Source organism: Metabacillus sp. RB-C-LZQ-3-1, assembly GCF_058315175.1.
Genome location: NZ_JBZFLI010000002.1, coordinates 115,343 through 230,685 on the forward strand (window position 1 = coordinate 115,343; position 115,343 = coordinate 230,685).

112 protein-coding genes, 5 pseudogenes and 2 riboswitches (2 of these 119 running past the window's edge) are annotated in these 115,343 nt (G+C 34.2%); of the genes and pseudogenes, 83 read left to right on the forward strand and 34 right to left on the reverse strand.

The window, feature by feature from the left end:
- The 7 genes and pseudogenes from AC4GZ8_RS03910 to AC4GZ8_RS03940 all read left to right on the forward strand — a co-directional run.
- Positions 1 to 1,543, forward strand: the 3' portion of a protein-coding gene (locus AC4GZ8_RS03910; RefSeq protein ID WP_491080514.1) for a YjhG/YagF family D-xylonate dehydratase. It extends 446 nt beyond the left edge of the window; the window shows 1,543 of its 1,989 coding nt (coding positions 447-1,989); its start codon lies off the left edge, out of view; the stop codon is at positions 1,541 to 1,543.
- Between the two features lie 366 nt (positions 1,544 to 1,909).
- Entirely contained in the window at positions 1,910 to 2,848 is a 939-nt protein-coding gene (gene miaA, locus AC4GZ8_RS03915) for a tRNA (adenosine(37)-N6)-dimethylallyltransferase MiaA (protein ID WP_491080515.1), read from the forward strand.
- A gap of 38 nt (positions 2,849 to 2,886) precedes the next feature.
- On the forward strand, positions 2,887 to 3,114 hold the full coding sequence (gene hfq, locus AC4GZ8_RS03920; protein ID WP_026559264.1) for an RNA chaperone Hfq: 228 nt from the start codon (positions 2,887 to 2,889) through the stop codon (positions 3,112 to 3,114).
- 163 nt (positions 3,115 to 3,277) lie between these two features.
- Positions 3,278 to 3,655, forward strand: a pseudogene (locus tag AC4GZ8_RS03925) (transposase); the annotation flags it as partial.
- Positions 3,622 to 3,807 (forward strand): transposase, encoded by a 186-nt coding sequence (locus tag AC4GZ8_RS03930; protein ID WP_491080516.1) that lies wholly within the window; start codon positions 3,622 to 3,624, stop codon positions 3,805 to 3,807. The pseudogene AC4GZ8_RS03925 and the gene AC4GZ8_RS03930, both read left to right, overlap by 34 nt.
- A gap of 385 nt (positions 3,808 to 4,192) precedes the next feature.
- Positions 4,193 to 5,149 carry a stage V sporulation protein K gene (gene spoVK, locus AC4GZ8_RS03935; protein ID WP_491080517.1) on the forward strand — a complete coding sequence of 319 codons (957 nt, stop codon included), beginning with the start codon at positions 4,193 to 4,195 and terminating at the stop codon, positions 5,147 to 5,149.
- Positions 5,150 to 5,292: 143 nt separating this feature from the next.
- Positions 5,293 to 5,640 (forward strand): hypothetical protein, encoded by a 348-nt coding sequence (locus AC4GZ8_RS03940; RefSeq protein WP_491080518.1) that lies wholly within the window; start codon positions 5,293 to 5,295, stop codon positions 5,638 to 5,640.
- 36 nt (positions 5,641 to 5,676) lie between these two features.
- On the opposite strand, the gene AC4GZ8_RS03945 is transcribed toward AC4GZ8_RS03940, so the two are convergent.
- Positions 5,677 to 6,000 carry a hypothetical protein gene (locus AC4GZ8_RS03945; protein WP_491080519.1) on the reverse strand — a complete coding sequence of 108 codons (324 nt, stop codon included), beginning with the start codon at positions 5,998 to 6,000 and terminating at the stop codon, positions 5,677 to 5,679.
- 294 nt (positions 6,001 to 6,294) lie between these two features.
- Between AC4GZ8_RS03945 and AC4GZ8_RS03950 the strand changes: the two genes are divergently transcribed.
- Positions 6,295 to 6,639, forward strand: a complete 345-nt coding sequence (locus AC4GZ8_RS03950) for a hypothetical protein (RefSeq protein WP_491080520.1) — start codon at positions 6,295 to 6,297, stop codon at positions 6,637 to 6,639.
- Positions 6,640 to 6,713: 74 nt separating this feature from the next.
- On the opposite strand, the gene AC4GZ8_RS03955 is transcribed toward AC4GZ8_RS03950, so the two are convergent.
- On the reverse strand, positions 6,714 to 7,343 hold the full coding sequence (locus tag AC4GZ8_RS03955; RefSeq protein ID WP_491080521.1) for a trimeric intracellular cation channel family protein: 630 nt from the start codon (positions 7,341 to 7,343) through the stop codon (positions 6,714 to 6,716).
- A gap of 286 nt (positions 7,344 to 7,629) precedes the next feature.
- Between AC4GZ8_RS03955 and hflX the strand changes: the two genes are divergently transcribed.
- The 4 genes from hflX to glnA (AC4GZ8_RS03975) all read left to right on the forward strand — a co-directional run bounded on the left by hflX (position 7,630) and on the right by glnA (AC4GZ8_RS03975) (position 12,016).
- A complete protein-coding gene (gene hflX / locus AC4GZ8_RS03960) occupies positions 7,630 to 8,838 on the forward strand; it encodes a GTPase HflX (protein ID WP_491080851.1) in 1,209 nt (402 codons plus the stop codon).
- Between the two features lie 3 nt (positions 8,839 to 8,841).
- Positions 8,842 to 10,116, forward strand: coding sequence for a methionine gamma-lyase family protein (locus AC4GZ8_RS03965; RefSeq protein ID WP_491080522.1), 1,275 nt, complete (start codon positions 8,842 to 8,844; stop codon positions 10,114 to 10,116).
- 105 nt (positions 10,117 to 10,221) lie between these two features.
- On the forward strand, positions 10,222 to 10,623 hold the full coding sequence (locus AC4GZ8_RS03970; RefSeq protein WP_491080523.1) for a MerR family transcriptional regulator: 402 nt from the start codon (positions 10,222 to 10,224) through the stop codon (positions 10,621 to 10,623).
- Between the two features lie 58 nt (positions 10,624 to 10,681).
- Positions 10,682 to 12,016 carry a type I glutamate--ammonia ligase gene (gene glnA, locus AC4GZ8_RS03975; protein ID WP_491080524.1) on the forward strand — a complete coding sequence of 445 codons (1,335 nt, stop codon included), beginning with the start codon at positions 10,682 to 10,684 and terminating at the stop codon, positions 12,014 to 12,016.
- A 67-nt stretch (positions 12,017 to 12,083) separates the two neighbouring features.
- On the opposite strand, the gene lexA is transcribed toward glnA (AC4GZ8_RS03975), so the two are convergent.
- Entirely contained in the window at positions 12,084 to 12,704 is a 621-nt protein-coding gene (lexA, locus tag AC4GZ8_RS03980; RefSeq protein WP_491080525.1) for a transcriptional repressor LexA, read from the reverse strand.
- Between the two features lie 154 nt (positions 12,705 to 12,858).
- Here lexA and yneA point away from each other — a divergent pair, with 154 nt between their 5' ends.
- The 6 genes from yneA (at position 12,859) to AC4GZ8_RS04010 (ending at position 15,894) form a co-directional block, all read left to right on the forward strand.
- Positions 12,859 to 13,170: a cell division suppressor protein YneA gene (gene yneA / locus AC4GZ8_RS03985; RefSeq protein ID WP_491080526.1), complete on the forward strand. Its 312-nt coding sequence runs from the start codon at positions 12,859 to 12,861 to the stop codon at positions 13,168 to 13,170.
- 37 nt (positions 13,171 to 13,207) lie between these two features.
- Complete coding sequence (locus tag AC4GZ8_RS03990) at positions 13,208 to 13,879, forward strand: YneB family resolvase-like protein (RefSeq protein WP_491080527.1); 672 nt, start codon at positions 13,208 to 13,210, stop codon at positions 13,877 to 13,879.
- 154 nt (positions 13,880 to 14,033) lie between these two features.
- Positions 14,034 to 14,264 (forward strand): DUF896 domain-containing protein, encoded by a 231-nt coding sequence (locus tag AC4GZ8_RS03995; protein WP_491080528.1) that lies wholly within the window; start codon positions 14,034 to 14,036, stop codon positions 14,262 to 14,264.
- Positions 14,265 to 14,623: 359 nt separating this feature from the next.
- A complete protein-coding gene (gene sirA, locus AC4GZ8_RS04000) occupies positions 14,624 to 15,073 on the forward strand; it encodes a sporulation inhibitor of replication protein SirA (protein ID WP_491080529.1) in 450 nt (149 codons plus the stop codon).
- 85 nt (positions 15,074 to 15,158) lie between these two features.
- Entirely contained in the window at positions 15,159 to 15,377 is a 219-nt protein-coding gene (locus AC4GZ8_RS04005; RefSeq protein ID WP_026559250.1) for a YneF family protein, read from the forward strand.
- A gap of 283 nt (positions 15,378 to 15,660) precedes the next feature.
- Positions 15,661 to 15,894, forward strand: coding sequence for a hypothetical protein (locus tag AC4GZ8_RS04010; RefSeq protein WP_491080530.1), 234 nt, complete (start codon positions 15,661 to 15,663; stop codon positions 15,892 to 15,894).
- 112 nt (positions 15,895 to 16,006) lie between these two features.
- Here the strand turns inward: AC4GZ8_RS04010 and AC4GZ8_RS04015 are convergent, their stop codons facing one another.
- The 3 genes from AC4GZ8_RS04015 to AC4GZ8_RS04025 all read right to left on the reverse strand — a co-directional run bounded on the left by AC4GZ8_RS04015 (position 16,007) and on the right by AC4GZ8_RS04025 (position 16,990).
- Entirely contained in the window at positions 16,007 to 16,225 is a 219-nt protein-coding gene (locus AC4GZ8_RS04015) for a helix-turn-helix domain-containing protein (protein ID WP_491080531.1), read from the reverse strand.
- A 213-nt stretch (positions 16,226 to 16,438) separates the two neighbouring features.
- Positions 16,439 to 16,624: a hypothetical protein gene (locus AC4GZ8_RS04020; protein WP_491080532.1), complete on the reverse strand. Its 186-nt coding sequence runs from the start codon at positions 16,622 to 16,624 to the stop codon at positions 16,439 to 16,441.
- 204 nt (positions 16,625 to 16,828) lie between these two features.
- A complete protein-coding gene (locus tag AC4GZ8_RS04025) occupies positions 16,829 to 16,990 on the reverse strand; it encodes an aspartyl-phosphate phosphatase Spo0E family protein (protein ID WP_491080852.1) in 162 nt (53 codons plus the stop codon).
- A 239-nt stretch (positions 16,991 to 17,229) separates the two neighbouring features.
- Between AC4GZ8_RS04025 and AC4GZ8_RS04030 the strand changes: the two genes are divergently transcribed.
- The 3 genes from AC4GZ8_RS04030 (at position 17,230) to AC4GZ8_RS04040 (ending at position 19,266) form a co-directional block, all read left to right on the forward strand.
- Complete coding sequence (locus AC4GZ8_RS04030) at positions 17,230 to 17,937, forward strand: cytochrome c biogenesis protein CcdA (RefSeq protein WP_491080533.1); 708 nt, start codon at positions 17,230 to 17,232, stop codon at positions 17,935 to 17,937.
- A gap of 284 nt (positions 17,938 to 18,221) precedes the next feature.
- Positions 18,222 to 18,581 carry a response regulator gene (locus AC4GZ8_RS04035; RefSeq protein WP_491080534.1) on the forward strand — a complete coding sequence of 120 codons (360 nt, stop codon included), beginning with the start codon at positions 18,222 to 18,224 and terminating at the stop codon, positions 18,579 to 18,581.
- A gap of 202 nt (positions 18,582 to 18,783) precedes the next feature.
- A complete protein-coding gene (locus AC4GZ8_RS04040; protein ID WP_491080535.1) occupies positions 18,784 to 19,266 on the forward strand; it encodes a CcdC family protein in 483 nt (160 codons plus the stop codon).
- Positions 19,267 to 19,322: 56 nt separating this feature from the next.
- Here AC4GZ8_RS04040 and AC4GZ8_RS04045 read toward each other — a convergent pair whose 3' ends face one another.
- On the reverse strand, positions 19,323 to 19,748 hold the full coding sequence (locus AC4GZ8_RS04045) for a DUF2621 family protein (protein WP_491080536.1): 426 nt from the start codon (positions 19,746 to 19,748) through the stop codon (positions 19,323 to 19,325).
- 119 nt (positions 19,749 to 19,867) lie between these two features.
- A complete protein-coding gene (locus AC4GZ8_RS04050) occupies positions 19,868 to 20,074 on the reverse strand; it encodes a hypothetical protein (RefSeq protein WP_491080537.1) in 207 nt (68 codons plus the stop codon).
- Between the two features lie 434 nt (positions 20,075 to 20,508).
- On the opposite strand from AC4GZ8_RS04050, the gene AC4GZ8_RS04055 reads away from it, so the two are divergent.
- The gene (locus tag AC4GZ8_RS04055) at positions 20,509 to 21,261 is read left to right on the forward strand and encodes a sugar phosphate isomerase/epimerase family protein (RefSeq protein ID WP_491080538.1); all 753 of its coding nucleotides are present in this window, start codon (positions 20,509 to 20,511) and stop codon (positions 21,259 to 21,261) included.
- Positions 21,262 to 21,388: 127 nt separating this feature from the next.
- On the opposite strand, the gene AC4GZ8_RS04060 is transcribed toward AC4GZ8_RS04055, so the two are convergent.
- On the reverse strand, positions 21,389 to 22,255 hold the full coding sequence (locus tag AC4GZ8_RS04060; protein WP_491080539.1) for a helix-turn-helix domain-containing protein: 867 nt from the start codon (positions 22,253 to 22,255) through the stop codon (positions 21,389 to 21,391).
- 143 nt (positions 22,256 to 22,398) lie between these two features.
- Here AC4GZ8_RS04060 and AC4GZ8_RS04065 point away from each other — a divergent pair, with 143 nt between their 5' ends.
- A complete protein-coding gene (locus AC4GZ8_RS04065) occupies positions 22,399 to 23,466 on the forward strand; it encodes a Gfo/Idh/MocA family protein (RefSeq protein WP_491080540.1) in 1,068 nt (355 codons plus the stop codon).
- Positions 23,467 to 23,544: 78 nt separating this feature from the next.
- Positions 23,545 to 24,375, forward strand: coding sequence for a sugar phosphate isomerase/epimerase family protein (locus tag AC4GZ8_RS04070; RefSeq protein ID WP_491080541.1), 831 nt, complete (start codon positions 23,545 to 23,547; stop codon positions 24,373 to 24,375).
- Between the two features lie 44 nt (positions 24,376 to 24,419).
- Here AC4GZ8_RS04070 and AC4GZ8_RS04075 read toward each other — a convergent pair whose 3' ends face one another.
- Complete coding sequence (locus AC4GZ8_RS04075) at positions 24,420 to 24,980, reverse strand: peptidoglycan-binding domain-containing protein (protein WP_491080542.1); 561 nt, start codon at positions 24,978 to 24,980, stop codon at positions 24,420 to 24,422.
- A 606-nt stretch (positions 24,981 to 25,586) separates the two neighbouring features.
- On the opposite strand from AC4GZ8_RS04075, the gene AC4GZ8_RS04080 reads away from it, so the two are divergent.
- From AC4GZ8_RS04080 to AC4GZ8_RS04115, 8 genes are all read left to right on the forward strand, one after another.
- The gene (locus tag AC4GZ8_RS04080; RefSeq protein WP_491080543.1) at positions 25,587 to 26,690 is read left to right on the forward strand and encodes an NAD(P)-dependent alcohol dehydrogenase; all 1,104 of its coding nucleotides are present in this window, start codon (positions 25,587 to 25,589) and stop codon (positions 26,688 to 26,690) included.
- A 40-nt stretch (positions 26,691 to 26,730) separates the two neighbouring features.
- Entirely contained in the window at positions 26,731 to 27,630 is a 900-nt protein-coding gene (locus tag AC4GZ8_RS04085) for an AraC family transcriptional regulator (protein WP_491080544.1), read from the forward strand.
- Positions 27,631 to 27,807: 177 nt separating this feature from the next.
- A complete protein-coding gene (locus AC4GZ8_RS04090) occupies positions 27,808 to 29,319 on the forward strand; it encodes an alpha-glucosidase/alpha-galactosidase (protein WP_491080545.1) in 1,512 nt (503 codons plus the stop codon).
- Between the two features lie 213 nt (positions 29,320 to 29,532).
- Positions 29,533 to 29,644, forward strand: a riboswitch (SAM riboswitch).
- 76 nt (positions 29,645 to 29,720) lie between these two features.
- A riboswitch (cobalamin riboswitch) is annotated at positions 29,721 to 29,910 on the forward strand.
- Positions 29,911 to 30,068: 158 nt separating this feature from the next.
- Positions 30,069 to 32,366: a 5-methyltetrahydropteroyltriglutamate--homocysteine S-methyltransferase gene (gene metE, locus AC4GZ8_RS04095; protein ID WP_491080546.1), complete on the forward strand. Its 2,298-nt coding sequence runs from the start codon at positions 30,069 to 30,071 to the stop codon at positions 32,364 to 32,366.
- Between the two features lie 380 nt (positions 32,367 to 32,746).
- Positions 32,747 to 33,703, forward strand: a complete 957-nt coding sequence (locus AC4GZ8_RS04100; protein ID WP_491080547.1) for a ribose-phosphate diphosphokinase — start codon at positions 32,747 to 32,749, stop codon at positions 33,701 to 33,703.
- A 175-nt stretch (positions 33,704 to 33,878) separates the two neighbouring features.
- Positions 33,879 to 34,625: a pentapeptide repeat-containing protein gene (locus AC4GZ8_RS04105; protein ID WP_491080853.1), complete on the forward strand. Its 747-nt coding sequence runs from the start codon at positions 33,879 to 33,881 to the stop codon at positions 34,623 to 34,625.
- A gap of 467 nt (positions 34,626 to 35,092) precedes the next feature.
- The gene (locus tag AC4GZ8_RS04110) at positions 35,093 to 35,767 is read left to right on the forward strand and encodes a serine/threonine protein kinase (protein WP_491080548.1); all 675 of its coding nucleotides are present in this window, start codon (positions 35,093 to 35,095) and stop codon (positions 35,765 to 35,767) included.
- Positions 35,768 to 36,076: 309 nt separating this feature from the next.
- Positions 36,077 to 36,535, forward strand: coding sequence for a hypothetical protein (locus AC4GZ8_RS04115; protein ID WP_491080549.1), 459 nt, complete (start codon positions 36,077 to 36,079; stop codon positions 36,533 to 36,535).
- A gap of 78 nt (positions 36,536 to 36,613) precedes the next feature.
- Here the strand turns inward: AC4GZ8_RS04115 and ric are convergent, their stop codons facing one another.
- Positions 36,614 to 37,312, reverse strand: coding sequence for an iron-sulfur cluster repair di-iron protein (gene ric / locus AC4GZ8_RS04120; protein ID WP_491080550.1), 699 nt, complete (start codon positions 37,310 to 37,312; stop codon positions 36,614 to 36,616).
- A 211-nt stretch (positions 37,313 to 37,523) separates the two neighbouring features.
- Between ric and AC4GZ8_RS04125 the strand changes: the two genes are divergently transcribed.
- The 15 genes and pseudogenes from AC4GZ8_RS04125 to AC4GZ8_RS04195 all read left to right on the forward strand — a co-directional run.
- Positions 37,524 to 38,606 carry a hypothetical protein gene (locus tag AC4GZ8_RS04125; protein ID WP_491080551.1) on the forward strand — a complete coding sequence of 361 codons (1,083 nt, stop codon included), beginning with the start codon at positions 37,524 to 37,526 and terminating at the stop codon, positions 38,604 to 38,606.
- Positions 38,593 to 40,758 carry a molybdopterin oxidoreductase family protein gene (locus AC4GZ8_RS04130; RefSeq protein WP_491080552.1) on the forward strand — a complete coding sequence of 722 codons (2,166 nt, stop codon included), beginning with the start codon at positions 38,593 to 38,595 and terminating at the stop codon, positions 40,756 to 40,758. The genes AC4GZ8_RS04125 and AC4GZ8_RS04130 overlap by 14 nt, the downstream gene beginning before the upstream one ends.
- Positions 40,759 to 40,760: 2 nt before the next feature.
- Complete coding sequence (locus AC4GZ8_RS04135; RefSeq protein WP_491080553.1) at positions 40,761 to 41,321, forward strand: 4Fe-4S dicluster domain-containing protein; 561 nt, start codon at positions 40,761 to 40,763, stop codon at positions 41,319 to 41,321.
- Between the two features lie 12 nt (positions 41,322 to 41,333).
- Positions 41,334 to 41,858 (forward strand): Rieske (2Fe-2S) protein, encoded by a 525-nt coding sequence (locus AC4GZ8_RS04140; RefSeq protein WP_491080554.1) that lies wholly within the window; start codon positions 41,334 to 41,336, stop codon positions 41,856 to 41,858.
- Positions 41,859 to 42,047: 189 nt separating this feature from the next.
- Entirely contained in the window at positions 42,048 to 42,368 is a 321-nt protein-coding gene (locus AC4GZ8_RS04145; RefSeq protein ID WP_491080555.1) for a hypothetical protein, read from the forward strand.
- Positions 42,346 to 42,636 (forward strand): hypothetical protein, encoded by a 291-nt coding sequence (locus tag AC4GZ8_RS04150; RefSeq protein WP_491080556.1) that lies wholly within the window; start codon positions 42,346 to 42,348, stop codon positions 42,634 to 42,636. The genes AC4GZ8_RS04145 and AC4GZ8_RS04150 overlap by 23 nt, the downstream gene beginning before the upstream one ends.
- Complete coding sequence (locus tag AC4GZ8_RS04155; RefSeq protein WP_491080557.1) at positions 42,629 to 44,146, forward strand: nitrate/nitrite transporter; 1,518 nt, start codon at positions 42,629 to 42,631, stop codon at positions 44,144 to 44,146. The genes AC4GZ8_RS04150 and AC4GZ8_RS04155 overlap by 8 nt, the downstream gene beginning before the upstream one ends.
- Positions 44,147 to 44,332: 186 nt before the next feature.
- A complete protein-coding gene (locus tag AC4GZ8_RS04160) occupies positions 44,333 to 45,322 on the forward strand; it encodes a beta-ketoacyl-ACP synthase III (protein ID WP_491080854.1) in 990 nt (329 codons plus the stop codon).
- On the forward strand, positions 45,312 to 46,460 hold the full coding sequence (locus AC4GZ8_RS04165; protein ID WP_491080558.1) for an ATP-grasp domain-containing protein: 1,149 nt from the start codon (positions 45,312 to 45,314) through the stop codon (positions 46,458 to 46,460). The genes AC4GZ8_RS04160 and AC4GZ8_RS04165 overlap by 11 nt, the downstream gene beginning before the upstream one ends.
- A pseudogene (locus AC4GZ8_RS04170) lies at positions 46,460 to 47,451 on the forward strand (NAD-dependent epimerase/dehydratase family protein). Before AC4GZ8_RS04165 ends, AC4GZ8_RS04170 begins: the two are co-directional and overlap by 1 nt.
- On the forward strand, positions 47,441 to 48,292 hold the full coding sequence (locus tag AC4GZ8_RS04175) for an MBL fold metallo-hydrolase (RefSeq protein WP_491080559.1): 852 nt from the start codon (positions 47,441 to 47,443) through the stop codon (positions 48,290 to 48,292). Before AC4GZ8_RS04170 ends, AC4GZ8_RS04175 begins: the two are co-directional and overlap by 11 nt.
- Positions 48,285 to 49,619: a F390 synthetase-related protein gene (locus tag AC4GZ8_RS04180; RefSeq protein WP_491080560.1), complete on the forward strand. Its 1,335-nt coding sequence runs from the start codon at positions 48,285 to 48,287 to the stop codon at positions 49,617 to 49,619. Before AC4GZ8_RS04175 ends, AC4GZ8_RS04180 begins: the two co-directional genes overlap by 8 nt.
- Positions 49,606 to 50,736 carry a hypothetical protein gene (locus AC4GZ8_RS04185; protein WP_491080561.1) on the forward strand — a complete coding sequence of 377 codons (1,131 nt, stop codon included), beginning with the start codon at positions 49,606 to 49,608 and terminating at the stop codon, positions 50,734 to 50,736. The genes AC4GZ8_RS04180 and AC4GZ8_RS04185 overlap by 14 nt, the downstream gene beginning before the upstream one ends.
- Positions 50,737 to 50,813: 77 nt before the next feature.
- Positions 50,814 to 51,971 carry a glycosyl hydrolase family 18 protein gene (locus AC4GZ8_RS04190; RefSeq protein ID WP_491080562.1) on the forward strand — a complete coding sequence of 386 codons (1,158 nt, stop codon included), beginning with the start codon at positions 50,814 to 50,816 and terminating at the stop codon, positions 51,969 to 51,971.
- Positions 51,972 to 52,119: 148 nt separating this feature from the next.
- A pseudogene (locus AC4GZ8_RS04195) lies at positions 52,120 to 52,372 on the forward strand (hypothetical protein); the annotation flags it as partial.
- 215 nt (positions 52,373 to 52,587) lie between these two features.
- Here the strand turns inward: AC4GZ8_RS04195 and AC4GZ8_RS04200 are convergent.
- On the reverse strand, positions 52,588 to 52,719 hold the full coding sequence (locus AC4GZ8_RS04200; protein WP_491080563.1) for a hypothetical protein: 132 nt from the start codon (positions 52,717 to 52,719) through the stop codon (positions 52,588 to 52,590).
- Positions 52,720 to 52,820: 101 nt separating this feature from the next.
- Positions 52,821 to 52,982 (reverse strand): Fur-regulated basic protein FbpA, encoded by a 162-nt coding sequence (locus AC4GZ8_RS04205; RefSeq protein ID WP_491080564.1) that lies wholly within the window; start codon positions 52,980 to 52,982, stop codon positions 52,821 to 52,823.
- Between the two features lie 168 nt (positions 52,983 to 53,150).
- Here AC4GZ8_RS04205 and AC4GZ8_RS04210 point away from each other — a divergent pair, with 168 nt between their 5' ends.
- The 3 genes from AC4GZ8_RS04210 to AC4GZ8_RS04220 all read left to right on the forward strand — a co-directional run bounded on the left by AC4GZ8_RS04210 (position 53,151) and on the right by AC4GZ8_RS04220 (position 57,353).
- Positions 53,151 to 53,948, forward strand: coding sequence for a rhamnogalacturonan acetylesterase (locus AC4GZ8_RS04210; RefSeq protein WP_491080565.1), 798 nt, complete (start codon positions 53,151 to 53,153; stop codon positions 53,946 to 53,948).
- A gap of 383 nt (positions 53,949 to 54,331) precedes the next feature.
- Complete coding sequence (locus tag AC4GZ8_RS04215; protein ID WP_491080566.1) at positions 54,332 to 55,894, forward strand: fatty acid--CoA ligase; 1,563 nt, start codon at positions 54,332 to 54,334, stop codon at positions 55,892 to 55,894.
- A gap of 154 nt (positions 55,895 to 56,048) precedes the next feature.
- Positions 56,049 to 57,353, forward strand: a complete 1,305-nt coding sequence (locus AC4GZ8_RS04220) for a DEAD/DEAH box helicase (protein ID WP_491080567.1) — start codon at positions 56,049 to 56,051, stop codon at positions 57,351 to 57,353.
- 444 nt (positions 57,354 to 57,797) lie between these two features.
- Here AC4GZ8_RS04220 and AC4GZ8_RS04225 read toward each other — a convergent pair whose 3' ends face one another.
- Positions 57,798 to 57,923 carry a hypothetical protein gene (locus tag AC4GZ8_RS04225; RefSeq protein WP_491080568.1) on the reverse strand — a complete coding sequence of 42 codons (126 nt, stop codon included), beginning with the start codon at positions 57,921 to 57,923 and terminating at the stop codon, positions 57,798 to 57,800.
- Positions 57,924 to 58,190: 267 nt separating this feature from the next.
- On the opposite strand from AC4GZ8_RS04225, the gene AC4GZ8_RS04230 reads away from it, so the two are divergent.
- On the forward strand, positions 58,191 to 58,694 hold the full coding sequence (locus AC4GZ8_RS04230) for a phosphatase PAP2 family protein (protein ID WP_491080569.1): 504 nt from the start codon (positions 58,191 to 58,193) through the stop codon (positions 58,692 to 58,694).
- A 27-nt stretch (positions 58,695 to 58,721) separates the two neighbouring features.
- Here the strand turns inward: AC4GZ8_RS04230 and AC4GZ8_RS04235 are convergent, their stop codons facing one another.
- Positions 58,722 to 59,810 (reverse strand): YheC/YheD family protein, encoded by a 1,089-nt coding sequence (locus AC4GZ8_RS04235; protein ID WP_491080570.1) that lies wholly within the window; start codon positions 59,808 to 59,810, stop codon positions 58,722 to 58,724.
- Between the two features lie 349 nt (positions 59,811 to 60,159).
- On the opposite strand from AC4GZ8_RS04235, the gene AC4GZ8_RS04240 reads away from it, so the two are divergent.
- The 3 genes from AC4GZ8_RS04240 (at position 60,160) to AC4GZ8_RS04250 (ending at position 62,948) form a co-directional block, all read left to right on the forward strand.
- Entirely contained in the window at positions 60,160 to 61,386 is a 1,227-nt protein-coding gene (locus tag AC4GZ8_RS04240) for an ATP-grasp domain-containing protein (RefSeq protein ID WP_491080571.1), read from the forward strand.
- A gap of 11 nt (positions 61,387 to 61,397) precedes the next feature.
- Positions 61,398 to 62,414, forward strand: a complete 1,017-nt coding sequence (locus AC4GZ8_RS04245) for a YheC/YheD family protein (RefSeq protein WP_491080572.1) — start codon at positions 61,398 to 61,400, stop codon at positions 62,412 to 62,414.
- A gap of 81 nt (positions 62,415 to 62,495) precedes the next feature.
- Positions 62,496 to 62,948: a CotY/CotZ family spore coat protein gene (locus AC4GZ8_RS04250; RefSeq protein ID WP_491080573.1), complete on the forward strand. Its 453-nt coding sequence runs from the start codon at positions 62,496 to 62,498 to the stop codon at positions 62,946 to 62,948.
- 19 nt (positions 62,949 to 62,967) lie between these two features.
- On the opposite strand, the gene AC4GZ8_RS04255 is transcribed toward AC4GZ8_RS04250, so the two are convergent.
- Positions 62,968 to 64,296 (reverse strand): YheC/YheD family endospore coat-associated protein, encoded by a 1,329-nt coding sequence (locus tag AC4GZ8_RS04255; protein WP_491080574.1) that lies wholly within the window; start codon positions 64,294 to 64,296, stop codon positions 62,968 to 62,970.
- A gap of 159 nt (positions 64,297 to 64,455) precedes the next feature.
- On the opposite strand from AC4GZ8_RS04255, the gene AC4GZ8_RS04260 reads away from it, so the two are divergent.
- Positions 64,456 to 65,829: a UDP-N-acetylmuramoyl-tripeptide--D-alanyl-D-alanine ligase gene (locus AC4GZ8_RS04260; RefSeq protein WP_491080575.1), complete on the forward strand. Its 1,374-nt coding sequence runs from the start codon at positions 64,456 to 64,458 to the stop codon at positions 65,827 to 65,829.
- A 26-nt stretch (positions 65,830 to 65,855) separates the two neighbouring features.
- Here AC4GZ8_RS04260 and AC4GZ8_RS04265 read toward each other — a convergent pair whose 3' ends face one another.
- On the reverse strand, positions 65,856 to 66,947 hold the full coding sequence (locus AC4GZ8_RS04265) for a YheC/YheD family protein (RefSeq protein WP_491080576.1): 1,092 nt from the start codon (positions 66,945 to 66,947) through the stop codon (positions 65,856 to 65,858).
- Between the two features lie 758 nt (positions 66,948 to 67,705).
- Here AC4GZ8_RS04265 and AC4GZ8_RS04270 point away from each other — a divergent pair.
- A pseudogene (locus AC4GZ8_RS04270) lies at positions 67,706 to 68,423 on the forward strand (YheC/YheD family protein).
- Positions 68,424 to 68,522: 99 nt separating this feature from the next.
- On the opposite strand, the gene AC4GZ8_RS04275 reads toward AC4GZ8_RS04270, so the two are convergent.
- The 3 genes from AC4GZ8_RS04275 to AC4GZ8_RS04285 form a co-directional block, all read right to left on the reverse strand.
- Positions 68,523 to 69,086 (reverse strand): DUF2179 domain-containing protein, encoded by a 564-nt coding sequence (locus AC4GZ8_RS04275; protein WP_491080577.1) that lies wholly within the window; start codon positions 69,084 to 69,086, stop codon positions 68,523 to 68,525.
- A 331-nt stretch (positions 69,087 to 69,417) separates the two neighbouring features.
- A complete protein-coding gene (locus AC4GZ8_RS04280; protein WP_491080578.1) occupies positions 69,418 to 69,789 on the reverse strand; it encodes a YheC/YheD family protein in 372 nt (123 codons plus the stop codon).
- Complete coding sequence (locus tag AC4GZ8_RS04285; protein WP_491080579.1) at positions 69,689 to 70,276, reverse strand: YheC/YheD family protein; 588 nt, start codon at positions 70,274 to 70,276, stop codon at positions 69,689 to 69,691. Before AC4GZ8_RS04285 ends, AC4GZ8_RS04280 begins: the two co-directional genes overlap by 101 nt.
- A gap of 656 nt (positions 70,277 to 70,932) precedes the next feature.
- Between AC4GZ8_RS04285 and AC4GZ8_RS04290 the strand changes: the two genes are divergently transcribed.
- Positions 70,933 to 71,580 carry a hypothetical protein gene (locus AC4GZ8_RS04290; RefSeq protein ID WP_491080580.1) on the forward strand — a complete coding sequence of 216 codons (648 nt, stop codon included), beginning with the start codon at positions 70,933 to 70,935 and terminating at the stop codon, positions 71,578 to 71,580.
- A gap of 55 nt (positions 71,581 to 71,635) precedes the next feature.
- On the opposite strand, the gene AC4GZ8_RS04295 is transcribed toward AC4GZ8_RS04290, so the two are convergent.
- Positions 71,636 to 72,406 carry a YheC/YheD family protein gene (locus tag AC4GZ8_RS04295; RefSeq protein ID WP_491080581.1) on the reverse strand — a complete coding sequence of 257 codons (771 nt, stop codon included), beginning with the start codon at positions 72,404 to 72,406 and terminating at the stop codon, positions 71,636 to 71,638.
- 90 nt (positions 72,407 to 72,496) lie between these two features.
- Between AC4GZ8_RS04295 and AC4GZ8_RS04300 the strand changes: the two genes are divergently transcribed.
- Positions 72,497 to 73,561: a YheC/YheD family protein gene (locus tag AC4GZ8_RS04300; protein ID WP_491080582.1), complete on the forward strand. Its 1,065-nt coding sequence runs from the start codon at positions 72,497 to 72,499 to the stop codon at positions 73,559 to 73,561.
- 39 nt (positions 73,562 to 73,600) lie between these two features.
- Here AC4GZ8_RS04300 and AC4GZ8_RS04305 read toward each other — a convergent pair whose 3' ends face one another.
- Together AC4GZ8_RS04305 and AC4GZ8_RS04310 are read right to left on the reverse strand one after the other, a co-directional pair.
- Positions 73,601 to 74,599 (reverse strand): glycosyltransferase family 4 protein, encoded by a 999-nt coding sequence (locus AC4GZ8_RS04305; RefSeq protein WP_491080583.1) that lies wholly within the window; start codon positions 74,597 to 74,599, stop codon positions 73,601 to 73,603.
- A 158-nt stretch (positions 74,600 to 74,757) separates the two neighbouring features.
- The gene (locus AC4GZ8_RS04310) at positions 74,758 to 75,705 is read right to left on the reverse strand and encodes a Gfo/Idh/MocA family protein (RefSeq protein WP_491080584.1); all 948 of its coding nucleotides are present in this window, start codon (positions 75,703 to 75,705) and stop codon (positions 74,758 to 74,760) included.
- A 272-nt stretch (positions 75,706 to 75,977) separates the two neighbouring features.
- Here AC4GZ8_RS04310 and AC4GZ8_RS04315 point away from each other — a divergent pair, with 272 nt between their 5' ends.
- Positions 75,978 to 76,652, forward strand: coding sequence for an acyltransferase (locus tag AC4GZ8_RS04315; protein WP_491080585.1), 675 nt, complete (start codon positions 75,978 to 75,980; stop codon positions 76,650 to 76,652).
- A gap of 46 nt (positions 76,653 to 76,698) precedes the next feature.
- Here the strand turns inward: AC4GZ8_RS04315 and wecB are convergent, their stop codons facing one another.
- The gene (gene wecB, locus AC4GZ8_RS04320) at positions 76,699 to 77,784 is read right to left on the reverse strand and encodes a non-hydrolyzing UDP-N-acetylglucosamine 2-epimerase (protein WP_491080855.1); all 1,086 of its coding nucleotides are present in this window, start codon (positions 77,782 to 77,784) and stop codon (positions 76,699 to 76,701) included.
- Between the two features lie 222 nt (positions 77,785 to 78,006).
- Between wecB and AC4GZ8_RS04325 the strand changes: the two genes are divergently transcribed.
- From AC4GZ8_RS04325 to AC4GZ8_RS04345, 5 genes are all read left to right on the forward strand, one after another.
- Positions 78,007 to 79,815: a polysaccharide biosynthesis protein gene (locus AC4GZ8_RS04325; protein ID WP_491080586.1), complete on the forward strand. Its 1,809-nt coding sequence runs from the start codon at positions 78,007 to 78,009 to the stop codon at positions 79,813 to 79,815.
- 82 nt (positions 79,816 to 79,897) lie between these two features.
- Positions 79,898 to 81,013 (forward strand): DegT/DnrJ/EryC1/StrS family aminotransferase, encoded by a 1,116-nt coding sequence (locus AC4GZ8_RS04330; protein ID WP_491080856.1) that lies wholly within the window; start codon positions 79,898 to 79,900, stop codon positions 81,011 to 81,013.
- A 161-nt stretch (positions 81,014 to 81,174) separates the two neighbouring features.
- Positions 81,175 to 82,248, forward strand: coding sequence for a glycosyltransferase family 4 protein (locus AC4GZ8_RS04335; RefSeq protein WP_491080587.1), 1,074 nt, complete (start codon positions 81,175 to 81,177; stop codon positions 82,246 to 82,248).
- A 23-nt stretch (positions 82,249 to 82,271) separates the two neighbouring features.
- Positions 82,272 to 83,474: a glycosyltransferase gene (locus tag AC4GZ8_RS04340; RefSeq protein ID WP_491080588.1), complete on the forward strand. Its 1,203-nt coding sequence runs from the start codon at positions 82,272 to 82,274 to the stop codon at positions 83,472 to 83,474.
- 89 nt (positions 83,475 to 83,563) lie between these two features.
- Entirely contained in the window at positions 83,564 to 84,517 is a 954-nt protein-coding gene (locus tag AC4GZ8_RS04345) for a D-glucuronyl C5-epimerase family protein (RefSeq protein WP_491080589.1), read from the forward strand.
- Between the two features lies 1 nt (position 84,518).
- Here AC4GZ8_RS04345 and AC4GZ8_RS04350 read toward each other — a convergent pair whose 3' ends face one another.
- A complete protein-coding gene (locus AC4GZ8_RS04350; RefSeq protein WP_491080590.1) occupies positions 84,519 to 85,148 on the reverse strand; it encodes an acetyltransferase in 630 nt (209 codons plus the stop codon).
- Between the two features lie 200 nt (positions 85,149 to 85,348).
- Between AC4GZ8_RS04350 and AC4GZ8_RS04355 the strand changes: the two genes are divergently transcribed.
- Positions 85,349 to 86,650 (forward strand): nucleotide sugar dehydrogenase, encoded by a 1,302-nt coding sequence (locus AC4GZ8_RS04355; protein WP_491080591.1) that lies wholly within the window; start codon positions 85,349 to 85,351, stop codon positions 86,648 to 86,650.
- A gap of 40 nt (positions 86,651 to 86,690) precedes the next feature.
- On the forward strand, positions 86,691 to 87,818 hold the full coding sequence (locus AC4GZ8_RS04360) for a DegT/DnrJ/EryC1/StrS family aminotransferase (RefSeq protein WP_491080592.1): 1,128 nt from the start codon (positions 86,691 to 86,693) through the stop codon (positions 87,816 to 87,818).
- A 75-nt stretch (positions 87,819 to 87,893) separates the two neighbouring features.
- Here the strand turns inward: AC4GZ8_RS04360 and AC4GZ8_RS04365 are convergent, their stop codons facing one another.
- The 4 genes from AC4GZ8_RS04365 to AC4GZ8_RS04380 form a co-directional block, all read right to left on the reverse strand.
- Positions 87,894 to 89,087, reverse strand: a complete 1,194-nt coding sequence (locus AC4GZ8_RS04365; RefSeq protein ID WP_491080593.1) for a hypothetical protein — start codon at positions 89,085 to 89,087, stop codon at positions 87,894 to 87,896.
- Positions 89,088 to 89,293: 206 nt separating this feature from the next.
- The gene (locus AC4GZ8_RS04370) at positions 89,294 to 89,599 is read right to left on the reverse strand and encodes a hypothetical protein (protein ID WP_491080594.1); all 306 of its coding nucleotides are present in this window, start codon (positions 89,597 to 89,599) and stop codon (positions 89,294 to 89,296) included.
- Between the two features lie 15 nt (positions 89,600 to 89,614).
- A complete protein-coding gene (locus AC4GZ8_RS04375; protein ID WP_491080595.1) occupies positions 89,615 to 90,169 on the reverse strand; it encodes a hypothetical protein in 555 nt (184 codons plus the stop codon).
- 64 nt (positions 90,170 to 90,233) lie between these two features.
- Positions 90,234 to 90,866, reverse strand: a complete 633-nt coding sequence (locus tag AC4GZ8_RS04380; protein WP_491080596.1) for a BMQ_0737 family morphogenetic spore coat protein — start codon at positions 90,864 to 90,866, stop codon at positions 90,234 to 90,236.
- A gap of 160 nt (positions 90,867 to 91,026) precedes the next feature.
- On the opposite strand from AC4GZ8_RS04380, the gene AC4GZ8_RS04385 reads away from it, so the two are divergent.
- The 3 genes from AC4GZ8_RS04385 (at position 91,027) to katA (ending at position 94,403) form a co-directional block, all read left to right on the forward strand.
- Positions 91,027 to 91,941, forward strand: a complete 915-nt coding sequence (locus tag AC4GZ8_RS04385) for a cyclin family protein (RefSeq protein WP_491080597.1) — start codon at positions 91,027 to 91,029, stop codon at positions 91,939 to 91,941.
- Positions 91,931 to 92,347: a M67 family metallopeptidase gene (locus AC4GZ8_RS04390; protein WP_491080598.1), complete on the forward strand. Its 417-nt coding sequence runs from the start codon at positions 91,931 to 91,933 to the stop codon at positions 92,345 to 92,347. Before AC4GZ8_RS04385 ends, AC4GZ8_RS04390 begins: the two co-directional genes overlap by 11 nt.
- Before the next feature lie 601 nt (positions 92,348 to 92,948).
- A complete protein-coding gene (gene katA / locus AC4GZ8_RS04395) occupies positions 92,949 to 94,403 on the forward strand; it encodes a catalase KatA (RefSeq protein ID WP_491080599.1) in 1,455 nt (484 codons plus the stop codon).
- Between the two features lie 246 nt (positions 94,404 to 94,649).
- Here the strand turns inward: katA and AC4GZ8_RS04400 are convergent, their stop codons facing one another.
- The 5 genes from AC4GZ8_RS04400 to AC4GZ8_RS04420 all read right to left on the reverse strand — a co-directional run bounded on the left by AC4GZ8_RS04400 (position 94,650) and on the right by AC4GZ8_RS04420 (position 99,269).
- On the reverse strand, positions 94,650 to 95,156 hold the full coding sequence (locus tag AC4GZ8_RS04400) for an acyl-CoA thioesterase (RefSeq protein WP_491080600.1): 507 nt from the start codon (positions 95,154 to 95,156) through the stop codon (positions 94,650 to 94,652).
- 153 nt (positions 95,157 to 95,309) lie between these two features.
- Positions 95,310 to 96,134 (reverse strand): NAD(+) synthase, encoded by an 825-nt coding sequence (nadE, locus tag AC4GZ8_RS04405; protein WP_491080601.1) that lies wholly within the window; start codon positions 96,132 to 96,134, stop codon positions 95,310 to 95,312.
- A gap of 44 nt (positions 96,135 to 96,178) precedes the next feature.
- Entirely contained in the window at positions 96,179 to 97,654 is a 1,476-nt protein-coding gene (locus AC4GZ8_RS04410) for a nicotinate phosphoribosyltransferase (protein ID WP_491080602.1), read from the reverse strand.
- Positions 97,655 to 97,760: 106 nt separating this feature from the next.
- Entirely contained in the window at positions 97,761 to 98,309 is a 549-nt protein-coding gene (locus AC4GZ8_RS04415; RefSeq protein WP_491080603.1) for a cysteine hydrolase family protein, read from the reverse strand.
- A 240-nt stretch (positions 98,310 to 98,549) separates the two neighbouring features.
- A complete protein-coding gene (locus AC4GZ8_RS04420; RefSeq protein WP_491080604.1) occupies positions 98,550 to 99,269 on the reverse strand; it encodes a 3-ketoacyl-ACP reductase in 720 nt (239 codons plus the stop codon).
- Positions 99,270 to 99,451: 182 nt separating this feature from the next.
- Between AC4GZ8_RS04420 and AC4GZ8_RS04425 the strand changes: the two genes are divergently transcribed.
- The 14 genes and pseudogenes from AC4GZ8_RS04425 to AC4GZ8_RS04490 form a co-directional block, all read left to right on the forward strand.
- Positions 99,452 to 100,159 carry a response regulator transcription factor gene (locus tag AC4GZ8_RS04425; RefSeq protein ID WP_491080605.1) on the forward strand — a complete coding sequence of 236 codons (708 nt, stop codon included), beginning with the start codon at positions 99,452 to 99,454 and terminating at the stop codon, positions 100,157 to 100,159.
- Entirely contained in the window at positions 100,156 to 101,496 is a 1,341-nt protein-coding gene (locus AC4GZ8_RS04430; RefSeq protein ID WP_491080606.1) for a sensor histidine kinase, read from the forward strand. Before AC4GZ8_RS04425 ends, AC4GZ8_RS04430 begins: the two co-directional genes overlap by 4 nt.
- 89 nt (positions 101,497 to 101,585) lie before the next feature.
- Positions 101,586 to 102,299 carry a PepSY domain-containing protein gene (locus AC4GZ8_RS04435; RefSeq protein ID WP_491080607.1) on the forward strand — a complete coding sequence of 238 codons (714 nt, stop codon included), beginning with the start codon at positions 101,586 to 101,588 and terminating at the stop codon, positions 102,297 to 102,299.
- Positions 102,300 to 102,408: 109 nt separating this feature from the next.
- Entirely contained in the window at positions 102,409 to 102,939 is a 531-nt protein-coding gene (locus tag AC4GZ8_RS04440; protein WP_491080608.1) for a PepSY domain-containing protein, read from the forward strand.
- Positions 102,940 to 103,317: 378 nt separating this feature from the next.
- Positions 103,318 to 104,682, forward strand: coding sequence for a type I glutamate--ammonia ligase (gene glnA / locus AC4GZ8_RS04445; protein WP_491080609.1), 1,365 nt, complete (start codon positions 103,318 to 103,320; stop codon positions 104,680 to 104,682).
- A 165-nt stretch (positions 104,683 to 104,847) separates the two neighbouring features.
- Positions 104,848 to 105,294, forward strand: a complete 447-nt coding sequence (locus AC4GZ8_RS04450) for a DUF4003 family protein (protein WP_491080610.1) — start codon at positions 104,848 to 104,850, stop codon at positions 105,292 to 105,294.
- A gap of 46 nt (positions 105,295 to 105,340) precedes the next feature.
- Positions 105,341 to 105,817: pseudogene (locus AC4GZ8_RS04455) on the forward strand (DUF4003 family protein); the annotation flags it as partial.
- 181 nt (positions 105,818 to 105,998) lie between these two features.
- Positions 105,999 to 106,844 carry an SDR family oxidoreductase gene (locus AC4GZ8_RS04460; protein ID WP_491080611.1) on the forward strand — a complete coding sequence of 282 codons (846 nt, stop codon included), beginning with the start codon at positions 105,999 to 106,001 and terminating at the stop codon, positions 106,842 to 106,844.
- Between the two features lie 272 nt (positions 106,845 to 107,116).
- Positions 107,117 to 108,448, forward strand: a complete 1,332-nt coding sequence (xylA, locus tag AC4GZ8_RS04465; RefSeq protein WP_491080612.1) for a xylose isomerase — start codon at positions 107,117 to 107,119, stop codon at positions 108,446 to 108,448.
- Between the two features lie 490 nt (positions 108,449 to 108,938).
- Positions 108,939 to 110,993, forward strand: coding sequence for an alpha-glucuronidase family glycosyl hydrolase (locus AC4GZ8_RS04470; RefSeq protein WP_491080857.1), 2,055 nt, complete (start codon positions 108,939 to 108,941; stop codon positions 110,991 to 110,993).
- Positions 110,994 to 111,093: 100 nt separating this feature from the next.
- Complete coding sequence (locus tag AC4GZ8_RS04475) at positions 111,094 to 112,254, forward strand: Gfo/Idh/MocA family protein (protein WP_491080613.1); 1,161 nt, start codon at positions 111,094 to 111,096, stop codon at positions 112,252 to 112,254.
- A gap of 25 nt (positions 112,255 to 112,279) precedes the next feature.
- Complete coding sequence (locus AC4GZ8_RS04480) at positions 112,280 to 113,374, forward strand: Gfo/Idh/MocA family protein (protein WP_491080614.1); 1,095 nt, start codon at positions 112,280 to 112,282, stop codon at positions 113,372 to 113,374.
- Positions 113,375 to 113,788: 414 nt separating this feature from the next.
- Positions 113,789 to 114,685 (forward strand): ABC transporter permease, encoded by an 897-nt coding sequence (locus AC4GZ8_RS04485; RefSeq protein WP_491080858.1) that lies wholly within the window; start codon positions 113,789 to 113,791, stop codon positions 114,683 to 114,685.
- 11 nt (positions 114,686 to 114,696) lie between these two features.
- Positions 114,697 to 115,343, forward strand: the 5' portion of a protein-coding gene (locus AC4GZ8_RS04490; protein WP_491080615.1) for a carbohydrate ABC transporter permease. It continues 223 nt past the right edge of the window; the window shows 647 of its 870 coding nt (coding positions 1-647); the start codon lies at positions 114,697 to 114,699; its stop codon lies off the right edge, out of view.

Consider the following 115,343-nt stretch of genomic DNA (forward strand, 5'->3'; position numbering starts at 1 on the left):
ACGATCTTTACCGACTCGTAAAGGGGTAATTGGAGTAGCAACATGTGACAAAGGCTTACCGGCTACAATGCTTGCATTAGCCTCAATGCATGAATTGCCATGTATTATTGTTCCAGGAGGGGTAACACTTCCTCCTACAAATGGGGAAGATGCCGCTAAAATTCAATCTATTGGAGCTCGTTATGCACAAAAAGAGCTTTCACTAGAAGATGCCGCAGATTTAGGCTGTAGAGCGTGTGCCACACCAGGTGGTGGCTGCCAATTTCTTGGAACTGCAGCTACATCACAAGTTATAGCAGAAGCTTTAGGGATGTCATTACCACACTCGGCACTTGCTCCATCAGGGCAACCAATCTGGGAAGAAATGGCACGCCAATCGGCTCGAGCTGTAATTTCTTTGGAAGCAAACCGACTGAAAATGAAAGATATATTAACAGATTCGTCCATCCAAAATGCTATGGTGGTTCATGCTGCATTTGGAGGCTCTACCAATCTATTACTACATATTCCAGCAATTGCACATGCAGCTAAATTAAGAATTCCAAATGTACAAGATTGGAATCAAATAAACAGAGAAGTTCCAAGGCTCGTAAGTGTTTTACCTAATGGACCTGTCCCACATCCTACGGTAAGGGCTTTCATGGCTGGTGGTGTACCTGAGGTTATGTTACATCTTCGTAAATTAGGGTTATTAGACCAGTCAGTCTTAACTGTCACAGGCGAGAAGCTAGAAACGGTTTTAGACTGGTGGGAACAATCTGAGCGAAGAGATTTCATCAAAAAACAACTAAAATCTTCAGAGGGAATTGATGCTGAAGATGTGATCATGAATCCTAGCCGTGCAAAAGCTCGTGGTTTAACATCTACAGTTACGTTTCCTACCGGGAATATTGCACCTGAAGGCTCGGTTATTAAGTCAACAGCAATTGATCCATCTGTCGTTGATGATGATGGCGTTTACAGACATACTGGAGTTGCTAAGGTATACACATCTGAAAAGGCAGCTATTACAGCTATCAAAAAAGGAGATATTGTCGCTGGAGATATTATGGTTGTAATAGGTCGTGGTCCATCCGGGTCAGGAATGGAAGAAACCTATCAACTAACATCTGCATTGAAATATTTACCTTTTGGAAAATATGTCTCTCTGATTACTGATGCTAGATTTTCTGGCGTTTCAACAGGAGCTTGTATCGGACACGTAGGACCGGAAGCTCTAGCAGGCGGTCCGATCGGTAAATTAAAAACAGGTGATAAAATCGAAATCATTATTGACCGAAATAATTTAGAAGGCAGCATCCAGTTTATTGGAGAGGGTGAAAAAGTGTATACACCTGAAGAGGGGGCAGCTATTTTAGCTAAGAGAGCTCCACATGAAGACTTAAAACCTGATCCTGAGCTACCAGATGATACCCGTTTATGGGCAGCATTACAGGCTGTTAGTGGAGGTACATGGAAAGGAAATATCTATGATGTAGATGAAATTATTAGGGTGTTAGAGGCTGGAAAGAAGGCTCTTGATAAGGGGAAAATATTAAAATAAAAATGGGTAAAGTTGATTTAAAATGGTTTATTTCTTGTTTAGAGACTTGAAATAAACCGATTTTTTTGGAAAGAAAAAATAAACATAAATAGTAAAGGAAGCATGCTGAGAAACGTTAAAGTAGAGAGAGAAATAGATGAATTTCTTTTGAATAAAACAAAATAATAAATAGAATGGTTCTACTTACATTCATATTTATAACCATAATAATATTATGTAAACTACATGATTGTTCTATTTAAAAAATTTATCAATACCTATATGTTTACAATTATGTTAAAACGGAAATAATAAACTGGTGTTCATATCGTTCCCATGATAAGATGATGAACGAAGAATCTATTTGCTTTGAAAGAGTGGTTGTGATTGGAAAGAAAGAAACTCGTTGTCATCATTGGACCAACAGCGGTTGGAAAAACTAAACTTAGCATTGAAATAGCACATCGGCTTAATGGTGAAATCATTAGCGGTGATTCGATGCAGATTTATAAAGGTATGGACATAGGAACAGCTAAAATTACCCCAGAAGAAATGGAAGGGGTTCCACATCATCTTATTGATATAAAAGAACCTGATGATGAATATTCAGTAGCTGAATTTCAAGAAGCAGTAAGACCTCTTATTGACGAAATAACGGATAAAAACAAGATGCCCATGATAGTCGGAGGGACAGGCTTATACATACAATCAGTTTTATATAACTATCAGTTTACTGAGTCCCCGTCTGATCCGGAGTTTCGAAAAAGACTTGAATTAGAGCTAAAACAAAAAGGCGAGCAGGCAATTCATGAATTATTAGCTCAAGTTGATCCTGAGTCAGCCAAGAGGATACATCCGAATAATACAAGAAGAGTGATTAGAGCACTTGAAATTTTTTACTGTACAAATATTCCGATGCACGAACATCTAAAAAAGCAAGAAAATGAATTGTTATATGATGTCGCATTAATTGGCTTAACAATGGATCGTGAAGTTTTGTATCAACGTATAAATCAGCGAGTTGATATAATGGTGGAAAATGGCCTCCTTAAAGAAGTTAAAAGCCTATATGATCAAGGGCTAAGAGATACACAATCGATCAAAGCAATTGGGTATAAAGAAATTTATGATTTTTTTGATGGAAAAGCAACTTTTGAGGACGCTGTAAATCAGTTAAAACAAAACTCTAGAAGATATGCCAAAAGACAATTAACATGGTTTCGGAACAAAATGGATGTAAAATGGTTTGATATGACACCACCGATAAATGACGAACAAAAGGTGGATGAAATTTTTTCATACATAGCAGGAAAGCTTAAACTTTAATCGAATTAAAAGGTATAGAGAAAAGAGGAGGACGAAACATGAAGCAATCAATTAATATTCAAGATCAAGTATTAAATCAATTACGCAAGGATGGCACATTTGTCACTGTTTTTTTACTTAATGGATTTCAATTAAGAGGTCTTGTAAAAGGCTTTGATAATTTCACTGTATTATTAGAGACAGAAGGAAAACAACAATTAATATATAAACATGCCATTTCTACATTCTCACCACAAAAAAATATCCAGATTGAACTAGAACAGTAATAAAAAAGGGGCTGGGATAAAACCCTCCTCTGAAATGAAAAAGCCGGTAAAATTTTACTCTTCGTAAAATTTCACCGGCTTTGATTATTTTTGAATAAAAATAAGGACCACTTCTGATAAAATAAAGTTACCACACAAAATTTCATCCGAAAGAAGGGTCCTTATGTTTAGAAATTATACCATGAATCAATTAGTTTTGCCTTTAGATTTAGAAGTGAAATTACAAAAAAATGATATCGCCTTCCATATCCATCATTTAGTTGAAAGTATCCCTCATGAAGCGTTCGAACCATTTCTTCGAAATGAGGGTTGTCCTGCCTATCATCCACGCATGATGCTTAAAATTATCTTATGTGCCTACTCTCAATCTGTGTTTTCGGGGCGCAAAATTGAAGCCCTATTAAAAGATAGTATTCGTATGATGTGGCTAGCTCAAGGGTATGAACCAAACTACCGTACAATCAACCGATTCCGTGTTCAATCAGAAGTGAAAGAATTAATTCGCCAATGTTTCGTCCAATTCCGTTGCCAACTAATCGAAAACGCAAAATCGATGTGGAAACAGTTTTTGGATTCTTGAAGGCTAATTTGCGTTTCACTCGATTTTCTGTCCGGGGAAAATCGAAGGTAGAAAACGAAATGGGCCTCGCGTTAATGGCAGTGAATCTAAGAAAATTCACTGCCAACAACTAAGGTAATAGAAGAATTTACACTCAAAAATAGAGAAAGGTGAATTTGAGAACCTCAAGTTCACCTTTCTCACTATTTGAAACTAATTATGTCCCAGCCTCTTTTTTTATGTTTCCTCCTTACAGTGCAAAAAGTCTTCATTTAGTCCCAGGTTGATTCATACATTTTATAAAGAAAACGAAGATTGAGGTTGTAATTTTTAAAAATTAGAATATAAATAAAGGAATGAATATTTCTTGGGAAAGCGCAAAAAACAACAGGATTCTTGTGTTTTCGCACGCATATAACCATTAGGCTTTGTTAAACTTCTCCCAATTCATCATTATAAAACATTAAAGCTTTAACATGGCCTTTTCTTTAAACGGAACAGATTGTGAGGTGGACATCTTTGGAACGAGATCAAGCAGTCACATACAAGACCAATGGGCAGATAAACATCATCTTAAATAATCAGTCAAAAGAAAAGTTGGAAGTAAGTTCTTCTTCATATGACTTAAAAATTCCGAAAGTAGAAGTTAAACATGCAATTTTAAATGAAATAGAAGAAGAAATGAGTTCACTTGTTGGAATGAATGAAATGAAGAGAATGATAAAAGAAATTTATGCATGGATTTTTATAAATAAAAAACGTGAAGAGCAGGGACTGAAAGCAGGAAAACAAGCACTCCATATGATGTTTAAAGGGAATCCAGGAACGGGAAAAACAACCGTAGCAAGACTTGTTGGAAAACTGTTCTTTCAAATGAATGTCCTTTCGAAAGGTCATCTAATAGAAGCTGAACGGGCTGATCTTGTCGGTGAGTATATCGGTCATACTGCACAGAAAACAAGAGATCTTATAAAAAAAGCCCTAGGCGGAATATTATTCATAGATGAAGCTTATTCTCTTGCTAGAGGTGGGGAGAAGGATTTTGGAAAAGAAGCAATTGATACATTGGTAAAACATATGGAAGATAAGCAGCATGATTTTGTTCTAATTTTAGCAGGATATCCCCGTGAAATGGAACATTTTTTATCATTGAACCCAGGATTATTATCCAGGTTTCCTTTAGTTGTTGATTTTCCAGATTATTCGGTTGATGATTTAATGGAAATATCCAATTTAATGATGGCAGAAAGAGAATATAAATTCCATCAAGATGCAGCTCTAAAACTAAGAGAACATTTAATGAATGTTAAATCCACTACACATCCATCAAAATTTAGCAATGGACGTTATGTTCGAAATATTATTGAAAAGTCGATTCGATCCCAAGCAATGAGGTTATTATTAACCGATAAATATCATCGAGAAGATCTACTAACGATTAAAAGCCAGGATTTGGTTTTTTCTGAAGATAAATAATGAGTACTGCAACAGGACCAATACATAATAAATCCTGTTGTTTTTTTGTTTATTTTAATAATAGATGTTCTAAATAAGAGGAGTTTTACATAGTTAAATAGAGGGGTAACTGGCTAAGTTTTTGCAATTATATGGAGGTAATGATGAAGCTGAAGATAACTTTTTTATTCATATTAATTGGAATATTATTTATACTAACTATCATTCTATGGCATCCTTTCCCTAAAGAAGAATCAAAAAAATCACCTACAAATTCTGATACACTTGATTCATACAAAACCTTTACTTATATTATTACTGAGGTTGATGGAAATCAATACTATGGAGAATCTATAGATGGTCGGACAAAAATCAATTTTCATCGTGATCGTGTAAAATATCCCATAACTGATTCAATACAAGTAAATGATAAAATATTAGCGTATGTAGAATCTGTAAACCATATTGATGGAATCATTAAAGTTGAGAAGATTGAATCAGATAAAAATTAAAGACGATAGCTTTCCAATGAAAGCTATCGTTTTTACTTATTTTTCATATGGTGTATATTGTCGATCTGGTGTCATCTCGTCGGTGGCTATCTCTGAATTTTTCTCGCTTGAGTCAGAGTTTTGTTGTATCAATTGCTGGTTATTTATCGTTTGGTCTGAAGGTTGAGTCGGAGTTTTTGCATTAAAGTATCCTCTTCCACTTTCAGGATTTGAAATGATCCCAAGCGTAACAAGAATGCCTAAAATAGATGTGACATATGTTTCCCAGCTTGTTAGATCTATTTGAAGTCCTAGATCTTTAAAAATCATATACAAAAGGGACGCAATGGACGTCCATAATCCATAATTTCTCCATTTCAATTGCATCACACCTTTTTAAAAATATTCGTAATAAGCTATTCTAAATCCAAACAATATGTGATGGAAATGTATAAAAAGTCAATTTGCATAAGCGTTAGCTACAAAAAAACATAGTATTAATAACATTTATAAGAAGTCTTATACTTGAAAATGAATAACTATGTAGAGTGATATAGAAACAGCATTAAAGGTAACGAATATGATCGAAAAAAGCTATTGAACAAAATATTGGTAACGCTTTCAAAGCGAGGTGTTTGAATGATAGAATACTAAGTATAAGAAGGAGTGATCAGAATGAGTGATAACAAATTATTTTTAGAAGAGTTAAAATATCTTGTTGAAAATGAATTGTCACTTAATGATTCTAGAGTTAACGGATTAGTTGAAAGATACAATAAAAATCCTTTTTTAATTATCCAACTTTATCAAATTATTAAAAAAAACCAACGTGTATTACCTTTTTTCAATGATATCGAATCAGCTATTTATGAATATATAGTAAATGAAGAAATGTCACATGAGAAAACCTATTATGGAGCGACGTTGTATGTGGCAGATATGTTTGATACAACTCAAACATATATTAAATGTAAAATAAATCAATCTAGAAAAGCATTAAACAAGCAGCTTAGTGCGTAAAGATGACAAATGGCAACTCTTTTTAAGAGTTGCCATTTGTCATAATTACAGAAAGTATAAAATCTATTTTTCATTCATCCTGACATTGTATTTTTGTTAGACGGCACATGAAAGCTTCGGTTTGGTAGTCGCCATTTATATGTATAGGACAAAACACGAAGCACAACAATAAGGATAAAAAGAAGGTACAGCTCAAATGGTTGATCCACGACCTTAAATCCGATTAGGAATCCGGCTATAATGGCCCAAAAGGCATAAATTTCTGCTCTGAGAACAAGGGGTTTCCGACCAGCTAATAAGTCCCTAATAATACCTCCACCACTTCCAGTTAACACGGCAGCCACTACTGTCGCACTAATTGGATGAGACATTTCAACGGCATATAATGCTCCTTGTATAGCAAATGCAGAAAGTCCGATTGCATCTGTGAGGTTTCCCCATTTATGCCAGTGTTGTAATAAGCGATGAGGAAATAGAAAGACCAATGTCATAGCAAAAAGAGCAATTTGAAACAATAGACCTTGCTCCCATAAAGCTGATATAGGAACGCCAATTAACAAATTTCTAATAGCTCCTCCACCAAAAGCGGTGACAATCCCTAGAATATATACACCTAAAATATCATATTCCTCTTCCATTGCGACAATTGCGCCACTTATTGCAAAAGCAATGGTACCAATAATACTCAAAACTTCCCAAGTCAATGTCATTCCTCCAAGCTGCTCAATATATAGCTCAGACAATTTTAAATGGGAAGTCAGCTAAAGGTCAATTCTTTTTTTAGGGGAAGATTTTATTACAGGATTGTTGCAAGCTTTTAGAATACTTCTGAAAGAAAAAAGTCTATACTATAGAAATAATTAGTGATAAGCGTAAATCTTTGGTATGATTAAATTGCTAAAACAGCGTAAGGGAAGGGTTTTTTGATTGAATAATACAGTAGACTCACTTAAAGAAAAGGTTATATTGGCAGGGTGTCAATTGCAGACGATGGACGATGAACATTTTCATTATTCGATGGAAGAGCTTGCTTCATTAACGAAAACGGCAAACGGTGAAGTACTCATTCAATTGACTCAAAAAAGAGAAAGACCGCATCCTGCTACATATATTGGAAAAGGAAAAGTTGATGAATTACTAAACTTAGTGGAAGATCTAAGTCCTGATATCGTGATTTTTAATGATGAATTATCACCAAGTCAGCTTAGAAATTTGTCTGCTATTTTAGATGTAAGAATAATTGATCGAACCCAGTTGATTTTAGATATTTTTGCTCAGCGTGCAAAGTCTAAAGAAGGAAAGCTTCAAGTGGAATTGGCTCAACTTCAGTATTTACTCCCAAGATTAACAGGGCAAGGTATTGCCTTATCACGTCAAGGAGGAGGTATTGGAACAAGAGGTCCAGGAGAAACTCAATTAGAAACTGACCGTCGGCATATCAGAAATCGCATTAATGAAATCAAACAACAGCTAGCAGCGGTTGTTCGCCATAGAAATCGCTACCGTGAACGTCGCAAGAAAAACCAAGCGTTTCAAATTGCGTTAGTTGGCTATACAAACGCTGGGAAATCAACGATCTTTAATCGCTTAACAACAGCAGGCAGTTATGAAGAAAATTTATTATTTGCTACATTAGATCCAATGACACGCAAGGTCCTGTTACCTTCAACATATCAAGCTTTGATAACAGATACGGTTGGGTTTATTCAAGATTTACCAACAACACTTGTCGCTGCTTTCCGTTCTACCTTAGAGGAGGTAAAGGAAGCTGATCTTATTTTACACGTAGTTGATAGCTCTAATGAAGACTATTCCAACCATGAAAAAACAGTTTATAAACTTTTAGAGCAACTTGAAGTATCAGATAGACCGATTTTAACCGTTTATAATAAGAAGGATCTTACTCCTGCATCATTTGTTCCATCACCTTCAGCTGATTATGTGAAAATAACAGCCTTTAACGAAGCGGACTTAGAAATGTTATTGACCAAGGTTGAAACAATTGCTAAGGATTCAATGAAACAATACTCCATCCTTGTACCGGCAAATGAAGGCAGATTGATTTCCCAATTGAAAACAGAGTCATTAATTGAAAAGATCGAATTTAATGAGAAACGTGAAAAGTATGAAATAGAGGGTTTCGTTCTTCCTGAACATTCGATCAACTCACAACTAGAGAAGTTTAACGGAGAGGGTTAAGAAATGTTTGATTTTTTGAAAAATGGTGAGAAACTTGCACCAATCGTAGAGAATGTAGAAAAAAAGATTCGTTCAATTCATTCAGTAATAGATAAAATGAGTGAAGTTAATCAATTTAAGGTATTAAAAAGCTTCCAGCATCATAGGGTAAGCGACTCTCACTTTATCCCGACTACAGGTTATGGCTACGATGATATTGGAAGGGATACGTTAGAAAAAGTCTATGCAGACGTGTTTGGTGGTGAAGCGGGATTAGTTCGACCACAAATTATTTCAGGTACTCACGCTATATCGATTGCATTGTTTGGGGTTTTAAGACCAGGAGATGAACTCCTTTATATCACTGGTAAGCCATATGACACGCTAGAAGAGATTGTAGGGATAAGAGGAAGTGGCATCGGTTCTTTAAAAGAATTTCAAATCGATTATCAATCAGTAGAATTAAAGGAAAATGGAGCAGTAAATTATGAAGCAGTAAAGCAAGCTATTACCAATAAAACAAAAATGATCGGAATTCAAAGATCTAAAGGATATGCCACAAGACCATCGTTTACAATTTCAGAAATTCAAGAAATGATTAATTTTGTTAAATCCTTAAAAGAAGATATTGTCATTTTCGTAGATAACTGCTATGGTGAATTTGTAGAAGAACTGGAGCCTTGTCATGTAGGGGCAGACCTAATGGCTGGATCACTCATCAAAAATCCAGGTGGTGGACTTGCCAAAACAGGTGGTTATCTTGTTGGTAAACAAGATTTAATCGACGCCTGCGCATTTCGTATGACATCCCCGGGAATAGGAGCCGAAGCAGGTGCGTCTCTATATAGCTTGCAAGAGATGTATCAAGGGTTCTTTATGGCACCGCATGTAGTGGGACAAGCATTAAAGGGAGCAGTATTTACTTCCGCATTCTTAGAGGAATTGGGTTTAAAGACAAGCCCAATGTGGAACAGTAAAAGGACTGACTTAATACAGTCTGTTCAATTTGATGATCCAGACATGATGGTCGCTTTTTGTCAAGCAATCCAGTATTCATCACCAATTAATTCACATGTAACACCATACCCGAACTATATGCCTGGGTATGAGGATGATGTCATAATGGCAGCAGGAACTTTTATTCAAGGAGCTAGCATCGAGCTGTCTGCTGATGGACCGCTACGGGCACCTTACGTTGCATATGTTCAAGGCGGACTTACATACTCTCATGTGAAAATTGCAGTTTGTTCAGCTGTCGATTCTTTAATAGACAAAAATTTAATCTCGATTGTTAGTTAACTACAAAAATAGATGACGAAACTATGTTATGTAAGCTGACATTTAATTGACACATAATGTTACATAGGTTATAATGAAAACAGTTAACTAAAAGGAGCGAATAACATGAGTGATAATATTCGACGCTCAATGCCCCTATTTCCTATTGGAATTGTTATGCAGCTCACTGATTTATCTGCAAGGCAAATTCGTTATTATGAAGAAAATGAATTGATTTTTCCAGCTAGAACGGAGAGCAATCGAAGATTATTTTCATTTAACGATGTAGATAAATTATTGGAGATTCGTAATTTAATTGAACAGGGTGTCAACTTAGCGGGAATAAAGGAAATTTTCTCCCGTAAAAGCTCACATAAAGAAGAAAAACAAGAGCAACCTAAAACAGTTGAAAAACCTGATTTAAGTGATGCTGAATTACGAAAACTTCTTAAGTCTGAGCTTATGCAGGCGGGTCGTTTTAATCGACCTACATTGAGACATGGTGACATGTCAAGATTTTTCCATTAATATAGTAGCAATGAATAATTGAATATAACTTTTTGAAATTGGAGAGGAGATTTTCAGGGTGGCTAAATATTCAAGAGAAGATATTGTGAGCTTAGTAAAAGAGAATAATGTAAAATACATCCGTTTACAATTTACGGATATTCTTGGAACAATTAAAAACGTTGAAATTCCAGTAAGTCAGCTTGATAAAGCACTTGATAACAAAATGATGTTTGATGGTTCTTCAATTGAAGGTTTTGTCCGTATTGAAGAGTCTGATATGTATTTATATCCTGATTTAGATACATTTGTTATCTTCCCTTGGACTGCTGAAAAAGGAAAAGTAGCTCGTTTTATTTGTGATATCTATAATCCAGATGGAACTCCATTTGCAGGTGACCCACGTAATAATTTACGTCGTATCCTAAGTGAAATGGAAGAGCTTGGATTTACTGATTTTAACTTAGGGCCAGAGCCGGAATTCTTCTTATTTAAATTAGACGAAAAAGGCGAGCCAACACTTGAACTTAATGATAATGGCGGTTACTTTGACTTAGCACCAACGGATCTTGGTGAAAACTGCCGTCGTGATATCGTTCTAGAGCTTGAAGAAATGGGCTTCGAAATTGAAGCTTCTCACCACGAAGTGGCTCCAGGACAACATGAGATTGACTTTAAATATGCTTCTGCAATTAAAGCATGTGATGATATTCAAACATTTAAACTAGTTGTAAAGACAATTGCTCGTAAGCATGGTTTACATGCTACATTTATGCCAAAACCATTATTTGGTGTTAATGGTTCAGGTATGCACTGTAACTTATCTTTATTCAGTAAAGGGGAAAATGCATTCCTTGATCCAAATGGTGATCTGCAATTAAGTGATACTGCAAGACAATTTATCGCAGGAATTATTAAACATGCACCTGCATTTACTGCAGTGACAAACCCAACTGTAAACTCATACAAACGTCTTGTTCCTGGTTATGAAGCACCTTGTTATGTTGCTTGGTCTGCACAAAACAGAAGTCCACTAATTCGTATTCCAGCTTCGCGTGGTTTAAGTACTCGTGTTGAAGTACGTAGTGTTGACCCTGCTGCAAACCCTTATTTAGCAATGAGTGTTTTATTAGCTGCAGGTCTTGATGGGATTAAAAATAATCTTGATGCTCCAAAACCAATTGATCGTAACATTTATGTTATGTCTAAAGAAGAGCGTGTTGAAAATGGAATCGTTGATTTACCGGCAACATTAGCTCAAGCATTAGATTTATTAAAAGCTGACAGCACAATGAAGCATGCTTTAGGTGAACACTTATTTGAGCACTTTATTGAAGCAAAAGAAATCGAGTGGGATATGTTCCGTACACAGGTTCACCCATGGGAAAGAGAGCAATACATGTCAATGTATTAATAGTAAAAAGCCTCGACAAATTGTCGAGGCTTTTTTGCTGCTATAAAAAAAGCTTATCCTTCAATACTTAGTGTACAGTGCGATAAACGCCAATTACTTTTCCTAATATACTAACATTTCGTAAAATAATAGGTTCCATAGTTGAATTTTCAGGTTGCAGGCGAATATAATCTTTTTCCTTAAAAAATCTTTTACATGTTGCCTCATCATCATCTGTCATAGCAACAACAATATCACCGTTGTTTGCTGTTTGCTGCTGGCGAACGATTACTAAATCACCATCTAAAATTCCAGCCTCAATCATACTTTCACCCATAATTTCTAACATGAATACATGTTCATCATCTGAAACATAGCGATCTGGTAAAGGAAAATATTCTTCAACATTTTCGATTGCAGTAATAGGAAGACCTGCTGTTACCTTCCCGATTACTGGAACATTAATGACATTGTTCTTAGGGATATGGGATGTTTCTTCTTCTAAGATTTCGATTGCTCTAGGTTTTGTAGGGTCCCGTCTAATTAATCCTTTTGATTCTAATCTAGCTAAATGACCATGAACTGTGGAGCTTGATGCTAGTCCTACTGCTTCACCAATTTCACGAACGGAAGGTGGGTAACCTTTCTTTTGGACCTCATCTTTTATAAAACTTAAAATATCTTGTTGTCTTTTTGATAGTTTCGTCATCCTTTGTGACACCTCGGATCCTCTAATTTATGTTTATTATAGCATCTTTTACCTATATATACAAACATAAGTTCGAAAAAACACTTGACTAGAACAGTTGTTCGTACTATACTGAGTTTATAAATACGAACAAATATTCTTATGGGGTGTTATTATGAAAAGGGAATCATTATCTTACATACTAGCTTTTTTTGTCGTTCTACTAGCAATAACAGTAGGAATTACTTACACTAATAAAACAGATAGCTTAGAAAATTATCATCAAGTTGAAATTAAAGAAGGCGATAGTCTTTGGACAATTGCTGATCAATTCCAAGAGAATAAAAATATTTCAAAGCAAGAATTTGTCAAATGGGTTCAGGAAAAAAATAATCTTTATTCTACTACAATAAAACCTGGAGACATTGTTTTTGTCCCAGTACAAAAAGAAGAAATTTATCAATTTCATCAGATTGCTAGTGAATAAATAGTAAGATTTTTTGGTTAAGGTGATGTGATAGTTTATGAAGGCGGTTGTTTATTGTCGAGTAAGTACCGAGAAAGATACGCAGGACACGTCAATTGAGAGACAAAAGGAAGAGTTACTATCATTAGCTGCTTCTCATAATATGGACGTGATAAAAGTAATAGAAGATAGACATAGTGGTTATGATGTAGACCGTGATGGAATTATTGAAGCACTTGCATTATTAAAAGATAAGAAGGCATCGGTTCTTCTAGTTCAAGATGATACAAGATTAGGGAGAGGACACGCGAAAATTGCCCTTTTACACGAAATAAAAAAGTTAGAAGCTACAGTATTCACACTAAACGAAAAGGGTGAACCTGAACTATCAGAAACGGATTCAATGGTATTGAATATTTTAGCTGCAGTGGAAGAGTTTCAAAGAAAACTTATCAATTACAAGATTAAAAGAGGGATGAATCGGGCTATTGAGAATGGATTTAAGCCTCAGAATAATTTAAAAAACCAGGATCAAGGTGGAGGTCGTGAGAAGATCGAGGTACCAATTGAAGAAATACTTAAGTTAAGAGATAAAAAGCTAACATTTCATGAAATAGCTGCTACCCTTAGAGGTGTCGGCTTCGAAGTAAGCAAAGCAACAGTTCATAGGAGGTATAAGGAACACGTAGAAAAGCTTCAAATTAATTCAGATGATAGTAATGTTCAATGAGACATTGATGTTCATTCAGTTGTTATTTTCCTCTCAATTTAGTATGATGACATTTGTGGTATTAAACCAAAATATTAAATAATCTAAAACATGATTGTAGTTTCTTATCATTTTGTTGATTAGAATAGTTACTAGTTATGAGAGGAGTACTGATATGTTACCAAAGTCTAAAATAGATCGTATAAATGAATTATCAAAGAAATCAAAAGCAAAAGGCTTAACAGAGAAAGAGAAGACAGAACAACAAGCTTTGCGAAAAGAATATTTACAAGCTTTTCGTTCATCAATGAAAAGTACACTAAAGGGTGTTACAGTTGTTGATCCAAATGGAAATGATGTAACTCCTCAAAAAATTAAAAATGAGAGAAGAAAAGATCTTCATTAATAGCAGGGGGGAGAGATCTATTTCTCCTCTTATTTTTTTAGATAAGCTAGTTTAAAACTCTTTGCACTTAGTTTTAGAGTCTAGCTCCAGCGCCTAGCCTTAGATCGCACAGGATGTGTAAGTGCAATACAGCGAAAGCCTCCAGGGTCTAACGACTTTGTAATAGAAGGCAAAGAACACCTTTTATTACAAAGTGGGGTTATTTGCCCTAGGCTAACCAAGGCGCTCGCGCTTTTCTATGAATTTGTAAATAAGTAGATTCGTTCGACAAAAATAGTGGCTTATCTCTCCAGTTTAAGACAATTATTTCTTTTGATTTCTTATATAATTAGAGAAATAGAATGGTTGGGGAGAGTGAAATGGTGAGACACTATTATATTTATTTAATAGAAGAAGAGTTTGCGAGTCATTACTTTGGACGGGAATCTAAAATCTACCATCTGTTTCAAGACTTTCACTGGACATCAGCTCGTTCAGCTCATGGAAGTACGATCGAAAAACAAATTCATTATATTACAAAACCAATCCCAGCATTATTTATACATCAACTTCTTGGTACGCATTTATCAAACCGTTCGGATTATCAAATGTTCCATCATATACATAAAATTGCTCTTAAAGGAAACGTAGGGAATGCCACTCTCATTGTAAAAAATCGACATCTTGAGCTTTCATCTGATGGAAGTTTTGAAGCAGAAACAATATTCTTTGAAGTATTACGAAAGTTTGATCCTTGTTTTTTAGCTATGGACTTTAAAGGTGAAAGATATGGTTGGTTAAACCCAATAAAAGAAAGAAATTTTGGCTAAAATATAGAGAAATTTAGTTCAAATGTTGTATAATAGCAAAGGATTTAGTACACTGTAAGATAGACAACACGAAGGAGGAAAACCAATGGAATTATGGGTTGTTATTCTAGTAGGCATTCTAGCACTACTTGCTGGAGTTGCACTAGGATTTTTCATTGCGCGTAAATATATGATGAATTACCTAAAGAAAAATCCACCAATTAATGAACAAATGCTGAAAATGATGATGATGCAAATGGGAATGAAACCATCCCAGAAGAAAATCAACCAAATGATGTCTCAAATGAACAAAATGCAAAAATAAAAGAAACGTTGATATAACAAGGTTTTAAGGTTAATCGAAGATGTATTTTTGATAAGTTTTCATAAATAAATTTATCGTAAGTGAATTCCCCTTCGAAACTTTTACTTATTTTTGCTTTATTTCATTAGATCAATCCGAAACCACTTATTTTATTGGAAACGAATCCAATGAATGGTGGTTTTTTTGTATTTTCTGAACAGATACAAAGGAAATAATATATAGCAGTGACCACTCTTGCTTTAACCAGCATACAATATGGAAAACATTGTAGAGGGAGAGTTTAATGTTTGTTACTTTGATATTACCCGTTGTTGTTCCCTACGGTAATCCTGTAACTTTTTTTGACCCAAAGGCACATTATTTAAGAAAAATGGAATTTAATAAATGGATTTTATCTGTTGAGGATCAAAGTCGGGAATATAAACATGTCCCGCTATATATTTATGGAAAAACTGAGAAACATCAAAATACTTTTATTATAGGTGAACAAACTGCTGATTTAAATTTAGTACCGTAAAATTCTACTATTTAAGGAAAAATACTATTTCAAAATGACTGTGGTTTCTTAATTTACTTATTAACGAACTATTGAAGGTTAATTTTTTTAAAAATAAAAAGAGTGAATGCAATCACTCTCCGGAAACCCTCCAAATATAAAGGTCTTCTATTGTACAATTTAACGCTTTTGAAATCGTCATTGCATTGTTGAGGTTCATGACCTTTTTTTCTAAATAGTCATGTAATTGTTCTATTGGAATATTGGTATTAGCCGCTAGAACATCAAGCTCAGTGTTACTTTTGGTTAAAAGTTCTTTAAGGTTACTTTTCTTTGCTTTATATGCTGCCAAATTAGACACCTCACTTCTGATTCAAGCATAGCACAATACTGAATAAATTGATACTTTCTGGAGATACCAAGAACATTTCAGCTGATCAACAAAAATTTTTTTGTTCAAATTTTTTCTTAAATAGAGGGTTTAATAAAAATTAATAGCATCAGGTATATATTAATTGTTAACTCTAAAAAGGAAAGCACCAAAAATGATGCCTTCCTTAACTTACTATTTACTAAACAAATTTCTTACACCATAATAAATTAAGACAAGTGAGAATATTAGAATTGCTAATACACCTATAATTGTTGTGACAGGTTCGATACTTGCTAGAAATGTATCTTCTAAAGGTATTCGAATAAGAGCAAAACCACTGAAAATTGTTGCAAGGAATAAGAAAATCCTACTATTCATGGTATTTCCTCCTTCCTATTAGGTTGTTAGATTATATGTCTAAACTTTAGACAATATTCATATTTAAAGATACTTTTTATGTTAAATTTTGTTTAATGGAAATTAGAGGATGAAGATAAAGGGTTTCATTAAGGAGTCAATTTCGAAGATAATTGGTTATTTGTAAAATAAAAAACAAAAAGCACGTAAAACGTGCTTTCATTTTTATGAACAAACCTGCTTTTTATGTGGATGATCTTCTTTTATATATTGTGTTAATAATACATCAAGCTCCTGGCTATATTTTATTGAAATGTTTGAATTCAGCCCATTTTTTAGGACAATGTCAATTAGCTCGGCTCGTTTCTTTTCAATCATTTGAAGCATTTCTTGTTTAGACACGAGAACTTGTCCTTTCTTTGAATAGATTAAGCTATTTACATTATATCATTTATCCTTTTATGATATAAACAGCAATGATTCTATTATATATGGTTATTAGGTGGTATGAAAAGAAAAAATTGCCATAAGAAATGTAAATGACATAAAAATGTCACATAAAGAAACATTTAAAAAATTAGAACTTTTGCTAGAATAGAGAGGACACTCTCTTTAGGAGGAGTAAGATGGCTGATGTGAATATTTTTTTAGCATTCGGAGCGGGTTTTTTATCATTTATCTCTCCGTGCTGTTTACCGCTATATCCTGCATTTTTGTCTTATATCACCGGTGTTTCAGTTGGTGAACTAAAATCTGAAAATGCATTGTTACAGAAAAGAAGTTTATTACATACTGTGTTCTTTTTAATTGGATTTTCTTCAATCTTTATTGCTCTTGGCTTTGGAACTTCGTTTATTGGAGAGCTTTTTCAAAACTATCAAGATTTAATAAGACAAATTGGTGCTTTGTTAATTATAGTATTTGGATTAATGATTATCGGTATTTTTAATCCAAAGTTTTTAATGAAGGAACATCGATTTGAATTTAAAAATCGTCCGTCAGGCTATGTAGGTTCGGTTTTGATTGGTATGGCTTTTGCAGCAGGATGGACACCGTGTACTGGACCAATTCTTTCAGCGGTTATCTGGTTAGCAGCTACTAACCCTGGCTCTGCGATGATTTATATGATTGCCTATATATTAGGCTTTGCAGTACCATTCCTCGTATTATCTTTTTTTATTGGGAAACTTGGGTGGATTAAAAAGCATAATATGAAGATTATGAAGATTGGCGGATATCTCATGATTTTCATGGGTATCTTGTTATTTTTTGATATTATGACATCTATTATCATTTTTTTAACTAGAATTTTTGGTGGGTTCACAGGTTTTTAGTATGTTGAACACATTTTTGTGATAATTTTACTATGTTTAAGGAATGGATTTGGTATAATGGTCATATATGTGAGAGATATTGCATTGAAGGTTATGTGTAAAAGGTAGCCTCAATTAAGTCAAATGTCAATCGCTTCTAGTTAGGGAGTTTGTTACATTCAAACTTTCTTTATACTATCAGATTTTATTTATTACGAATGATAGTATAAGAAAAACTAAAACTTTCGTCGATGAAACTGAGCGAATGTCAATGTTTTTCTTATATGTTTGAGGAGGAGCTAGGCATGGCTAGAATATTAATTGTTGATGATGCCAAGTTTATGAGAATGACTTTATCAAATATATTAATAAAGGCGAACCATGAGGTTGTTGGAGAGGCCGAAAACGGTATCATGGCCATTGAACTTTTCCACAAGGAAAAGCCGGATTTGGTTACATTAGATATAACAATGCCAGAGAAAAATGGGATTGACGCCCTAAAGGAAATCAAACAGCAATATCCTGATGCAAAAATTATTATGTGCTCTGCGATGGGACAACAAAAAATGGTTGTTGAAGCTATTGAGGCAGGAGCTAAGGATTTTATAGTAAAGCCATTTGATGAAAGTCGAGTAATAGAAGCCATTGATCGTGTTTTAGGGTAAAGGTATAAAACCATTTAGGACTTGTATATCTTAAGTGGTTTTTTGTACTATCAAAAATGAATTTTTTTTGAGTGAAGAACTAAGGCTTTTATCCAATTTACATAATGAACTTTCACCTATTTTATTCGAGATTCTCTAGGTATTCATTTAAAATTCGTTTATACTAGTAAATGGATAGTTGACTAGTAAAGGGTTGATATTATTGTTAACGGTTGTTTCATCTGTCATTGCTGTGGCAATGGCCTTATTTGTTTTATTCATACGTTTTAAATCTTCAAATAAACCTGCAACAGCAAAAAAGATTATTTTGCCTCCGCTTTTTATGAGTACTGGGGCGTTAATGTTTATTCATCCATTTTTTCGTGTGACAATATCAGAGTTTTTTGAGGCACTATTAATAGGAATGTTTTTTTCAATTTTTTTGATTAAAACATCAAATTTTGAGATTAGAGATAACCAAATTTATTTAAAGCGTTCAAAGGCATTTGCTTTTATTTTAATTGGGTTATTAATTATTCGAATCATCATGAAATCTTTTTTGAGTAATACAATTGATGTAGGAGAATTAAGTGGAATGTTTTGGATTTTAGCTTTTGGAATGATTGTTCCGTGGAGAATCGCTATGTATCGATCGTTCTTACGAGTCCAAAAAGAGCATCAAATGCAAACAAATCCTAAGCTCTAATCAGAATACAAAAACAAAAAAATCCGAAATCTCTATGATTACGGATTTTTTTCTAATTAAAAAAGAGCTTTATACTTAGAGTAGTCAATTTGTTTTTCATTTAACCTTTTCATAAGAAATTTATGATCACGTTTTGGAGTGGCCATAATATAACCTCTAATAATTAAATCTAAATTGATAGAGGATGCATGTTCTTTTAATGCTAATTGTCCGATTTGCCCTGCAATCTTAGCTCTAGCAACATCTCGGAACAACTCTGGTACAGGCTCGACCAACTCTTCTAGTAAGTTCTTTTCTTCTTCTTTCCACATATGTCTTGTTTTATCTAAATAGTAGTCTTGCCAATCAAGATCTGATTTTCCATCTTCTTTTGGTAGTCGTTGCAAAAATTTGCGGAACATAAAGTAGCCGCCAATCGCAAGCATAGATATGAGAAATACAACCCAAAACAAGATAAACCAAAGGAACCAGCCTTCTAACACAAATTTCACCTCTTGTTCTAACTATTAAAAGGGTTAAAAGAAGCAGCTAACGCAATTAACGGGCTTATTGCATAACTGCCTAGTTTTGTAATATTTATAACAATAAATGGTGTATAACCTTACTCATGATGACCAAAAGTATGATGTTCTTTTGCTAAGAGGAGTAATGACTTTTTGACAGCTTCAACTTTTCTTCGATCATATGAAGACGTCATCAAATCATTCAATTCAGCTTGAACATGAAACATAGAATGCTTGTAAAAAATATCAAGTCGAATCGTCCCAACATCAGTTGGTAAGTAAACAAATTCATATGTACGTGACATAATAGCTCCTCCCAAAGAAGACACCAATCATAAGTTGGCTATTTAAAAATAAATATATAAGTTAATAATAGCAGAAAACGTTTCAATTCGCACTAACTTTCTGCATTCACTAATCATTAGCAAAAAGAGAGTGGCTAATCAACGTTAGCCACTCTCTAATCCCTTCCGATCCGTACATTGGTTAAGTGTCCCGCAACAAGCGAATGTTTCGGAAGGGATAATCCAAGTGTAGTAAATTTTTCAATGAATGTAAAGATTCTTTCATGTGGAATTTAAGGTAAAGATTACAATTAATATTGGATAAGTTGAATCAGTTGGGTATATATAAACAAGCTTTTTAAAAACATGAATCAGTATTATCATTTTTCCATGTATTCATCGAATGGTTCTGTTATGATTAAGATGAGATTAGCATGAAGGGAAGGAATAAAGTTATGGGAAAATTAATTGCTGTCCAATTATTCACATTAAGAGACGAATGTGAGCAAGATTTTTATGGTACTTTAGAAAAAGTTGCTGCTCTTGGCTTTCATGGGGTCGAATTAGCAGGTTATTATGGTAAGGAAGCTAAAGAATTAAAACAAACTCTTGATCGACTTGGATTAGTGGCTGTAAGTAGTCATGTATCACTAGAGCAGATGGAAAAGAATCTTGAAAATGAATTGGAATATTTGAAAACGCTTAATTGCAAAAATATTGTTTGTCCATATTTAGTTGAAGAACGACGTGATGAATATGATCAACTTGCTAAAACATTAAATAAAGTTGGAGAGAGAAGTGCACAAGAAGGAATTGCTCTAAGCTATCATAATCATGATTTCGAATTAGAAAAAAGAGATGGATATTCACATCTTGAGAGATTATTTGACGAAACAAATCCAGAGTTTGTAAAAGCTGAGTTAGATGTATATTGGTTAACACTGGCAGGTGAAAATCCAGTAGATTGGATGGAAAAGTATACTGGTCGTATGCCATTAATACATTTAAAGGATATGACAACTGATTCCGAGAAAGCATTTGCTGAGCTGGGAACGGGTGGGGTTAATCTAGAAGCAATTTTACATAAACTTGATGAAGCTGAAATTGAATGGATGGTTGTAGAGCAAGATCGATGTAAACGTTCTCCGCTTGAGAGTATTGAAATAAGCATTAACTATTTAAAAGATAAGCTATTAAAATTAAATTAAACTTAAGATAATGATAAAATGAGAGCACTCTAGAAATAGAGTGCTCTCATTTTAGTTAGTTCTGTAGTTTCTCAGAAATTAAGAGTTCTTCTAATAAACACTTAGATTTGTACTTTTCTAATTGTATTTAACTGTTAGGCAAAGGTTGTGCTTTCCTGTAAGCTGTTGGTGTTAATTTTTTTTGTTCGCGAAATACACGTGAAAAAGTCTGAAACGAACGATAGCCAACTTCTAAAGCGATATCAGTCACAGGAATGGTTGTGGAAGTCAATAAGCTACATGCATGCCTAATTCGAACCTCATGTAAAAAATGAACAAAGTTTTGTCCTAGGTGTTCTTTAAATAATTCACTTAAATAAGGGACACTTACATGAAATCTATTCGCTAAATGGGATAGTGTAATATCTTCATGATATTGAGTATGGATATACTGTATGACATCCCAAATGATCCCTTTTTTTGTTGACTTACCCATATTGATTGATGGAGAATGTTGCTTACACCTAAATCGTTCGAACGTAACTAATATTTCAGCAAGCCTTGCTTTTAATATAATGTCTTTATATGGCTTGTTTTCTGTATATTCCTTAAGCATTTCTTCCATTAGACCCCTCATTTTTAGGAAGTGATGATCATCTATTTTGATAAAAGGCTCTACAAGAAATTCTTCTGTTTCTATTAATAAGTTTTGTAAGCCAATATCATGAAGCAAACCTAAATCAAAGATACAATTAAATAGGACCAACGGGGATTCATTGGAAGCAGAGATTTCATGTATTTGATAAGGCAGAATAAACGTAAAGGTGCCTGGTTCCATTTTATGCTTTTTTCCGTTGATTATCTCACTTCCAGATCCTTCGATAACTAAAGAAAACTCTAGATAATCATGACGGTGTGAAGGGAAACGGTCTTTTATTCTATGTATTGATAGATGAAACGGAAAAGTTGTATTCATATTAGGATACTCAGATAAATACATGGGAAAAGTGGTCATAAATACCGTTTCCTCCTATCAGAAAAATTGAGATAAACAGATGAAAAATTGATCTGCTTTTTTATCATTTTTATTTTATCATATTTGTAAGCGTTATTATTATAGATCGATAAAAGTAATTTTTTACTGATGGAGGTTTTACGATGGAAAAGATTAGAATAGGTATCATCGGAGCAGGAGCTATTGGAAATGTACACTTAAACACATTCTCAGCCTTAACAGGTTCGGTTGTTCTACAAGGCATTACTGATGCTTATCTACCGCTAGCTGAACAAAGAGCAAAAGAGTATGAAGTGAACCAAGTTTTTGCTAGTGCAGAGGAATTAATCCATGATCCTAATATAGATGCTGTAGTTATTGGTGTTCCTAATAAATGGCATGCCCCACTCGCGATACAAGCGTTAAAAGCAGGAAAACATGTGTTAGTTGAAAAACCGATGGGAATTGACAGTGAAGCTGCAAAAGATATTGTTAGAGCACAACGTGATTCAGGTAAAGTAGTTATGGTTGGACATCAAATGAGATGGCAATGGCAAATTCAGCAAATAAAAGAACAAGTTGAAAAGGGTTCATTAGGGAAAATTTATCATGCTAAAACAGGCTGGTTCCGTCGAAAGGGAATTCCTGGTTGGGGAAGTTGGTTTACGACGAAATCGGAAGCTGGCGGTGGACCGTTAATTGATATAGGTGTTCATATGTTAGATTTAGGACTTTACTTAATGGGAAATCCGAAACCGATTTCTGTTTTTGGGTCAACATATGCGGAATTTGGTCCAAAAAAGAAAGGAATTGGAACTTGGGGAACCCCAAATTGGAATGGACAATATGATGTTGAAGACTTAGCGACAGCCTTAATAAAAATGGAAGATGGATCAACACTTACTCTCGAGGTTAGCTGGGCTGTTCATATGGATACAAGCAATAATCCTTTTATTCATATTATGGGATCAGATGGTGGAGCTTCTCTTGATGGAAATTCTGCAAAAATTTTAACAGAGCAATTTGATCGGGCTATCGATATTGAGATTTCTCCAGAAGAAAATAAAGAAGATGAGCGCATTCAGTTAAGCAAACATTTCATTGAGTGTATTCGAGAGGAAAAACAACCAATTACCTCTGCAATGACTGGGTTAACAAATAACCTCATATTAGATGCCATCTATGAATCATCTAAAACAGGCAGAGAAGTTATTTTAGATTGGAAGATTTAGTTGCTTAAGTTTTTGAAAAACTAAAAGGTTAAAAAAGTATCCTTTATAAACTAGATTTTACTTGAAAGGGTGATGTGAGTGCTAAGAGGATTGACTAAGGCTGGCTTAGGAACATTTGTAGATGATAAACAATTTATTGAACTAGCTGCGGGATACTCTTTCCAAACTGTTGATCTTGATGCAAACAAATTTATTGAAGATTTTGGTCAAGACGGGGCCAAAGAGATTTTACAAAGCAATAACATCCAATTAGGAGCGATTGGTTTACCTGTTGAATGGAGAAATTCAGATGAAGAATTTTCACAAGATTTAATCCATCTTGCGTCATCTGCAAAAGCTGCACAAGATTTAGGTTGTAGTCGTTGTTGCACGTATATTTTACCTTCAACAGATCTTAAATCAGCTCAATTTATGAGTCTTGCAATAAAACGTTTGAAAATATGTGCGGAAGTTCTAGGTACATATGGTATTAGGCTTGGATTAGAATATGTAGGACCTCATCATTTAAGAGAAACATGGAAAAATCCATTCATATGGACTCAAGAGGAAACACTTCACCTTATTGATGCAATAGGCTTACCGAATGTTGGCTTGTTGTTGGACTCATATCACTGGTACACAACTGGACTCACAAGTGAAGACCTGACCAATTTAAATGAGCATCAAATTGTACATGTTCATATTAATGATGCTGCTAATTTGCCAGTGGAAGAGCTTAAAGATAATGATCGACTTTATACAGGAGAAGGGGTTATTGATTTACCATTATTCTTAAAAAGTATTAAGAAAACTGGTTATAGCGGACCAATAGCTCAAGAAGTTTTAACTCCATCACCCCCAACAGAGCCAAGTGAAGAATTAATTAGACGCTCTAAAATAGGGTTTGATAAAGTGTTTAATAGATTATAAAATTTAGGAAAGGCGATCATAAAAGATGATCGCCTATTGCAATATTAGTCGTTTAGTACTTTATCCATAACAGCTTTTGTCTTAGGCCCAAAAATTCCATCATTCACAAGTTCTGGGAAGCGTTTTTGAAACTTCATAACAGCTTCTTTTGTTTGTGGTCCGTATATTCCGTCTACTTTAACATTGTAGCTCATATCATTTAGTCCTTTTTGAAGTGTTTTCACCGCTTCGCCTCTGCTACCAATTTTTAAAACAGTGTCTGCGAAACCGAATGAGTTTATTTCCTTCGATAATTCTGCATGAGTATTTTGTCCATAGATACCATCAACTTTTAAGCTTTTCTTTGATTTTTGAAAGGCTATAACAGCTGTTTTTGTCATAGGTCCAAAAATCCCATCCTCAGATAATTCGGCCCCTATGGCTTTATTTAAAGCTCGCTGCATGATTTTTACATTTTCTCCCTTTGAACCTTCCTTTAGAGTACCTGATAAATCAAAAATAGAATAATTCACGCTATCTTGAGCACTGGCTCCACCTGCAGGAATTCCTAATAATAATACAGATGCAGTTAAAATTGATGCCGAAACCTTTTTCCATTTATTCATTTAAAAACATCTCCCTTTGTTTTATTAATCATTGATTGAACGGGAGAAGAATCAATATTGTTTCATAAAAATAGTGATTTTTGAAATTGGATCTCGTCACGGGTGATCCATTATGATTGAAAGTTTGGAAGTCCATATGGTTGAATAGAGATATCTTTTAATGCTGGGAACGGTCATTTTTCATTTATTTCCCCATTTTTTATTATTGGTATTTTATTTGTGTTTTACTAGCTGCCCGTAATGGAGTTATTGTGACGATCTTAAATTCAGGGAGTATTTTTTTCTTTTAATAGCTATCTCTTATCCTTTAACTAGATAGACCGATCTCATGAGAAAGGGTCGTTCGAATATGACGATTAACTCATTTAAGAATTTATCGTTAAAATTTATTTTTCTAATAATCTAAAATTCACTTTTATTATAGTGGAATAGTAAAATATGAAGATGTGTGAAAAAGCTTACATTTCCATCTTTTTTGATAGCAAAATTGGTGTTATTCTTATAGAGACTTGAATTCTATTCTATGGATTCACCAATGGAATAATAGTAAAAGCAAAATTAGGAAAGCGTTTTCGGCTATGCGAATTTGAGAGGGGAAGAAAAGAGATGTCAAATCAATCAGTTGTCAAGAATGTTGAGAAATTAGAGGTTCCAACTATTATGAAGGCTGCAGTGATGACTAAACCACATGAAATTGAACTTCAGGAGATTGCTGTTCCAAAAGTTGAAGGAAACGAAGTTCTAGTCAAGGTGATGGCTGTTGGGGTTTGCGGGTCTGATATCCATTATTATGAACATGGAAAAATTGGGAGATATGTTGTTGAAAAACCAATTATCTTAGGGCATGAATGTGCTGGAATTGTTGTACAAGTGGGCGAACAGGTTTCCAAATTGAAAATTGGAGACCGTGTTGCAATTGAACCAGGGATTACATGTGGACAATGTGAATATTGTAAAGTAGGAAGATATAATCTATGTCCTGATGTTCAATTTTTAGCAACGCCTCCAGTAGATGGTGCTTTTGTCCAATATATTAAACACCGAGAGGATTTCTTATTTCCAATTCCAGATGAGTTATCATTTGAGGAAGCATCACTTGTTGAGCCTTTCTCTGTAGGAATCCATGCAGCCAAAAGGTCAAAACTCCAACCTGGATCAACGGTAGCCATTATGGGAATGGGACCTGTCGGACTAACTGCCATAGCTGCTGTTAAAGCATTTGGAGCATCAAAAATTATCGTAACAGATTTAGAGAAAAATCGTTTGGATGCTGCAAAAAAACTAGGTGCTACATATGTAATTAATGTATTAGAGCAAGATCCAAACGAAGAAATTGCGATCATTACAGGTGGAAAAGGTGTCGATGTTGCGTTTGAGACAGCAGGAAATCCAAAGGCATTGCAATCAGCTCTAAAATCTCTAAAAAGAGGTGGAAAGCTGGCAATTGTTGGATTACCTCCACAAGATGAAATTGCTCTTAATGTACCACTTATTGCTGACTATGAGTTGGATATTTTTGGAATATTTAGATATTCAAATACGTATGCTCAAGGGATAGAGTTTTTAGCTACTCAAAATTACAATTTAAATAGCTTAATTACGGATCGATACACTCTTGACCAAACAAAAGAGGCGATGGAGAGAGCTAGATTAAATAAAAAGGAAAGTCTAAAAGTAATCGTATATCCAAATGGTTTGTTAGAGGAATAATATTTTTAAGAAATAAGTTCTGAATGAATCTGGAGGACTGATGAGCAGCTATAGTCTTTATAAGCATGAACTACTCACAAATCACTATCATCCAACAGTAAATGCATATTATTTTAAGCAATGGGAAAGTCATTACATGGATTTTCATACTCATAATGAAGTAGAAATCATGTATGTGATTAGTGGTCAATGTGTTGTAGAAGCGGAACATGAAATGATTCAAATGAAAAAGGGAGACGTAATCTTATTAGATTCAAACGTTCCACATCGTTTGCTTGTTGAGAAAGGTAGTCCCTGTCGGATGTTGAACATCGAGTTTACTTTTGTTCCGAAAAACGGAAGCTTTCCATCGATTAAGGAGTTAACGGAACACTCCGTTATCTTAGATCGATTCTTACGATTAAAGCGGCCATATGTGGTGGTTAAAGATCCAAATGAGATTTATCATTCTTTAAAAAATTTAGTTTTAGAACTTGATAAAAGAGAATCCTCTCAAGAACCTATGATGTATTTATTATTTTGCCAGCTTTTAATACAACTTGCTAGAATGATTGTTCAAAAGGATGAAACTGATCGGTCCAAACAACATCTGCAATTTAATATATATGTGAAAAAAGCAGTTGATTATCTTCATCAAAATTATGATCGGGATATTCAAGTGAAAGATGTGGCCCTAGCGGTTAGCTTACATTCAGGATATCTACATCGTATATTTAAACAGCAAATGAATTGTACCATTATGGATTATTTAACTAAGTTAAGAATCCAAAAAGCTAAAATGCTATTAAAAGAAACAGAGATACCAGTGATCGAGATATCACAATATATTGGTGTTAATAGTCGTCAATATTTTAGTATGTTATTTAAAAAATACACTGGCCAAACTCCTAATGGATACAGAAAATTAGTGAAAAAATCGATAGAAAAATTTAATGGCTAAAAACAGGATAATCTGATAAATTGTCCTGTTTTTTATTTGATTAGTTCAGGTGGTGATTTTTAAATAAGTTAGGATTTTTGACACCTAATTTTAGAAGAAAGTTATAATCTTGCAAACGTAATCAATTAACTGTTGATAAAATGATTTTAAGAATGATGCAAGGGGGAGTAATCATACATGTCATTTAAAATTTCTTTTATCGGGGCAGGAAGTATTGGTTTTACTAGAGGACTTTTAAGGGATTTGTTAACTGTTCCTGAGTTTCAAGAAATTGAAGTATCATTTACAGATATTAATGCCTCAAATCTTAAAATGGTTACAGAGTTATGTCAAAGAGATATTGATGAAAATGGATTGGAAATTAATATTCACTCAACTACAAATCGCAGGGAAGCATTAAGAGGATCTAGATATATCTTTTCAGTAGTAAGAATCGGAGGACTCGAGGCATTTCGGCAAGATGTCGACATACCTCTAAAGTATGGAATTGATCAGTGTGTTGGAGATACATTGTGTGCCGGTGGAATTATGTATGGTCAACGTGGCATTGCAGAGATGTTAGAGATTTGTAAGGATATTAGAGAAGTAGCAGAGAAAGATTGTCTATTATTAAATTATGCCAATCCAATGGCTATGATAACCTGGGCCTGCAATACATATGGTGGTGTTCGGACAATCGGACTTTGTCATGGAGTTCAAGGAGGACATCGGCAAATTGCAGAAGCTTTAGGATATAAAAAAGAGGAAATTGATATTATTTGCGCTGGTATCAATCATCAGACTTGGTATATTAGTGTGAAACATAAGGGAGAGGATCTAACAGGTCAGATACTGGAGGCTTTTGAACAACATCCTGAGTTTAGTAAAACAGAAAAAGTGAGAATTGACATGCTAAAGAGATTTGGCTATTACTCTACTGAATCTAATGGACACTTAAGTGAATATGTCCCTTGGTATCGTAAACGCCCAGATGAGATAAATGAATGGATTGATTTAGGTTCATGGATAAACGGGGAAACAGGTGGATATTTACGTGTCTGCACAGAGGGAAGGAATTGGTTTGAATCAGATTTTCCGAATTGGATGAAGGAGCCTGCACTTACATATAAACAGGAAAACCGAAGTGAAGAGCATGGTTCATATATTATCGAAGGTCTTGAAACAGGAAGAGTTTATCGCGGGCATTTTAATGTTGTGAATAATGGAATTATTTCTAACCTTCCTGATGATGCGATTATTGAAGCACCAGGGTATGTCGATCGAAACGGAATAAATATGCCGCATGTAGGAGATCTTCCTCTTGGATGTGCTGCTGTTTGTAATGTAAGCATTTCCGTCCAGCGTTTAGCGGTAGAAGCTGCTGTTAAGGGAGATGATCTGCTTTTACGTCAAGCGATGATGATGGATCCGCTAGTTGGTGCAGTATGTAATCCGAAAGAAATATGGCAAATGACTGATGAAATGTTAGTTGCGCAGGAAAAATGGTTGCCTCAATATTCAAAAGCGATCTTGGAAGCAAAAAAACGTCTAAATACTCAACCTCGGATACCTACAAAGAATTATACAGGAGCAGCTCGGTTAAAAGTAAAAACGGTAGAAGAAATGGCTGAAAATAGAGAAGATGCAAACAAGAATGCGAGTGCAGCAGATAAAGCAAAGGTACGTCCCTCTTCGGTAGGAGAATTATAATCGTTCACCTGTTAGATCAATGATCTAGCAGGTTTTTTGCATTTAAACAACTGTAATTCTTAGATTTCTTTGTTTAATAAATTTAGTAATCTATCATCTTTCTTTGCCACATTATCCTACGAAAACACCCTACTTTAAAAATTCTTTTTGACAGTTTTCATTTCTCATGCTAAGATGACTATTAAATTCAAAACATAAATAATTATCTAAAAACTCTTATTCAGAGAGGTGGAGGGACTGGCCCGATGAAGCCCGGCAACCATTCAACGATAATTTGTTGAAAAGGTGCTAATTCCTGCAAAGTTATTGCTTTGACAGATAAGAGGGGATTTCAAGATGAAGACCTCTCTATTTATGATAAAGAGAGGTCTTTTTTGCTTTTAGAACATCATCTTAAAAATTACATATCAAATGTATCAGGTGCTGTGTGATTCGATCATAGCTTAAAAGGGAAGCCCGGTGAAAATCCGGCACGGTCCCGCCACTGTAATGAGGAGCAACTTATCAATTACCACTATTTCAAAATGGAATGGGAAGGGATAAGAAGCAATGAACCTAAGTCAGGAGACCTGCCTGTTATATGCGCTTGTACCTACGGATGTATAGGGAGGAGTGAGGAATACGTGTTGAGAAAGCCAGAATGTCTCAACTCTAGTTAGCTATGCGTATGAATCTCTCTTTTCTAATTTGAAAAGAGAGATTTTTTAGTTTGGGACAAAAAATAAAGATTAGAGGAGTGTAGGAAGATAATGACACAAATAAAAAGTTCAAACTTAGGCTATCCACGTATTGGGGAAAAACGCGAATGGAAAAAAGTGCTTGAACAATATTGGGCAGGCAATCTTGATCAAGACAAATTTTTAAAGCAAATGGAAGAGATCCGACTTCAACATCTTAAGAAGCAAAAAGAACAAGGAATTGATCTAATTCCAGTTGGTGATTTTAGTTTATATGATCATGTACTTGATACAGCAGTTATGTTTGGTCTAGTACCAAAGCGTTTTGATTATCATGGCGGACCTGTTTCAATCGAGACATATTTTGATATGGCAAGAGGGAATAAAGATGCGGTTGCTTGTGAAATGACAAAATGGTTTAACACAAATTATCATTACATTGTTCCGGAATTATATGATGTCGAACCTCAACTTGTTGAAAACCGTCCTCTCCAATATTATAAAGAAGCAAAACAAAAGCTTGAAATAGAAGGAAAACCAGTAATCTTAGGTCCTGTTACCTTTGTAAAGCTTTCAAAAGGATATAAGAAGTCTGAATTTCATTTATTGGTCAAAAAATTTGTCACAATTTATGCTGACATTTTACAGCAATTACAATCAGAAGGTGTAAGGTGGGTTCAAATCGATGAACCGATTTTATCTACAACTATTACGGACGTTGAAGTTGAACTATTCCAAGAAGTCTATCAACAGTTACATGAAGCAGCACCAAATGTAAAGGTGATTTTGCAAACATATTTTGACCGAATTGATTATTTTAAAGAGGTATGCTCTCTGCCAGTTCAGGGGATTGGGCTAGATTTCGTTCATGATGGAGGATATCATCTCTCTGCAATAAACCAATATGGTTTTCCTTCAGATAAGGTGTTAGCAGCAGGAGTGATCAATGGACGTAACATATGGAGATGCAATCTTGAAGAAAAGATTTCACTCATTACAGAATTATCGGAGTTTGTTTCAAGGGATCGTTTAATCTTACAACCATCATCAAGTTTGTTACATGTTCCAGTCACAGTAACTAATGAAGAAACACTAGATAAAGTTCTGAAAAATGCATTATCTTTTGCTGATGAAAAAATAAATGAAGTTGTTCTACTGACAAAAGGAATGAATCATGGAATTGAAACTGTACAAAAAGAGATCGACTCAAGCACATCAGCTATTCAAGCATTAAACAAATCAACATTTCGAAACAACGCAGAAGTTCAGGATGCTACAAGAAATATTCATTTATATAAAGCGGAGCGGAAAGCTGATTTTTCTGTTCGTCAGGAGATTCAAAAAAAGACTTTTCGATTACCCCTCCTTCCAACGACAACAATTGGTAGCTTCCCGCAGACAAAAGAAGTAAGAAACCATCGTCTAAAGTGGCGGAAAGGTGAGTTAACCGATGTGGAATATGAGGAATACATTAAAGCAGAGATTAAAAAATGGATCGAAATTCAGGAAGAACTGGACTTAGATGTTTTTGTCCATGGAGAATTCGAACGAACAGATATGGTGGAATACTTTGGTGAAAAGCTAGCTGGGTTTCAATTTACAAAATTTGGATGGGTGCAATCATATGGCTCACGATGTGTGAAACCCCCGCTTATCTACGGTGATGTAGATTTAAAGCAATCCATGACTGTTAAAGAAACTGTCTATGCCCAGTCATTAACATCAAAACCCGTTAAAGGAATGTTAACAGGACCTATTACGATTCTAAATTGGTCATTTGTCCGGGATGATATATCACGCTATGATGTGGCAAATCAAATTGCACTGGCGCTTAGAAAAGAGGTTGAAAGTCTCGAGGAGAATGGGATTCGAATGATCCAAGTTGATGAGCCAGCGATTAGAGAAGGGCTGCCATTAAAGCAAGAAAACTGGGAAAGTTATCTTAATGCAGCAGTATATGCATTTAAGCTTGCCACATCCTCAGTTCAAAATGATACACAAATTCATACACATATGTGTTATTCAAATTTCAAAGATATTATTGATGCAATTAAAGCACTTGATGCTGATGTCATTTCTATTGAAACTTCAAGGAGTCATGGGGAATTAATTCAAGCCTTTGAGGAAACTACATATAACAAAGGTATCGGGCTTGGTGTGTATGATATTCACAGTCCTCGCGTACCACAGGTTGAGGAATTAATAAAAAATATTGATCGTGCACTTCAAGTATTAGATCCGAAATTATTCTGGATTAACCCGGATTGTGGCTTAAAAACCCGAGGAATTGATGAAACGGTTGAAGCGCTAAAGGTGATGGTAGAAGCGGCAAAGCAATCGAGAGAAAAATTACTTGTAAATAAAGGATAAATATTATTTAACGAAAAATGCGGAATCTTTAGATCCCGCATTTTTTGTTGAAGAGAAAAACCTTATGTGTTATCAGCAGTAGAAAAAACACTCACAGCTTTAATGACCTAATGTAAAACATAAAAAATACAAAAATGACGACATTATTTTATTTCGTTTCCATTATCTGATAAAAAAATAAATGAGTTCACAAAAAATAAAAGTTTTTATAGAGAAGTTACTATTGATCAGTTAGTGAATAGTGTAAAATAAAAATATACTTATAACTAAAAAGTAAGGCTCTGTTAAAATTCTGCTGATTCCATCTTCAAATAACATAGTGTCAAATAACTATAACATAGCCACATTTTAAAATTCCAACTGGAGGTTTTCACTTTACCATGCCTAATCGCTATGCAGATTCTAATTTAAAACTATTTTCGCTAAACTCTGATCCCAAGTTAGCGAAAAAAATTGCTGAAATTCTTGGGGTAGAATTAGGAAAGAGTTCTGTAACTCGTTTTAGTGATGGAGAAATACAAATAAATATTGAAGAAAGTATTCGTGGATGTGACGTGTATATCGTTCAATCAACTAGCGCTCCAGTAAATGAACATTTAATGGAACTATTAATTATGGTAGATGCTTTAAAGAGAGCATCTGCAAAAACAATTAACCTTGTTATTCCGTATTATGGATATGCTAGGCAAGACAGAAAAGCAAGAGCAAGGGAGCCAATTACAGCAAAACTAGTTGCAAACCTGCTTCAAAGAGCTGGATCTACTCGTGTGATTGCTCTTGACTTGCATGCACCACAAATTCAAGGATTCTTTGATATTCCGATTGATCATCTTTTAGGTGTGCCTATACTAGGAGAATATTTCTTAAATAAGAAATTAGAAGATATCGTTATTGTATCACCAGACCATGGTGGGGTTACACGTGCTCGTAAATTAGCTGATCGTCTAAAGGCTCCAATCGCTATTATTGATAAAAGACGTCCACGACCAAATGTTGTAGAAGTGATGAATATTGTTGGTCATATTGAGGGGAAAACAGCGATACTAATCGATGATATCATTGATACAGCTGGAACGATAACATTAGCTGCAAATGCGTTAGTAGAGCATGGTGCTAAAGAAGTGTATGCGTGTTGTACACATCCAGTTTTATCTGGGCCGGCAATTGAACGAATTCAAAATTCAAAAATAAAAGAATTAGTTATAACAGACTCAATTACACTACCTGAAGAAAAACGTATTGATAAATTAGTTGAGTTATCAATTGCACCACTAATTAGCGAAGCAATTAAACGAATTCATGAAAAACAATCAGTAGACGAACTTGTACAACTATAACATTTGTTAATCAAAAATAACTGGAGCTATAAACAAGACTCCGGTTATTCCTTACGGCAAAATTCCCGGTATTAGTAAGGATGTGGATGTTTTGAGTATTGAAGTATCAGCATTAAAACATGTAACAGCTGATTGTGAACGTTGTTTTGGTTTGTGCTGTGTCGCCTTACCATATATGAAATCTGCTGATTTTGCTCAAGATAAAGATAGCGGAATTCCTTGCCAAAACCTTCAATCAGATTTCCGCTGTGGGATTCACAAGGATTTAAGGAAGAATGGATTTCGAGGCTGTACTGTATATGAATGTTTTGGGGCTGGCCAAAAGGTTTCGCAAATAACGTACAATGGGCATGATTGGAGAATCAATAAAGAAATCGCAAAGGAAATGTTTGATGTTTTTCCAATCATGCAACAGCTACACGAAATGCTTCGTTACTTATATGAAGCAATAAGCAGAAAAGAAACAAGTTCTATATATAAGGAACTCCATCAAGCGATAGAAGAAACTGAGGCTCTAACTCGTTTAAACCCAAAGTCGATTTTAGAACTAGATATTGTAGAGCATCGAACATTTGTTAATCACTTACTGTTGCAAACAAGTGAGTTCGTTCGTTCAAAGGTAAAGAAAGATCCAAAACAATGGAAAAAAGTAAAAGGAATCGACCTTATAGGAGGGGATTTAAGAAAAGCAAATCTTAAAGGAGCGAATTTAAGAGGAGCTTTCCTTATTGCGTGTGATCTAAGAGAAGCGGATTTAAGATATACCGACTTGATTGGGGCAGATTTAAGAGATGCTAATATATGTGGAGCGAATTTAAATGGTAGTATCTTTTTAACTCAAGCACAAGTTAATTCCGCTAATGGAGATATGAACACAAAATTACCTCCATCTTTAAGTATTCCCATTCATTGGCTAGGTTAATTTTTTTATTGTCAAAAAATTAATGGAATATAACATTTCATACAGGGGTATTATGTTTAGAAGTTGTTTGTTTTTCTGAAGATTGACAATATGTATTAATTTTGCTAAAATAGATAAAAGATGAATGAAACGTGAATTCCTCCAAAGGGGAGTAGCTGTTAAACAAAGTCGTCATTTCGGGAAATTTTTAGTTCCCCGGCTTTGTTGGCAAGTATATTTTGCTAGCGAGACCTTTGCCAATTAGTTTTCAATTGGTAAAGGTCTTTTTTAGATCTTTACCATCGGTAAGGATCTTTTTTCGTTTAGTAAAGGATACGATTTTCATTCATTCTTCTAGCTTACAGATTAAATAGAAGCAAAATCTATTTTCTCTATAGTATGTTTCATCTTGAAGAAGCATATTTATTTAAGCAATAACTATTTCCTTTAGAACTTATTGTTACTTTAGGAGAAATTAGGTGAGGGTTATGAAAAAAGAAGATTTGTACATAGTTGATGAGCTATTATCCCAAATAAAAATTACATCAAACCCCAAAAATAAACCAGTAACGATTTCGGGAAGTGTTAACGATTTAAGCTGTATCGGTGTTGGTACAGATGCGGCTGTTTTTCAATATGTTCAAGAACCATCATATGCTTTTAAATTATATGCTGATGATAAAAAAGGAAAAATTCAAACCGAAGCGAAAGTGTATAAAGAATTAAAGGGATCACCTTATTTTTCTAAATGCTACGGGGCTTTTGATAGATATTTAGTATTAAGTTACGAAACCGGCATTACACTTTATGACTGTCTTTTACAAGGTATTCATATTCCGCCACAGGTTATTCAGGATGTAGAAGACGCACGTAGATATGCAAAAAAAATGAATTTAAATCCACGTGATATTCATTTGAAGAATATTTTACTTCAGAATGGCAGAGCCAAAGTGATCGATGTATCTGAGTACTTGAAACCTGGTAATGACCATCGATGGGATCATTTGAAAAAAGCCTATGATGAATATTATCACTTAGTTGATGGCAAGGCGATCCCCATTTGGCTTTTGGAAACCATTCAAAGGTGGTATAACCAAAGACAACACTCATCAATTGAAGATTTTATAAAGGATGTACTAAAGTTAAAAGTGTTTTGGAAATGAATACATTCAAAAAAGGAGAGGAATTTCAAATGTTAAATAAAATCTTAAAATCTTTATTAGGTAAAAAATCTCATGGTAGATATAGCTCAAGTGATTTTAAACGAGGAAAATACTCAAATCGTCATCATCCGTCTAAATATGGACACCAATACTATAAAAGAAAAGGTAAATCTAGTAGTTTCTTTAGTTCGTATAGCAGTTAATATGAAAAGTCTGGAGGATTGTTTTAATGCAATCCTTTTTTTGTCCTCTTTAATAAAGAAACCAGCATCTCCTATTTAACGTCTAAAGAAGAAAGGGGGATGTTTAATGAAGAGCGTTATAGTTGTATTGCTGACTATTTCTTTTATTTGTATTCAAAGTGTTTCTTTTGCTACGTCATGGGCCTATCAATTTGTGGTGTGGGAAGAAAATATTTATGTTGTAAGTGAGGGTGAATATGTTACCGAGGTAGAGCAGAAAATTGGCGAAGTAACAAATTATTCAGATATGGAGCAATTGGGAGGAAATTTTTCTAATGCCTATCCAAAGGGAACAAAGTACTATTCTATGAAAGGAATAAAAACAGAGGATGCCATAGCTATTGAAAATGAAGGCGGCAATTATATAAAAGCAATCAGAGAAGGGCCATACACCTATTCTAAAACAGAAGGTGCAAATAGTTATTTTAATGGTACTATTTATGGGAATGGAGCAGTATCTTATATTTTTATCGGACTCATTCTAATAATTTCAGTATATTTTCTTGAAAAGAAGTTAAAAAAATAAACATTATTATACGACAAACATAACAATAAATAAGTACACCCCCGAGGAAATCGGGGGTTTTTTGTTTTTGAATGATGTTCATTCGTTAACAACTAGCCGTGGAAACAACACATTATTCTCTAAATGAATATGTTCAAATAAATCACTTTCAAGTTCTTCTAGTCTTTGGTAAACAACACGGTAAGTTCCGCATGCACCTTTTGGTGGCGTAAAGTCATTTGTTACTTTTCGTATTTTATTCATAATCTCCCCAGCATGGTCATGCTCTTCAAGCAAGTCATTCATTTTCTTCATCATGTTATCTCTTGTTTGTTCAGATGAAATATTCTCCATTTCCAAAATAAGTGGAAAGTCTTCTGTTTCTTCCTTTATAAGATGTTGTTCCAGTTCTGTTTTTAACTCATTGAATAACTGATATACATCTGCCAAGTACGGGTTACCTTTTCCATGAACTCGTAACACCTTTGTTACGTAAGGACTCAAGTGTGGTAATTCCTCATTTAAATATCTGTGATGTTTGTTCACAATAAAGTCGATTAGATCACGATTACTTGCCTTTCTCCAATCAATCCTTGGTTGGTTCCTTGTTTGTTCATATAGTTCATTTAACTCGTTTAAGATATGATCTGCTGGAAGGTTTTTCTCAACAATGGCTTCGATTAATTGTCGATTTCCTCCGCAGCAAAAATCAATTCTATATCCCTTAAAAAAATCACTAGACTTTGGGAATACACTGACAATTTCTCCAATTATTGATGTTTCATGAAACATTGACATCTCTAATAACCTCCTGTTTTAAATTTGACATCTCAAATCCAGAGTAACAGTTTCTTTGAAATTTCTTTGTGAGAAAAATCACATCTATAAAATTCGGTTTCAATTATAGTGAAGAACATAAGTAATATTTCAAATGAAAATTTAAGAAAATTTAAACCGAAGAATTTTTGGAAAATGGGAAAAAGCTTTTCAGAAATAAGGAGGAACAAAAATGGTAGACCTTGTGCCAATTGGAAAAAGAAAAAAACAATCACTTAATGATGCTTTTGCATCCCACTTTGCAAAATCAATGTTTTTAACAGTTTCAGCCATTATTATCCTGACTTTTATAGGAACAAGGATGTTTACACATGTTGATTTAAATTTGTATGGATACATGGTAGGAACAATTGTTTTTATTGGAGGTTTCTTTTACCGATTTATTGCTTGGGGAGAAAGACCGCCTACAAAAATATTTATCAAAAAAGGGCTAAAGCTTTTATTTAGGAAATCAACACCTAAAACATCAACAGAACAGCTAGTGACGTATAACTTTATTTGGAATAGAGGGATATATCGCTGGTTACAGCATATTTTAATCGGCTGGGGATGTATCCTATCATGCTTTGTGACCTTTCCTCTAGTTTTCGGATGGATGTACTTTACGATGGAGGAAAATGGTTACTATACCGTCGTGGCAATGGGAATTGACATCATGAGTGTTAAAGCAGATGGAATTTTAGCTTTCTTCTTTTACAATGCATTAAATATTACAGCGATTATGGTCATTGCTGGTGTTTGTATGGCTCTTTATCGTCGTTTGAAGAATATGCAAGCAAGAGCAGAACAAACCTTTATGTATGATTTTTTACCTCTATATCTTTTATTATTGATTTCCATTACAGGATTAGCGTTAACTTTTGTGAATGTCTTTTTGCATGGTTATGGGCAACCGATCATGTCATTGATTCATCAATATTCCGTTATTATCACATTAATTTATCTTCCGTTTGGAAAGCTTGCCCACATACCGTTTCGGCCATTAAGTGTATTTGCCCGTAATTATCGGGAGCATTATGCGGAGCAATCGATGAAAACATGCAAGGTTTGTGGGGAAAAGTTTGTGTCTGTAGAACAATCAAATGATGTCATCGAAGTACTAGGAGTAAATCAGATAGATTTTCATAAGGAGGATGGCTTTCATTTAGCAGAACTATGTCTACCATGCAGAAGAAAATACAGAATATCAAGATTTTCAGGATCACCTACACACAAAATCAAGGTAAAGGAGGCCAACCAGCATGCACAGGGATAAATTTTTTAGAGAAATTGAAAATTTGAATCATCCAAATGAAAAGTTGATAAAAACACATTGCAGCTACTGTGGGATGCAGTGCGGTATGAATTTACGAGTGAATACAACCACAAACAAAATTATTGGAGTAGAACCACGATACGATTGGCCGGTAACGGTAGGAAAAATGTGTCCGAAAGGTGTAACTGCCTACCAGCAAACAAATCATAAAGATCGAATCTTAAGACCGCTCATACGTGATAACGCAAGCTTGAAGGGGACAAAAGAAGGCTTCCGTGAAGCAACCTGGGAAGAAGCTTACGATCTGATTACAAGAAAATTCTTAGATTTGCAGAAAAATTATGGGAAAGACTCACTCTCTGTTTTTAGTGGTGTATCCATGACAAATGAAAAATGTTATTTAACTGGGAAGTTTGCAAGGGTAGCATTAGGGACGAGATATATTGATTACAATGGCCGCTTCTGTATGTCAAGTGCAGCCGGTGGATTTCTCCGCTCATTTGGTGTTGACCGTGGCTCAACACTTCCTTGGACTGATATTCATGAAACAGATTGCTTATTTATTGCTGGAAGTAATACAGCAGAATGTCATCCAACCTCTATGTTCCGTGTTTGGGCAGTTCAGGAAAGAGGCGGTTATTTAATTGTTGCAGATCCAAGAGAAACACCGATTGCGAGAAGAGCAGATATTCATTTGGACTTAAAGCCAGGTACAGATCTTGCATTAGCAAATGGAATTCTTTATTTATTAATCGAAAATGGGCATGTAGACAGCGAATTTGTAGCAAACCATACGAATGGATTTGAAGAAACGAAAGAAGTAGTGAAAGGATTTACTCCAGAGTACACAAGTGAAATAACAGGAGTTTCAATAGAAAAAATTAAAAAAGCAGCACAAATTTACGGAAAAGCACCAAATGCTATTGTCATGTTTGCAAGGGGAGTTGAACAGCAGCACAAAGGTGTTGATAATGTTTCGGCCTATGTCAATATGGCCTTAGTAACAGGGAAAATTGGTCGTCCAAAAGCAGGGATTGCAACATTCACCGGTCAAGGAAACGGTCAAGGCGGACGTGAGCATGGGCAGAAATCAGACTTATTGCCAGGATACAGAAAAATTACAAATCCAAAGCATGTTGAAGAGGTTTGTGAGGTATGGGGGATCACACCAGAAGAAATGCCAGGACCAGGTGTATCTGCTTATGAAATGTTCGAATTAATGGATGCGAAAACTATTCGTGGTTTGTATTTACTTTGTTCGAACCCTGCTGTTTCTGCTCCAAATTTAAATTTTGTAAAAAAGGCTCTTAAAAATCTTGATTTCATGGTTTGTTCAGACTTTTATTTATCAGAATCTGCGGAATTCGCTGATGTTATTTTACCATCTGTTACCTGGTCAGAAGATGAGGGAACAGTGACAAATCTTGAAGGAAGGATTATTAAGATAAACAAGGCGCAGGAACCAATTGGGGAATCAAAACCAGATTGGAAAATCCAAGTAGAGCTCGCTGAAAGACTTGGTAGAGGTCAATATTTTTCACATCTTAAAGAAGCCAAAGATGTCGCTGAAGAATTTAGACGGGCGTCAAAAGGCGGGTATGCAGACTATTACGGTGCTACTTGGGATAAAATCGACAAACAAGATGGAGTGTTTTGGCCGTGTAAAAATGAGGATGATCCCGGAACTCCGCACATGTTTCTAGATAAAAAATTTTATCACCCAGATGGAAAAGCAAAAATCTGTGCTCTACCTTATCGGCCGCCAGCTGAAGAACCATGTGAAAAATACCCGCTACGTTTAACAACTGGCCGTGTCGTTTATCATTATTTGTCAGGAAACCAAACGAGAAGAATCCCATTTTTACATGATATGTGTCCAGAACCATATGTGGAAATTCACCCTGAAAGAGCAGAGGAATACAACATTACACACGATGAAGTCGTTCGTCTATTTACCCGAAGAGGTGAGAGTTACTTTAAGGTGAAAATAACAGAAGCAATTCGAAAGGATACTGTTTTCGTCCCTTATCACTTTGGTCATGAAGAGTCTATTAATCTATTAACAATAGCCGCATTAGATCCAATATCTCGCATGCCTGAGTTTAAAGCATGTGCTGCACAAATCGAAAAGGTAGTAGTTGGGAAGGTGTAGAAATGAAAAAAAGACTTTATCTTGAATTAGAAAATTGTATCGGATGTCGTTCATGTCTTGCTGCCTGTACTCAATGTGGAGGACATGAGGAACGTAATCGAAATTATGTTTATGATGTAAACCCGATTGTCAATAGACAAACAATGCCGTTAATGTGTTTGCATTGTGTGAATCCAGCATGTGCAAGAAGCTGTCCTGCACAAGCTATTCAAGTTCATGAAACAGGAGCTGTCTTATCAGCACTTGTTGAAAAATGCATCGGTTGTCAAAATTGCACAATCGCATGCCCCTATGGAATTCCTAAGTTCGATACAGAACAAAATCTAATGTATAAATGTGATTTATGTATTGACAGAACAAAGGACGGAATTCCACCAATGTGCGCAAGTGTTTGTCCTTCGAATACTCTACAATGGCTAACAGAAGTAGAAATTGAAGCAAAGCAGAAAAAACATGATTTAAATAATGGAAAATGGGTTGCTAGCATGCCTTATTTAGAAGGCGAAACAAATGTGAAAATTAGTTTGCCAGGAATTTTACAAGGAACAACTAAGCTATTTTAGGAGGAAGTGGAGATGGTCGGTAAAAATAACAAAATACCATTTGAAGAAGATAACTATACTCATAATATTCATCGAAATAATGAACGAATGTTAGATCGAAGAGGGTTTATGAAAACATTGGTCGGTGCCGCTGGGTTGTTTGCTGTTTCTTCCTTACCATGGGGAGCGGTTGCCGCAAAAGAGTTATTAGGTTTAGGTGATAAGGAATATCCAAAAATGAAAATTGCTAATGTTCGAGATGTTGCAGTAGGTGATTCTGTCAAGTTTGCATTTCCTAGTGAGCATGACAGTGCTCTGTTGATTCGGTTAGGTGAAAATCAATATGCGGCGTATCAAAATGCATGTACTCACCTACGCTGCCCTGTGTTTTGGGTGAAGGAAGAAGGAGAAATGGTTTGTCCTTGTCATCATGGGAAATTTGATGCTTACACAGGTGCACCAACAGCAGGTCCACCAAGAAGACCATTACCTGAAATTAAAGTTAAGGTAGAAAATGGGGTTATTTATGCTGTGAGGGTGAAGCGATATGATGCTTAAAAAAATTAACGTTGTATTCCTTTGTACGATCTTATTCTTAAACATTATCTTTACTCAACTTATGGTTCATCAATATTTCTATGAGAACTATGGAAGTAGTTTATTATTTTGCGGTTTGAATCTGCTTTTGTTTCCAATTGCAATACTTATCTATAGAAAAGATAAAAAGCGAAAAGGCGTGTTATCACGATGAAAAATGAAACGTATTTAGATTTTTGTTTTATTAGAGAGGAAAAAGGAAGCTTTTCCACTGAAATTGATTTGCTATTAAAGGAGATGTTTTGTTCTAATCAATTACATTGGTATTTAGATGAAAATAGCGAACAGGGACTAGAGATTGTTGTAGCAGAGGTAAAAGGTATGAGTGATTGGAGTTCGGAAGAGCAGTTATTATCTTACTTAGAAGATCGTGGATCATCTTCTTTTTGGACCTATCTACAAGGTTATCAATTTTCAATTTATCCCTATATGAAAGGATGTCAGTCTGGTGGAACTCATTCATTTACTTGAACTGGAGAATTTTGTTTCCATTCCAATCAAATTAACCATTCATGGGAGTGAAGAAGAAGATAGACCGGTTTGGATGGAAAAAAAGATACAAAGTGTAAGGTTATGTCCAGATGGTACACATGTTCGTCTTTATTTTGATCACCATCATTTTATCGCAGTACCTAAGGAATCTGAAATTATAAGACAAAAACATGAGTGGAGCGCCTATGATGAAAAATCAAGCCTGCGGTATTTAATAAAGAAGGAGGGGGGAGGTTACCATGATTAAAAAGGTTCAATTACCATTACAAACAGTAAATTTAGTTCTCGGTTTTATGGTATGGGTCATCTTATCTTCATTAATGCCTTTTATTAAGGAAGATATTGCAATTGCTCCAGAGCAATTAGCCTGGGTAACGGCTATCCCAGTGATATTAGGATCGATTCTACGAATACCTATAGGCTATTATGCAAACTTACTAGGTGCCCGATTGGTGTTTATGATTAGCTTTGTTTTATTAATTCCTCCAGTCTATTATATTAGTATTGCAGACTCACTTACAGATTTGTTGATTGGCGGACTGTTTTTAGGGATTGGAGGAGCAGTTTTTTCTGTAGGGGTCACATCTTTACCTAAGTACTATCCGAAGGAAAGGCATGGGTTTGTTAATGGTATTTATGGTGCTGGAAATTTAGGTACAGCGATTAGTACCTTTGCTGCACCTGTCATTGCATCAAAGGTTGGCTGGTCTCTAACAATTCAGTTTTATCTTGTTATTCTAGCTATCTTTATAGCTTTAAACTTTTTCCTAGGTGATAGGCATGAACCAAAAGTTAAAGCCCCACTTATGAAGCAAATCAAAGGTGTATATAAAAATGCAACCATGTGGCAATTATGCTTATTTTATTTTATAACATTCGGCTCTTTTGTAGCCTTTACAATTTATCTACCAAATTTTTTGGTTGTGAATTTTGGGTTAGAAAAAGTGGATGCAGGACTTAGAACTGCAGGCTTTATTATGATGGCTACATTCATGAGACCTGTTGGGGGATATCTTGCCGATCGTTATCATCCGCTAAAACTATTAATGTTCGTATTCACTGGATTTACATTAGCTGCCATACTGCTATCGTTTGCTCCATCGATTGAATGGTACACAGTAGGGTGTTTAACCATCGCAGTGTGTGCAGGTTTAGGTAATGGTGTTATTTTCAAATTAGTACCTGCCTATTTTTCAAAGCAGGCAGGAGTTGTTAACGGATTAGTATCAGCGATGGGCGGGCTAGGGGGCTTTTTTCCGCCGCTTATTTTGGCAACATTATATAATATCACCGGACACTATGCGATTGGATTTATGGCTTTATCGGAAGTTGCGTTGGCAAGTTTAATCCTGGTGATTTGGATGTATTTTAAAGATAAGCTGGTGATTGCAAGTCAAGTTGTCAGCCATACAGTAGAAGGTATTATGATAACAGATAAACAGGGGAAGATTATTTCAGTAAACCCTGCCTTTACAAAGTTAACAGGATATGATGAACATGAAGTACTGGGTAAAAATCCGAATATGTTAAAATCAGGAGTTCAAAAGAAGGAATTTTATCAAGATATGTGGGATTCTATTCAGCAAAAAGGGTTTTGGCAAGGAGAAATATGGAACCGTCGGAAAGATGGTCATAATTACTTAGAATGGTTAACAATTAGTGCAATTCGAAATGATGCTGGCGAAGTTGTACAATATGCAGGTATGTTCAGTGATATAACCGATTACAGAAAAAATGAACTTACACATGACTCATAAGAAATGCCTAAAAATAAGAAGGGAGATGTCTCTTCTTATTTTTTGTTTAAAACAAAACATCATACAGAAAGTGATGGATAGGAGTTTAAAAAAACCTCCTGATTAAGTGGAAAAATGGTAAAATTAAGAATCTGAATCATAAAGATATAGAAAAGATGGATTGGACGAATGAGGTGTTTGGGGATGATGACACGCAAGGTGAAAATTGTTGGTACAGGATCTTATGTGCCTGGCCGGGTGGTCAAAGCGGAAGAAATTGATAGATTAATTGGGGTGAAAAAGGGATGGTCTGAGAAAAAATCCGGTGTGAAGCAAAGGTATTTTATTGAGAACGAAACAGCGTCATATATGGGAGCAGAGGCAGCAAAAGCAGCGATAGAGGAAGCAAATATATCATTGGGAGATATAGATTGTATCATTAGTGCAAGTGGAACAAATGAACAGGCTATTCCTTGTAATGCCTCATTAATACAAAAACAACTTGGTCTACAACATTCAGGAATTCCTTGCTTTGACTTTAACTCTACCTGTCTAAGCTTTGTAACAGCACTTGATATGATGTCTTATGCAATTGACCAAGAACGGTTTCAAAATGTCTTAATTGTATCTTCTGAGATATCTTCTGTTGGCTTAAACTGGAGTCAGCATGAAAGCAGTATATTATTTGGGGATGGAGCGTGCGCTTTTATTCTTACACATAGTCATGACACCTCAGGAATTATCGCTTCAAAAATGGAAACGTATAGTGAAGGTGTCCACTTATCAGAGATAAGAGGTGGAGGAACAAAAATGCACCCAAGAAACTACAGTGATCAGACTGCGAATGATTTTTTATTTGATATGGACGGTCGATCAATCTTTAAATTATCGTACAAACGATTACCTCAGTTTCTTGAAGGATTATTTGAACGAACTGGACTATCAATTGAAGATATGCATATGGTGATCCCACATCAAGCGAGTGCATCTGCCATGAAGATCATTCGAAAAAAATTGGGTGTAAAAGAAGAACGGTTTATGAGTATTATTGAGGATTATGGAAATGTTATAGCAGCATCTATTCCTCTGGCTTTTCATGAGGCTGTGAAACTTGGAAAATTAAAACGTGGGGATCTTGTTTTATTACTAGGGACATCAGCAGGTTTATCTATTGGAGGTATTGTTCTTGAATACTAGTTCACGAGTATTGGTTACGGGAGCTCGGGCCCCAGTCGCGCTTCATATTTGCAGATTATTTAAGCAATCTGGTGCAGAAGTATATGCCTCAGATTGTACACCATTCCCGCTAACCAAAGCGTCTAATAGTATTAAACGCTATATCTCTACTCCATCTCCTAAATTTAAAATAAAAAATTATATTGAAGCTTTGGTGGAACTAGTGAAAGAGGAGAGAATCGATTATGTAATTCCAACATGTGAAGAAATCTTTTATATCTCAATGTATAAAGATGTTATTGGTAAATATTGTGAAGTCCTAGTGGATGATTTTTCGAAATTAAAAACATTGCATCACAAATTTGAATTTTTAAAAATGGTTGAAACTTTAGGATTTCAAGTACCTAAAACAATGGTCCTTACACAAAATACTATGATAAATGACTGGAAAGAAAAAAATAATCTCGTCATGAAAAAAATTTATTCGAGGTTTTCTGATTCAATCATCTTTTTAGCTTCTATAAAAGACATACCAAATAAGAGTTTCAATGATTCTAGTTGGATCCTTCAAGAAAGAATTAATGGAGAGCAATTTTGTTCTTATGCTATTGCAAGAGATGGGGAAGTACTAGCACATTCTGTTTATAAAAGTAACTTTACAGCTGGATTAGGGGCAACAATATCGTTTGAGCATATAGACAGACAAGATATTGAACAGTTTGTCTGTAAAATAGTTGAACATTTAAATTTCACTGGACAAATTTCATTTGACTTTATTGTAAATGATCATAACAGAGCGATTCCAATTGAATGTAATCCAAGAGCTACAAGTGGGTTGCATTTATTCGATCAAGAGATTGTAGCGGCCTTACTATTACAGCACAAAACAGGTATTCTAACTCCTAAAAAGGGAAAAAGGGAAGCCATAAAGCTAGCTATGCTCTTATTTGGCCTACAACAAGCCCGGGATGTTCAAAAGGCAGTTGAATGGCTGAAGATTGTCATTTCCTATCAAGACATCACCTTTCGTGTAAATGATCCATTACCATACATTTATCAAGTGATAAGTTTAATGAAATTATGGAGAGAGAGTAAAAAAAATGCTGTAACACTGCTGCAACAATCAACTTATGATATAAGCTGGGATGGTGATGAATGATGAAGGTTCTTGTTACAGGTGCAACAGGCTTCTTAGGGATGAAAGTAGCAAACCGCCTTGCTTTGATGGGGTATAAAGTAACAGGGACTGGTCGAAATGAAAAGATTGGTGACAGCTTATCAAAAAAAGATATTCGCTTTGTCAACTGTGCATTAGAAAATCGGGATCACATGCTTGCTCTTTGTCAGAACCAGGATTATGTGATTCATTGCGGGGCTTTTTCTTCACCTTGGGGGAAATATAAAGATTTCTATCAAGCAAATGTTGTTGGGACAAAGAATGTGATTGATGGATGTATAAAATGGAAGGTGAAGCGGTTAATACATGTTTCAACACCGAGCGTCTATTTTTATTATGATGAAAGACTAGATGTGAAAGAAGATGACGTGCTGCCAAGTAAATTTGTTAACCATTACGCTAAGACTAAATATCTTGCAGAACTTGAAATAGACAAAGCATTTCAACAAGGTCTTGCGACAATTACAATTCGACCTCGCGCTTTATTCGGACCAGGCGATCAAGCTATTTTCCCTCGATTGATTAAAGTATGTGAAAAAGGAATATTTCCGAAGATTGGTTCAGGGAATGTTGAAATTGATATGACGTACATAGATAATGTAGTGGATGCATTACTATTATGTTTATCATCAGGTCATTCTACACTTGGACAAAAATACAATATTACAAATGATGAACGAGTAAACTTATATAGCATGATTGAATCGGTTATGGAAAAATTAGGTAAGTCCTTTTCGTATAGGAAAATCTCCTATCAAAAAGCATTTTTTTAGCGACCGCAATGGAGTATGTGTCTACCTATTTGCTAGGTGGAAAAGAGCCTTTATTAACTCGTTATACGGTTAGCGTTTTATCACAATCTCAAACACTTTCAATTGAAAAAGCCAGAAAAGAACTAGGTTATGAACCAGTTATTTCAATTGAGCAAGGAACTAAAGAATTTATTGAATGGTGGAAAAATCATGCGAATTGAAATGTTGAAGCTCTTTGAATGTGGATATTGTACACATCCTGAAAAGATCGTCAATCCAAAAAGATCAATAAAGAAAATCAAGTTTCCTGCTATAGTAGCTTTGTTGAAGCACCCTACGAAAGGTTACATCTTATTTGATACAGGATATTCTAAGAGATTTAAAGAAGCAACCAAGTCTTTTCCTTATTCCATTTACGCAAAATTAACTCCTGTAAGCTTTACTGAATCAAAATCGATTAAAAATCAATTAATGAAAGAAAGTATTAACCCTTCCGATATCCGTCATATTATCCTTTCTCACTTCCATGGAGACCACACAGCAGGACTAAGCGATTTTCCATCTGCAACAATACTAACCTTTAAAAAAGCCTATGATCATATTAAGCAATTTAATAAGATAAAAGCTTTAACAAAAGGATGTTTAATTGATTTACTACCAAAGAATCTTCATGAACGAATGGATTTTATTGATGAATCACCTGAAATATCGTTAGATGATCAGTTTCAACCATTTCAGGAAGGATATGATGTGTTTGGGGATGGATCCCTTTTTGCTGTTGATTTAACAGGTCATGCAATCGGCCAGCTTGGACTTTTTGTTTTCTTAAAAAGTGGGAAGCAGCTATTGCTTTGTGCTGATGCTGTATGGCAAAGTGAGGCATATGAGGAGTTAATATTTCCTCATAAAATTACTAGTTTGCTAATTGAAGATATTCCTTTTTATAGGGAAAATATAAAAAAGCTTCATCAGCTTTCAAAAAATTCACCTGGGATTGACATTTTGCCAACCCATTGTCAAAAAACATGGAATTTGGCGAAAGAGGGTTTTAAGTATGAATAAATTTTTACTATTAAAACAATATACGCTTTCGAAGTATATAAGGCGATTTCCTTCCAGTAAAGCTTTAAAAGCTTATCAAAACAAAAAAATAAAAAAGCATTTAGCGTTTGTTTTAACACACTCTTCCTTTTATCGGAACTTTTATAGTGATCATCTTCAAAAGGTTAATTGGGAAACGTTACCGATTATCACAAAAAGAGAAATGATGGATCATTTTAATGAAATAAACACGGCAGGTGTAACGAAAGAAGAAGCTTTTCAATTAGCCATAAAAGCTGAGATAACGAGAGATTTTTCCCCGAAGATCGATCAAATTTCGATTGGTTTATCCTCTGGAACAAGTGGAAATCGTGGATTGTTTTTAGTCAGTGATAAAGAATCTGCGATGTGGGCTGGAGAGGTACTAGCTAAACTTCTTCCAGGAAGTTTAATGAAAGAACATAAAATTGCGTTTTTTTTACGTGCTAACAACAATTTATATGAGTCAACAAATAGTAGAAAAATTAGCTTTCACTTTTTTGATTTAGTTGATGATATTAAACGTCATATGAGTAGATTAAATGAATTGAAGCCGACTATTATTATTGCACCACCTTCTATGTTGCGAATAATCGCAGAGTGGAAGGGAAATAACCTTATTAATATTACTCCCCAAAAGATCATTTCTGTTGCAGAAGTATTAGAGGACGTTGATAAAGATTATATTGAAGCTGTCTTTCAGCAAACTCTGCACCAGGTTTATCAAGCAACAGAGGGATTTTTAGCAACAACCTGTTCATACGGTGTTCTTCATATGAATGAGGATTTACTTGCTATTCAAAAAGAGTATTTAGACAAGGATAAAGGGATTTTTGTGCCAATCATCACCGATTTTACTAGGAGAACACAGCCATTAATACGATATAGATTAAATGATTTATTAATAGAAAGGAAAACGCCATGTCCATGTGGATCACATTTTTTAGCTTTAGATCGAATTGATGGACGATGTGATGATATCTTTTATGGCGTACATGAACAAACAGGGAAAAAACACATGTTATTTCCAGATTTCATTAGACGAGCGATCATGCTTTCTTCGGACGATATACTTGAATATAAGGTCACACAAAAGGAACTCCTTATAATCGAGATCAAGCTTAAAGTTAAAAGTGAAAAAGCTGGAATAGAAGCAAAGGTAATGCTTGAACTGAAGAAATTATGGAAGGAATATCTGCTTGTCATTCCTCAGTTTACATTTTCAGAATATGACTTAATTACATCAGGTCGTAAAAGAAAGAGAATCGAAAATGCTGTAAAGGAAAATGTCCACCATGAAACTATATGATGTGACAACAATTGATGAAATTGATTGGGAAAAGAAAAAAGACGGTGAGATGATCAAACAATTTTTTGAGCCTTTGATTAGGAATGGAAGTACATATTTTATGAAAAATGTCCAAACTGACCTTTTTCTATTAGAGATAGATGATATATTGTTACCGATCACTGTTAATAAAAAAGAGTTCAATAATTCCTATGTTACGTCTCCTTTTACACATTATATTAGTTATGCAAAAGAAGAGCTTTGGGAGCTGAAAAATCCAATACTAGAAAAATTGTTTTCACTAATAATCAATTTAATAGGAAAGGTTTTAAAGAGGAGTAATCTAAATAGAGTAGTGATCATAAATAATTGGTTACTTTCAACAAATTTAATGGGCCAATTACTAACGGAAAACCAACTATTAATGGTGACAAATTTTCTAACTATTGCATTTCCACAGCACACTATATTAATACGGTCAATGACAGAAGCTTTACATCGTCCTTTACTTGAAAAATGTCAAACTATTGGTTATCAAAAAATAATGTCACGTGCCATCTATTTGTTCAACCCTACTATCGGATTATCAAAAAAACAAAATAAGACACTTCAACAGGATAAAAAATTATTTGAGAAATATCAATATGACGTAAGAGAAGCAGAAATTGATGATATACCTCAAATAGAGAAAATGTATTATGAGCTATATATTGACAAATATTCTCGTTATAATCCTCAATTTACAAAAGAGTTTTTTGAACATGCTATTTGTCATCATTATTTACAATTTAAACTTATCTGCGATGGAGAAAACGTAAAGGGTGTTGTTGGATACTGGATAAGAGAAGGAGTTCTCACTACTCCTGTACTGGGATATAACACAAAAACTGATAAGAAAGAAGGCTTATACAGGGTTTTATCTTATCTGATAACTGAACATGTTTTAGAACATAAATATCTGGGACATCGAAGTGCAGGGGCAGGGGAATTTAAGCGAAAGCGAGGCTCAATTCAACATATTGAGTATACATATTATTTTCAAAAGCATTTACCTTTTCATAAAAGGTTAGCATGGAGCATTTTAAAAGCAATCATGACATCATTTGTTGAACCAATTGCAAAGAAGAAAGGATTTTAACTAATATTACCATCGAAATGTTGAGTGTTTTTTTGTTACGATCTTTAGGGTATCTGTTTTTCTAAGGAGTGAATCATGTGAAGAAAAACATTGTTATGGTCCTAGTGATCTTATTAGTTTTAACAGGTGGTTTTTTTTCAGGCATCTTTTATCAAAAAATAAGTGATAACCAATCAAATACACCTAAACTGGTAACAAAAGTGCCGGAATCAACGAAGAAACCGAGTGAAAAAGAAATGCCAGAAATTCAAGAAGAAAAACAGAAAGTATTAATTGGATATGTGCAGGATTTCAGAGATCCATCTGTAATTGATTATAAAGAGCTTACACATGTAATTTTTTCATTTGCACACCCTACAAAGGATGGGAGCATCCTTATGAATGGTGAAACAGCAAAAACAAACTTGAAAACAATGGTGAAAAAAGCACATGAGCATCAAACGAAGGTTTTATTAGCAGTTGGTGGTTGGTATCACATTAATGGCGGAGAGTCATATGATTATTTCAAAGCCGCAATCTCAAATAACACCTCTCGAACAAAGTTAGTGGATGAGCTTATAAACATAACAAAAGCAGAAAACCTTGATGGGATAGATATTGATTTTGAACATCCTCGATCAAATGAGGATGCAAAAAACTTGAGTATTTTCATAAAAGCATTGGATGATAAATTATCTAAACTTGATAAAGAATTAACGATTGCTGTTTATTCAAAGATTCATAGTGCTACAGGTACGGAAATTCAATCTGTTGTGTATGACCCAAACATGTTTAAACATATTGATTTTGTAAATATTATGGCATATGACGGTCAATGGGATGGAGAGTATAATGCTGCAAATTTATCACCATACAGTTTTGCAGAAAATATTGTAACCTATTGGTCTAGATTATTTGATCATCTCAATATAGGTAAAGATAAACTTGTATTAGGTGTTCCGTTTTATGCACAACCTGAGAATGTATCGATTAATCAGATGTCATACGGAGCAATTGTTGAAGCAAATCCAGAAAATGCTCAACGTGACAGTGTAAAGTTAAATGGGACAACCTATCATTATAATGGAATTCAAACCATGCTAAAGAAAACAAATCTTGCTGTAGACAATGGATTTGGGGGCATGATGATTTGGGAGTTAGGGCATGATGTTTCAGGAGATTCTAGTCTAACAAGTACCATTTCGAATGAATTGGAAAAAAAGGATGAGCAACAATCAATTTTTGTAAGAAAATAAGAAAAATAAGCTGACACTTCCATCTCTTTGTGGGAGTGTTTTTCTTTTAAAAGGAAAATCTTTGCAATCTGCTTCTGGTGTTGTAAAGCTTACTTATACATCATGTAAATGATTGTACTCAGGAAAAAAGCTTTTATAACCTTTGATACAATTAGTAGAGGAAATGGCGAACGAAACAACGAACAAAGCAATCGTTCTAGGCTGGTTAATGCGCCATCCTGCCTTGATTCAGCCTGTTATAGGTACAACAAAACCCTAAACGTATTTTGAATTGTAAGGATGCCATTCGTCAATCAGAAATCATGACACTTGAAGAATGGTATAGACTTTATACTTCATCAAGTGGACATAAATGCCATAAAAACAAAAGGCAAACGCCTCAATCAGAATCCGTCAAATAAGAGGATTTAGAATAAAAGGCGTTCTTGCATTTAATTCTAAATTGACTAAAGCCTTATCTAAGTGCTCGACTTCCAGCTCCGAAGCATATAACTTATAAGTGCAGTCGCGGAGATTGACGTCGCGTGTTTAAACTAGGCTATTAGCGGCTACCTCAAACAGTACAAAAATTTTTAAAGTCCTAATCAACGTAAAAAAGATAATGTGTAATGGGGGGTTACTCATTATCTTTTTTGTTTAGTTCTTCTCTTATACGCTCATCTTCCTCTATCACACAAATTCGTGTAATTTGTTCATTAAGATAATGTTGAAGGTAATCCTTTTCTTCTTCACAATAATCTTTTTTCATTTGGGAACCTCCTTTTAATGTTGAACTTATTGTTTGTATGAACAGGAGGTGCTTATACTTAGAAAAAAATAAAAGGCCTCAATCGGGCCAATATATGTAAGTTAACAAATATGCTTCATATTAGAATGTGTATATAGGATGGTCTTGAGCTCTTTTTCAGATGCTTCATAAAACTGTCTTCCATCAGGCATTTTAAATACATTATGATCGATTAAGGCCGTAATAATTTCGGACTTTGACTTTTCTTTCGTTATTTCGCACATAAAAATCACCTCATATTTGAAAGCGTTTACAAACATATAATACATAAATTTTGTTCTCATGTCAACTGTCTGTCTTATTTTACATTCTTCTTTACTTTATTACTTATTTCAATGTACATTTTTTATACAGTTTTAGAGAAAATTAGCTATAAAAGGGGGGAAGTCACAATGAAGGGGAAAATATGGATTTTCACAGTTTTCATTTTATTAAGTCCAATAATATTCGTGATATTATTTTCAGATCATTCGGTTGCATTAAAAAATAAACGAGACCAAAACTCTCTTCATGTTTATCTTATTGGAGATTCAACAGTTTCTGCCTATAAACAAAAGTTTGCACCTAAAATGGGATGGGGACAAAAATTAAGTGTTTATTTTAATGATCAGATTATTATTCACAATGCTGCTGTTCCAGGGAGAAGCTCGAAAAGCTTTTATGAAGAAGGGAAATTTGAAAAAGTAAAGAATAAACTAGGCAAAGGTGATTATCTATTTATTCAATTTGGTCATAATGACGCAAAAAGGAAAGATGCAAAACGATATACAGATCCATATACTGACTATAAAATATATCTGAAGAAATATATAGCTGGAGCAAGGGAAAAAGGAGCGGTACCAATACTTGTTACACCAGTCGAAAGACGAAACTTCTCTAATGATGGAATCATATTAGATTCACATGGTGACTACCCTGCAGCAATGAAGCAATTAGCAGAGGAAGAAGATGTCTCCCTAATTGATTTAACCACTAAAAGCAAGCAGCTATTTAACAAATTAGGACCCGAAAACACAAAGCAACTGTTTTTGTGGCTGGAACCACATCAATATCACCATTTTCCTAATGGAAAAAGAGATAACACACATTTGCAAGAGTTTGGGGCAACTAAGATCGCATCATTAGTTGTTGAGGGAATCAAAGGTTTAAATATATCTCTTAAAGAATATGTTAAATCAGATATACAGTGAGAGACTGTTACAAGTATCAGTCTCTTTTTAACTTTAGGCTGTTTTTACAAACTTTATTGCTTTGAATAAGTGCCTAAAATGGTTAATTGGAGCTCCAGGATGATCGTTTTCCGCGGGGCGGGCGGTGAGCCTCCTCGGCGCACAACGCCTGTGGGGTCTCACCTGTCCCGTTGCTCCCGCAGGAGTCTCGCACCTTCTGCTCCAATCAACCTAATCAGTTTATGTTCAATGAACTTATTAAAAAAAATAATCTTTTTAGAAAAGAGCCTTACTTTAAAATATTTTTTAACAGAGGAATTTTTTCTTTTTCCTTGAAATACATATATAAAGCTTTTCTGAAACGAATTATGAAAACGCTTACCTTTTGAGGAGGGAGAAATCATATGTATGTAACTATTGGTCAGCTATTTGAACAATCCGTAAACAAATATGTAAACAAAGAGGCTGTAGTAGACAGTTCTAGAGGTGTACGGTTTACCTTTGAAAAGTGGAATGATGAAGTAAATAAGCTTGCAAATGCCATGCTTACTGCGGGAGTTAGAAAGGGAGACAGAGTTTCTACCTTTTTATTTAACTGCATTGAATTAGGAACAGCTTATTTTGCTGCTGCAAAAATTGGAGCCATTATCAATCCGATTAACTTTCGTTTAAAGGCAGATGAAGTTTCATATATATTATTGGATGCTGCTCCCAAAATCGTCATTTATGAGAAAGGTTTAGAAGAACAAATCACGAAAATACACAATCGATTTCCAACGATTTTATTTTGGTGTATCGATGAAACAACTTCACTTTACGCTTCTTCCTATCAAGACATCATCAAGCATTCTCCAACAACAAATCCAAATTGTGAAATAAGTGAAAACGATACGTATGCCATTATGTATACAAGTGGAACAACTGGCCGGCCAAAAGGTGTTATGCATCGCCATCGAGATATGATTGAACAAAGTTTAATTTGTATCAATGCGCTCCAGATAACATCAAAGGATATTGGATTAGTAACAGCACCAATGTTTCATTGTGCTGAGCTTCATTGCAGTTTTTTACCACGTGTTCATGCGGGAGCAAAAAATGTGATCATCCATCATTTTGATTCAAAACAGGTGCTGAATACGATTGAGGAAGAAAGGGTTACAATGCTTTTTGCCGCTCCAACGATGTGGAATATGCTTCTACAAGAAGAATTACAGCTATTTAATTTAACGTCACTTAAAGTTGGTTTGTACGGTGCTGCCCCAATGGCTCCCGTTCTTGTAAAATCGTGTAGAGATCGACTAGGAATTGAACTTGTTCAAGCATATGGAATGACAGAAATGGGACCGGCTATTGCATTTTTAGAGACAGATGAGCAGTTAACAAAAGCGGGTTCGGCAGGTAGAGCTTGCTACAATCATGAGATCAGAGTGGTCAAGCCAAATGAAGATGGTCCATCTGAACCGGATCATATCCTTCCACCGGGAGAAATTGGTGAAATCATTGTAAAAGGACCCTGTATGATGGTTGGATACTATAACCGAGAAGAGGCTAGTGAAAAAGCGATGTACAAAGGTTGGTATCATTCAGGAGATCTAGGATATTTTGATGAGGAAGGCTATTTATATGTAGCAGACCGAGTTGATGATATGGTGATTAGCGGAGGAGAAAATGTATATCCAAGAGAAGTGGAAGATGCTTTATATGAGCATGAAGGAATTTTAGATGTGGCTGTATTAGGTGAACCTGATGAGTTTTGGGGTGAAAGAGTAATTGCTGTTGTTGTAAAAAAGGATCGAAGCATAACAGGTGAGCAGCTTGATCAATTCTTAAAAAGGTCTGATAAGCTTGCACCATATAAAAGACCAAAAAGATATGTTTTTGTTGATGAGCTACCACGTAACGCAAGTGGAAAAATCCAAAAGTTTTTATTAAGAGAAACAATGTCTCAAAATAAGTTACAATATTAGTTTAAAAGGGAGCAGTATCCTTCTTAAAGGACTGCTCCTTTTTCTATTTTTCGATTCATCATGTAATATTGAAGTTAATATGGTATAGTTATTTAGCTGTTTATAGGAAAGACTAGCATTTAGTACTTTGAAAAGAAAAGAGATGTGATAAACCTTGGCTGATTTCTTACAATTAGGAATACGAAAAGAGATTAATTATACATTAAAATCATTAGGGCTTACAGAGCCAACACCAATTCAGGAGCAAACAATCCCGAAGATCTTGGAGGGGAAAGATGTCATCGCGCAGGCACAAACGGGAACAGGAAAGACCCTTGCATTTGTCCTGCCGATTATAGAAAAAATCGATGTACAGCATCAAGAAATTCAAGCACTTATTTTAACTCCAACACGCGAGTTAGCACAGCAAATTTCAAAAGAAATAAAAAGAATGATTGAAAACATCGAAGGAGTTCATGCTTTGGCTGTTTATGGAGGTCAGGATGTTGAACATCAACTGAAAAAGTTAAAAGGCGGACAGCATATCGTTGTTGCAACACCCGGTCGGCTATTAGATCATATTCGTAGAAAAACAATTGATCTATCGACGGTTCAAATGCTCGTACTTGATGAAGCTGACCAAATGTTACATATGGGATTTCTTCCTGAGGTTGAGGATATTATTTATGAAACTCTATCAACAAGGCAAACAATGTTATTCTCTGCAACGATGCCCAATGAAATAAAATCTCTTGCAAAAAAATATATGCAAGATCCATTGAATATTCAAGTTCAAGCAAAAAGAATAACGGTTGATGAAATCCAGCAAATTGTTGTGGAAACAACCGATCGAAGAAAACAAGCTACATTGCTACATTTAATACAGGAGCATCGTCCATTTTTAGCAATCATATTTTGTCGGACAAAGATTCGTGCTAAAAAACTGCAAGAGGCTTTACTTGCAAATGGTTATGAATCAGATGAACTTCATGGCGATTTAACTCAAGCAAAACGGGAAAAAGCTATGAAACGGTTTCGGGAAGCCAAAATTCAATTTTTAGTTGCAACTGATGTAGCGGCAAGAGGACTTGATGTAGAAGGGGTGACACATGTATATAATTATGATATCCCTCATGATGTTGAAAGCTATATACACAGAATTGGCCGAACTGGCCGTGCCGGTGGAACAGGAGTTGCTTATACACTAGTAGCACCAAAGGATCTTGATTTTTTACGAATGATAGAAAAGGGAATTCATCAAAACTTGGAAAAACAAGTGATTAAGGGAGTTAGTGTTCCTGATCGAGATGATTATGAACAAGAAAGAAAAGAGCAGATTAAAAAATCTAGACGTCTAACTGATAGTGGAGGTAAAAACAGAAGAGGAACAACTGCTACTGGTGGAAGAAAATCAGCTGAAAATCAACAGAGGGATAACAAAAGACCGCTGTCTAGAACTCGTAGATCAAAAAGAAAATAGTAAATGTAGGGTATCATGATGAGTGATACCCGTTTTTTTATTTGGCTGTTTTGGTATACTTTGTTGTTTTTTAATGCAGTGTTAAATGTGAAAACAAGTTCGTTCCACTGCGATCCAGACACTTGCTTTCCGCGGGGAGGAAGGCGAGCCTTCTCAGCTTAGCCTGCGGGTCCGGCCATTCCTCTTCCACTGCAGGAGTCGAGTGTCTTCCGCTCCATTCCACTATAGAGTTAAATAATATTTAAAAGCCAATCTTTGCAAAAACAGCCTTTTATTTAAAAAGTAGGAAAATATAAATTTAATGTCTTGCTCAAGCGCCTAGCCATAGATCTTCTCGAAAATAACTACCTCTTGGGTCTAGCCAATATGAATTGAGGTAAAGTACAACCTTCTATTCAAAAGTGTTTTATTCGCTCTAGGCTGATCAAGGTGCTTGCGCTTTTCTTATTTATTCAAGTCTTTTTTTGTGATCTCACTTCTAATTGTAACATCCTTAGAGAATTCAGTATCTTGTTTCTTGTTATTTGGATATTTGTTTTTTCGCTCACGGTTATCGTTTCGGTTTGTCATTGATGTACCTCCTCTCTAATTTTTCAATACCTATTATGCTCTTTGATAAGTGTTTTATCCCACTCTTAACGGGAGTAAGACCCCACCTCAAGCTTCTAGTTCACAATAAAAGTAAGTGGGGGAAAACTTGACTGTAATGTCCGATTAGGTCAACTGACCATCAGGGGGAATAAAGAAACCCCTATTGTCAAAAAAAAATTTTGTTTTGAATACTCAGGTTTTCTTTGAGAATAATAACAACGACTATTTACGATAAGGGGCACATTAATGGATAAGAAATTATTTAAGATCATAAATCAGTTCGCAGGTAGAAATCTTTTACTTGATCGACTCATGGTGTTTGCTTCAAATGAATTACGCTTTGTGTATGGTTTTGTCCTAATTACATTGTTAGTTTTAAATCACTTTAATAAAAAGTTTGTGTACGAATCAATCATTTCAATGATGATTACTTTAAGCTTAAAAAAACTGGTTAATAAAGTAAAATATATACCAAGGCCATTTCTTACACGTAATGCGAATGTCTTATTACCATCCTTGCAAGACTCTTCTTTTTTAAGTAAACACACATTATTATCATTTACTGTTTCAACAACTGTGTATTTGTATAATCGTGTATTAGGAAAAATTTTGTATTTTTTATCATTCCTCGTTGGTCTATCCCGTATTTGGATAGGAGTACATTATCCGTATGATATTATAAGAAGTTCTATAATCGGTTGTATAGTAAGTCTTTTTATAAATAAATCAAATGTAATAAAATCCGGTTAATGCAGAGAAATTGCAAATAATACTTATTTAATTCTGAATTTCCAACAGATAATTTGCATATGAAATAGGCGCTTCATGAATCTTTTTCCACAATGTCAAAAATTTGTCGTTCTTTCGTAATACTCCATATTGACCTCTTAAGTTACATTCAATGAAAAATGGAGTACCTTTATTCGTAATGCCAATATCAAATCCTAGGTCTGAAATATAAGGCCATGTCTTTTCAAGAGTTATAGCAATATCAATAGCTAATGTATTAATTTTTTTTGTTATTTCTGAGATCGAAATTTCATGGTGGATAAAATAATTCTGTAATTCTCCCATCTCTCCACCTCTCCCAATGTTTGTAATGTATTGACCAATAGGAGCTAATTTTGCTACCATTCCACTAATTTTCCAATGGCCAGTACCATCCTTTTGAACGATTACTCTTAAATCAAATGGTCTGTCTTGAAAAGTAGCTAGTGGGATTCTTTCTTGAATAATATAGGAACGTTGTTTAAATAGCTTTTTAAGCAATTTGTTTTCTAACGAAGTATATCGTCTTTTTTTCCAGCTTTTATTAGTCCCATGTCTTTCATAAATATACAGGTTTCCATTCCTCTCTTTTTCTACATGCATGATTCCTTTCCCTATACTGCTATAACAAGGCTTGATAAAAAAACTCTCCATATGATGAAGAGCAAATTCTAAGTTTTTAGCTGACCCTTTTAGAGTTGCTGGCAGGTGCTCAATAAGATGCGCTTCTTGCTCTAACAATTTATTTACATAATATTTACTATTTTTTATTGGAATATAGTTAAATACCTTTGAACCTGATTGCATTAGTTGATGAAGTGTTTGCCTTACTTTTTTATTGTTTAGATTACCACGATTATATATAACTTTTGGGATGTTTATTGTCATTTCAACGAACCGATCGGAAGCATTTTCTCTCATTAATACATTGGTTTTATTGGAAGAATAATGACACTCTGTGGTTAGAAAACAAACCGATCGTTGATAATTTTCTGCAGCATATTCAAATTGGGCATATGATGGGAAAAGTGAGTCTCCATTTTTCATTGATTGATAATGATGTTTTGGAATAAAAATACCAATTATTTTTTTATTCATAAAGTTACTCCATTTCAAATTAGTACTAACACCCATTTTTTACATCATGAATATTGTTAGTTATGGGTAAAAGGGATTGGCAATGCCTTTAACTGGATTTTAACCCTTGAATGACCTACAAGTAATGTATTCGATTTTATGAGAAGAGGTACTGTCATAGTGATTAGGTGAATAATTGATATTCTTTTATCGACTTTAACCTAATATCTTCAATAAAAATGAAATATTATAACTTTATAAAGCAGTATTAGTCATATCATGATGCTATCTTAGTATATTTTGGGAATTTATTTAAACTTACTATCCTCGTTTTTATCGTTCAAAAATATAGTAATTTGGAGATGAAAATATGGACACCATTGTATTTATTGGTTGCTATAAGTCAGGTTCAAGTAGAGATGCAATAACAATCGCAGCAGAAATGGGGTATTTTACTGTCTTATATACAGATCGATTAAAGTTTCTTGAACAAAGAGAAGAATTTAATGAAGTTCACCAAATGGTTTATATAAAGAGTTTAGAAGATAAAAACTTGTTATTAGAAGGTATTGAAAGACTTGTTGAAGATGGGAAAAATATAAAAGCTTGCTTAAGTTTAATAGATCCATTTGTATCAATTGCTGCAAGTATATCTGAAGAATTAAATTTATCAAGGATTACAAAAGAAGCGTTAGATATTATGGAAAATAAGGTCAAGTGCAGAGAGAAACTCAAACACCTTCCTTATACACCAAAGTTTTTCATTTATGAGGAAAATGAACGAACTATTGACGAATTTACCGATTCTATAAAAAAATACTTGCCTTTAGTCCTGAAATACCCTAAATCTAATGGATCGAAAGATGTATTACTTGTTACTACATCTAATGAGTTGAAAAAAGGAATAACACAATTAAAAAGAGCATCGAGTAAAGGTCCCATCTTACTAGAAAAATATATTGAAGGCAATCAATTTTTGGTCGAAGTCATTGTTTACAAAAGAAACTTAACGATTGTATGTGTGCTTGAACAGGAAGTTGCCAGAAAGAAAAGGTTTATTGTATTAGGATATCAGTTCCCAGCACAATTGAGCACAGATCAATATGCTAGTCTTGAGAATGCTATAAATTTGATTATACAGGAGATTGGATTGGAAAACGGCAGTTGTCATTTGGAATTCCGCTATTCCAATGGTGAATGGAAATTAATCGAAATAAACCCTCGCATAGCTGGAGGAGCAATGAATAAGATCGTATTTCATGGCACAGGAATTAATTTGGTAAAAGAGGTACTAAAACTTCATTTAGGAGAAGAGCCTCTAATAGAAATAAATAAAAATGAGTGTGTTTATGTAAGATATGTAACTGTAGAAACGAAGGGGATCCTTCTAAAGGTTACTGGTAAAAATCGAGCGAAGAAATACCAAGGTGTAAAAGAGGTTTATGTGAAACCGCGAAAAGGAAGTATCTTAATACCGCCATTATCTATGGGGGATCGGTATGCATATGTTCTAGCAACAGCACATTCACAAGTGGAAGCTAAGCAGCTTGCGCATAATGCTTTAAGGGAAATCAAATTTATCATCGAGCCGTTATAAAGGGTGATAACATGACTGTTATTGGTATGCTTCATTCACGCAAACATCCTGCAAAAGTAAAGAAGGCATATGCATGTGCGGCAGTTTCGAAAATGGAAGGTGTAGATTTTTTTTATTTTTCATTCGGTACCGTTGATATGGCGAAAAACACAATTAATGGTTGGGTATATGATAAAGGAGAGTGGTTCCAACAGCAACGTGATCTCCCAGATATCATTATTAATAGCAAATCTCCTAAAACTCAAAAGCAAACAAAGGTTTGGGCGTATCTGAAAAAAAGATGTCTATTTACAAGTTATTCAGTAGGAAATAAAGTAAACATTTACCAGAAAATTGTGAAGGGAAAGCGATTTGCTCGCTTTGTGATTCCTTTTATTATTCCAAAAAATGGTGAAGAAGTCATTTCTTATTTTCAAGCATATAAAAAAATGGTGATCAAACCGAAAAGAGGAAGTGGAGGTAAGGGGATCATTTTTCTAGAAAGAATAACTCCCACTCAATTTGTTTTATTAAATGGAGATAAGGAGGAAACCCTTAAGAAAAATGAACTTATTCCTTATCTTGATAAACTATTATTAACAAAATGCTATTTTATACAAGCTTTTATCAATAGTTCAACAAAAGAAGGGCTAGCTTATGATATACGGTTACATGTCCAGAAAAATGGGAAAGGTGAATGGGAAACAACGCTAATTTATCCAAGAATTAGTGGAAATAAAAGAATGATCAGCAATATTACAAGTGGAGGGTATAGAGGAGAGTTAGTGCCATTTTTAAAGGATGAGTTTGGTGAAGAATATTTTAATATTAAGAAATTATTAGACCATTTTTCTATTAGTTTTTCTAAACACTTTGAAAGCCTCTATGACAAAAAGTTTGATGAACTTGGAATTGATATCGGTATTGATGAAAATCAAAAGCTATGGATCTATGAGGTTAATTGGAGGCCCGGCTCGAAGCATCGAGAATTTGATGTGGCAAAAAAACTAATTCAATATGCTCTCTTTTTAGTTAAAAATAGCGGATGAAGCCAATTTATGAACTTTTCTGCACAAATGCCTATAGAAAGCAATAACATAATAGAAAAGTAAATGAAAGGAAGGAAGAAAATGGAGGACAACGGTAAAGTATATCATCAAGGTTCAATATATCATGCAATTCTTGAATTGAAAAAACAACAAGATCTTTTAGGCGGTTGTCCAAATAGTTGTTACAGTAACCTTCTTTCAAAACTTCTTAAAGTGGATACGATTCCGTTATTATTATACACAGAAGACGGTCTATTTTATTTATCAGGATCAGAGGATAAAAATTATAGAAAATGTGAGCATTTTTGTACGCCCTTTTTTAGAATCGAACATGTTGATATAAAAAAGAACTGTTGTACTATTTCACTTCTCCGCCCATTGTCATTAAGTGGTGTTCTGGTGGAGGAAATTTGCGACGTAGAAAGGCTTGAACGAACAAATATATGTGTAAAGATTGACTTATCTTGTTTTTGTGCGGTACAGTGTCTAGATATAAATTTGCTAAAAAAGGTTGTTATTGAGCCTAAATGGTAGTTCGAGTAATACCAGATTATTAGCTCATGGAAAGTGCCTTTGCATAAAGAATATTATTTAATTTTGCTTGATAAAAAAGTTTTTTTTTGTTTGCTTTAACTGCAATAAAATGATCAGGATTTTGATTATTTATTTCGATTAACCAAATCTTTCCGTTTTTGTCAATGCCAATATCAAAACCAAGATTTCCAAGATGATAACCATGGTTCTCAAGGACGGTAATTGCAGTTTTTATCAGTTGATAAATTCGATGGATAAGATCTTTTCTTTCTGTTTTCGTTAAATTAAAAACGGTTTTTAATGTTCTGGATCCAATCTCTGCTTGGCCTCCGGCCGTAATATTGCTAACAATACTGTTTTTCATACCATATCTAGCAAAGAATCCTATATTTTCCCAAATTCCGTGATTATTTTTAACAACAATTACTCGAAAATCAATGATTTGGTTTTCAACTGTAACCAAATTTATGGCTTGCTGAATGAGATAGGAGTCCTTCTTCAATAATTTTCTAAGGAAATTCCTGAAATTCCTCCACGACTTGAAATGTTTTGCGTTTTTAGAATCATGGCCAAATCTGACGAGGACTCCACTTGGAATTCGTGTTACCATCAGGACATATTTTCCTAGACGCCCATTAATAGGTTTAATATAAATGGAAGAATATTTCCTAAGCATATTTCTTACATCTTTTGGTTCTGAATAGATAACAGTCTTAGGTAAATATTCGTGTAAGCTCTGTTTCAAAAGTTGATGCATTTGCCATTTATCAAAATTTGGATAGTTAAAAATTCTTTTTCCAAGTAAGTCATGAAAGTGATCCATTGTTTTTACATAAACAGACCAGTTCTCCGTTAAGCTAGTTTCAACAATTGAGAAAACAGACCTTGGGTAGGAAAAGGTTCCTTCTATCCACATTCTAGATATTGGATTAAATATAAGCCCTGTAATGATTGCTTTTTCTTGATCAATCCCTTCCAAGGAAAAGGCAATGATTGTGCCTCGAATTTTCTCATAATGATGTACAAAGACTGAAAGAAAAGGAAGGGTTTGATGTAACTTTTCATTTGACACTGCAGCAAGAATCCCAATAAAAGGACCAATGATCAGTTTACTTTCTACAAACTGTATTTCATAAGGTAAGTTTATGGGTATATCTAAGGTGTTAATAGCGTCTGATGATAATGAACATTTGTTTTCAGGAATTGAATCAGAGAATTTTGGAGTAACTGTTACTTCCTTTAAGCCATATATAATCCTTATTTTTTTAAAATTTTGAACGGATTTTTTAAAGGTTGAATGTAAAATTATAGAAAGTGAATGCTTCTTATTTGGGTAAATGTGAATCATACATATGCCTCCCTTTTACTCTTATTTATTAGTATATGTTACTAATTTTAATGTGACTGGTTATGTGGAAAATTAGCAAAAAACAGTATATTAGCTGATACATTTATGAAATCGGATAATACACTAATAGTAAAAAACATTGTGAGAGTGTTGTTAAACATGAAAAGCCTATCTCTTAGAAAGGTCGGACCTCTTATAGGTGGTGTTTTATTAAGAGGAAATGCAGATAGTGTCATTAGTAACATTGCAATAAGTAATAATCATAGATTTACAAAAAACACTTTAGTGTTTTATAGAGAACAACTAAAGGTACCAACTAATTTAAATTCCTGTATTATTGTGACTAGTAAAAAAAAGGCTGAAGCTCTGTTTCCAAAATCATATACGATCGTATATGTTAAAAATGTGAGGTTAGCATATTATAAATTTATTCATTATTATCGTAGTTTGTTTCAAATCCCAGTTATAGGGGTAACCGGTACATGTGGTAAGACAACGACGAAAGAGATGATCGCACATATTTTGTCACCGGAAATGAATATCGTGAAAACCATTTTAAGTCAAAATGGACTGTCTCATAATTTAAAATATTTACTTCAGATCGATGATCAAACAGATGCTGCGGTAATAGAAATGGGAGTTAATTCACCAGGCCATATTCTCCATTCCGCAAAGTATTTTAGACCAACAATTGGTTTGATTACGACGATTGGTACGGACCATCTTCAAGGGTTTAAAAGTCACTCAGAATATATACGAGAAAAAGAAAGCATGCTCAAAGCTGTTCATCCGAGAGGAACAATGATATTAAATGCAGATGATCGGCATTCTAGAAAAATCAGAACGCACAAATATAAAGGGAAGATAATTTGTATTGGTCAGGCTGATTTTGCTGATTATAAGATCGTACAGATAAAGTTTTATCAAAAGGGAATGAAATATATTTTATCGTATCGTGGACATATATATGTTGGTTATGTTCCCGGGTTTGGAAAACACAATGTTTATAATGCAGTATTTTCCATAGCAGCTGCAAACTTACTGGGCATTGATATTAAGACTGCCATTGAACGATTAAAAACCTATAAACCGGTTAAAAGACATTTAGAGTTAAGTCTAGGCATTAATAACAGTACAATCATCGATGATACATGGAACACCAATCCAACCTCAATTAAAGCAGCATTAGAGGTTTTGGAGGAGGTATCTAAGGGAAAAAAAACAATTGCTGTTCTAGGTGATATAGAGGAGCTTGGAGCTTATTCGCAGGTTGAACATCAAAAAATAGGGGCGCTTATTGTAAAGCATAAAATTAACTATCTTATCACAATAGGTGATCAAGCAAAAGAAATAGGTACAATGGCAAGAAAATTGGGAATGCATGCAAACAACATCTTTTCTGTGAAAAATGAGGACCAACTTATTAAAGCTTTAGGCAGGCTTGCTGATAAAAATACAATTATATTAATCAAAACTTCCATGAGGAATTCTTTTCGGCAATTACTAAGAAAGCTCAAGTCAACCAAAAATTAAGAGGACTGAATATCAGTCCTCTCGCTTTATTTTTTTTGATCTAATAAATAGCGTGCATAATCAAATGGGGTGAAAAATACTGCTTCCCATTCTTTATGAATAATTCTTTGGTGATGAATCAGCCCCCCAGCGTAATCAGAAATAAAATTACATTCAATAAAATAAGGAACTCCATTTTCTGTAAGGCAAATATCAAAACCTAAATCGGCAAGGTGGGGGAAATGGTTATCTAAATAATTTGCCGTCATTAACGAAAATTCACAAATGCTCTTCCTAAGCTTTTGATAAGGAATGGAGGGGAAAGTCACTGGACAAATGTCTTCGAGCCGAAACGTTTTTCCACCTTGAGATCCATTTGTCAAAAAGCTATTGTTTTTAGCTACTTTACACATGATACCAGTAACTTTAAAAAAACCAGTACTATCCTTCTGTAGTGCTACACGCATATCAAAGGGGTTTCCATTAAAAGTAGCCAATGGAATCCTTTCTTGTATGATGTAATCACCTTTTTCTATATGTTCCTGAATAATACTTGGAATACCAGTAGAAAACCTCACTTTTTTATAGTCTTCACCTTTAAGCGGTTTATACGTTAGTGTCCAATCATCAATTCCTTTATCTATTTTCATTGCGCCAATGCCGCGTTCACCATAATTTTTTTTGAGAATAATGCTTTTATAGGTTGTAAGCATCTTCCAAAGGTTTGGCTTTGTGAGGATCTCAGTATGAGGTAAGTGCTTTTGAATGCTCTTTTCACGAAGGAGGAGTTGATGAATTTTATATTTTTCTATGTCATAGTTAGGTAAATTAAATATCGTTATTCCTACTTTACGCAGGTCATAGATTCTTTTCCTTATAACAGGGTGGCGGTCTAGTATTCTAGAATAATTCACTTTTGGTCGAGGTACCTTCATTAATTTATACCCTTTTGTAGTACGAACATAGGCAACAACACTATTTTTGTCTGGGTGGAGATGGAGTAAACGAATATAACATGGGATGAGATTATTCTTTGCAGCTGCACGTTCAAAAAGTATAAACATAGTTTTATGGTTCCCGCTTAGATTGGGAAATTGCTTATAAATATTTCTAGGGACGATTATTCCTACACCCTCCATAGACTCTATCCTCTCCTTTATGACTTTCCACTCTTCTATTAGTTTATTCTAGTATAAATTTGATGTATGGATATGTAACTATTTTAATGACTATTTGGGCAAATATAGAATGCCCTCATCATATCGTAAGCATATAGTAAGTATAGACACCTGGAGGAATGAAAATGAAATGTAAGATTATCTTAAATAAGAATATCAATAAAGATAAAACGATTTATGTTAATAAAAAACTTTATCATATCCTTCAAATAGACAAGTATTTTTCAATCAATTTGCACTTTGGAACTAGCAAAGAAAAGTATAATGTTGAAATTAATCCTTCACTAAAAAATGATGAGGTAATGATTCCAACAAAAATTAATAAATTTTCTATTCCATCTGTTTATCAATATGAATGTAAGGTAGTGCATAATACATTTGTAGTAGGACCTGTAATAGGCATAATGGGGTGTAGGAATCGAAAATACCTAACTGAAGACTTGTTATCAAAGCTGCGTTACCGCTTAAAAGATTCCTGGAAATTAAAAGGTCTGTGTTTTGTCTTTGCAGAAAACGATGTGAATCCGCTGAAAAAAGAGGTGAAGGGGTATTATTTTCATCAACGTAAACAAGTTTGGATAGAAGGGGTTTTTCCTTTACCTAAATCGGTTATCATAGGCAAAAATTCGATGAGTCGCAGGGCCTATCAGTATTTTACGAAGATAATAGGACAAAACGTTTTTTATAATGATCACCTTTCAAAATGGTATCAATATAAGATGCTATCAGAGCATCCCTCTCTTTCAAAATATGTTCCCAAAACGAAAAAATTAGTTAATAAACAATCATTTTTAGAAATGATCAATGAATATGGGGCCGTATACCTAAAACCAAATAGATCTTATCAGGGAATTGGAATGATTAAAATTGAGAAATACGGTAATATCTACAAATTAAAGAATATTCATGGTCAAATAAAATTGATATCTAAAGAAAATGTTCTATTAAAATATATAAACTATAAGATGAAACAAAAGTACTTAATACAACAAGCTATTCCATTTTCTAAAGAAGGTTCCATTATTGATTTCCGCTTATATTTACAAAAAAATAAGGAAAAACAGTGGGTTTCTCCTGGTATGATGGCTCGAATAGGAAAAAAGGGCAGTATTATCACAAATGCAAATCAGAATTCAAGTTCTGCCAAGCCATTATGTCTTTGCTAGGTATTATGGGTTGAAAAACCAACAAATTTTTACTCTTCAGAATAAAATAACTGACATATGTGAAAAAACAGCTATCTACATGGAGAAACATGGAAATCATTTAGGTGATTTAGCCTTTGATTTGATTGTGGATAAAGAGTTTAATATATGGATTCTTGAGTTTCAGGGAGGCTATGGTGCTGAAATAAAGGAGAAAAATATGCCAAGAAGGTTGTATGAAAGGTTAATGATGACACCTTTAGAATATGCAAAGACATTAGCAGGATTTTAATAATGATGATAATTCATGTCTATTATTTATTTGAGAGGATAGAAAAAAGGCTGTAAGAGGTTGTAAAATCATGTATCAATCTCTTGCCGCCTTTATAGATTATTTATTCGTTTCTTCTAAAGCTTTTTTCTTTTTAATGAAGGAAACAGCTCTTTTTTTCATTGATTTTGTTAAATAGCCGCCCCTAAATGAGCGAATTTCGTAAGACATTAAAAATGCTTTTGGTTCAAATTGGTCAATGATTAGTAATAATTCTTTTTCTCTAGAACGTTTTGCTACAATGTCTAACCGAAAGCGAGCGGTATTAATTCCTTCTCCTTCAAAAACGGTAACCCCAAACCCAGCTGTTCTTAAGGCATTAACTAAATTCATGTTCTTATCAAGGATATTAGCTTGATAGGTAATAAATCCAATGGCCAGCTTCCGCTCTAATACACCACCAAGAAGGAGACCAACACTAAAACCGACTACATAAGCAATAATATTGTAAATATTTGATAAATCTTGAAAAACAAAAATTAAACTAACAATATAAATAATTCCCTCTAAAAGTCCAACTCCAGCTGCTGATTTGGTTTGATTTTTAACAAGGAGTATCGTTCTAATAGTAAGGACCGGGACATATATGAGTTGAAGAACAAATATAAGTAGAGCTTGTAGCATGAGTGAATGTATACCTCCATCATTTAATAATGAAAGCATAACATATTTTAAAAAAGAAATAATCAATTATTATGATAATATTTTTATCATTTTTAGAGGGAAATGCAGGTAATAATGTATTGATCAAATAGAAAGTATGTATTAAAACTATGTGATTATGGCAATGAAATCTTTAGAGATTAGATACCACTAAAGGATAGTAAACACATTTGAAAAAAGTAGAGTTCTTCTACAAAAGTGAGGAGTTTATTTTGTTTTATTAATATTGAATGTTCATATAAAAAACCAAGGCTTCCGCCATTAGATCATGGCGACAAGCCACGTTTTTAAATTAATAGCGATTCGCTAAATAGTATGCATATTCAAGAGGTTTATAAACTGAAGGGTCTTCAATTGCACCTAGAGCGGGAAATGGTATATGGTTGACTTCAAAAATCCATAGCTTTCCCTTTTCATCTACCCCTAAATCAATGCCTAAATCTGCCATATGAAATCCAGCTTCATCAAATGCTTGACATATATTTTGACCAATGGACATGATTGAAGTTTCTAATTTTTTGAAGTTAATGTCTGGAAGGATTGATGGAGTATTGTGTAATTGATCAAAGGTGTAAACTTGAGATATTTTTCGTGGCACAATAAAGGTTTTGATTAGATGATATTCGGAATAAAAGCAGAGACTTCTCCCAATTACCAGTTGCATTTTTGTTCATATTTAACCGGATATCAGTTGCATTGTTTTTATATTTTTTTGTTTCAATTGCTTGCTGTAAAATATAATGCCCATTTGTGATTTTGGGTTCTAGCCAGTTAATTAATTCATCTAAAGTGTGGAATATTTGAAATAAGTATTCATTTCTAATGGTCTGAAAAACCTCATAAGATCCATCTAATAAGGATTTCACTCGCATAATTCCACCACTGCTTCTACCTATCATTGGTTTTATGAAAAAATCTGAGAATCGACACAATTGTGAGGGTAAATGATCAGTATGAAGTTTTAATGTTTTTGGTACATGTTTCCTAAGGTGTTGATTAGTTGAAAGAAATTCCCATCCTTCCCACTTATCAAACAAAAAATTATTAAAAAGATTAATTCCGAATATATTTTCTAACTTTGCAATAATTTCTTTATTTAAATATCCCTGAATAAAGGCAACATGTGGGAGGGAAAAGTCCCGTCTTCCCATTTTTCTATTTTTCTATTGAATTTCTTTCCATTTACAGAATAATTCATCATATTTATTTCTTTCCAATGAAAGCAAACAAGGTCCACTAGTTTATACGGAAAGTGTTGAACAAATTTTCTAATACTATTCTTTTTTAAATTGAGCAACCTGTTATCACGAATGCATATGCCATTTACTACTTAATTCATCATCATCACCTAACATCCTTTTTGATAAGAATAATTTTAACCTTCAGTTACAGTAATTGTCAGATTAGCAATAGCTCCAACAACAATTTGAATAGGCTCAATGGACAGGGGACATTAACTAGAACTAAGCCACCAAGCAAACCGCCTAATGGAATTGTCACTTCAATCAATCCATCATAGGAACTTGAACAACTGAAGGGCCAACAGCAATTCCAGTTACCATTACTGTACAAAGTGCACCCAGAATTATGATTCCTACTATACAATATATTTGTCATATATAACCAAAATAGATAAAAGTAATAGATTAAAGAATAACTAAATTTAGACTACTTAAAACAATCCAGAAAGAAATTAAGATGTAACGAGTCCTTATATGTGATAATAAAAAATCACTTTTTATGGAGTGATGTCATATATTTTAAAAGGTGGAAATTTTTCAAAAGAACTTGAGGGAGTGAACAAGAAATGGTTTTTGGTATCGGCAGGAATGAGAAAGATCCGTTTGATGATCAAAATTATCATCAAGACTTAACCAGTTTAAGAAGTATAGTCAATGACTTGGAACTCAAATTAAGTCAGTATGAGAAAATGTTTAATAATATGAATCAGAATGATCATGAACAACAAGATCAGATTAGCCCTCAGCAAATTTCTGATATTTATGAAAGGTTACAACGATTTTATGAAAATGAAGAACGTCACGCAGTTAAAATCCTTGAGATGGAAAAAGAGATAAAAGAGTGTAAAAAAGAGTGTGAAGTTAACAAACAATATATTAGTCAATTAAATGAGAAATTTCTCCAAACGGAAGAGAAATCAGAGGGAAATAGTCCAAGAAATGATGAAGTTAAAGTAACAAATAATTTGAAGCGAAAGAAAAGAATAGCGTTTCAAAATAAATCACAATTATCTCCAATGATAGGGGGCGGTTTTAATGAAACGATACAAAGGATCGACCCTAAGGGAAACCAAAATGCTAATAAAAAAAAGAGAAAAATAAAGCATCAAGGGAAAAGCCGTTCAATGTCACCTACGGAATTTATAACAAGTCACTATCCAAAAGGTCAAGTGCCGAATCATTTAACAACATTTAATCCATTAAAATATACCTGATGTACCAGTGAACTGTAAAAAGTAAATGCGGCCACTTTTTACACCATTGAGTGGCCTATATTCTAAAATGATCATTCTTGTTTTTTGTTTGCTTCTGTATGCTTTGGATTGTTTTATACATGGGCTTAAGAGATTCTAATTCAAGGAAACCTTTTGTTTGAGGGGCAGCATTTACTTCAATTACATAAATTTCACCCTTTTCATCAATACCTATATCACAGCCCCAGATGGTTTGTTTTGTAAAATATGCGGTTAAACATCTTGAAATGGATAAAACGATGTTTTCTATTTTTGTTAGGAATTGAAAAAGATCAAGGTTTTTTATATTTGATGATTGAAGTGCTTCTTCTACAGTTATTATTTTTGAACCGTGTTCAAAATTCGTCACAGCATACCCTTCTTTCGCGATCCTTCCATATTTTCCTGTAATGAGCCATTCGTTCATATATAGTTGTGAAATATATCTTAGATCGAAAGGCAACTCAGAAATCTTTGCCAGAGGAATGTAATATTGGATAATACATGGGATTGAAGGATGTTCTAATTTTTTTAAATATGTAAAAAGCAAATCAATTCCTTTTATATACCTTTTTTTTTCTAGAATGAATAGCTCATATTCTTGTGGGTTCTTTTCAGTTATGATAATAACCCCTTTTCCAAGAGAACCTCGACTTGGCTTTACCACAATTTTATTGTGCTTATTTAAAAAATCAATAAGATGATATTTCGTTAGTATTTTTGTTTCGGGAACATACTTCGCTAAGTACGGATCGTTCATTAATAGCTCGTTTTTATGAAATTTATTATTGATCTTATATTTTTCCATGTTTATTACTCCTAACTTAAATTTTGGAGAATAATAATTTAATACACTTAAGAATAAGCAAAAAATTTTACTTTTGGCGGGTGATACAAAATGAAGCAGATCTTTGGAATATTAGTAAGTCAATATCTGTTCAATAAGATTCTTATGCAAATTGAAACTCACGAATGTATTTCTTTTTATGAAGAGGCATGCGATCAATATGAGCTAACACCTTGTTTTTTACGACTAGTTGACCTTGCAAGAGGAAAGGAATATATAAAGGCATTGGTGAAAGGTGATAATGGAAAATATTCTATTAAATTAGTAAAAACACCAATGATTATTCATAACCGTGCATTGCTGTATCATAAACAGGATCGAGAAAAAGTAATGCAACTGCAGGAGGAAGGCTTTACCATTTTTAATGGGTTTACAAAAATTCCGAAACTTACGATTCATCAACACTTAGAGGTGGATGAAAAGCTTAAGCCCTATTTGCCTGATACTCGTAGGGCAAACAAAAACAATTTTGTACAGATGATAAAAGAGTACCGGGATTTAATAATAAAACCAGATTATGGAACACTCGGTAAAGGGGTTGCAAGGGTTATCCTAGAAAGTAATAACATTTGTTTACTTAAAAATGGTCAAATAAAGTACCGCTTTTTATTAAATGGACAATGGGGAAAAGAGGTCAACGACATAATCCTAAACCCAACGAATATCATTCAACAAACAATTTCTTTGAGAACTTATGAAGATAAACCATTTGATTTTAGGGTTTCGGTCCAAAGAAATGACTCCGGAACCTGGCAAGTCACCGGTATTGTATCCAAAGTTGCAAAACCTGGTCAATATATTACAAATGTTGCATCAGGAGGGAAATGTTATGACCCCAAAATTGTGTTGAATCATCTAAATGTAAATCCAGACCAAGTATTAGCTGAGATTGAATTAATGTCATTAATGATTGCTAATCATCTTGGCGAAAGAATTAAGAACCTTGCAGATTTAGGACTTGATATGGGTATTACTGGAAAAGGAGTTCCAATGTTTATAGAATGCAATTTTCGAGATTTACGAATAACCTTTAAGGAAGCAGGGTTAATTGATGAATGGAAAGCAACTTATACAACTCCTGTAAAATATGCAACTTATTTATTGAAAAATAAATAAGTTGCAAATCAAGTAAAATATAAAATATCTTGAGTTCATCTATATTTCATTGTAGATTTGCCGTAATTTTTCTGCAATTATCTTTGAATCGTGGTGTGTCTCTGTATATTTTCTTCCCTGCTGACCTAGGAGTTGCCGCCTGTTGCCATCTAATAATAAAGATTTCAGTTTTAAATACAATGTATCAGGATTTGCATTTACAATCGGTAATTCCTGTGGGTATTTTTCGACTAAATCATCCCGAATATAACAAATGACAGGCTTCCCTAAAGCCATTGCTTCCAAACTAAATACTCCAAATGAACCAATCAATAATTGATCTATGACGATATCAGCAGATCTATATATTTTTAAAGCGTCCTCATGTGAGAGCTTTGTTAAAAGTCTAAATCTAAAACGATATCCTTCTTTTCTAAGTCGATCTACAGCAGCTAATACATGTTTTGTTCCCTTAACTTTATAATGGGTTGGTGAATGAATGATTAGTGGATTTTTGTTATGTGGAGAAGGGAATTTTGGTTGAAAATGGTCTAAATGAATAGCTTGTGGTATAACATGTATCTTTTTATAAAAACCTTCTATATAAGGTTTAAGTTCATAATCAGCAACGATAGCGTGATCAATTGACGATGATAATTCTTTTAAAAATGTAATTCTCTTATTTTCATCTGCAAACTGTTTTTTAATCTGAGCATATGGATTATTAAATTTTCGTACAATAGAAATTCTTCGAACATCAGAGCCTCTATGCTGAACAACTAATTTTTTACCTTGGGTCTTTAAATAAGGGAGATCGCTTCTGTCGAACATAAATGTCCGACCAAAATGGAAATGAAATACATCGAATTCCTTGCACGCATTCATAAGCATATGATTTAATTGTTTTTTTGTCAGTTTTTTTTGTTCAAAACATACATCCGCTTTGAACTTTTGTGTTGAATTCATCATATGGTAAGATTTTGCATTAATACCAATCTCCCTTAGTGATTCACACATCGTAACCATCTGACCCCCAAAACCAAAGTGAAGGACTTTCATATTAAACTCCCTTCTTATACAGCTTAATTATAGAATATTTCATTCATATAAAAATATTCTTTGATTCTAAGCATTTCCTATACTGAATAAAATATATTCTCTTTTTTATAAAAAGAAATTTAATTAGATTCTTAAACTGTTGAGATACACATATAATTTCATGATGGAAGTTCTTGCTGTTTCATTAAAGAATGACTAATTGCATTAGATAGTTCTAAAGCTTTAATTCCATGATTAGCAGTAACTGTAGGATGTAGATCATATTTAATACAATCAATAAAATTATGCAGTTGATATTTAAGTGGTTGGGCTGTTGGGAGAATGTGGTGTGTTTCTATAGTAGGATACAATGAGTTGTCTGTCTCTTTATTCGTTTTTATAATTTTAATTTCATTTTTTAATAAGTCTGCTTCTATAAATCCATCCTCTTGAAATATTTGAATCATTCTTTTTTTATATGGAGCTTTAAAACTTGCCGTTACATTAGCAATCACTTCATTATTGGTTTTTAAAAGTACCATGGCATGTTTCGGTGTATTTTCAATTATCTTACCCAATGTAAAAAATGTAGTAATATCGTCATTTAATAGTTCTTCTAAAATATAAAGGTCATGTATCATTAAATCCTGTACAACATCAATACTTTTTAGTTTTTTGTCGTACTGGCTCATTCTTTGCATATAAATAGCAATAATTTTATTTTTTGATATTTCCTTTTTTAAAGCTTGAATTAACGGGTTAAAAAGTTCGATATGACCAACCTGGAATTTCAGGCCTGCTTCATCCGCTTTTTCTTTCAGTATCTTAGCTTGATCTAACGAATAAGCAATGGGTTTTTCCATTAATATATGGACCTTATGTTCTATACATAATAAACCTATTTCATAATGAAATTCGGTTGGAACGGCAATACTTACTGCGTCTACTTCTCGTAGTAAATCTATTACACTGTCAAACATTGGTACATGAAACTTTTTTGAAACTAGACTTGCTCTATTTTTATCATTGTCATAGATTCCGACTAATTTGCAATGATGAGATAAAGAGGCATATGTCATAACATGCTTTTCTCCCATATTTCCTATTCCGATTACACCGACTTTCATATAATACCTCCTAGATGCCTTAATTCTATTTTTAGCTTATGCTTGACAGACATATAGAGTTATTGTCTTCGTCGGATTATAACGAAAAATTGGCGATTGTCATAAATAGAATACACATTGTTAGCCTTTACATCTTTTCCTGACATTTATTTTTACTTTTTTAATAGGCAACAGGCTCATAGGATGTTCTTCATGTAAAAAATACTTTTAAGCTATCCTTTTTTATATAATTTTTATTTCGTATTCATGGTTTTAGAAGGGGAGGAATGTAAATGAACAGTTTTCCGGAAAGTACAGTATTAGGTAAAAATGTAGTGATAGAAGAAGGGGTTAGAATTGGGGAAAATGTACAAATAGGCCATAATACAGTTATCCTTAAAGATACTCAAATTGGAAATAATGTAAAAATTGGCTCTAATTGTGTATTAGGTATTGTACCTGGCGGGAATCAAAAAATGCGAAAAATAAATAATGGTGAAAAACCGCTAATCATTCATAATGGGACCAGGATAGGAAGTTTGGTATCGATTTATGCTAATTCTGTTGTAAAAGAAAATGTTTTTATAGGCGATCAAGCGAGTATTAGAGAGAATGTAACAGTAGGGGAAGAGTCAGTGATAGGAAGGTCGGCAATTATTGAGCTTAACACGCAAATTGGTAAAAGATGCACCATTCAGACGTTAGCATATGTAACTGGGGATACAGTAATAGAAGATCAAGTCTTCATTGGACCATGTGTATCGATGTCAAATGATAAATATATGGGAGCGAAAGATTATCATCTAAAGGGCCCTTATATTAAAGAAGGAGCGAAAATAGGTAATAATGCTTCATTATTGCCAGGTATTAGTATTGGAAAGCGAACAATCGTAGGAGCTGGATCCGTTGTTACAAAAGATACAGGGGATGATGAAATAGTTGTTGGGATACCCGCTAAAAAAAGATAGAGTCAGTGTTGGTCTTAATCAACACTGGCTTTATCTTTTTAATTTATTATACAGAGTTATTTGAATTCAATAAAATATTAGACATGATCTCAGATGAATGACCATCACCGAAGATTGAAGGATAAAGAGAAGGTTTCTTTATGTTTGTAACAGCCTGTAAAATCCTTTCTGAATCAGATGCACCTACTAGTGTGTTCCATTTGGAATCAATGGTTTCCACCCACTCAGTTTCATCTCTAAGGGTAATACATGGGACGCGCAACATATAAGCTTCTTTTTGGACTCCTCCTGAATCTGTTAAAATAGCATTAGCATCATTTTCAATTTTTATCATATCAAAATAGGAAAGAGGATCAATGGTTTGAATATTTGAAGTGTAAAGCAAACTCGATAAATTCATTTGGCGAATCTTTTCTTTTGTTCGTGGATGAATTGGAAATATCACTTTTTTATCTAGCTTATTAAAAGTTTCAAGGATTGTTTTAAGACGATGATCATTATCCGTGTTTTCCGCTCGGTGAATAGTAGCAAGGTAGTATTCGTTTTTGGTTAGGTTTAAGTCTGATAAGATTGTTGAATGCTTGAGAGCATAGGATTTATAAAAAAGGATGGCATCATACATAATATCTCCAGTAAAAAAAATGCCACGCTCAATTCCTTCTTTTTTTAGATTGTTTACAGCAGTTTGAGTAGGGCAAAAAAATAATGTTGAGAGATGGTCTGTTACAACTCTATTAATCTCCTCTGGCATTTTTTTATTATAGCTTCTTAAACCAGATTCTACGTGTGCAATAGGAATATTTAATTTAGCTGCAGCTAAACTTCCTGCTAACGTGGAGTTTGTATCCCCGTATACAACTACAATATCCGGTTTTTCATCCATCATAACTTCTTCAAGTTTTGAAAGCATTTTAGAGGTTTGTTTACCATGGGATCCAGAACCGATTTTTAAATGATAATCCGGTACAGGTAGCTTTAATTCTTGAAAAAATATAGCAGACATATTTTCATCATAATGCTGTCCTGTATGAACAATAACCTCTTTTATATTAGGTTCTTGATTCAATATTTTAGATAGCATACATGCTTTAATAAACTGTGGCCTTGCCCCTACAACTGTAAGGATCTTCAACATTAATTCCTCCTTTTTCTATAAAAATAGAATGATGATACTATTCTATTTTTAATAGGAAAAAGGGTTACTTATCATTTTGAGTTAAAGATATTCGTCTATTTAAAGATAATTTGAAAAAGAACCTAAAATTTTATCATGTAGTTTATTGTCCCTTACGAAGGCTGTGTTAATTGAATAAGATTTATTAACATAAAACTGAAACTACGGGGGATTTACACGATGAACTTTCGATTTAGAAAAACTAATTTGCTTATATTTGACTTTGTACTCCTTAGTATTTCTTATTTTTTATCATTTCTTTTTGTTCAATCAGTTGAAGGAAACATCATGGTATTTAACCCTGAAATATTCCTATCCTGGTTTTTTTATTTGTTCGTTAGTTATCTGTCTCTAACAAAATTCAGAACATATAAGACAATGTGGGAATACTCTGGTATTCACGAAATTAGAACTTCTATAGTAGCCATTGTCCTGGCAAATTTGGTATTTCTTGTTTACTCATTTATTTTCTTAACTGAATATATGCTTATTTTTACAATCCCATTATTATTCATTCTTTCCATATTTACGATTAGTGGATGCAGGATTATCTATATGGCAAAAAAGCAAACATTTCCGTCTAATAAACTTAATAAAAAAAGAACGTTAATCATTGGAGCAGGTGATGCAGGTACCAGAATTGCGCAACAAATTCTCCGTTCAAAGGATTTAGATCTTTCTCCAATAGGATTCATTGAAGATGATCCTTCCAAACAGAACATGGAGATATTCGGAATTCCGGTACTTGGAGATAGGAAAAAAATAAAAAGCGTTGCTAAGCAATACGGGATAACAGACATAATCATTGCCATCCCATCACTATCCAAAGCTGAAATGTCTGAAATCGTTAATGAGTGTAAAAAAACAGATGCAAATGTGAAAAGCTTGCCACCAGTTAAAGAATTGATTAAGTCTGATATTTCACTTGATAATTTACGAGATATCGACTTAAAGGACTTAATTGGCAGAGAACCAATACTTCCAACAAAACGCTTAAAGGAATACCTAACAAGTAAAACAGTTTTAATTACAGGTGCCGGTGGTTCGATTGGAAGTGAGCTATCTAAACAGGTTGCAGAATGTAATCCAGATCACTTAATCCTGTTAGGCCATGGAGAAAACAGTATCTTTAATATTGGAATGTTCATAAAAGAGAAATACCCAGAGCTGAATTCAACGATGATTATTACGGATATACAAGATAGGAGCTTACTAGAACAAGTATTTACTAAATATCGCCCTCAAATAGTGTTTCATGCAGCAGCCCATAAGCATGTGCCTTTAATGGAAATTAGTGAAGGCTCAGCTATTCGCAATAATGTATTTGGCACAATAAATTTAGCGGAAATGTCAGATCGCTTTCAAGTAGAACGATTTGTTTTCATCTCAACAGATAAAGCAGTTCATCCAATAAATATGATGGGTATGACGAAACGGATTGGAGAGTTGATTATTCAGCATTACTCTCAAATGAGTAAGACTAAATTTTCCATAGTACGATTTGGGAATGTGTTAGAGAGTCGCGGGAGTGTTATTCCGATTTTTAGAAAACAAATTGAAGCTAAAGGTCCGGTTACAGTCACACATCCTGACATGGTGCGTTATTTTATGACAATTCCAGAAGCAGTTAAGCTGGTTTTGGAGGCGGGGGCTCTATCTGAGGGAGGAGAAATCTTTGTATTAGATATGGGTGAACCTATTAAAATTGTAGAATTAGCTAAAAAGTTAATTAGGCTTTATGGCTACGAGCCAGATGAAGAGATAAAAATAGAATTCACAGGTATTCGTCCCGGTGAAAAATTAACGGAAACATTATTTTATGAACATGAAAAAACAAAGATGACAGAGCATCCCCATATTGTTATTGCTTTACCGACTAAAATGGCCTCATTTAATCTTCAACAAGATTTAAATAGGCTTGAAGAAGCTATTATAAATGATCCAGTACAATTACGAATTCTTATAAAGAAAATGATTCAGTTCAACTAAAACTAAAAAAGGTGAGTTGAAATCAAAGTTTAAGGAGGGAGACAACTTGAACACCAATAGAATATTTCTCTCACCTCCTCATATGAGTGGTGATGAAATGAACTATGTCCTTGATGCATTTGACTCAAACTGGATTGCCCCACTAGGACCTCATGTTGATGCTTTTGAGAAAGAAGTTGCTGATTATGTGCAGGCAAAAGGTGCACTTGCGTTAAGTTCAGGAACAGCTGCTCTTCATTTAGCCTTAAAGCTATTAGATGTTAAAGAAGGAGATATTGTTTTTTGTTCAACACTAACTTTTGTAGGAAGTGCAAATCCAATCCTTTATTTAGGGGCTCAACCTGTTTTCATTGACTCAGAGTCAAATAGCTGGAATATATGTCCAAAATCTTTGGAAAAAGCGTTTGTTAGTATGGAGAAAAAGGGACGATTGCCAAAAGCTGTTATTATTACAAACCTTTACGGTCAAAGTGCAGATATGGATCCTTTGATAGATATTTGTAATAGCTATAATGTACCAATTATAGAGGATGCAGCAGAATCATTGGGTGCAACTTATAAAAACAAAGCGAGTGGAACCTTCGGTAAATTTGGTGTTTTTTCCTTTAACGGAAATAAAATCATCACGACTTCAGGCGGAGGGATGCTTGTTTCAGATGATCTAGGAGCCTTAGAAAAAGCACGTTATTATGCAACTCAATCACGGGATCCTGCCATACACTATCAGCATAGTTCAATTGGCTATAATTATCGACTAAGTAATATATTAGCAGCGATTGGAAGAGCACAGCTAAAAGTATTAGATAAAAGAATCCAAGAAAGGAGAAATGTTTTTTTAAAATATTGTGAAGAACTTTCAGGTGAAAAAGGAATAACATTTATGCCAGAAATAAAAAATGGCTATTCTACACGTTGGTTAACCGCGTTAACACTTGATGAAGACTTAGCTGGTATTCATTCTAAAAAAATGATTGATATCATGTTAAAAAATAATATAGAAGTGAGACCTGTATGGAAACCTATGCATTTACAGCCATTATTTAACCAATGCGAATTTTTTTCGTATGAAGAAAAGAGTGTTTCCGAGCATTTATTTACAAATGGAATTTGCTTACCATCTGGTTCTAATCTAACTGAGCATGACCAAAAAAAGGTTATCACTTGCTTTAAGAACGCAATACAAGAATACCGTATTTAGAAGCAGTTATCCGTATCTCCGTTAGAATGTAAGAAATTAGATAAGGTGAATAGGAAGACTTTGTATCATGATTGAAAGTAGTAATGTGCCGTGCCAATATTTATCTACTTTCGTATCTTATCAACAAGAGTATACATCAGAACAGTTAGGAGTAAAGGTTCATGTCAAAGCTGAAAAGTAAAATTATTATCCCAAAACCAGCAGAACAATTTGATCCAAAAGAAATTGGACGTATATTACATTTACCATATAACCCCGCAGGTCAAATGAGTACGCAATCCTTACAACTAAAAAAATTAGGTGTATCTGCATCATTTTGTAATTATTATGAATCGAAGTTTAAGTATCCTACCGACATTTCCTCACCGATTGCTAATATACCGATCAATCAGAGAAAAAAGTATATGCTAAATTTTGCTAAAAAAAATATAAATCATTATGATATCTTTCATTTTCATGGAGGGCAATCGTTTACGAGAGCTTTTTATACAGATTTGCCGTTTATTAGAAAAAGGAGAAAAAAAATGATCATGAGCTTTTGGGGATCTGAAGTAAGAAGATTTTCAATTGCTAAACAGAAAAATCCATTTGCTATTGTAAAACTTTATGATGAAGAGCTTATAACGTCAAGACTTGCTAGAGTATCACAATTTATTGATACGGCCATTGTGCCAGATCATGAGCTTTTAGAATATGTATATGGGTATTTTAAAAAAATTTATATTGTAAGAGCATCTGTAGAGGGCAGTAAATTTCAACCTTCATATCCAAGTGAAGTAAATCAAAAACCACTTATTGTTCATGCTCCAAGTGATCGTAGAATAAAAGGTACTGAATTCATTTTAAAAGCAATTGAAAATTTAAAAAGTAAAGCAGACTTTGACTTTAAGCTTATTGAAAATATGTCAAATGCAGAAGTGATAAATTGGTATAAAAAAGCAGATATTGTAGTGGATCAACTTCGCTTAGGTATTTATGGAACAGTTTCAATAGAGAGTATGCTTATGGGGAAACCTGTCATTTCTTATGTAAGAGAAGATTTAAAACAAAAGTATCCCCCGGGACTTCCGGTCATTTCAGCAAATCCACATACGATAGAAAAAGAGCTTCATAATTTAATTAAAAACCCTAAATTAAGATATGATCTTGGAGTAAAAGGGCGTATATATGCTGAAAACAACCATCTTCCAGAAAAAATTGCAAGACAGTTAATAACTGTATACAAAAGATTATAAAACATTAGGAAAGGATTAATTATATGAAAAAAGTATTGATCATCAGTTATTTTTTTCCACCAATTGGGGCAAGTCAACGAACGCTTAAATTTGTTAAATACCTTCCTTCTTTTGGTTATTTACCTATCGTTCTAGCACCCGAAAAATCAAACTATATTCGAAAAGACCCTACAATGCTTGATGAGATTCCGGCAAATTGCAAGGTTATAAGACTGCCGTCATGTGAAGCCATTCCAGGGAATCCATTTGTAAGAAAGGAGGATTTCGCAAAAGGCTGGTATCCACAAGCGATAAAAGCAGGACTTCGAATTATTGAAAAAGAAAAAATCGATATTATTTATACAACGGCGCCGCCAAATATCTCACATATCATCGGATTGAATTTGAAGAAGCTTACAAATACACCTTGGGTAGCAGATTTTAGAGACGAATGGACAACAAATCCATTTATCAAAGGAAAATTTGATGCAGATTTAACAAATTATAATCAAAGGCTTGAAAAACACGTCTTATCTGTTGCAGACGGTGTTATTTCTGTAAGTGATCATATATGTGATATATTAAACAAATTATCAGGAGGCCAGCCTAGAGAGAAGTTTCATACGATCATGAATGGATACGATCCAATGGATTTTACGAATCTAAAGCCAAGGTCAAATAATAAAAAGTTTACAATTTGTTACATGGGGTCCTTATATGGTATTAGAAAAATATTTGCAATGAAGTTTTTTACACTTCTTGAGGAAGCGTTAAAATCAAAAGTTTTAAATCCCAATGAAATTGAATTATTGATTGTCGGTGATCCAGTAAAGCAAATCGGACCAACATTAACAAAGATTACGAGAAACACTGGCTATATTCATCACAATGAAGCCTTAACGAAAGCTGCATCCGCTGATCTTCTATTATTACTTATCAACCCTCAAGAAGGAAATCAAACAGTAACAAGTAAAATATTTGAATTAATTAATTTAAAGAAGCCAATCCTTGCACTAGTCCCCCCACAAGGTGTCCCGGCAGATATTATTAGAAAAACAGCAACAGGAACTGTAATTGATTCTTCTTTTCCTGAAAGGGCAATTGATTCTATTAAAAAATCATTTCAAGAATGGAAAACAAAGAGTGGATCATTCTATCCAAATTTTAGCGAGATACAAAAATATAGCAGAAAAACATTAACATCACAACTTGTGAATGTTATGAATAATACTCTCTCAAACAAATAAATAGTCAAATGTGTGGATCATTTTAACTTTTAATATAGTTTAAATCCTTATATAAGTTAGGGAGTATTGATCGGAAGAGGTGTTTATTGTTGGAAAATTGGCCAGCATATACTTATGGTCTAAATTATTCTGAATTAGCAAATGATACGCTTAGGAAATATAAAAACAACCTAAATTTTCATTCTTTTATAAAGAAATACGAACCTGCAGGAGATTATTTAAATTGGGGATCCAATAAAAAATTTAAGGAAACTCCGACACATCAATTCGATTCAAATGGGATACCAATATTGAAGTACGGTAACGTTTTTTACTATAGCCCTGTTACAGTAAGTCAGTTTGCTCTTACACTTCATGGTAGATATAAAAGAGGAGAAGACACAGTATCTCTATTCATTAAAACCATCGATCTCTTAGCTGATCTACAGGATTCTACTGGTGCATTACCTTTTCCATTTATTTTTCACTATTATAGAAAAGTATTTCAACCAGGGTGGGTATCTGGGGTTGCGCAAGGTCAAGCATTAAGTGCCTATGCTCGTGCCTATGAAGTTACCAAAAATAAGAAGTATATAAAAAAGGGGAATAACTGCTTAGACTTTTTAGTAAAGCCAATTGAAAAAGGCGGTACTTTAACTAGTTTAAAAGGTATAGATGAATCTCTTACTAATTATATTATTTTTGAAGAATATCCTGTTGAACCTTCTTCATATACGTTGAATGGGTTCTTATTTACACTTCTTGGCCTTTATGACTGGTGGAAGTTAACGAAAGATGGTAATAAAAAGTATGCATTAGTTGCAGAAAAATACTTTAGTGAAGGGATAAAAACGTTAAAAAGAATCCTCCACTACTATGATATAGGAGGATATACAACGTATGACTTAGCACATATTGTTTATAAAATAGATCCGAAAATCTCGGGTAATTACCATGCAATTCATATTTATTTATTACATGCGCTTTATACGGTAACAGGGGATAAGGTTTTAAGGGATTTTGCTAATTTGTGGGCTTCTTATGTAAGGAAGAAAGAAAACTAGTTTAATTACTTTTTATAATTCTCGCTGGTGAACCAACTGCAGTGCATTTGTCAGATATACTATGGATAACTGTTGAACCAGCACCAATAATTGTCCACCTTCCAACGGCTACACCAGGGATAAGAACAGCGTTTGCTCCAATATGTGTCCCTTCAGCAATTTTCACGTTTCCTGTAAGGGTGGCTGAAGGGGAGATATGGACATAATCATGTATTTCATTATCATGTTCAATCACACATGATGTGTTTAAAATGACATGGTTACCTATTATTGAATTTGCATTTATGACAACATTTGGCATAATAACCGTCCCATTGCCGATCTTCGTATTTTCACTTATTTGAGCGGATGGATGAATAAAGGTTTCAAAGTTATCAAGGGTAATATTAAGTCGATCAATTATTTTCTTCCGTATTTTGTTATCTCCAATACAAACGATGATCTTAAAGTTGTGTTTTTTCTTCAAATCGATAATGGAATGAATAGGTCCATAGATGATATCGTTAGTTTTACTGAGTGTCTGATATTTATCATCAAATATAGCGAAAATTTTATATGTTTGATGTGCCATTATAATATCACGAACTACAGAGTGATGCCCCCCTTCACCAATTAACGCGATATTTTTCATGATTTTCAAATACCCCCTAATTCAGACTTTACCGATCATACTTTATCATATTAGTAAACTCTAATATTATGCGTTTTTTAATTTGTAACTCACTTCCCAAAAATTCAATCCTTTAATAGGAACGAAAGTCCAATCGGTATAAGGTATTTTACATAGACTAATAATAAGGAACAAAATAATAATGAAAAGAGGTAAACAACGTGATAGACGAAAATCAATCTTTGCAGAATGTTGCTGTTGTTGGACTCGGTAAAATAGGCCTTACCTTAGCAGCAGTATTTGCTAATAACGGATGTAAAGTACTTGGTGCAGATATTGATCAAAAAGTCGTATCATCAGTAAATAATGGAATAAGTCATGTGAAAAATGAGCCTGGACTCGAGAAGTTAGTAGCTGATGCGCACCGAAATAATACATTAACTGCCACAACGAAAACATCTGATGCTGTTGCACAATCAGACATTGTGATCGTCATTGTTCCGGTATTAATAGATGATAAAAATGCTGTTAATTATCGTTTTATTGATTCAGCAGTAGAAGAAATAGGAAAAGGTGTAAATAAGGGTACATTAGTGATATTTGAGACAACATTGCCGCCAGGTGATACAAGAAACAGGTTTGGAAATAAAATTGAGGAAATTTCAGGGTTGCGAATGGGCATCGATTTTGATTTAGCATATAGTCCTGAAAGAGTTTACTCCAATAGAATCATAGAGGATTTACAAAACTACCCAAAAATTATTGGCGGACTTACGGAGAAAAGTCTTAAGAGGGCATCAGCATTTTATAAAAAGACCCTTAATTGTGACATCATAGAAGTAAGTTCGTTGGAAACAGCAGAGTTTGCTAAGGTTGCTGAGTGTGTGTATCGTGATGTTAATATTGCCTTAGCAAATGACCTAGCCAAATTTGCTGATAGTATGAATGTTAATATTCTAGAAGTAATCCATTCAAGTAATAGTCAGCCATATTCACATATCCATCAACCTGGTATTGGTGTAGGCGGACACTGTATACCGATATATCCTTTCTTTTTTATTAATAAGGGGTTAGTCGAAGGTCTTACTCCATTATCAAGAAAAATAAATGATAGTATGTCAGAATACGCTATTTCTAAAATCGAAAAAGAAATAGGTTCACTCCAAAGGAAGAATATCCTTATTTTAGGCTTATCCTATCGTGAAAATGTGAAGGAGACAACAAAGTCTACAGCACTTGCAATCATTGATCTCTTGAAGGGTAAAAATGCTAATGTATTTGTAACGGATCCTTTATTTACAAATGAAGAAATAAAGAAATATGATGTATATCCATTTGATATCAATGATCATAATGCTGCTTCTGAAATTGATATCATCATACTTCAAGCTTTTCATGATGAATTTAAAATGTTAGATTTCGAGAGGTTTACTAATTGTAAATTTGTATTGGATGGTCGAAATAAACTACAAAAAGAGAAATTCCTAGATTTAGGAATAGGTTATTCTGGTATAGGTAAATAAAAGACAAAAGGGGGGGAACTGTAGAAAGGAGGTTATTAAAATGAAAAAACAAAACAAACAGAAACTGATCCCGATGGTTGACTTAAAAGAAGAGTTTCATTTAATGAGTCATTCAATAATAAGAGCAGTAACAGACGTAATCGAAAGTGGTGCTTTTGTTTTAGGAGAAAAAGGTAAAGAGCTTGAAAAAGAGTTAGCTGATTATTTGCATGCTTCATATGCACTTGGTGTAGCAAACGGAACAGATGCATTGTATATAGCGTTAAAAGCACTTGGGATTGGCAACGGTGATGAAGTGATTACAACTCCTTTTACCTTTTTCGGTACAGCTGAAGCAATTGCTCAGGTAGGTGCGACACCAGTTTTTGTGGACATAGAAGAGGAGACTTATAATATTGATCCTAACAAATTGGAAGAAGCGATTACACCTAAAACGAAAGCGATTATAGTTGTTCACTTATTTGGCCTTTCAGCAAAAATGTCACAAATCATGCAAATAGCGAAAAAACATCAAATAAAGGTGATTGAAGACGCGTGTCAAGCAATTGGTACTGAGTATCAAGGGAGAAGGGTAGGTTCAATTGGTGATATTGGATGTTTTTCGTTTTTTCCATCCAAAAACTTAGGAGCTTTTGGAGATGCTGGTTTAGTTGTTACCAATAATGTGGATCTATACAAGAATATGTATATGCTGCGTAATCATGGGAGTGATAAGAAATACGAGCATTCATTGATCGGACTGAATAGTAGACTTGATGAAATACAGGCAGCTATTTTACTAGTTAAACTAAAATATTTGGATGTATTTTTGCATATGCGAAAAGAAATTGCAAAAAGATATTCAGAGAAGATTAACAGAGTGATGAAAAAACCTAAAATATATGAAGACAGGGAACATACTTTTCATCAATATTGCATTGAAATTGATCAACGAGATAAACTTTCGGATTATCTAAAGGAAAATGGTATATCCTCAGCTATTTATTATCCTGTTCCTTTACATCTACAAAATGCATTTAGCTATTTAAATTATAAGGCGGGTGACTTTCCAGTGGCAGAAAAAACGGCTAAACGAATATTGGCATTACCAATATCCCCGACTATGTCAATAGAAATTCAAGAGAAAATCATTACAGTTGTAAATAACTTCGTTGAAGAGAGAGCATAAAAAATAGCTGTCTTTTGACAGCTATCTTCATCTTTATTGGTAATGTATATCTTACATAAAACGGTAGGTATTACTTTAAAACTTGGGATCATTACCATTGTTTTTTTCTATTTTCGTTAAGTCTTCAGTCATTTCTAATAAGCTTCTTTCTACGTTGTGAAGGGTCATATATTGTGATTCTAATTTTACCTCATAGTCAAAAGACTCTCTAATTAGTTTTTTTATTTGCGTTTCAATCTGTATTAATATCATTGTTTCATCATTAGCAGAAGTAATTAATTCAAATGTTGGTAAAAATGTTTCGATATCATTTTGAAACTTTTTAATATTTTCAGCAATCTCATTTTGGCCGGATTTTAAAGCTATTATTTCAGCTTTAATTGAATTTATCATTTTTTCCAGTACGTTTTCTTGATTTTTATCGTTTTTCGTTTCTAATAAAAGGTTAATAATTTGTTCATTTCCTTCTTTTAATAGCTTAAATTGCTCATGTAACTGCTTAGTGTTTGAAATTAGTTCGAGTTTTTCATCATTTAGATTAGCGATCATTTTTTTCAGATCATCACTTTTATTTTTTTGCTCCAGGATTTCCTTATCTAGTTTATTTATTTGTTGATCAAGTAGTGTTATTTTATTGCGTTGTTGCTCAATAAACGTATCTTTTGATTCTAATTCTTTTTCTAGCTTTTGCTTCTTAACATTCGTAGAGTTTAATAATTCAGCAAGTTTTATCTCTAATTGTTCCTTTTCTAAATTGATATTTTCGTACTGTAATGACATTTCTTTGTGACTAGTTTGGTAGTCTCTTAATTCAGCCAGATTTTTTTGGTTTTCCTTTTGGAGATTACTATGTTTTAGTTGTATTTCATTGATTAATGATTGTTTTTGATCTATTTCATTCTTAAGAGAAAGTAGTTCTTCTTTTAATTCGTTGTTTATCGCTTCTAGACTTGATTGATTTTCTGTTAAAGTAGATATTGTTTGTGTGAAATTTTGGTTTTTGGATGCCAACGTCTCTATATCTTTTTTAAATCTTGTGGATGTATCGTTGTATTCTTTCTCTAGCTGTTGATTTTTACCTACTTGCAATTGATAGTTTCTAAGTAATTCTTCCATCTTTTGAGTTGTGTTATCTAGCTGAATAGATAAGGAGTTATTTTCTTCGATAAGTTTTGCATTTGCTAGTTTTAGTTTCCTCAATTGAGAATAATGATAGTTATTTTCATAGTCCTCCACTTGTGCTTTATATTTAGCAAGCTCTGATTTCATATGGATAAGTTTCTGGTGAAGTTGTGTGTTTTCTATATGTATCACCCCATTCAATTCATTTTCATGAAAGTTTTTGCAAACTTTGCTGTTCTCATAAACTTTGGGCGGTTTATTTCCGCTCCAATCAACCTATAAGGTTTTTGGATATAGAACAATTTAAAACCTTCAATCATTTTTCAATATTGTTTTCAAAATTATCTATTCGTTTAATTGATATTAGCCTTAAGTATGTTGATAATTTCTTCATATAAGACTTTATTTTTATTCATCATATTATTAAATTGTTCGATCATTTCATCAGGAATGACTGTATCTTCCATTTCAGCTTGATTAATTCTTTCTTTGTGGTCAATTTTAGTATGAAATAAAGATAAAATGAGTAATTGCAATGTAGTACCTTCTAAATGTATAGAACTGTTGTCATCTTTTTTCATATGTGATAGTTGTTTTACAATACTTTTTGTTAATTCATCTATTATTTTTTCATTTTCATTTTCCTCAATAAAATCCATGAAAAATTCCTCCCCTTATGAGTTCCCGATGATACTAATAGAATTTATTGCAGGAACTCCTTCCTTGAATTCATCACTATAAGTAAAACCTAAAATATTTCCAGTGTAAGACTCTGTTGGGAGCCATTTTAGTTGAAAGTTCTGAAATGAGATCATTTGAGAAGGACCAATAGTATCCTTATTGATTGGCTTTAGCCAGTACATATTATGATCAGATGTATCGTTCAACCGTTCCCAGCCATCTGTCATTTTTGAGCTGTTTTGAAGTTTTGGACTTATTATTTTACCGGATAATTGAAATGGATGCTTCGGAGAGAGTTGTAAACAAATATAAGGGTTTGTGATTTGATTTTGCCCTATGTTGTGAATGATAAAGGAACCGATAATTAAATTTTCACTGTCGATATTGTGTGAAAGATTTACTGTGTATGTAAAATAACTCATTAATTTATATTCATTTTTATAAGTGGGTGTTACTAAAATTAATTTTTTTATTTCATCTAAATAATTTGTTGTAGAACGCTCATGCTCTTTCATCATTTCTTGGAGTTTAATCAAGTTGTTTTTCATTAATGGCACTCCTTCAATCAAAAATAGAGAGAGGGTATTTTCCTCTCTCTATCCATATGCATTATTATTCCCCGTCATCACCATTATCAGGGAATAGTACAGGACATTGTGGTGGCATTGTTGGTTGTGGACAAGCAGGTGTTGGTAAAATATCTCTTGGTTGACAGAAGTCAGCAACAATCTCAAGAGTAACAGGGAAAGTTGATTGAATGCTTTGACATAAACGTACTGTTACCAGTGCATCGAATGTATCAGTAACTTCATCACATTCGAATGTACAAATAAAGCAATCTAAGTCAGTATACGTTACAACAATATCTGTACCTTCTGGTGCACATAAAACAACTTGTTCACAGCGTGAGAAGTCAAAAGAAGCTTCTTCAACACCTGCTGCTGTTGGGAAAAAGAATGTTACTGTAAAGTTTTTACGGATAGTGACCAATTGAAGAGTTACAAGTGCTCCATCAATGACAAATTCTCTATCTTCACGATCTAAAACGTCGACTGGGCCAGGTGTAACTTCACAAGTAACGGGACCAGTGATTTCTTCACATGTTAATGGATCTTCACCAATAATAGGCAATGCTTCGTCAACAAAAGTTAAATCAAAAGTTGCCTCATTAACAATCCAGTCATAAACCTTCGTCGTGTTAATACAAAGGAGCTCCTGTCCTCCTGTTAAGTTTTTTGCTTGCATATTGCAAACACCTCCGAATTAAGAATAATTTCTTTTCATTTGTAGCATATGATTAGTAGTAAAAATGGTTCTGTGTTTCTACCTAGAATATTGTTTTTGTGCCATAGTCACGGATACCTAAAAACCTGCACAATCATTTGTTGAAAGGGAGGGTTTTGAAGTGAATAAAGAGAAGAAAGAACAAACAGTAGAAATAGAAGCTTTGAAAGAAAAAGTGCAGTTGTTTAAACAAACATTACAATCACTAAAAACTGGTGATGTAGCAAATGATTATCTCTTTATGAAAAAAGAGTATAAAGATTTATTGGAAAAGGTTTCGAATTTTGAAAAAATAGCGATTTCAATGAAAAGTAACCAAAGTGACTTGAAACAACAAGTTGAGAGTTTTTCAGGAGTCCTTATGAAGATAAATGAATCATTAGAAAAAGTATTAGTAAATGTAAGTGGATTAAGTGAAAAAATTGAGAGCTTTGATGAAAAAATTGAAAATATAATAAATACAAAGCATGAGTTAAATAAAATTAAAGAATTAGAAGATGAGAGTATAAAAATATTAAAGAATGAAGTTTTAGATTTAAAAAAACAACTTGCCGAAAGTGAAAATTCAACAAAAATGAAGCACACACAACAACCGTCAAACTATCAAGAGTTATGGAAAATGCTAAATTCTTCAAACAATTTAAGTAATGAAAGAAGATATGAAGCCCATTCATCGTGGAAACTCCCACAAATTGAAAGAAAACCACAACCTAAAAGAAAAAGTCCTAAACGAAATGATTTAAAAGGTAATCAAGTTGATCATTCAGTGATTAATAATGGGGAGGAAACAATATCAAGTGAGAAAGGTGATCAAAAACAAACGGATATCGTTCAACATCTTCATCCATCACAATTATCAAATTCTAAGATGACAAATGAGAAAAATGCACAAGAAGGTGGCATTATTGAGAATAATGATGATAAAACACATATAGATCATGAGCAAATCGTATTTGATGAAGAAGGTGAAAAAAAAGAAGACAATAAATACTCATTTTTTTCTTTACTACAAAGGAGTAAATACTTTGGAAAATGATCAGATTATGTTTTCTGCAAGTTGTTATGAAGATATGTTGAACCATTGTCGTTCTAGCCTTCCTTATGAAGGTTGCGGGATATTATCAGGTGTTAATAATTTTATTTGTTCTAATTGGAAATTAAAAAATGAAGTGAGATCGGATAGACATTTTTTTGTTGGTAAAAAAACTGTAAGTGAAACATTACAAAAAATTAAAGAAAAGAAAGAAACAGTGTTAGCCATCTACCACTCCCATCCAACTACAGCTCCTATTCCTTCATACGCTGACTTAAAAAACCATCCAGACAAAAAAATAAAAATGATTATTATATCGTTTAAACGAAAAGTGCCAAATGTTAAATGCTACACGGTAAAAAATCAAATGTATATTGAAAGTCCATTTTTTGTAGACCCTGTGGATTAGTCCATACGTTATAGTGATGTTTGCTTATAATATACAAGGTAGTAAGGAGCGTAAAGAAGTGTATAAAGGAGCTTTTTATCCAAATTTCATAACATATTTTAATAGGAATAGTTTAAAAAGTCTCCATATTCTACCCCCACATTCAGCTTTTTCTTACTCCTAAATAGTTATTTAAAAAGACATAAAGGAGATGAAGTCATTGAGCATATATATTAGTAAACGAGAAGGGCAAAAAAGCATGCCGACAATAGTTAAAAGAAATAAAAAAGTGGTGAAAACATCCAAAAGTAAACAACAAAAGGTTGTAAAAGGCGGTTGTTGTTTCAAAAGGAAAGGGTAAGTTCATTTCATCTATAAACGGATAGATCCTTTAAGCTATGACCTCGATATTTTCGGGGTCAGTTTATGATATCCCAACGCTGTAAACTGATCAGATTCTGATTATGTCATAGCTATTAGTTTCATCTCATATTATAAAGGAGTAAAGTATTATTGAATTAGTTTCACTATCAAATTAAAATAATTATAAAAAAGTATTGATTTTTATTTGAGACATGTTATTATAGATTCATAGCAAAACAAAATATGAGGTGATTCTTAAATGACAAATAACAGACTAACTACTAGCTGGGGTGCTCCGGTAGGGGACAACCAGAATTCAATCACAGCAGGAAATCGCGGCCCAACATTATTACAAGATGTACACCTTTTAGAAAAACTTGCACATTTTAATAGAGAACGTGTTCCTGAGCGTGTTGTTCATGCGAAGGGTGCAGGAGCTCATGGTTATTTTGAAGTAACAAATGATGTAACAAAATACACAAAAGCTAAACTTTTCTCAGAAGTAGGAAAACGTACTCCATTATTTATTCGTTTTTCAACAGTTGCAGGAGAAAATGGTTCAGCAGATACAGTGCGTGATCCACGTGGTTTTGCCGTTAAATTTTACACAGAAGAGGGGAACTACGATATCGTAGGCAACAATACACCAGTATTCTTTATCCGTGATGCAATCAAATTCCCTGATTTTATTCATACACAAAAGCGTGATCCGCAAACGCATTTGAAAAACCCTAATGCAGTATGGGATTTCTGGTCATTATCCCCAGAATCATTACACCAAGTAACAATTCTTATGTCAGATCGCGGAATTCCAGCTACACTTCGTCATATGCATGGATTTGGAAGTCATACATTCAAGTGGACAAATGCTGATGGTGATGGAGTATGGATTAAATACCACTTCAAAACTGAACAAGGTATAAAAAACATTACGCCAGAAGTGGCAGCCAAAATTGCTGGTGAAAACCCAGATTATCATACAGAAGATTTATTTAATGCAATCGAAAAAGGCGATTTCCCAGCTTGGAAATTATATGTACAAATTATGCCTTTAGAGGATGCTAATACTTACAAATGGGATCCATTTGATGTAACAAAAGTTTGGTCACAAAAAGATTATCCGCTAATTGAAGTAGGGCGTATGGTGTTAAATCGTAATCCAGAGAACTACTTTGCTGAGGTTGAGCAAGCTACATTCTCACCGGGTACTTTAGTTCCTGGTATTGACGTATCACCTGATAAAATGCTTCAAGGACGTCTATTTGCTTATCATGATGCACACCGTTACCGTGTAGGTGCTAACCACCAAGCACTACCAATTAACCGTGCTAGAAATGAAGTGAAAAACTATCAGCGAGACGGTCAAATGCGCTTTGATGATAATGGCGGAAAATCAGTTTACTATGAGCCAAACAGTTTTGGAGGCCCAACTGAAACTCCTGAAAACAAACAAGCTGCATACCCAGTATCTGGAGTAGCTGAAAGTGTTGCATATGATCACAATGATCACTATACACAAGCTGGTGACTTATATCGCCTTATGACAGAAGAGCAACGCGCACACTTAGTGTCAAACATAGTGGCTGCAATGAAACCAGTTGAAAGAGACGATATTAAATTACGTCAAATTGGTCATTTCTATAAAGCAGATCCAGAATATGGAACTCGAGTAGCTGAAGGCTTAGGCTTATCTGTACCAGCAGAAGTAAAATAATTATCAAGATAAAATAAAAATAAAAATAAATTAGTTTACGATTCTCATACTATTCTCATTGAAAAAAGCATCCAGCCTTGGATGCTTTTTTTCATCTTGATATTTCTCTTTAACGGGCAGTATGAACTCCACCTCAAGGCTCTAAGTTTAAGAAGGTAAGAGTGGATAACTTGCCTGTAAAGGTCCGATTGGTTCAACAAACCATCAGTGAGGGATGAGGAAAACCCCAATGATGGAAGTTTCACCTTATAATGTCACAACATTAGCAAAAGCTTCGCTATGTTCACGACGCTCTTTCCGAACATTTCTTCGCTGTTGTGCTGTATTAAACAGCATTACCTCCTCATCTGATTCAGGTACAACTTTTGGGACTTGCTGGGGTTTCCCTTGATTGTTTAATGCAACGAATGTTAAAAATGATGTTGCAGCAAGTCTTCGTTCACCTGTTTTTAAATCTTCTGCGATGACCTTTACAAAGACTTCCATCGATGTACGACCAACAGAAGAAACATAGGATTTCAAACTAACAGAGTCGCTTTGACGAATCGGGATTAGAAAGTCAACTGAATCTGTAGAAGCTGTTACGACCTCACATCTTGAATGCATTGAAGCTGAAATAGAGGCAACATCATCGATATAGCTCATTAATTTCCCGCCAAATAACGTATTATGGTTGTTAGTATCTAATGGAAATACTCTGCTTGTTTTAATTACAAGGGATTCTTTACATGTTTTTTCGGTAAGATTTGTCATCGCTTTACTCTCCTAACATGTCATGATATAGATAACATTATTGGTTCTTTTATTAACATCGTCAATTTAATTGTTTTGCATTCTAACATTGTTTTTATATGAAAACAAAAAATGCTCTAGAACCAATGTGATTCCGAGCATTTTTATTTATGATTAATTTTGTTTCCACCATTCATCAAACATAGAAGCTGGTACTTCGCGCTTATGCTGGGTGATGAGGTAACGATTTTCGATCTTTTCCGCTACTACAGAATCGACTTGTTTTCCTTCAAGGTAATCATCTAATTGATCATATGTTATACCAAGCTCTGTTTCATCTGCTTGTAATGGGGTATTGTCTAATAAATCTGCAGTAGGCGTTTTAAGATATAAACGCTCAGGTGCATGTAATTCTTTTAGTAGTTGTTTACCTTGACGTTTTGTTAAACCAGTAAGAGGTAATAGATCGGCTCCACCGTCGCCATATTTCGTGAAAAAGCCCGTAACTGCTTCTGCTGCATGATCTGTACCGATAACCAATAATCCTTCTTGACCGCCGATTGCATATTGAGTGATCATTCTTGTCCGTGCCTTTACATTTCCTTTATTAAAATCTGTGAGTGTTTCCCCCATTGTTTTCTCATAATGGTGTGCTAAGGCATCGACAGTACTTGAAATGTCAAATGAAACACTTTTATCAGGTTTAATAAAAGAAAGAGCTAATTGAGCATCATCTTCATCTTTTTGAACTCCATAAGGAAGCCTTACCGCTGTAAATGTTGCATCATGACCTTCACTGCGCAATTCTTCAACAGCTAATTGAGCTAATCTGCCGGATAATGTAGAATCTTGACCACCGCTTATACCTAGTACAAAGCCTTTTGCACCAGTGGTTTTCAAATATTCCTTTAAAAACGTAACACGAGCCTTTATTTCTTCCTTAGGATCTATTGTTTCCTTTACATGCAGTTCACTCATAATTCGTTTTTGTAACCTCATTTTACATTAAACCTCCAATTGAAATTATTTTTTGGGTTCAAAATTTACTTATTGTTTTTAATCATTTCGGACACTTTTTGTCTTACTTCTTCAATATTTCTCATTTTGTTTTCCCAGCATTCCTGACTTAAGTCAACAGGGTATTCTTCAGGATGTAAAGCACGTTTATATTCATCCCAAAGTAACTCAAGGTTTGCAATTGTATATTTTTGCATGTCCTGTAAGGAAGGGGAGTCATATATAAGCTTTCCGTTGTCAAAGATTGGATGATGTAACTCCTTTGCCTCAAAGTTTGTGACAAATTTACTTACAAATGTATGAATAGGGTGGAACATTTTTAGTTTCTCTTCGCTTTCAGGATCTTCATGTTGTAACGTAATATAGTCACCCTCAGATTTATGGTTTAACGTATTGATAATCCGATAAACCTTTTTTAAACCCGGTGTTGATACTTTTTCAGGATTTCCACTTATCTTTATCGTATCAATCATTTCTCCGTTATCATCTTCAATTGAGGCAAGCTTATATACAGCACCAAGTGCAGGCTGATCATAGGCAGTGATGAGCTTGGTGCCAATTCCCCAAATATCAATTTTTGCTCCTTGTGATTTTAGATTAATAATTGTAGATTCGTCTAAATCATTTGAAGCAATAATCTTTGTGTCATGAAAACCAGCTTGATCAAGCATTTTTCTTGCCTCTTTTGAGAGGTAAGCAAGGTCTCCGCTATCTAGACGAATGCCTTTAAACTCAATTTGATCTCCTAATTCCTTTGCTACTTTAATAGCATTAGGAACACCTGATTTTAATGTATCATATGTATCAACGAGAAATACGCATTCTTTGTGACGACGGGCATATTTATGGAAAGCGACGTATTCATCTTTGTATGCTTGAACAAATGCATGAGCATGTGTCCCTGAAACCGGAATATCAAATAGTTTTCCAGCTCTTACATTAGATGTAGCTTGAAATCCTCCAATAAAAGCCGCTCTCGTTCCCCAAATCGCAGCATCTAATTCATGCGCACGGCGAGTACCGAATTCCATGACTGTGTCGTCTCCAACAACTTGTTTGATTCGAGCGGCTTTGGTTGCAATTAATGTCTGGTAATTAACAATGTTTAATATAGCTGATTCAATTAGTTGCGCCTCAGCTAAAGGGGCCTCGATTCGGATAATGGGCTCATTTCCAAATACCATTTCTCCCTCTTGGACTGAGTAAACATTACCGGAAAATCGCAAAGTACTTAAGTATTCTAAAAAGTCATCTTTATAGCCTAATTCTTCACGTAAATAGTCTATATCGCTTTTGGAAAATTGAAATTTCTCCAGATATTGAATGATCCGTTCAAGTCCTGCAAATATCCCATAGCCGTTCCCAAACGGTAATTTTCTAAAATATACTTCAAATACCGCCTTACGATTATGCATGGAATCTTCCCAATAGGATTCAGCCATATTAATTTGATAAAGATCTGTATGGAGAGCTAGACTATCATCTTCATAATGTGTATTCATTTTTTTCCTCCAAGTTCGTTCAATTTTTCACATAGACCGAAATGGTCAACTATTTAATGAAAAAATGGAGGTCCATAGGTTCATTAAATAAGTAAAAAGAGTGAAATTATATCACTTTTGCATTCAAGCATGAAGTAAAGTGTTGTAGTGCCCATTCATGCCCTGATTGGTTAAAGCTAGCAACAGCATTTTTATGGACAACAATAGAAAATCCCCTGTTGTAAGCATCAACTGCTGTATGTAGAATACAAATGTCCGTACAAACCCCGACAAGGTGTATTTCCGTGATTCCCCGTTCATTTAATTTTAATTCTAAATTAGTTCCGGCAAAAGCACTATAACGTGTTTTATCCATCCACTGCACATTCGTTTTCTCTTGATTGCTTATGTATATGTCCTGAAGTTTACCATATAAAACTCTTCCTTTTGTACCTCTAATATTATGAGGGGGAAACAACGCTGTTTCAGGGTGAAAATGATCATCCTTTTCATGTAGATCCACAGCGAATACGACATAATCATTGTTCGCAATAAATTTAGTCGTAATATTTGAGATTTCATTCTCAATATCTTGACCGGGTTTCCCACAAGTTAACGCACCATCATCTGCAACAAAATCAAATGTGTAATCAATATTAATTAATGCCTTTTTCAACTTTCATACCTCCTTAATAGTATGAAAAACAATGTGTGATGTAAATAAAAAGCAATGAGAACGATAAAAATTAGAATCTATCTGAAATTATTGGATAATATTTAATTTTACACGATCTCTTTATTTTATCAAATATGGAAAATGATTTGTTAAAAAGGAGCCATTGCATAAGAAGAATGAAAGAGATATAGAAAAGAGCTGTCTGCTCAATCGTCAGACAGCTCATCTTTTGTTTATCATTTACGGATTTGTTGACCATAATCCAGCTGATTTAACGAAGATTCTAGGGTGTAGTTTTAATTGTGCAACCATAAACTCTGCAAGGTCTTCTGGTTGCATGACTTTTTCTGGATTTCCATCCGTAAGGTTTTCTTTGTATGCTAATTCTGTTGCGACAGTACTTGGAGTCAGTGCTGTTACGCGAATATTATGCTTGCGAACCTCTAAAGCTAGTGATTCTGTTAATCCTAATACACCGAATTTTGAAGCACTATAAGCACTAGTAACAGGTGCACCTTTTTGACCAGCTGTAGATGAGATGTTAATGATATCTCCGCCATTTTTATCAATTAGCTGTGGTAAAACAGCACGTGTAACATAATAAACACCCATTAAGTTAATATCGATAATTTTCTTCCACTCTTCTGGTTCAAGCTCAAGAAATTTACCGAATTTCCCAGTCCCTGCATTGTTGATAAGAATGTCTACCGGACCTAAGGAAGCTTTTAATTTTTCGACAGCGGCATTAACTTCTTCCATTGATGAAACATCTGCAGTTGCATAAGCTGTTTTCACGCCAAATGCTTCAATTTCTTTTGCTACTTCTACTAAATCATTTTCTGTACGTGCTAATAGCCCGACATTTACTCCTTCTTGTGCAAGGGCAATAGCTGTTGCACGACCAATACCTTTTCCGGCTCCAGTAACAAGAGCGACTTTACCTTTTAAAGATTGTGCCATTTTTATTCGGCTCCTTTCAGTATGTAAGATGCGCTATTATCTTACATACTGAATTAGGTAAAGTCAAAAGAACTGCTTTATCAGTTACAGATCAAACATCTAAAATAGAAATTGCCTTCAATTATTTGATATGATGGGGTTGAAATGAAAACTGGAAAAATTTAAATTAAAGGAGGTTTCTAATGAACAAGGAATCCATTTTAATTGTTGAAGATGAAGAGAAAATTATCAGATTACTTGAACTAGAACTGGGCTATGAAGGATATGAAACTGAAAAAGCAATGGACGGAGTTAGTGCACTTGAAGCTTATCGAAAGGGTAGTTTTGATTTGATTTTACTAGATGTGATGCTTCCTGGATTAAGCGGTATTGAATTACTTCGTCGCATCCGTGTTAAAGATACATATACACCTGTTATTTTGCTTACAGCAAAAGGTTCTGTTGAGGATAAAGTATCAGGGTTAGATTTAGGAGCAAATGATTATATTACTAAGCCATTCCAAATGGAGGAATTACTTGCAAGAATTCGTGCAGTGTTGCGAATGAGTTCAAATATTCCTCAAAAAAGTGAGCAGGATCATTTGGATGATTGGCTAGTTGCTGGGGAATTAAGGCTTAATGAAAAAACAAGAGAAGTGGTAAGAGGGGATCATGAAATTGATTTAACACCTAAGGAATTTGATTTGCTTTTATTCCTTCTTCGAAATAAGAGGCAAGTACTTAACCGTGAGCAAATACTTGAGGCAGTATGGGGGTATGACTATTTTGGTGATACAAATGTAGTTGATGTGTATATCCGATACATACGTAAAAAGATTGATTTTCCATTTGATTATCCATTCATTCATACAGTACGTGGCGTTGGTTACGTCTTAAAGGAAACCAAATGAAGCTTCGTAATAAAATCAATTTATATACTGCCTTTTTATTTATTTTCCTAATCCTTCTCATGAATACATCCATTTACATGGTGTTTAGCAATATGATGATTCACAATGAGCTTGAACAAGTAAAAGCTGAAACAGAAAAAACAGCAATAGATGTTAGTAAAGGAATAAAGCAAATAAATCCTAATGATTTGCTCCGTGCATATGTACCGGTTGATGGGATGATTGAAGTTTTATCAGCAGACGGAAATCCAGTCGCAACGATTACATCAAACTCTGAAACAGTCTTAAGTAAAAAGATGGGGGAATATGATACGGGGGAAAGAAGTGAAATTATTACTTATAAGAATAAGCAATATGCCTTTTCCTCAATTCCTATAATTTGGTCAGATGGAAATATTGTGAACCTGCAGTTAACCAGCAGCATGGACACGGCGAATGAAGTTCTTTCCGTGCTAAAAATCGTTTTAGTTGTTGTAACGATTATCGCGATAATTCCAGTCATTTTATCTACTCATTTTTTGAGTAACCTGATTTCACGTCCGATTAAAACCATGACGGAGACCATGAAGGATATTCAAGAAAGTGGAAAATTCAAACGTATACAGCTTGAAGAAAACTCGAAGGATGAGCTATCCGTAATGGGGAATACATTCAACAAAATGATCGATCTCCTCCAATCAAATTTTGAAAAACAGGAACAGTTTGTATCAAATGCGTCTCACGAACTAAAAACCCCTTTAACGATTATTGAAAGTTATGCAGATTTAATGAAAAGAAGAGGGAAACAACAACCGGAAGTAATTGATGAATCCATTGAGGCTATTCATTCAGAAGCTGTCAGAATGAGAGACTTGATTGAACAGCTCCTTTTATTAGCTAAGCATGATGAAAAATGGAATTTAGAGATGAAAGAGATCAATATAACTGAATTAGTGATGGAATCGTCTACTATTTTTCAAAATGCCTATGGAAGAACAATTGAATTAGAATTTACTGACACGGTTTATGCCACAACAGATGCACAGAAGTTAAAGCAGTTGCTATTTATTTTTTTAGATAATGCGAAAAAATATAGTGATGAGAATATTTCTATTTATATAGAAAAAAACGATGGACAACCTTGTATCCGTATATCAGATAGAGGGATTGGAATTCCAGGGAGTGATATACCAAAAGTCTTTGACCGTTTTTATAGAGTGGATAAGGCACGAACACGCAGGCAAGGAGGAAGCGGTTTAGGACTTTCAATGGCAAAGGAAATTGCTGGAGCTATTGACATAGAAATCCAGCTTGAAAGTGTTGAAGGAGCAGGAACAACTGTGACACTATTCTTGTGAAAATTTCATGAAAGTAAGATAATGCTTCTCAGCAAATTCTCATGTTTATATCCTAAACTTAAGATTATAAAAAGTAATGGAGGTGAAAAATGATTAGGAAAAAATGGTTCTTATTTTTGGGTTGCATCATCATTGCCGGCTTGGTTCTCTTTACGAGTTTAAAAATATGGGGTCCAACATCAGAAGCACAAGCCTTAACTGAACAAGAGGCTAAAAATAAGGCATTAGAAAAATATCAAGGTGAAATTATTGAAACATCCAGAAAAAAGAATGAGTATCATTTTGTGCTAAAAGCAGAAACGGGGACGTACCTTATAATCATTGACGAAATTAACGGAGATGTTGTGTCTATTGTGCAAAAAGAACAAAATAATAAAAATATAGCAGAAGAAAATACAAAGGAACTTTTAACGGAAGATGAAGTGAAATTGAAAATTACTAAACAAGGTACCATTAAATCAATTGAACTTATCCAAGAAGAAGCCCCGTATTACCAAGCAATTGTAGAATTAGAAAATGAAGAGCATACATTGTCAATTGATCCGTACACAGGTGATATAATAAATTCAATTAAAACCTCTCAACGACTTTTATCAGAATCTGAAGCAGCGGAGGTAGCTCTTGAAAAAGTTCAAGGAGAAGTAGATGATGTAGATTTCATAGAACGTGAAGGACAAACCCCTTATTATCTCGTTGAAATTGAAACCAATGATGACCGTGATGCTACAGTACAGATTGATGCATATAAAAAAGAAGTGATATCAGTTACGTGGGGAGATCAAGAAGATGATGAGGATTCTTAAGAAATCTTAGAGTTTTCTCATCAAATTTTAATCTTCCTTTCCTTTTCCTCTCATTTAAGCTGGTTATAGTTAAGTATGTAAGAACAAAACAACTAAGGAGGAAAATGAAATGAAGAAATTGATCACACTCTCATTAGCAACGGTAGTGGTATTAGGTGGTGCTGTAGCGATTAACCATAGCTACGCTCAAGAAAAAATTGAAAACATCGGGATCCAAAAAGCAAAAGAGGTTGCATTAAATAAGGTTGACGGAGTTGTTGAGGGGATAGAACTGGAAAATCGTAACGGTCAACCTGTGTATGAAGTGGAAATTGACAAAGGTCAGAAGGATTTTGATCTTTATATCGATGCAACTACAGGAAAAGTAAACAATGTTCAAGAGAAAGACGATGACGATGATGATATCAACGCTGCAATCATATCGAATTCTTCTTTTATTACAGAAAAGGAAGCAATTGAATTAGCGAAAACGAAAATTAATGGAGAACTTATAGAGATTGATTTCGATGAAGATGATGGCAGATATGTTTACGATATGGAATTTAGAACAGCTACCGGAGAAGCAGAAATAACAATTGATGCTAAAACAAAAGATGTTCTGGAATTTGAAAATGATGATCATGATGATCATGATGATTAAACAATAACTCACTGGAAAGAACCTTGTATTAAAAAGGTTCTTTTTTTTATCAAAAATTTCATAATGATTGTATAAGAAAAACTAATGCTTTCACCTTTGGAATTTGACTACAAACGAAGTTTTATTTATATAATGATGTAAAAATATTAATATTGTTGTATAAATATTAGGGTTGTCATCAAATTTTATTACGAATTATATCTAAATATTTACAAATGTATCAATCTTTCTTCAATTAACAATACATGTAAACGTTTTCTACAAAAATATTATAAAAATACAGAAAATTTAATAGAAAAACACTTGTCAAATTTACAATCTTTAAATATAATAAACTCATGTTATAAAAAACGACATAGAAATGAGAGGTTATCTAACATGAGTGAAGCGGTTATTTCAAAAGGTAAAAATGATACGGAAATTCTTGCACAGATTAAAGAAATTATCAGCTCTAAAAGTGTAGAGCTTATTCATCTACAGTTTGTAGATATAGAAGGTATTCTAAAGAATGTAACTGTTACTGTAGAACAATTAGAAGATGTTGTAGCAGGGAAGCAAATGTTTGACGGTTCATCTGTTAAAGGGTTCTCTCCAATTAACAAATCAGATCTATACTTACAGCCAGATCTTTCAACATTCGCAGTTTTACCATGGTCAGTTGAAGAAGGGTACTCTGAAGCTCGTTTCCTTTGTTCAGCAGTGAATCCTGATGGTACTCTTTTTGAAGGAGATACTCGTAACGTATTAAAAAAGACTGTTGAGCGTGCAGCTGACAAAGGCTACACAATCTCTGTAGGTCCAGAATTAGAGTTTTTCTTATTCAAAACAGATGCTGACGGAAATCCAACTCAACAATTAGATGATAACGGCGGCTACTTTGAGCCATCACCAAAAGACTTAGGTGAACGCGTTCGATTAGAAATTTATCGTGCATTAAAAGCGATGGGCTTTACGATTGAAGCATCTCACCATGAGGTTGCAGAAGGTCAACATGAAATCAACTTTAAATATGCTGATGCATTAGGTGCAGCTGATTTAGCAACTACATACAAATGGGTTGTTAAAACAATTGCTCAAAAATTTGGTCTGCATGCTACTTTCATGCCAAAACCAGTATTCGGAATCAATGGTTCAGGAATGCACGTAAATATGTCATTCTTCAAAGATGGCGAAAATGCATTCTATAATGAAAATGATAAATTACAATTATCTGATGAAGCATATTCATTTATCGCTGGTTTAGTTGATAATGCGAAAAACATTGTTGCTGTAACAAATCCACTAGTAAACTCTTATAAGCGTTTAGTTCCTGGATATGAAGCTCCTTGCTATCTAGCTTGGTCAGCATCTAACCGTTCAGCATTAATTCGTATCCCAGCGAAAAAAGGTATGGCAACTCGCGTAGAGCTTCGTTGCCCAGATCCATCTTCAAACCCGTACCTAACATTTGCAATCATTGCATCTGCAGGTCTTGAGGGAATTGAAAAAGGCTTAAAAGCTCCAGCTTCTATTGATGAGGATATCTTCCACATGACAGAAGAGCGCCGCGCTGAGCTTGGAATTGAAAACCTTCCAGGAAGCCTTGAAAAAGCAATTGCAGAATTCGAAAACGGAGAAATCGGTCGTAAAACACTTGGTGATCATGTATATGGTGAATATGTAGCTGCTAAAAAAGCAGAATGGGATAGCTATCGTACAGCTGTTCACTCTTGGGAAATTGAAAATTATCAATCAAAATTCTAATCTGGAACGATCAAAAAAACAGGTGAAAATCTCACCTGTTTTTTCTGTTGGATAAGTGTAAGAATATACAACTTCTACTTAATGAAAAGTTTCGAATCTCAGTTTTTGAAACTATTTTGATTCCTAATCGTAAGTAAGGAAAAGAATAAATTGAGGTACAAAAACATGGAAGATGTGTTGAAATCCTTCAAGAATATTTATACTGAATTAAAATCTACATTTAGATGGCATGCCGATGATAATATTTTTAAGTTAGTAGCTGCCATGTACATCGTTCATCACAAAAAATTTAATCTTACAAGATATCAAACTCTGACAAATGATTTAAAAAACAAAGTTGGGGTATTTTCTTATTTGAAATCATCACAACGATTTACAACAGCTGCCACATTAGATATTACATGTCCAGATCTTAAACAAGGGTTTGAAAAATTGATGAAAATATACGAAGGTTTGATAGAATCAGGTTTTTCACGAACTCCATACACATATATAGCTGCAGGCACCCTTTTAAAGAATGAAGATACTATGATTCATAAGCTTGCGAAAAAATCTCATGATATTTATCGTGGGATGAAGGAACATCATTACTTTTTAAACTGGTTCTGCTGATTACCCACTTGCAACACTTTTAGCTCAAGGGAATGGAGATGTCGCGGAATCAATTGACCGAATTGAAGTATATTATGAACTCCTACAAAAAAATGGATTTTATAAAGGTGATTCCTTACAATTCCTAAGTCATATCTTAACTTTAGTAAATGACCCTCATCCTGATGATTTAGTTAAAAAGTGTTTAAAGGTATTGGAAATTCTTAAGAAAAAAGGGATTCGAGTAAAAAGATCTTATTATCCTTTTGTTGGAATTTTGGCGTTGTTTGATCAACCTGATGAACAGATTTACTTGGTTCTGTCTCTTTTACAAAACTTAAATACTGATAAGCAATTTAAATGGAAAAAAGATATAAACTTTATGACGGCAGTTGTGCTAATTATAAAGGAAAAGATTGATCTAGGTGACATCGCGATTACGGGCTTAAACACATCGATTGAAGCAATTATTCAAGCTCAACAAGCTGCGATGGTCGCAAGTATTTCTGCTAATACTGCTTCAACAAGCGGTGGGGGAGAATAAACGAATCCTAAAAAATGGATTCGTTTATTTTTTATGGGAAAATTCGAACTTTTCTATTGGAAATTGGAAGAAGTTCACATATACTTAGGTTAATGAGTAAACAAAGGTGAATAACTTATTTTTGTAAGCGCTATATAAATTTAGGTGAAGAACTAAATAGAAAAAGGAGTGGGTATATCAAATGTTGCCAATTCATGAAGATTTAAGAGGAAAAGTAGCTGTTATTACAGGTGGAGGTGGAGTTCTTTGTGGTCGAATGGCGATTGAACTAGCTAGACAAGGGATGAAGGTTGCCATTTTAAACCGTACATATGAAAAGGGATTGGCTGTTCGAAATGAAATTATTGAATCAGGTGGAGAGGCTCTTGCGATCGAATGTGATGTACTAAACGTTGAAAGTGTTAAAAAAGCAGAGCAGAAAATCTATGAAACCTATGGTAATTATCACGTGTTGATTAATGGTGCAGGCGGGAACCATCCAAAGGGTGTAACCTCTAAGGAAATCTTTGAAATCACTGATTTAGATAATAATGATATCACAACTTTTTTTGATCTAACAACAGAAGGGTTTCAATCAGTCTTTAATTTAAATATTATCGGTACGTTGATTCCGACGCAGGTATTTGCTAGAAGAATGGTTGAAACGAAAGGGACGATCATCAATATTTCATCGATGAGTGCACCGAGCCCCATGACAAAGGTTCCTGCGTATAGCGCAGCGAAATCAGGGATTGAGAATTTTACAAAATGGCTAGCAGTTCATATGGCAGAGACAGGTATTCGTGTAAACGCAATTGCACCAGGATTTTTTCTCACAAAGCAGAATGAGAGATTATTAAAAAATGAAGATGGTAGTAATACCGAGAGAACAGAAAAAATCTTAGCACACACTCCAATGAGAAGACTTGGGGATCCAGAAGATTTATTAGGTACACTTTTATGGCTTATTGATGAGAATTCAAGTAGATTTGTGACTGGAATAAGTGTGCCTGTTGATGGAGGATTTATGGCTTATTCTGGTGTATAGAGTAGTTGATAATTCAATGCTTTTATTCATTCTAATTGGCTTTTTGTTTAAAAAAAACGAGATAAACTAATTTTTTAAGAAAAAACTTAGTTTATCCAATAGACAAACTAACTGGTGAGTGGTATTATATTGGTGTAAGGAACAAATAAGATAAATTTTAAGGAAAAAAGACTTAACAAAAACTATTTGTAATACGGTAAAGTTTCTATTGTTGGAAGCGGTATCAAATAGTTTGGGAGTTTTAAAGTTTATTAAATCAGGAGGCATATAACATGGCTTATTTTGAAAACGTTAACCAAATTAAATTCGAAGGACCTGGTTCTGCAAATCCATTATCATTTAAGTATTATAATCCCGAAGAAGTTATCAACGGGAAAAAGATGGAGGATTTACTACGCTTTTCAGTTGCGTACTGGCATACATTTACAGCAGATGGATCTGACCCATTTGGTGTAGGTACTGCTATTCGTCCATGGAATCATTTACAAGGCTTAGATTTAGCAAAAGCTCGTGTAGAGGCAGCATTTGAATTTTTTGAAAAACTTAATGTACCATTCTTCTGTTTCCATGATGTAGATATTGCACCTGAAGGATCAACATTAGCTGAAACAAATAAAAACCAAGATGTTATCGTTTCAATGATTAAAGAATATATGAAAACAAGCAAAACGAAGTTGCTTTGGAACACTGCGAACATGTTTACAAATCCAAGATATGTACATGGTGCTGCAACTTCTAATAATGCAGACGTTTTTGCTTACTCAGCTGCGAAGGTTAAAAAAGCGCTAGAAGTTGGTAAAGAATTAGGTGCTGAAAACTATGTATTCTGGGGCGGCCGTGAAGGTTATGAAACACTTCTAAATACAAACATGGGATTAGAATTAGATAACCTTGCTCGTTTCTTCCATATGGCAGTAGATTATGCAAAAGAAATTGGTTTTGATGCACAATTCCTTATTGAACCAAAACCAAAAGAACCTACTAAGCACCAATATGATTTTGATGTTGCAACTGGATTAGCATTCTTACAAAAATATGATCTAGCAGATCATTTCAAATTTAATATTGAAGCAAACCATGCAACATTAGCAGGTCACACATTTGAGCATGAATTACGTGTAGCACGTGAAAATAACATGCTAGGATCTGTTGACGCAAACCAAGGTGACACGTTACTTGGCTGGGATACAGATGAATTCCCAACAGATTTATACTCTACTACATTAGCAATGTATGAAATTCTAAAAAATGACGGCTTAGGAACAGGTGGATTAAACTTCGATGCAAAAGTGAGAAGAGGTTCATTTGAAGCTGAAGATCTTTTCCATGCACATATTGCAGGAATGGACACATTTGCGATTGGTACAAAAGTTGCGAATAAACTTATCCAAGATAAAGTTCTTGATAACTTTGTCGAAGAAAGATATAGCAGCTATACTAAAGGAATTGGATTAGAAATTGTTGAAGGAAAAACAAACCTTCGTAAGCTTGAGGAATATGCTTTACAATTAACAGAAATCAAAAATGCTTCAGGCAGACAAGAGCGATTAAAAGGAATTGTAAACCAATACATCATTGAAACATTAGCGAATGTAACGGTTTAATCGTATTAGTTCGTCAAAATAAAAGCGCAAGCGCCTTGGTTAGCCCCGACAAGCTTTATACGATTTTGAATAAAAGGTGTTTTGCCTTCAATTCAAAATTGGCTTATGACCTCGAGGCAGTTCTAAAATCGCGACGTCCTGTGTTTCGGGGCTAGGCGCTGGAGCTAGACAGCAAAATTAAGTGCAAAACTTATAAATGCTGATTCTATAAAAAAGTAGGATGACTCACAATAGTAGGACCAAGATTTTGATAGTCACGTATGCTGTGATCTAGATCATCATGGTTAGACTCTTTGCAAAGAGTCATCCTATTTTATACTATCAGAAAGATTAGATTTTATGGATGATAGGATAAAAAAACTAAGGCTTATGCTATTAAGACTTGGCGATAAGCCAAGTTTTTCTAAGAATACAGCTAAATTAAGCAGATAAAAGGAAAGGGGAAAACTTCTTGATCAATTCAACTAATCTCCGTGTCGAGGAACCAACCTTGGAAGCAGCGTATCATTGTTGGCTACAATATAATAAGCTTGACGAATTACTATTAAGGCAATATAAGACATATTGTGAAACACTCATCATTCTTGATCAATCACCAATTATTCAATCAGCAAAAGAAGAGCTTATCCTAGGGATATCATCTATGATTGATCATCCTCCATCTTTACATGCAGTTCCACTAGAAAAACCATCAATTGTTTTAGCAACTTATGAGAATAACCAATTAAAAGATTATGGAATTAGTACATCGAATCTAGAAAACTTAAAAGATGATGGCTATCTTATTCAAACTGTTACATACAAAGATCAAAAAACAATAGCGATTATTGGAAAACAGGATAAAGGTGTTTTATATGGGGCATTTCATTTTCTAAGACTTATGCAAATGCACGAAAATCTGAATGAATTAGCAATCATTGAAAGTCCTACTAACCAAATCAGAATGATCAATCATTGGGATAATATGGACGGTAGTATTGAGCGTGGGTATTCAGGGGATTCGATTTTTTATAAAGACTATGAATTTACACATGATACAAAAAGGATTAAGGATTACGCAAGGTACCTTGCATCAGTCGGGATCAACAGTTTATCCATTAATAATGTAAATGTGCATAAGGTAGAAACAAATCTAATTACAAAAGAAATGCTTCCAAATGTCGCTGAAATTGCAGACATAATGAGAGGCTATGGGATTACAACTTATCTTAGTATCAACTATGCTAGTACAATGGAAATTGGAAATCTACCAACAGCTGATCCTCTTGATAAAGACGTACAACAATGGTGGATTGATAAAACAAAGGAAATTTATCAATATATCCCTGATTTCGGCGGGTTTATTGTGAAAGCGGATTCAGAGCACCGTCCAGGCCCATTTACATATAACTGCACCCATGCTGATGGAGCGAATATGTTAGCCAGAGCTCTTGAACCGTTTGGGGGACTTGTTTTCTGGAGATGTTTTGTATACAACTGTCTTCAAGATTGGCGTGATCGAAAAACAGATCGAGCAAGAGCGGCATATGATCATTTTAAACCATTAGATGGAGAATTTATGGATAATGTAATTCTTCAGATTAAAAATGGGCCAATGGATTTTCAGGTAAGAGAGCCTGTTTCACCTTTATTTGGAGCTTTGCAAAATACAAACCATGTTCTTGAATTTCAGGTGGCACAAGAGTATACAGGACAACAAAAGGATTTATGTTTTCTTGTTCCGCAATGGAAGGAAGTATTGGATTTTGATACGTATGCAAAAGGAGAAGGGACAACAATTAAAACGATTGTTGATGGATCTCAGTTTGATTTAGCTTATAGTGGTATTACAGCTGTATCAAATATTGGAAATGATTTGAACTGGACAGGTAACACGCTTGCACAAGCAAACTTTTACGGATATGGCCGTTTAGTTTGGAATCCCGATTTATCCTCTGAGGAAATAGCAAATGAGTGGGTCCGAATCACATTTGGCCATGATAAAGATGTTGTTGGATCTATTACAAACATGCTCCTTCATTCTTGGGAAATTTATGAAAATTATACGGCACCACTTGGCGTGGGTTGGATGATTAATCCAGGACATCATTATGGACCAAATATAGAAGGTTATGAATATTCATTGTGGGGAACATATCATTTTTCTGATTGCTTTGGAACAGGTGTAAATCGAACGATTAAAGATGGCACAGGCTATACGTCACAGTATTTCCCTGAAAACACAAATCTTTATGACTCAATTGATGCATGTCCAGATGAGTTATTACTATTCTTCCATCATGTCCCATATCGTCACCAATTAAAATCCGGGAAGACAGTCATTCAACATATTTACGATACACACTTCCTAGGAGTAGAACAAGTAGAGGATATGATTCAGAAGTGGAAGCAGCTTGAACAGAAGATTGATTCTTATCGATATCAAAATGTATTAGAAAGATTTCATATGCAATTAGATAATGCTATTGAGTGGAGAGATCGAATTAATACGTATTTCTATAGGCATTCTGGAATTCCAGATGAACGAAATCGTACAATATATTAAGTTTCTTATCGAATGTTAAATAAGAAATTTATAGCGTCTTTACTACCATACTAGTATAACTAGGATGTTATATAACTTTTTACAGAAAGGAAATGGTGTTTTGATTAATATTGCCATAATTGGTACAGGTGGAATTTCAGCGGCCCATGTAAAAGCATACCAAGCCCTATCTGAAGCGTGTAACATCGTTGCTTTAGCAGATATTTATCCAAACAAAGCAAGATCTCTTGCAGAAAGATTTTCATTGGATTGTATAGTTGTAAGTGATTACAGAGAATTATTAGATAATCCCAACATTGATGCTGTTTCCATTTGTACGCCGCCATTTACCCATGCTCAGATCGCAAAAGATTTTCTCCGAGCTGGAAAGCATGTATTGGTTGAAAAGCCAATGGCTGCTTCACTCCAAGAATGTGATGAGATGATAAAAGTGGCTAAAGAGTCAAGTCGATTATTATCTGTTGTTGCTCAAAATCGTTTTATGAATCCAATAATGAAAATGAGTTTTCTATTAAAAGAAAACATTATTGGTAAAATTGCTCATGCTCAAGTTGATTCTTATTGGTGGAGAGGCCATAGCTATTATGATTTGTGGTGGAGAGGTACATGGGAAAAAGAAGGTGGAGGATGTACACTTAATCACGCTGTTCATCATATTGACATGCTTCAATGGATGATGGGGATGCCAAAAGAGATTGTTGCAATGACCTCAAATACACTTCACGATAATGCAGAAGTAGAGGATTTATCAGTTGCGATTTTACAATATGAAAATGGTGGTTTAGCACAGGTAACAAGCTCTGTTGTTCATCATGGAGAGGAGCAGCAACTTATTTTTCAAGGAGAAAAAGCGAGAGTTTCTGTGCCGTGGAAAGTAAAAGCTCAAAAGTCACGTGAGAATGGCTTTCCATTCGAGGAAAGTGACACTAACATTGAAATGAAAATTCAACAATTTTGGGATCAAAGCCCATCCTTAAAGTATGAAGGCCATACAGGACAAATTCATCAGTTTGTTGAAGCAATAAATGGCAAGGAATCTTTACTTGTTGATGGTGTTCAAGGTAGAAACACTTTGGAGCTTATTACGGCTATTTATAAATCTGCCAATGATGGTGTGCGAGTAACCCTGCCACTTAAAGCTGATGACCCATTTTATACAAGAGATGGAATTCTCGCACATATTAAGCATTTTTATGAGAAAACAACGAGCATTGAGAATTTCACTGATTCTAACATTACAACTGGTGGACATTACGAGTAATGATGTGTCTTGGAAGGAGGATGTTATGCAAACACATGATGGTATGAATTATGCACCGATTGGAAAATATGATCCTGTTGTTCAAAAGGGTGATTTTATTTTTGCCGCCATTGGGTTAGATCATGGACACATATACGGAATGTGTAATGGGTTAATTGAAGCTGGAGCTGAACTAAAATGGGTGTATGATCCTGATATCCAAAAAGTTGAGAGATTTTGTGAATCCTTTCCAAATGTGAAGATTGCTGCTTCCGATGAAGAGGTTCTTAAAGATCCATCTGTTCACTTAGTTGCAGGAGCAGCCATTACATCAAAACGTTGTAACTTGGGATTGCGAGTCATGAATGCGGGTAAACACTATTTTACGGACAAAGCACCCTTTACAACAATAGAGCAATTACAGGCCGCAAAGGATAAAGTGAAAGAAACCGGACTTATTTGGGCTGTTTATTATAGTGAACGTCTTCATAATGAAAGTGCGATTTTTGCAGGACAGCTTATTGAAGAGGGTGCGATTGGAAAGGTTGTTCAAGTGATGGGCACAGGTCCACATCGTACAAATCCAAAGTATCGACCGGATTGGTTTTTTAAAAAGGAATATTATGGTGGTATTTTATGCGATATTGGGAGCCATCAAATTGAACAGTTCTTGTTTTATACAGGAGCTAAAGATGCCAAGGTTGTTCACAGTAAAGTAGGAAACTATAAACATAATCAATATCCAGAGCTTGAGGATTTTGGGGATGCTAATTTAATTGCTGATAATGGGGCTACAGGCTATTTTCGTGTTGACTGGCTAACACCTGATGGTTTAAGTACATGGGGAGACGGAAGGACAATTATTTTAGGTACAGAAGGTTATATTGAACTTAGAAAATATGTAGATATTGCAAGAGAAAAAACAGGTAGTCACTTATATTTAGTCAACAAAGTCGGGGAAAAACATTTTGATGTAAATGGAAAAGTAGGCTTTCCTTACTTTGGCTCACTCATTTTAGACTGTTTAAACGGAACAGAAACAGCCATGTCACAAGAACACACATTTAAAGCGGCTGAATTATGCTTGATTGCACAACGTCATGCGATTGTTGTGACAGCATCAGATGAAATTAGGAGCTAGATCGTCTAGGGTTTAAGATTATAATCGTAAGGACAGGTCAAGACAAGCCTAAAAAATAGAACAAACACCTGTCCTAAATTTTTTTATTGTTATTTTCAATGAACGGTTTATCTTTCTTTTATCTAATAGAATATATTGAAATTTCAGAAATATTAGGTTAAAATTAACATACTACCATACTAGTATTTTCGAAAAAGATAGGTCTTTACATAACAGATGTTCGAATCAATGGAGTTTTATTCGATCGTCTACCATACTAGTATTGTAGAAAACGGGAAATGGAGAATCGGAACAGACTTTTTGTAAGCGCTTTATGATTGTGTTTACTTAAGAAGCAGGGGGGTTAATATGGCTGAAATAAAGGTTGAAACAGCTGGGAAGTCAAATGTTGTGTTGAAAAAAAGTAAATTAGCAATGACAGGCTCTATTATTAAAAGAGATTGGCAACTATACTCTTTGCTGGTTTTGCCAATTATCTACTTGATTATTTTTAAATACGGTCCAATGTTTGGGAATATTATTGCCTTCCGTAGATTTATGCCAGGAGGGAAAATATACGGGGAATCTTGGGTAGGACTTCACTATTTTAGAATGTTTATCAATGATCCAACATTTTGGAATGTTTTTAAAAACACACTATTACTTGGTGGATTAACATTAATTATTTGTTTTCCAATGCCGATTATTTTTGCTTTGTTATTAAATGAAATCAAAGCGAAAAAGTTTAAAAAATTTGTACAAACAGCATCATATTTACCGCATTTTTTATCAATCGTTATCGTTGCTGGGATGATTCTACAACTCACAGCAGTTAATGGAACAATTAATTCGATTGTTGAGTTTTTTACAGGTGAAAAAATTGCATTTATTCAACAAGCAGAATGGTTTAGAACCATTTACATTACTTTTGAAATTTGGCAAACGATGGGATGGGGAGCCATTTTGTACTTAGCCGCGTTAACGACAATTGATGAATCCTTATACGAAGCTGCAAAGATGGATGGTGCAAATCGCTGGAAACAAACTCTTCATATAACAATACCGGGAATTCTTCCAACAATCGTGGTTTTACTTATCTTAAATATCGGAAGCTTTATGGCAGTTGGTTTTGAAAAAATCTTACTATTATATAACCCATTAACCTATGAAACATCAGATGTCATTTCTACTTACTTATATCGTGTCGGTTTGGAATCTAGTAACTTTAGTTATGCAACGGCGATCGGGTTATTTGAATCTATAATTGGTTTAATCTTAGTTTTATCTGCTAATGGAATTTCCAGAAAGCTAACTGAAAGAAGCTTGTGGTAGGGGGTGCAGTCATGAAAGAGTCAAAACAATATAAGGTATTTAAAGTGTTCAATGTATCGATTTTACTTGTCATTGTCTTTTGTACACTTTATCCATTTCTAAATGTTATTGCCCAGTCTTTTAGTAGTGAATCCTATATCAATGCCGGGAAAGTAACCCTTTTCCCAAGAGGGTTTAATATTGACACATACAAAACAATTGCAAGTGATAATATGTTTTGGATTAACTATAAAAATACTGTTGTGTATACAGTAGTCGGTACAGCAATATCTATGTTTTTAACAACAATCTTTGCTTATGCATTGTCAAAGAAACGTTTAGTAGGAAGAAAATTTTTAACAGTATTCGCTGTATTTACAATGTTTTTTAACGGTGGATTGGTCCCGAACTATGTTTTGATTAATAGCTTAGGATTTGGTAACACCATTTGGGCTATCGTTATTCCAGGTGCTATTAGTATCTATAACATGTTGATTATGAAGTCTTTCTTTGAAAATATGCCAGAAGAATTAGAGGAAGCTGCCTCTATTGATGGGTTGAATACGTATGGAATTTTACTCAAAATTGTTCTACCGCTTAGTAAAGCAGTTATTGCAACAATGATTTTATTCTATGCGGTCGGCCATTGGAACTCATGGTTTCCAGCCTTTTTATATTT

Coding starts and splice junctions, on each gene's coding strand:
- hfq (WP_026559264.1), top strand. CDS start 2,887: ATGAAGCAATCAATTAATATTCAAGATCAAGTATTAAATCAATTACGC.
- AC4GZ8_RS03930 (WP_491080516.1), top strand. CDS start 3,622: ATGTTTCGTCCAATTCCGTTGCCAACTAATCGAAAACGCAAAATCGAT.
- AC4GZ8_RS03940 (WP_491080518.1), top strand. CDS start 5,293: ATGAAGCTGAAGATAACTTTTTTATTCATATTAATTGGAATATTATTT.
- AC4GZ8_RS03950 (WP_491080520.1), top strand. CDS start 6,295: ATGAGTGATAACAAATTATTTTTAGAAGAGTTAAAATATCTTGTTGAA.
- hflX (WP_491080851.1), top strand. CDS start 7,630: ATGGACGATGAACATTTTCATTATTCGATGGAAGAGCTTGCTTCATTA.
- AC4GZ8_RS03965 (WP_491080522.1), top strand. CDS start 8,842: ATGTTTGATTTTTTGAAAAATGGTGAGAAACTTGCACCAATCGTAGAG.
- AC4GZ8_RS03970 (WP_491080523.1), top strand. CDS start 10,222: ATGAGTGATAATATTCGACGCTCAATGCCCCTATTTCCTATTGGAATT.
- lexA (WP_491080525.1), bottom strand. CDS start 12,704: ATGACGAAACTATCAAAAAGACAACAAGATATTTTAAGTTTTATAAAA.
- yneA (WP_491080526.1), top strand. CDS start 12,859: ATGAAAAGGGAATCATTATCTTACATACTAGCTTTTTTTGTCGTTCTA.
- AC4GZ8_RS03990 (WP_491080527.1), top strand. CDS start 13,208: ATGAAGGCGGTTGTTTATTGTCGAGTAAGTACCGAGAAAGATACGCAG.
- AC4GZ8_RS03995 (WP_491080528.1), top strand. CDS start 14,034: ATGTTACCAAAGTCTAAAATAGATCGTATAAATGAATTATCAAAGAAA.
- sirA (WP_491080529.1), top strand. CDS start 14,624: ATGGTGAGACACTATTATATTTATTTAATAGAAGAAGAGTTTGCGAGT.
- AC4GZ8_RS04005 (WP_026559250.1), top strand. CDS start 15,159: ATGGAATTATGGGTTGTTATTCTAGTAGGCATTCTAGCACTACTTGCT.
- AC4GZ8_RS04010 (WP_491080530.1), top strand. CDS start 15,661: ATGTTTGTTACTTTGATATTACCCGTTGTTGTTCCCTACGGTAATCCT.
- AC4GZ8_RS04020 (WP_491080532.1), bottom strand. CDS start 16,624: ATGAATAGTAGGATTTTCTTATTCCTTGCAACAATTTTCAGTGGTTTT.
- AC4GZ8_RS04025 (WP_491080852.1), bottom strand. CDS start 16,990: ATGCTTCAAATGATTGAAAAGAAACGAGCCGAGCTAATTGACATTGTC.
- AC4GZ8_RS04030 (WP_491080533.1), top strand. CDS start 17,230: ATGGCTGATGTGAATATTTTTTTAGCATTCGGAGCGGGTTTTTTATCA.
- AC4GZ8_RS04035 (WP_491080534.1), top strand. CDS start 18,222: ATGGCTAGAATATTAATTGTTGATGATGCCAAGTTTATGAGAATGACT.
- AC4GZ8_RS04050 (WP_491080537.1), bottom strand. CDS start 20,074: ATGTCACGTACATATGAATTTGTTTACTTACCAACTGATGTTGGGACG.
- AC4GZ8_RS04055 (WP_491080538.1), top strand. CDS start 20,509: ATGGGAAAATTAATTGCTGTCCAATTATTCACATTAAGAGACGAATGT.
- AC4GZ8_RS04060 (WP_491080539.1), bottom strand. CDS start 22,255: ATGACCACTTTTCCCATGTATTTATCTGAGTATCCTAATATGAATACA.
- AC4GZ8_RS04065 (WP_491080540.1), top strand. CDS start 22,399: ATGGAAAAGATTAGAATAGGTATCATCGGAGCAGGAGCTATTGGAAAT.
- AC4GZ8_RS04075 (WP_491080542.1), bottom strand. CDS start 24,980: ATGAATAAATGGAAAAAGGTTTCGGCATCAATTTTAACTGCATCTGTA.
- AC4GZ8_RS04080 (WP_491080543.1), top strand. CDS start 25,587: ATGTCAAATCAATCAGTTGTCAAGAATGTTGAGAAATTAGAGGTTCCA.
- AC4GZ8_RS04085 (WP_491080544.1), top strand. CDS start 26,731: ATGAGCAGCTATAGTCTTTATAAGCATGAACTACTCACAAATCACTAT.
- AC4GZ8_RS04090 (WP_491080545.1), top strand. CDS start 27,808: ATGTCATTTAAAATTTCTTTTATCGGGGCAGGAAGTATTGGTTTTACT.
- metE (WP_491080546.1), top strand. CDS start 30,069: ATGACACAAATAAAAAGTTCAAACTTAGGCTATCCACGTATTGGGGAA.
- AC4GZ8_RS04100 (WP_491080547.1), top strand. CDS start 32,747: ATGCCTAATCGCTATGCAGATTCTAATTTAAAACTATTTTCGCTAAAC.
- AC4GZ8_RS04105 (WP_491080853.1), top strand. CDS start 33,879: ATGAAATCTGCTGATTTTGCTCAAGATAAAGATAGCGGAATTCCTTGC.
- AC4GZ8_RS04110 (WP_491080548.1), top strand. CDS start 35,093: ATGAAAAAAGAAGATTTGTACATAGTTGATGAGCTATTATCCCAAATA.
- AC4GZ8_RS04115 (WP_491080549.1), top strand. CDS start 36,077: ATGAAGAGCGTTATAGTTGTATTGCTGACTATTTCTTTTATTTGTATT.
- ric (WP_491080550.1), bottom strand. CDS start 37,312: ATGTCAATGTTTCATGAAACATCAATAATTGGAGAAATTGTCAGTGTA.
- AC4GZ8_RS04125 (WP_491080551.1), top strand. CDS start 37,524: ATGGTAGACCTTGTGCCAATTGGAAAAAGAAAAAAACAATCACTTAAT.
- AC4GZ8_RS04130 (WP_491080552.1), top strand. CDS start 38,593: ATGCACAGGGATAAATTTTTTAGAGAAATTGAAAATTTGAATCATCCA.
- AC4GZ8_RS04135 (WP_491080553.1), top strand. CDS start 40,761: ATGAAAAAAAGACTTTATCTTGAATTAGAAAATTGTATCGGATGTCGT.
- AC4GZ8_RS04140 (WP_491080554.1), top strand. CDS start 41,334: ATGGTCGGTAAAAATAACAAAATACCATTTGAAGAAGATAACTATACT.
- AC4GZ8_RS04145 (WP_491080555.1), top strand. CDS start 42,048: ATGAAAAATGAAACGTATTTAGATTTTTGTTTTATTAGAGAGGAAAAA.
- AC4GZ8_RS04155 (WP_491080557.1), top strand. CDS start 42,629: ATGATTAAAAAGGTTCAATTACCATTACAAACAGTAAATTTAGTTCTC.
- AC4GZ8_RS04160 (WP_491080854.1), top strand. CDS start 44,333: ATGACACGCAAGGTGAAAATTGTTGGTACAGGATCTTATGTGCCTGGC.
- AC4GZ8_RS04175 (WP_491080559.1), top strand. CDS start 47,441: ATGCGAATTGAAATGTTGAAGCTCTTTGAATGTGGATATTGTACACAT.
- AC4GZ8_RS04180 (WP_491080560.1), top strand. CDS start 48,285: ATGAATAAATTTTTACTATTAAAACAATATACGCTTTCGAAGTATATA.
- AC4GZ8_RS04185 (WP_491080561.1), top strand. CDS start 49,606: ATGAAACTATATGATGTGACAACAATTGATGAAATTGATTGGGAAAAG.
- AC4GZ8_RS04200 (WP_491080563.1), bottom strand. CDS start 52,719: ATGAAAAAAGATTATTGTGAAGAAGAAAAGGATTACCTTCAACATTAT.
- AC4GZ8_RS04205 (WP_491080564.1), bottom strand. CDS start 52,982: ATGTGCGAAATAACGAAAGAAAAGTCAAAGTCCGAAATTATTACGGCC.
- AC4GZ8_RS04210 (WP_491080565.1), top strand. CDS start 53,151: ATGAAGGGGAAAATATGGATTTTCACAGTTTTCATTTTATTAAGTCCA.
- AC4GZ8_RS04215 (WP_491080566.1), top strand. CDS start 54,332: ATGTATGTAACTATTGGTCAGCTATTTGAACAATCCGTAAACAAATAT.
- AC4GZ8_RS04225 (WP_491080568.1), bottom strand. CDS start 57,923: ATGACAAACCGAAACGATAACCGTGAGCGAAAAAACAAATATCCAAAT.
- AC4GZ8_RS04230 (WP_491080569.1), top strand. CDS start 58,191: ATGGATAAGAAATTATTTAAGATCATAAATCAGTTCGCAGGTAGAAAT.
- AC4GZ8_RS04235 (WP_491080570.1), bottom strand. CDS start 59,810: ATGAATAAAAAAATAATTGGTATTTTTATTCCAAAACATCATTATCAA.
- AC4GZ8_RS04240 (WP_491080571.1), top strand. CDS start 60,160: ATGGACACCATTGTATTTATTGGTTGCTATAAGTCAGGTTCAAGTAGA.
- AC4GZ8_RS04245 (WP_491080572.1), top strand. CDS start 61,398: ATGACTGTTATTGGTATGCTTCATTCACGCAAACATCCTGCAAAAGTA.
- AC4GZ8_RS04250 (WP_491080573.1), top strand. CDS start 62,496: ATGGAGGACAACGGTAAAGTATATCATCAAGGTTCAATATATCATGCA.
- AC4GZ8_RS04255 (WP_491080574.1), bottom strand. CDS start 64,296: ATGATTCACATTTACCCAAATAAGAAGCATTCACTTTCTATAATTTTA.
- AC4GZ8_RS04260 (WP_491080575.1), top strand. CDS start 64,456: ATGAAAAGCCTATCTCTTAGAAAGGTCGGACCTCTTATAGGTGGTGTT.
- AC4GZ8_RS04265 (WP_491080576.1), bottom strand. CDS start 66,947: ATGGAGGGTGTAGGAATAATCGTCCCTAGAAATATTTATAAGCAATTT.
- AC4GZ8_RS04275 (WP_491080577.1), bottom strand. CDS start 69,086: ATGCTACAAGCTCTACTTATATTTGTTCTTCAACTCATATATGTCCCG.
- AC4GZ8_RS04280 (WP_491080578.1), bottom strand. CDS start 69,789: ATGCAACTGGTAATTGGGAGAAGTCTCTGCTTTTATTCCGAATATCAT.
- AC4GZ8_RS04285 (WP_491080579.1), bottom strand. CDS start 70,276: ATGGGAAGACGGGACTTTTCCCTCCCACATGTTGCCTTTATTCAGGGA.
- AC4GZ8_RS04290 (WP_491080580.1), top strand. CDS start 70,933: ATGGTTTTTGGTATCGGCAGGAATGAGAAAGATCCGTTTGATGATCAA.
- AC4GZ8_RS04295 (WP_491080581.1), bottom strand. CDS start 72,406: ATGGAAAAATATAAGATCAATAATAAATTTCATAAAAACGAGCTATTA.
- AC4GZ8_RS04300 (WP_491080582.1), top strand. CDS start 72,497: ATGAAGCAGATCTTTGGAATATTAGTAAGTCAATATCTGTTCAATAAG.
- AC4GZ8_RS04305 (WP_491080583.1), bottom strand. CDS start 74,599: ATGAAAGTCCTTCACTTTGGTTTTGGGGGTCAGATGGTTACGATGTGT.
- AC4GZ8_RS04310 (WP_491080584.1), bottom strand. CDS start 75,705: ATGAAAGTCGGTGTAATCGGAATAGGAAATATGGGAGAAAAGCATGTT.
- AC4GZ8_RS04315 (WP_491080585.1), top strand. CDS start 75,978: ATGAACAGTTTTCCGGAAAGTACAGTATTAGGTAAAAATGTAGTGATA.
- AC4GZ8_RS04325 (WP_491080586.1), top strand. CDS start 78,007: ATGAACTTTCGATTTAGAAAAACTAATTTGCTTATATTTGACTTTGTA.
- AC4GZ8_RS04330 (WP_491080856.1), top strand. CDS start 79,898: ATGAGTGGTGATGAAATGAACTATGTCCTTGATGCATTTGACTCAAAC.
- AC4GZ8_RS04335 (WP_491080587.1), top strand. CDS start 81,175: ATGTCAAAGCTGAAAAGTAAAATTATTATCCCAAAACCAGCAGAACAA.
- AC4GZ8_RS04340 (WP_491080588.1), top strand. CDS start 82,272: ATGAAAAAAGTATTGATCATCAGTTATTTTTTTCCACCAATTGGGGCA.
- AC4GZ8_RS04350 (WP_491080590.1), bottom strand. CDS start 85,148: ATGAAAAATATCGCGTTAATTGGTGAAGGGGGGCATCACTCTGTAGTT.
- AC4GZ8_RS04360 (WP_491080592.1), top strand. CDS start 86,691: ATGAAAAAACAAAACAAACAGAAACTGATCCCGATGGTTGACTTAAAA.
- AC4GZ8_RS04365 (WP_491080593.1), bottom strand. CDS start 89,087: ATGAAATCAGAGCTTGCTAAATATAAAGCACAAGTGGAGGACTATGAA.
- AC4GZ8_RS04370 (WP_491080594.1), bottom strand. CDS start 89,599: ATGGATTTTATTGAGGAAAATGAAAATGAAAAAATAATAGATGAATTA.
- AC4GZ8_RS04375 (WP_491080595.1), bottom strand. CDS start 90,169: ATGAAAAACAACTTGATTAAACTCCAAGAAATGATGAAAGAGCATGAG.
- AC4GZ8_RS04380 (WP_491080596.1), bottom strand. CDS start 90,866: ATGCAAGCAAAAAACTTAACAGGAGGACAGGAGCTCCTTTGTATTAAC.
- katA (WP_491080599.1), top strand. CDS start 92,949: ATGACAAATAACAGACTAACTACTAGCTGGGGTGCTCCGGTAGGGGAC.
- AC4GZ8_RS04400 (WP_491080600.1), bottom strand. CDS start 95,156: ATGACAAATCTTACCGAAAAAACATGTAAAGAATCCCTTGTAATTAAA.
- nadE (WP_491080601.1), bottom strand. CDS start 96,134: ATGAGGTTACAAAAACGAATTATGAGTGAACTGCATGTAAAGGAAACA.
- AC4GZ8_RS04410 (WP_491080602.1), bottom strand. CDS start 97,654: ATGAATACACATTATGAAGATGATAGTCTAGCTCTCCATACAGATCTT.
- AC4GZ8_RS04420 (WP_491080604.1), bottom strand. CDS start 99,269: ATGGCACAATCTTTAAAAGGTAAAGTCGCTCTTGTTACTGGAGCCGGA.
- AC4GZ8_RS04425 (WP_491080605.1), top strand. CDS start 99,452: ATGAACAAGGAATCCATTTTAATTGTTGAAGATGAAGAGAAAATTATC.
- AC4GZ8_RS04430 (WP_491080606.1), top strand. CDS start 100,156: ATGAAGCTTCGTAATAAAATCAATTTATATACTGCCTTTTTATTTATT.
- AC4GZ8_RS04435 (WP_491080607.1), top strand. CDS start 101,586: ATGATTAGGAAAAAATGGTTCTTATTTTTGGGTTGCATCATCATTGCC.
- AC4GZ8_RS04440 (WP_491080608.1), top strand. CDS start 102,409: ATGAAGAAATTGATCACACTCTCATTAGCAACGGTAGTGGTATTAGGT.
- glnA (WP_491080609.1), top strand. CDS start 103,318: ATGAGTGAAGCGGTTATTTCAAAAGGTAAAAATGATACGGAAATTCTT.
- AC4GZ8_RS04450 (WP_491080610.1), top strand. CDS start 104,848: ATGGAAGATGTGTTGAAATCCTTCAAGAATATTTATACTGAATTAAAA.
- AC4GZ8_RS04460 (WP_491080611.1), top strand. CDS start 105,999: ATGTTGCCAATTCATGAAGATTTAAGAGGAAAAGTAGCTGTTATTACA.
- xylA (WP_491080612.1), top strand. CDS start 107,117: ATGGCTTATTTTGAAAACGTTAACCAAATTAAATTCGAAGGACCTGGT.
- AC4GZ8_RS04480 (WP_491080614.1), top strand. CDS start 112,280: ATGCAAACACATGATGGTATGAATTATGCACCGATTGGAAAATATGAT.
- AC4GZ8_RS04485 (WP_491080858.1), top strand. CDS start 113,789: ATGACAGGCTCTATTATTAAAAGAGATTGGCAACTATACTCTTTGCTG.